General features: G+C 61.3%; 109 protein-coding genes (1 of these 109 only partly in view). 46 read left to right on the plus strand and 63 right to left on the minus strand.

Features of this window, described 5'->3' with window-relative positions:
• Window positions 1-206: 206 nt before the first annotated feature.
• Entirely contained in the window at window positions 207-1,736 is a 1,530-nt protein-coding gene (locus ACMCNM_RS00005; protein ID WP_412763746.1) for a PLP-dependent aminotransferase family protein, read from the minus strand.
• An 89-nt stretch (window positions 1,737-1,825) separates the two neighbouring features.
• Between ACMCNM_RS00005 and ACMCNM_RS00010 the strand changes: the two genes are divergently transcribed.
• From ACMCNM_RS00010 to ACMCNM_RS00020, 3 genes are read left to right on the plus strand one after another with little or no spacing between them, the layout of a single operon-like run.
• The gene (locus ACMCNM_RS00010; RefSeq protein ID WP_027592113.1) at window positions 1,826-2,455 is read left to right on the plus strand and encodes an FMN-binding negative transcriptional regulator; all 630 of its coding nucleotides are present in this window, start codon (window positions 1,826-1,828) and stop codon (window positions 2,453-2,455) included.
• A gap of 11 nt (window positions 2,456-2,466) precedes the next feature.
• Window positions 2,467-2,913: an N-acetyltransferase family protein gene (locus ACMCNM_RS00015; RefSeq protein ID WP_412763747.1), complete on the plus strand. Its 447-nt coding sequence runs from the start codon at window positions 2,467-2,469 to the stop codon at window positions 2,911-2,913.
• A gap of 7 nt (window positions 2,914-2,920) precedes the next feature.
• Window positions 2,921-3,592, plus strand: a complete 672-nt coding sequence (locus tag ACMCNM_RS00020) for a GNAT family N-acetyltransferase (RefSeq protein WP_186703061.1) — start codon at window positions 2,921-2,923, stop codon at window positions 3,590-3,592.
• Here ACMCNM_RS00020 and ACMCNM_RS00025 read toward each other — a convergent pair whose 3' ends face one another.
• Complete coding sequence (locus ACMCNM_RS00025; protein WP_412763748.1) at window positions 3,593-4,492, minus strand: homocysteine S-methyltransferase family protein; 900 nt, start codon at window positions 4,490-4,492, stop codon at window positions 3,593-3,595.
• Between the two features lie 105 nt (window positions 4,493-4,597).
• On the opposite strand from ACMCNM_RS00025, the gene ACMCNM_RS00030 reads away from it, so the two are divergent.
• A complete protein-coding gene (locus ACMCNM_RS00030) occupies window positions 4,598-5,419 on the plus strand; it encodes an ABC transporter substrate-binding protein (RefSeq protein ID WP_027592109.1) in 822 nt (273 codons plus the stop codon).
• The gene (locus ACMCNM_RS00035) at window positions 5,416-6,237 is read left to right on the plus strand and encodes an amino acid ABC transporter permease (RefSeq protein WP_085272153.1); all 822 of its coding nucleotides are present in this window, start codon (window positions 5,416-5,418) and stop codon (window positions 6,235-6,237) included. The genes ACMCNM_RS00030 and ACMCNM_RS00035 overlap by 4 nt, the downstream gene beginning before the upstream one ends.
• Window positions 6,238-6,246: 9 nt before the next feature.
• On the opposite strand, the gene ACMCNM_RS00040 is transcribed toward ACMCNM_RS00035, so the two are convergent.
• The 4 genes from ACMCNM_RS00040 to ACMCNM_RS00055 all read right to left on the minus strand — a co-directional run bounded on the left by ACMCNM_RS00040 (window position 6,247) and on the right by ACMCNM_RS00055 (window position 11,262).
• Window positions 6,247-6,525: a helix-turn-helix transcriptional regulator gene (locus tag ACMCNM_RS00040; protein WP_027592107.1), complete on the minus strand. Its 279-nt coding sequence runs from the start codon at window positions 6,523-6,525 to the stop codon at window positions 6,247-6,249.
• Window positions 6,522-7,847 (minus strand): type II toxin-antitoxin system HipA family toxin, encoded by a 1,326-nt coding sequence (locus tag ACMCNM_RS00045; RefSeq protein WP_412765891.1) that lies wholly within the window; start codon window positions 7,845-7,847, stop codon window positions 6,522-6,524. Before ACMCNM_RS00045 ends, ACMCNM_RS00040 begins: the two co-directional genes overlap by 4 nt.
• A gap of 179 nt (window positions 7,848-8,026) precedes the next feature.
• The gene (gene oadA / locus ACMCNM_RS00050) at window positions 8,027-9,835 is read right to left on the minus strand and encodes a sodium-extruding oxaloacetate decarboxylase subunit alpha (RefSeq protein ID WP_027592105.1); all 1,809 of its coding nucleotides are present in this window, start codon (window positions 9,833-9,835) and stop codon (window positions 8,027-8,029) included.
• Between the two features lie 11 nt (window positions 9,836-9,846).
• Window positions 9,847-11,262: an acetyl-CoA carboxylase biotin carboxylase subunit gene (locus tag ACMCNM_RS00055; RefSeq protein ID WP_027592104.1), complete on the minus strand. Its 1,416-nt coding sequence runs from the start codon at window positions 11,260-11,262 to the stop codon at window positions 9,847-9,849.
• 189 nt (window positions 11,263-11,451) lie between these two features.
• Between ACMCNM_RS00055 and ACMCNM_RS00060 the strand changes: the two genes are divergently transcribed.
• A complete protein-coding gene (locus ACMCNM_RS00060; RefSeq protein WP_027592103.1) occupies window positions 11,452-12,414 on the plus strand; it encodes a LysR family transcriptional regulator in 963 nt (320 codons plus the stop codon).
• On the opposite strand, the gene ACMCNM_RS00065 is transcribed toward ACMCNM_RS00060, so the two are convergent.
• Together ACMCNM_RS00065 and hexR are read right to left on the minus strand one after the other, a co-directional pair.
• Window positions 12,356-12,574 (minus strand): PA3496 family putative envelope integrity protein, encoded by a 219-nt coding sequence (locus ACMCNM_RS00065; RefSeq protein WP_081717438.1) that lies wholly within the window; start codon window positions 12,572-12,574, stop codon window positions 12,356-12,358. The two genes, ACMCNM_RS00060 and ACMCNM_RS00065, sit on opposite strands and share 59 nt — an antisense overlap.
• A gap of 242 nt (window positions 12,575-12,816) precedes the next feature.
• Entirely contained in the window at window positions 12,817-13,683 is an 867-nt protein-coding gene (hexR, locus tag ACMCNM_RS00070; RefSeq protein ID WP_027592102.1) for a transcriptional regulator HexR, read from the minus strand.
• A 103-nt stretch (window positions 13,684-13,786) separates the two neighbouring features.
• On the opposite strand from hexR, the gene zwf reads away from it, so the two are divergent.
• The 5 genes from zwf (at window position 13,787) to ACMCNM_RS00095 (ending at window position 19,427) form a co-directional block, all read left to right on the plus strand.
• Window positions 13,787-15,229 carry a glucose-6-phosphate dehydrogenase gene (zwf, locus tag ACMCNM_RS00075; RefSeq protein WP_412763749.1) on the plus strand — a complete coding sequence of 481 codons (1,443 nt, stop codon included), beginning with the start codon at window positions 13,787-13,789 and terminating at the stop codon, window positions 15,227-15,229.
• An 85-nt stretch (window positions 15,230-15,314) separates the two neighbouring features.
• A complete protein-coding gene (locus tag ACMCNM_RS00080) occupies window positions 15,315-15,632 on the plus strand; it encodes a hypothetical protein (protein ID WP_027592100.1) in 318 nt (105 codons plus the stop codon).
• A 122-nt stretch (window positions 15,633-15,754) separates the two neighbouring features.
• The gene (gene uvrD, locus ACMCNM_RS00085; RefSeq protein ID WP_099430829.1) at window positions 15,755-17,938 is read left to right on the plus strand and encodes a DNA helicase II; all 2,184 of its coding nucleotides are present in this window, start codon (window positions 15,755-15,757) and stop codon (window positions 17,936-17,938) included.
• Between the two features lie 113 nt (window positions 17,939-18,051).
• Window positions 18,052-18,906 carry a Tim44 domain-containing protein gene (locus ACMCNM_RS00090; protein WP_027592098.1) on the plus strand — a complete coding sequence of 285 codons (855 nt, stop codon included), beginning with the start codon at window positions 18,052-18,054 and terminating at the stop codon, window positions 18,904-18,906.
• 113 nt (window positions 18,907-19,019) lie between these two features.
• Window positions 19,020-19,427, plus strand: a complete 408-nt coding sequence (locus ACMCNM_RS00095; RefSeq protein WP_412763750.1) for an SMI1/KNR4 family protein — start codon at window positions 19,020-19,022, stop codon at window positions 19,425-19,427.
• Between the two features lie 157 nt (window positions 19,428-19,584).
• On the opposite strand, the gene ACMCNM_RS00100 is transcribed toward ACMCNM_RS00095, so the two are convergent.
• The gene (locus ACMCNM_RS00100) at window positions 19,585-21,345 is read right to left on the minus strand and encodes a cation:proton antiporter (protein WP_027592096.1); all 1,761 of its coding nucleotides are present in this window, start codon (window positions 21,343-21,345) and stop codon (window positions 19,585-19,587) included.
• Window positions 21,346-21,668: 323 nt separating this feature from the next.
• Between ACMCNM_RS00100 and ACMCNM_RS00105 the strand changes: the two genes are divergently transcribed.
• Complete coding sequence (locus ACMCNM_RS00105; protein WP_027592095.1) at window positions 21,669-22,154, plus strand: acyl-CoA thioesterase; 486 nt, start codon at window positions 21,669-21,671, stop codon at window positions 22,152-22,154.
• Here the strand turns inward: ACMCNM_RS00105 and pdxY are convergent.
• Entirely contained in the window at window positions 22,151-23,023 is an 873-nt protein-coding gene (pdxY, locus tag ACMCNM_RS00110) for a pyridoxal kinase PdxY (protein WP_412763751.1), read from the minus strand. The genes ACMCNM_RS00105 and pdxY overlap by 4 nt on opposite strands.
• A 120-nt stretch (window positions 23,024-23,143) precedes the next feature.
• On the opposite strand from pdxY, the gene ACMCNM_RS00115 reads away from it, so the two are divergent.
• Window positions 23,144-23,533, plus strand: coding sequence for a DUF3301 domain-containing protein (locus ACMCNM_RS00115; RefSeq protein ID WP_027592093.1), 390 nt, complete (start codon window positions 23,144-23,146; stop codon window positions 23,531-23,533).
• Here the strand turns inward: ACMCNM_RS00115 and ACMCNM_RS00120 are convergent, their stop codons facing one another.
• Genes ACMCNM_RS00120 through zigA form a run of 3 tightly spaced genes read right to left on the minus strand, consistent with a single transcriptional unit; the run spans window position 23,534 to window position 26,377 of the window.
• Complete coding sequence (locus tag ACMCNM_RS00120) at window positions 23,534-24,505, minus strand: CobW family GTP-binding protein (RefSeq protein ID WP_412763752.1); 972 nt, start codon at window positions 24,503-24,505, stop codon at window positions 23,534-23,536.
• A 40-nt stretch (window positions 24,506-24,545) separates the two neighbouring features.
• Window positions 24,546-25,172 (minus strand): DUF1826 domain-containing protein, encoded by a 627-nt coding sequence (locus ACMCNM_RS00125; RefSeq protein ID WP_412763753.1) that lies wholly within the window; start codon window positions 25,170-25,172, stop codon window positions 24,546-24,548.
• Entirely contained in the window at window positions 25,169-26,377 is a 1,209-nt protein-coding gene (gene zigA, locus ACMCNM_RS00130) for a zinc metallochaperone GTPase ZigA (RefSeq protein ID WP_412763754.1), read from the minus strand. The genes ACMCNM_RS00125 and zigA overlap by 4 nt, the downstream gene beginning before the upstream one ends.
• 114 nt (window positions 26,378-26,491) lie before the next feature.
• On the opposite strand from zigA, the gene ACMCNM_RS00135 reads away from it, so the two are divergent.
• On the plus strand, window positions 26,492-26,872 hold the full coding sequence (locus ACMCNM_RS00135; RefSeq protein ID WP_412763755.1) for a glutamine synthetase: 381 nt from the start codon (window positions 26,492-26,494) through the stop codon (window positions 26,870-26,872).
• Window positions 26,873-26,895: 23 nt separating this feature from the next.
• Window positions 26,896-27,801, plus strand: coding sequence for a GTP cyclohydrolase FolE2 (folE2, locus tag ACMCNM_RS00140; protein ID WP_412763756.1), 906 nt, complete (start codon window positions 26,896-26,898; stop codon window positions 27,799-27,801).
• Here folE2 and ACMCNM_RS00145 read toward each other — a convergent pair.
• Window positions 27,785-28,312: a DUF3617 domain-containing protein gene (locus tag ACMCNM_RS00145; protein WP_099430837.1), complete on the minus strand. Its 528-nt coding sequence runs from the start codon at window positions 28,310-28,312 to the stop codon at window positions 27,785-27,787. The genes folE2 and ACMCNM_RS00145 overlap by 17 nt on opposite strands.
• 131 nt (window positions 28,313-28,443) lie before the next feature.
• Between ACMCNM_RS00145 and cls the strand changes: the two genes are divergently transcribed.
• On the plus strand, window positions 28,444-29,883 hold the full coding sequence (gene cls / locus ACMCNM_RS00150) for a cardiolipin synthase (protein ID WP_412763757.1): 1,440 nt from the start codon (window positions 28,444-28,446) through the stop codon (window positions 29,881-29,883).
• Between the two features lie 134 nt (window positions 29,884-30,017).
• Here cls and cfaB read toward each other — a convergent pair whose 3' ends face one another.
• Window positions 30,018-31,202, minus strand: a complete 1,185-nt coding sequence (cfaB, locus tag ACMCNM_RS00155) for a C17 cyclopropane fatty acid synthase CfaB (RefSeq protein ID WP_027592085.1) — start codon at window positions 31,200-31,202, stop codon at window positions 30,018-30,020.
• Window positions 31,203-31,410: 208 nt separating this feature from the next.
• On the opposite strand from cfaB, the gene lpdA reads away from it, so the two are divergent.
• Entirely contained in the window at window positions 31,411-32,811 is a 1,401-nt protein-coding gene (gene lpdA / locus ACMCNM_RS00160) for a dihydrolipoyl dehydrogenase (protein WP_412763758.1), read from the plus strand.
• A 155-nt stretch (window positions 32,812-32,966) separates the two neighbouring features.
• Entirely contained in the window at window positions 32,967-34,574 is a 1,608-nt protein-coding gene (locus tag ACMCNM_RS00165) for a tyrosinase family protein (protein ID WP_412763759.1), read from the plus strand.
• Window positions 34,575-34,594: 20 nt separating this feature from the next.
• Here ACMCNM_RS00165 and ACMCNM_RS00170 read toward each other — a convergent pair whose 3' ends face one another.
• From ACMCNM_RS00170 to rpmH, 23 genes are all read right to left on the minus strand, one after another.
• Entirely contained in the window at window positions 34,595-35,320 is a 726-nt protein-coding gene (locus ACMCNM_RS00170; protein ID WP_412763760.1) for a DUF2182 domain-containing protein, read from the minus strand.
• A gap of 181 nt (window positions 35,321-35,501) precedes the next feature.
• A complete protein-coding gene (locus ACMCNM_RS00175) occupies window positions 35,502-35,915 on the minus strand; it encodes a hypothetical protein (protein WP_339549248.1) in 414 nt (137 codons plus the stop codon).
• Window positions 35,916-36,272: 357 nt separating this feature from the next.
• Window positions 36,273-38,108, minus strand: a complete 1,836-nt coding sequence (gene glmS, locus ACMCNM_RS00180; protein ID WP_412763761.1) for a glutamine--fructose-6-phosphate transaminase (isomerizing) — start codon at window positions 38,106-38,108, stop codon at window positions 36,273-36,275.
• Between the two features lie 2 nt (window positions 38,109-38,110).
• Complete coding sequence (locus ACMCNM_RS00185; RefSeq protein ID WP_027592080.1) at window positions 38,111-38,887, minus strand: DeoR/GlpR family DNA-binding transcription regulator; 777 nt, start codon at window positions 38,885-38,887, stop codon at window positions 38,111-38,113.
• A gap of 286 nt (window positions 38,888-39,173) precedes the next feature.
• Window positions 39,174-40,541, minus strand: coding sequence for a bifunctional UDP-N-acetylglucosamine diphosphorylase/glucosamine-1-phosphate N-acetyltransferase GlmU (glmU, locus tag ACMCNM_RS00190; protein WP_412763762.1), 1,368 nt, complete (start codon window positions 40,539-40,541; stop codon window positions 39,174-39,176).
• 121 nt (window positions 40,542-40,662) lie between these two features.
• Window positions 40,663-41,082 carry a F0F1 ATP synthase subunit epsilon gene (locus ACMCNM_RS00195; protein ID WP_016489909.1) on the minus strand — a complete coding sequence of 140 codons (420 nt, stop codon included), beginning with the start codon at window positions 41,080-41,082 and terminating at the stop codon, window positions 40,663-40,665.
• A 43-nt stretch (window positions 41,083-41,125) separates the two neighbouring features.
• Window positions 41,126-42,502: a F0F1 ATP synthase subunit beta gene (gene atpD / locus ACMCNM_RS00200; protein WP_016489910.1), complete on the minus strand. Its 1,377-nt coding sequence runs from the start codon at window positions 42,500-42,502 to the stop codon at window positions 41,126-41,128.
• A gap of 27 nt (window positions 42,503-42,529) precedes the next feature.
• The gene (atpG, locus tag ACMCNM_RS00205) at window positions 42,530-43,390 is read right to left on the minus strand and encodes a F0F1 ATP synthase subunit gamma (protein ID WP_016489911.1); all 861 of its coding nucleotides are present in this window, start codon (window positions 43,388-43,390) and stop codon (window positions 42,530-42,532) included.
• A gap of 48 nt (window positions 43,391-43,438) precedes the next feature.
• Window positions 43,439-44,983 (minus strand): F0F1 ATP synthase subunit alpha, encoded by a 1,545-nt coding sequence (atpA, locus tag ACMCNM_RS00210; RefSeq protein ID WP_027592078.1) that lies wholly within the window; start codon window positions 44,981-44,983, stop codon window positions 43,439-43,441.
• A gap of 21 nt (window positions 44,984-45,004) precedes the next feature.
• The gene (locus ACMCNM_RS00215) at window positions 45,005-45,541 is read right to left on the minus strand and encodes a F0F1 ATP synthase subunit delta (RefSeq protein WP_003253191.1); all 537 of its coding nucleotides are present in this window, start codon (window positions 45,539-45,541) and stop codon (window positions 45,005-45,007) included.
• Between the two features lie 12 nt (window positions 45,542-45,553).
• On the minus strand, window positions 45,554-46,024 hold the full coding sequence (locus ACMCNM_RS00220) for a F0F1 ATP synthase subunit B (RefSeq protein ID WP_003253189.1): 471 nt from the start codon (window positions 46,022-46,024) through the stop codon (window positions 45,554-45,556).
• Window positions 46,025-46,081: 57 nt separating this feature from the next.
• Window positions 46,082-46,339, minus strand: coding sequence for a F0F1 ATP synthase subunit C (gene atpE, locus ACMCNM_RS00225; RefSeq protein WP_003097235.1), 258 nt, complete (start codon window positions 46,337-46,339; stop codon window positions 46,082-46,084).
• Between the two features lie 142 nt (window positions 46,340-46,481).
• Window positions 46,482-47,351 carry a F0F1 ATP synthase subunit A gene (atpB, locus tag ACMCNM_RS00230; protein WP_016489912.1) on the minus strand — a complete coding sequence of 290 codons (870 nt, stop codon included), beginning with the start codon at window positions 47,349-47,351 and terminating at the stop codon, window positions 46,482-46,484.
• Between the two features lie 16 nt (window positions 47,352-47,367).
• Window positions 47,368-47,775, minus strand: a complete 408-nt coding sequence (locus ACMCNM_RS00235; RefSeq protein ID WP_027592077.1) for a F0F1 ATP synthase subunit I — start codon at window positions 47,773-47,775, stop codon at window positions 47,368-47,370.
• A gap of 148 nt (window positions 47,776-47,923) precedes the next feature.
• Entirely contained in the window at window positions 47,924-48,796 is an 873-nt protein-coding gene (locus ACMCNM_RS00240) for a ParB/RepB/Spo0J family partition protein (protein ID WP_027592076.1), read from the minus strand.
• Window positions 48,797-48,805: 9 nt separating this feature from the next.
• A complete protein-coding gene (locus ACMCNM_RS00245) occupies window positions 48,806-49,597 on the minus strand; it encodes a ParA family protein (RefSeq protein WP_027592075.1) in 792 nt (263 codons plus the stop codon).
• A gap of 18 nt (window positions 49,598-49,615) precedes the next feature.
• Window positions 49,616-50,266 carry a 16S rRNA (guanine(527)-N(7))-methyltransferase RsmG gene (gene rsmG, locus ACMCNM_RS00250; RefSeq protein ID WP_186679315.1) on the minus strand — a complete coding sequence of 217 codons (651 nt, stop codon included), beginning with the start codon at window positions 50,264-50,266 and terminating at the stop codon, window positions 49,616-49,618.
• Complete coding sequence (mnmG, locus tag ACMCNM_RS00255) at window positions 50,263-52,155, minus strand: tRNA uridine-5-carboxymethylaminomethyl(34) synthesis enzyme MnmG (protein WP_085272138.1); 1,893 nt, start codon at window positions 52,153-52,155, stop codon at window positions 50,263-50,265. Before mnmG ends, rsmG begins: the two co-directional genes overlap by 4 nt.
• Before the next feature lie 534 nt (window positions 52,156-52,689).
• Window positions 52,690-54,060 carry a tRNA uridine-5-carboxymethylaminomethyl(34) synthesis GTPase MnmE gene (mnmE, locus tag ACMCNM_RS00260; RefSeq protein ID WP_027592072.1) on the minus strand — a complete coding sequence of 457 codons (1,371 nt, stop codon included), beginning with the start codon at window positions 54,058-54,060 and terminating at the stop codon, window positions 52,690-52,692.
• A gap of 82 nt (window positions 54,061-54,142) precedes the next feature.
• Window positions 54,143-55,825, minus strand: coding sequence for a membrane protein insertase YidC (yidC, locus tag ACMCNM_RS00265; RefSeq protein WP_186679308.1), 1,683 nt, complete (start codon window positions 55,823-55,825; stop codon window positions 54,143-54,145).
• Between the two features lie 2 nt (window positions 55,826-55,827).
• Window positions 55,828-56,073 carry a membrane protein insertion efficiency factor YidD gene (yidD, locus tag ACMCNM_RS00270; protein ID WP_075046823.1) on the minus strand — a complete coding sequence of 82 codons (246 nt, stop codon included), beginning with the start codon at window positions 56,071-56,073 and terminating at the stop codon, window positions 55,828-55,830.
• A complete protein-coding gene (gene rnpA, locus ACMCNM_RS00275) occupies window positions 56,066-56,470 on the minus strand; it encodes a ribonuclease P protein component (RefSeq protein ID WP_077068714.1) in 405 nt (134 codons plus the stop codon). Before rnpA ends, yidD begins: the two co-directional genes overlap by 8 nt.
• Before the next feature lie 13 nt (window positions 56,471-56,483).
• Window positions 56,484-56,618 carry a 50S ribosomal protein L34 gene (rpmH, locus tag ACMCNM_RS00280; protein ID WP_003253163.1) on the minus strand — a complete coding sequence of 45 codons (135 nt, stop codon included), beginning with the start codon at window positions 56,616-56,618 and terminating at the stop codon, window positions 56,484-56,486.
• A gap of 596 nt (window positions 56,619-57,214) precedes the next feature.
• Here rpmH and dnaA point away from each other — a divergent pair.
• From dnaA to gyrB, 4 genes are read left to right on the plus strand one after another with little or no spacing between them, the layout of a single operon-like run.
• On the plus strand, window positions 57,215-58,744 hold the full coding sequence (gene dnaA, locus ACMCNM_RS00285; protein ID WP_027592069.1) for a chromosomal replication initiator protein DnaA: 1,530 nt from the start codon (window positions 57,215-57,217) through the stop codon (window positions 58,742-58,744).
• A gap of 40 nt (window positions 58,745-58,784) precedes the next feature.
• Window positions 58,785-59,888, plus strand: a complete 1,104-nt coding sequence (gene dnaN, locus ACMCNM_RS00290; RefSeq protein WP_085272137.1) for a DNA polymerase III subunit beta — start codon at window positions 58,785-58,787, stop codon at window positions 59,886-59,888.
• A 15-nt stretch (window positions 59,889-59,903) separates the two neighbouring features.
• Window positions 59,904-61,007 (plus strand): DNA replication/repair protein RecF, encoded by a 1,104-nt coding sequence (recF, locus tag ACMCNM_RS00295; RefSeq protein WP_412763763.1) that lies wholly within the window; start codon window positions 59,904-59,906, stop codon window positions 61,005-61,007.
• A gap of 4 nt (window positions 61,008-61,011) precedes the next feature.
• Window positions 61,012-63,432 (plus strand): DNA topoisomerase (ATP-hydrolyzing) subunit B, encoded by a 2,421-nt coding sequence (gene gyrB, locus ACMCNM_RS00300; protein WP_027592066.1) that lies wholly within the window; start codon window positions 61,012-61,014, stop codon window positions 63,430-63,432.
• A 68-nt stretch (window positions 63,433-63,500) separates the two neighbouring features.
• Here the strand turns inward: gyrB and ACMCNM_RS00305 are convergent, their stop codons facing one another.
• Both ACMCNM_RS00305 and ACMCNM_RS00310 read right to left on the minus strand, forming a co-directional pair.
• A complete protein-coding gene (locus ACMCNM_RS00305) occupies window positions 63,501-63,923 on the minus strand; it encodes an RcnB family protein (RefSeq protein WP_412763764.1) in 423 nt (140 codons plus the stop codon).
• Between the two features lie 140 nt (window positions 63,924-64,063).
• A complete protein-coding gene (locus ACMCNM_RS00310; protein WP_412763765.1) occupies window positions 64,064-65,365 on the minus strand; it encodes a sigma-54 interaction domain-containing protein in 1,302 nt (433 codons plus the stop codon).
• Window positions 65,366-65,587: 222 nt separating this feature from the next.
• On the opposite strand from ACMCNM_RS00310, the gene ACMCNM_RS00315 reads away from it, so the two are divergent.
• Genes ACMCNM_RS00315 through ACMCNM_RS00325 form a run of 3 tightly spaced genes read left to right on the plus strand, consistent with a single transcriptional unit; the run spans window position 65,588 to window position 68,607 of the window.
• Window positions 65,588-66,472: an MBL fold metallo-hydrolase gene (locus ACMCNM_RS00315; protein ID WP_412763766.1), complete on the plus strand. Its 885-nt coding sequence runs from the start codon at window positions 65,588-65,590 to the stop codon at window positions 66,470-66,472.
• A 39-nt stretch (window positions 66,473-66,511) separates the two neighbouring features.
• Window positions 66,512-67,792, plus strand: a complete 1,281-nt coding sequence (locus ACMCNM_RS00320) for an FAD/NAD(P)-binding oxidoreductase (protein WP_412763767.1) — start codon at window positions 66,512-66,514, stop codon at window positions 67,790-67,792.
• Window positions 67,789-68,607, plus strand: coding sequence for a sulfite exporter TauE/SafE family protein (locus tag ACMCNM_RS00325; RefSeq protein WP_412763768.1), 819 nt, complete (start codon window positions 67,789-67,791; stop codon window positions 68,605-68,607). The genes ACMCNM_RS00320 and ACMCNM_RS00325 overlap by 4 nt, the downstream gene beginning before the upstream one ends.
• Here the strand turns inward: ACMCNM_RS00325 and ACMCNM_RS00330 are convergent.
• Window positions 68,596-69,483, minus strand: coding sequence for a LysR family transcriptional regulator (locus ACMCNM_RS00330; protein WP_027592060.1), 888 nt, complete (start codon window positions 69,481-69,483; stop codon window positions 68,596-68,598). The genes ACMCNM_RS00325 and ACMCNM_RS00330 overlap by 12 nt on opposite strands.
• A gap of 160 nt (window positions 69,484-69,643) precedes the next feature.
• Between ACMCNM_RS00330 and ACMCNM_RS00335 the strand changes: the two genes are divergently transcribed.
• Window positions 69,644-71,290: a GMC family oxidoreductase gene (locus ACMCNM_RS00335; RefSeq protein ID WP_412763769.1), complete on the plus strand. Its 1,647-nt coding sequence runs from the start codon at window positions 69,644-69,646 to the stop codon at window positions 71,288-71,290.
• Between the two features lie 97 nt (window positions 71,291-71,387).
• Window positions 71,388-73,007: an MFS transporter gene (locus ACMCNM_RS00340; RefSeq protein ID WP_186679273.1), complete on the plus strand. Its 1,620-nt coding sequence runs from the start codon at window positions 71,388-71,390 to the stop codon at window positions 73,005-73,007.
• A gap of 180 nt (window positions 73,008-73,187) precedes the next feature.
• On the opposite strand, the gene ACMCNM_RS00345 is transcribed toward ACMCNM_RS00340, so the two are convergent.
• Genes ACMCNM_RS00345 through glyQ form a run of 4 tightly spaced genes read right to left on the minus strand, consistent with a single transcriptional unit; the run spans window position 73,188 to window position 77,545 of the window.
• Complete coding sequence (locus tag ACMCNM_RS00345; RefSeq protein WP_027592057.1) at window positions 73,188-73,958, minus strand: lysophospholipid acyltransferase family protein; 771 nt, start codon at window positions 73,956-73,958, stop codon at window positions 73,188-73,190.
• A 60-nt stretch (window positions 73,959-74,018) separates the two neighbouring features.
• Window positions 74,019-74,546 carry a D-glycero-beta-D-manno-heptose 1,7-bisphosphate 7-phosphatase gene (gene gmhB, locus ACMCNM_RS00350; RefSeq protein WP_027592056.1) on the minus strand — a complete coding sequence of 176 codons (528 nt, stop codon included), beginning with the start codon at window positions 74,544-74,546 and terminating at the stop codon, window positions 74,019-74,021.
• A 3-nt stretch (window positions 74,547-74,549) separates the two neighbouring features.
• A complete protein-coding gene (glyS, locus tag ACMCNM_RS00355; protein WP_412763770.1) occupies window positions 74,550-76,601 on the minus strand; it encodes a glycine--tRNA ligase subunit beta in 2,052 nt (683 codons plus the stop codon).
• Complete coding sequence (glyQ, locus tag ACMCNM_RS00360) at window positions 76,598-77,545, minus strand: glycine--tRNA ligase subunit alpha (protein WP_027592054.1); 948 nt, start codon at window positions 77,543-77,545, stop codon at window positions 76,598-76,600. The genes glyS and glyQ overlap by 4 nt, the downstream gene beginning before the upstream one ends.
• Before the next feature lie 83 nt (window positions 77,546-77,628).
• On the opposite strand from glyQ, the gene ACMCNM_RS00365 reads away from it, so the two are divergent.
• Both ACMCNM_RS00365 and ACMCNM_RS00370 read left to right on the plus strand, forming a co-directional pair.
• Window positions 77,629-78,180: a DNA-3-methyladenine glycosylase I gene (locus tag ACMCNM_RS00365; protein ID WP_412763771.1), complete on the plus strand. Its 552-nt coding sequence runs from the start codon at window positions 77,629-77,631 to the stop codon at window positions 78,178-78,180.
• Window positions 78,181-78,221: 41 nt separating this feature from the next.
• The gene (locus ACMCNM_RS00370) at window positions 78,222-79,109 is read left to right on the plus strand and encodes a lysophospholipid acyltransferase (RefSeq protein ID WP_099427974.1); all 888 of its coding nucleotides are present in this window, start codon (window positions 78,222-78,224) and stop codon (window positions 79,107-79,109) included.
• Window positions 79,110-79,226: 117 nt separating this feature from the next.
• On the opposite strand, the gene ACMCNM_RS00375 is transcribed toward ACMCNM_RS00370, so the two are convergent.
• Genes ACMCNM_RS00375 through def form a run of 5 tightly spaced genes read right to left on the minus strand, consistent with a single transcriptional unit; the run spans window position 79,227 to window position 83,750 of the window.
• Window positions 79,227-79,535, minus strand: coding sequence for a tetratricopeptide repeat protein (locus ACMCNM_RS00375; protein ID WP_099452509.1), 309 nt, complete (start codon window positions 79,533-79,535; stop codon window positions 79,227-79,229).
• Window positions 79,536-79,546: 11 nt separating this feature from the next.
• On the minus strand, window positions 79,547-80,920 hold the full coding sequence (trkA, locus tag ACMCNM_RS00380) for a Trk system potassium transporter TrkA (protein WP_027592050.1): 1,374 nt from the start codon (window positions 80,918-80,920) through the stop codon (window positions 79,547-79,549).
• A 23-nt stretch (window positions 80,921-80,943) separates the two neighbouring features.
• Window positions 80,944-82,254: a 16S rRNA (cytosine(967)-C(5))-methyltransferase RsmB gene (rsmB, locus tag ACMCNM_RS00385; RefSeq protein WP_027592049.1), complete on the minus strand. Its 1,311-nt coding sequence runs from the start codon at window positions 82,252-82,254 to the stop codon at window positions 80,944-80,946.
• Window positions 82,251-83,183: a methionyl-tRNA formyltransferase gene (gene fmt / locus ACMCNM_RS00390; protein ID WP_186679267.1), complete on the minus strand. Its 933-nt coding sequence runs from the start codon at window positions 83,181-83,183 to the stop codon at window positions 82,251-82,253. The genes rsmB and fmt overlap by 4 nt, the downstream gene beginning before the upstream one ends.
• Window positions 83,184-83,243: 60 nt before the next feature.
• Window positions 83,244-83,750 (minus strand): peptide deformylase, encoded by a 507-nt coding sequence (def, locus tag ACMCNM_RS00395; protein ID WP_027592047.1) that lies wholly within the window; start codon window positions 83,748-83,750, stop codon window positions 83,244-83,246.
• Between the two features lie 207 nt (window positions 83,751-83,957).
• Between def and dprA the strand changes: the two genes are divergently transcribed.
• Together dprA and ACMCNM_RS00405 are read left to right on the plus strand one after the other, a co-directional pair.
• A complete protein-coding gene (dprA, locus tag ACMCNM_RS00400; RefSeq protein ID WP_412763772.1) occupies window positions 83,958-85,055 on the plus strand; it encodes a DNA-processing protein DprA in 1,098 nt (365 codons plus the stop codon).
• Window positions 85,056-85,097: 42 nt separating this feature from the next.
• Window positions 85,098-85,655: an L-threonylcarbamoyladenylate synthase gene (locus ACMCNM_RS00405; RefSeq protein WP_027592045.1), complete on the plus strand. Its 558-nt coding sequence runs from the start codon at window positions 85,098-85,100 to the stop codon at window positions 85,653-85,655.
• Between the two features lie 136 nt (window positions 85,656-85,791).
• On the opposite strand, the gene ACMCNM_RS00410 is transcribed toward ACMCNM_RS00405, so the two are convergent.
• The gene (locus tag ACMCNM_RS00410; protein WP_412763773.1) at window positions 85,792-86,769 is read right to left on the minus strand and encodes an NADPH:quinone reductase; all 978 of its coding nucleotides are present in this window, start codon (window positions 86,767-86,769) and stop codon (window positions 85,792-85,794) included.
• Window positions 86,770-86,903: 134 nt separating this feature from the next.
• Here ACMCNM_RS00410 and hemF point away from each other — a divergent pair, with 134 nt between their 5' ends.
• Together hemF and aroE are read left to right on the plus strand one after the other, a co-directional pair.
• Window positions 86,904-87,815: an oxygen-dependent coproporphyrinogen oxidase gene (gene hemF / locus ACMCNM_RS00415; RefSeq protein WP_186703906.1), complete on the plus strand. Its 912-nt coding sequence runs from the start codon at window positions 86,904-86,906 to the stop codon at window positions 87,813-87,815.
• A 25-nt stretch (window positions 87,816-87,840) separates the two neighbouring features.
• Window positions 87,841-88,665, plus strand: coding sequence for a shikimate dehydrogenase (gene aroE / locus ACMCNM_RS00420; RefSeq protein WP_027592041.1), 825 nt, complete (start codon window positions 87,841-87,843; stop codon window positions 88,663-88,665).
• A 147-nt stretch (window positions 88,666-88,812) separates the two neighbouring features.
• Here aroE and ACMCNM_RS00425 read toward each other — a convergent pair whose 3' ends face one another.
• The 3 genes from ACMCNM_RS00425 to betC all read right to left on the minus strand — a co-directional run bounded on the left by ACMCNM_RS00425 (window position 88,813) and on the right by betC (window position 92,976).
• Window positions 88,813-90,378 carry a SulP family inorganic anion transporter gene (locus ACMCNM_RS00425; protein ID WP_412763774.1) on the minus strand — a complete coding sequence of 522 codons (1,566 nt, stop codon included), beginning with the start codon at window positions 90,376-90,378 and terminating at the stop codon, window positions 88,813-88,815.
• Between the two features lie 142 nt (window positions 90,379-90,520).
• Entirely contained in the window at window positions 90,521-91,444 is a 924-nt protein-coding gene (gene choX / locus ACMCNM_RS00430) for a choline ABC transporter substrate-binding protein (protein WP_412763775.1), read from the minus strand.
• A gap of 14 nt (window positions 91,445-91,458) precedes the next feature.
• Window positions 91,459-92,976 (minus strand): choline-sulfatase, encoded by a 1,518-nt coding sequence (gene betC, locus ACMCNM_RS00435; protein ID WP_412763776.1) that lies wholly within the window; start codon window positions 92,974-92,976, stop codon window positions 91,459-91,461.
• Between the two features lie 109 nt (window positions 92,977-93,085).
• Here betC and ACMCNM_RS00440 point away from each other — a divergent pair, with 109 nt between their 5' ends.
• On the plus strand, window positions 93,086-93,985 hold the full coding sequence (locus ACMCNM_RS00440) for a choline sulfate utilization transcriptional regulator (protein ID WP_412763777.1): 900 nt from the start codon (window positions 93,086-93,088) through the stop codon (window positions 93,983-93,985).
• A gap of 112 nt (window positions 93,986-94,097) precedes the next feature.
• Here ACMCNM_RS00440 and ACMCNM_RS00445 read toward each other — a convergent pair whose 3' ends face one another.
• On the minus strand, window positions 94,098-94,646 hold the full coding sequence (locus tag ACMCNM_RS00445) for an NAD(P)H-binding protein (protein WP_099452520.1): 549 nt from the start codon (window positions 94,644-94,646) through the stop codon (window positions 94,098-94,100).
• 52 nt (window positions 94,647-94,698) lie between these two features.
• On the opposite strand from ACMCNM_RS00445, the gene ACMCNM_RS00450 reads away from it, so the two are divergent.
• Window positions 94,699-95,031 carry a DOPA 4,5-dioxygenase family protein gene (locus ACMCNM_RS00450; RefSeq protein ID WP_027592035.1) on the plus strand — a complete coding sequence of 111 codons (333 nt, stop codon included), beginning with the start codon at window positions 94,699-94,701 and terminating at the stop codon, window positions 95,029-95,031.
• 120 nt (window positions 95,032-95,151) lie between these two features.
• Here the strand turns inward: ACMCNM_RS00450 and trpA are convergent, their stop codons facing one another.
• Together trpA and trpB are read right to left on the minus strand one after the other, a co-directional pair.
• Complete coding sequence (gene trpA / locus ACMCNM_RS00455) at window positions 95,152-95,961, minus strand: tryptophan synthase subunit alpha (RefSeq protein ID WP_412763778.1); 810 nt, start codon at window positions 95,959-95,961, stop codon at window positions 95,152-95,154.
• Complete coding sequence (gene trpB / locus ACMCNM_RS00460; protein WP_027592033.1) at window positions 95,958-97,175, minus strand: tryptophan synthase subunit beta; 1,218 nt, start codon at window positions 97,173-97,175, stop codon at window positions 95,958-95,960. The genes trpA and trpB overlap by 4 nt, the downstream gene beginning before the upstream one ends.
• Before the next feature lie 109 nt (window positions 97,176-97,284).
• Here trpB and ACMCNM_RS00465 point away from each other — a divergent pair, with 109 nt between their 5' ends.
• Complete coding sequence (locus tag ACMCNM_RS00465) at window positions 97,285-98,181, plus strand: LysR family transcriptional regulator (RefSeq protein WP_412763779.1); 897 nt, start codon at window positions 97,285-97,287, stop codon at window positions 98,179-98,181.
• Here ACMCNM_RS00465 and ACMCNM_RS00470 read toward each other — a convergent pair.
• Window positions 98,178-98,501 carry a DUF883 family protein gene (locus ACMCNM_RS00470; protein WP_027592031.1) on the minus strand — a complete coding sequence of 108 codons (324 nt, stop codon included), beginning with the start codon at window positions 98,499-98,501 and terminating at the stop codon, window positions 98,178-98,180. The two genes, ACMCNM_RS00465 and ACMCNM_RS00470, sit on opposite strands and share 4 nt — an antisense overlap.
• A gap of 149 nt (window positions 98,502-98,650) precedes the next feature.
• Here ACMCNM_RS00470 and ACMCNM_RS00475 point away from each other — a divergent pair, with 149 nt between their 5' ends.
• Together ACMCNM_RS00475 and ACMCNM_RS00480 are read left to right on the plus strand one after the other, a co-directional pair.
• Window positions 98,651-98,866 (plus strand): dodecin, encoded by a 216-nt coding sequence (locus ACMCNM_RS00475; RefSeq protein WP_027592030.1) that lies wholly within the window; start codon window positions 98,651-98,653, stop codon window positions 98,864-98,866.
• Window positions 98,867-98,967: 101 nt separating this feature from the next.
• On the plus strand, window positions 98,968-99,189 hold the full coding sequence (locus ACMCNM_RS00480; RefSeq protein WP_027592029.1) for a DUF1161 domain-containing protein: 222 nt from the start codon (window positions 98,968-98,970) through the stop codon (window positions 99,187-99,189).
• A 66-nt stretch (window positions 99,190-99,255) separates the two neighbouring features.
• Here the strand turns inward: ACMCNM_RS00480 and ACMCNM_RS00485 are convergent, their stop codons facing one another.
• Window positions 99,256-100,260 (minus strand): LLM class flavin-dependent oxidoreductase, encoded by a 1,005-nt coding sequence (locus tag ACMCNM_RS00485; RefSeq protein ID WP_186679234.1) that lies wholly within the window; start codon window positions 100,258-100,260, stop codon window positions 99,256-99,258.
• 171 nt (window positions 100,261-100,431) lie between these two features.
• Here ACMCNM_RS00485 and ACMCNM_RS00490 point away from each other — a divergent pair, with 171 nt between their 5' ends.
• Both ACMCNM_RS00490 and ACMCNM_RS00495 read left to right on the plus strand, forming a co-directional pair.
• The gene (locus ACMCNM_RS00490) at window positions 100,432-100,857 is read left to right on the plus strand and encodes an OsmC family protein (protein WP_027592027.1); all 426 of its coding nucleotides are present in this window, start codon (window positions 100,432-100,434) and stop codon (window positions 100,855-100,857) included.
• A gap of 73 nt (window positions 100,858-100,930) precedes the next feature.
• Window positions 100,931-101,164, plus strand: coding sequence for a DUF1161 domain-containing protein (locus ACMCNM_RS00495; protein ID WP_027592026.1), 234 nt, complete (start codon window positions 100,931-100,933; stop codon window positions 101,162-101,164).
• Between the two features lie 117 nt (window positions 101,165-101,281).
• On the opposite strand, the gene ACMCNM_RS00500 is transcribed toward ACMCNM_RS00495, so the two are convergent.
• Together ACMCNM_RS00500 and ACMCNM_RS00505 are read right to left on the minus strand one after the other, a co-directional pair.
• A complete protein-coding gene (locus tag ACMCNM_RS00500; RefSeq protein ID WP_412763780.1) occupies window positions 101,282-101,695 on the minus strand; it encodes a hypothetical protein in 414 nt (137 codons plus the stop codon).
• A gap of 55 nt (window positions 101,696-101,750) precedes the next feature.
• Window positions 101,751-102,164, minus strand: a complete 414-nt coding sequence (locus ACMCNM_RS00505; RefSeq protein ID WP_027592024.1) for a hypothetical protein — start codon at window positions 102,162-102,164, stop codon at window positions 101,751-101,753.
• A gap of 85 nt (window positions 102,165-102,249) precedes the next feature.
• On the opposite strand from ACMCNM_RS00505, the gene ACMCNM_RS00510 reads away from it, so the two are divergent.
• The gene (locus ACMCNM_RS00510) at window positions 102,250-103,323 is read left to right on the plus strand and encodes an aminopeptidase (RefSeq protein WP_412765892.1); all 1,074 of its coding nucleotides are present in this window, start codon (window positions 102,250-102,252) and stop codon (window positions 103,321-103,323) included.
• A gap of 136 nt (window positions 103,324-103,459) precedes the next feature.
• On the opposite strand, the gene ACMCNM_RS00515 is transcribed toward ACMCNM_RS00510, so the two are convergent.
• Together ACMCNM_RS00515 and ACMCNM_RS00520 are read right to left on the minus strand one after the other, a co-directional pair.
• Entirely contained in the window at window positions 103,460-104,110 is a 651-nt protein-coding gene (locus tag ACMCNM_RS00515) for an HAD family hydrolase (RefSeq protein ID WP_186703900.1), read from the minus strand.
• Window positions 104,111-104,129: 19 nt separating this feature from the next.
• Entirely contained in the window at window positions 104,130-104,678 is a 549-nt protein-coding gene (locus ACMCNM_RS00520) for a gamma carbonic anhydrase family protein (RefSeq protein ID WP_412763781.1), read from the minus strand.
• Between the two features lie 66 nt (window positions 104,679-104,744).
• Between ACMCNM_RS00520 and prlC the strand changes: the two genes are divergently transcribed.
• From prlC to trbB, 5 genes are all read left to right on the plus strand, one after another.
• Window positions 104,745-106,832 carry an oligopeptidase A gene (prlC, locus tag ACMCNM_RS00525; RefSeq protein ID WP_412763782.1) on the plus strand — a complete coding sequence of 696 codons (2,088 nt, stop codon included), beginning with the start codon at window positions 104,745-104,747 and terminating at the stop codon, window positions 106,830-106,832.
• Window positions 106,829-107,110, plus strand: a complete 282-nt coding sequence (locus tag ACMCNM_RS00530) for a YheV family putative zinc ribbon protein (RefSeq protein WP_027592019.1) — start codon at window positions 106,829-106,831, stop codon at window positions 107,108-107,110. The genes prlC and ACMCNM_RS00530 overlap by 4 nt, the downstream gene beginning before the upstream one ends.
• A 97-nt stretch (window positions 107,111-107,207) precedes the next feature.
• Entirely contained in the window at window positions 107,208-109,202 is a 1,995-nt protein-coding gene (locus ACMCNM_RS00535; protein WP_412763783.1) for a M3 family metallopeptidase, read from the plus strand.
• A 65-nt stretch (window positions 109,203-109,267) separates the two neighbouring features.
• The gene (locus tag ACMCNM_RS00540) at window positions 109,268-110,326 is read left to right on the plus strand and encodes a PA0069 family radical SAM protein (RefSeq protein ID WP_027592017.1); all 1,059 of its coding nucleotides are present in this window, start codon (window positions 109,268-109,270) and stop codon (window positions 110,324-110,326) included.
• 568 nt (window positions 110,327-110,894) lie between these two features.
• Window positions 110,895-111,435 carry the 5' portion of a P-type conjugative transfer ATPase TrbB gene (gene trbB, locus ACMCNM_RS00545; RefSeq protein ID WP_309475947.1) on the plus strand. The gene runs 410 nt beyond the window's last position, so only the first 541 of its 951 coding nucleotides appear in the window; it begins with the start codon at window positions 110,895-110,897; its stop codon lies off the right edge, out of view.

Raw genomic sequence — 111,435 nt, forward strand, 5'->3', positions numbered from 1 at the left:
ACATAGATGCAACCGGGTTCCTAAGTTCAAAAGCAGCTAGACAGTGTGGGCGAGTCCATACATAGGAGCAGCCTTGTGCTGCGAAGAGGCCAGTAAACCCAGCAGCATCTTCGCTGCCTTTACCGGCCTCTTCGCAGCACAAGGCTGCTCCTACCGGGGTATGGCTTGGCGCAAAGGGTGTCGATTGGGCCGCACAGCGGCCCCGTTCACTTTCGCCAGGCACTGCGCAATCGCATCAGTGCATTGGCGATGTCGCCTTCCGGCACGGCCGCAAACCCCAGCACCAACCCTGCCCGCTTATCCACAGGCACCTCGCTGTCATCCAACCAGTAACTACTCAGTGGATTCACCTCAACGCCAACCGCTTCAGCCTTGGCGACCAAGGCTTGTTCCCGCGCAAAGTTATCCACATCCACCTTCACGTGTAGTCCTGCCGCCACTTCCGGCATGGCGCCCAAGCCTGGAACATCCACAGGCCAGCCCGCCTTGAGCACGTTGCGCCGGCTCAACGCCGCCCGGCGCATACGCCGTATGTGCCGCTGGAAATGCCCTTGGGCCATGAACTCGGCCATCACACACTGGCTACTGACCTCCGAATGCCGCATGGCCAACGCCCGCCCCTGGCTGAAGGCCTGCACCAGGCGCCCAGGCAGCACCAGGTAGCCCAGGCGTAACGCGGGGAAGGCAATCTTGCCGAACGTGCCGATGTACAGCACCCGCCCCTGCCGGTCCAATGCCGCCAGCGGTGCCAATGGCGCACCGCTGTAGCGGTACTCGCCGTCGTAATCGTCTTCGATGATCCAACCATCGCTACGCTCGGCCCAGGCCAGCAATGCCAGGCGCCGTGCCAGGCTCATGGTTACCCCGGTCGGGTACTGGTGGGCCGGCGTCACATAGGCCAAGCGGCAGTCCGCCAGCTGCATCAGCCGCTGGCAATCCATACCCTCGTCATCCACTGGCACGCCCATCACTCTGCCACCCGCCACGGCGAAGGTATGCCCGGCGGCCCGGTAGCCCGGGTTTTCCACAGCCACCCCCTCGCCAGGCTGCAACAGCAACTGTGCACAAAGGCTGATGGCCTGCTGTGCACCACTGGTGATCACAATTTGTTCAGCCGTGCACGATAAGCCCCGCGAACGGCGTAAATAGGTGGCAATCAGCTCGCGCAGCTGCAGCTCACCTGCCGCTTCACCGTAGCCCAGCTGCGCAGGGTCCGGGTTACGCCAGAAACCCGCTTGCAGCTTGGCCCAGACGTCAAACGGGAACAGATCGAATGCAGGAATGCCCACCCGGAATGCGCGCGGCGCGCCACTTCTGGGAGGCGGCAAATGGTTACTTTTCAGACGCTCCAAAGGCTCGCTGGTGCGCTCACAGCTGGATAAATCCTCAGTCTTTTCTGAGGAAAATGTGGATAAACCTGTTGATAACCCTAGGGATAACCCTGTGGACAGTTGTGTGGATAGTTTATCGAGCTGGGTGACATAGGTGCCGTCCCCCACCCGGCTCTCGATATACCCTTCGGCATACAACTGGTCGTAGGCACGCACCACACTGTTGCGCGACAGCGCGAGGATGGCTGCCAGGTCACGGCTGGCCGGTAACCGCGTACCGCTGCTCAGGCGCCCATCCAGCACCCGTGCACGCAAGGCCTGGTAAAGCTGCTGGCTGAGCCCTCGCTGGCGGTCCAGCACGATGCCAGCGGGGTCGAAGGGCAAGATGAGGGGGCGCTTGTTCACCGTATTGGACCTGTCAAATCAGTCATAAATGGATCTTACACAGAACCAATAGCCTGCCTAGGATGGAGCCATTCGACAAGGAACCCACCATGTACAACAGCAAGCCCCACCAGGAACACGACCTCGATCGCCTGCACCAGCATATGGCCGATACTCGCCTTGCCGTACTCATCAGCCACGGTGAACACGGGCTGCTGGCCACCCACCTGCCGGTGTTGATCGACCCCGAGCAAGGCGAGTTCGGCACGGTCTACGCGCACTTGGCGCGGGCCAATGCTCAGTGGAAAGACCTGGAGCAAGGCACTGAAGCGCTGCTGGTGTTCCCCGGCGCTGACGCTTATGTCAGCCCCAGCTACTACCCCAGCAAGGCCGAGAACCCCAAGGTGGTACCGACCTGGAACTACCTGGCGGTGCACGCCTACGGCCCGGTTGAAGTGATCCACGAAGCCGCGCCCCTGCTGCAGATCGTCAGCCGCCTGACCGACCGTCACGAGCAGGGCCGCAGTGAACCCTGGAAGGTCTCCGACGCCCCCAGCGACTACATCGACGGCATGCTGCGCGCCATTGTCGGCATACGCCTGCCGATCGCCCGCCTGCAAGGCGCCCGCAAGCTCAGCCAAAACCGTTCGGCCGAGGACATCGCAGGCGTGCGTGAAGGCCTGAGCGGCAGTGCCGACTACCCTGACAACCAACTGGCGGCGCACATGCGCCAACTCTGAAGGAAAAGCCCATGCCCAACGTCACCCTGCGCCCCGTCAGCGCCAACGACCATGCAGCCTGGCTTGCCCTGTGGCAGGCCTACTTACGCTTCTACGAAACCGAATTGGCCGAAGCGGTCAGCGCCAACACCTGGCAGCGCCTGCTCGACCCCAACGAGCCCACTCACTCGGCCCTGGCCTGGGTCGATGGCAAGGCCGTAGGAATGGTCAACTGGATCTATCATCGTTCCAACTGGAGCATCGAAAATTCGTGCTACCTGCAGGACCTTTATGTGGATAACACGCAACGTGGCCTGGGCATCGGCCGCCAACTGATCGAGCATGTCTATGCCACTGCCAAGGCTGCCGGCTGCGCTAAGGTGCACTGGCTGACCCACGAGACCAACGCCACCGCCATCAGCCTGTACCAACAGGTCGCCGAGCGGCCGGGCTTCATTCAATTCCGCAAAGGGCTGTAGGCACGACATGACTGACGCACTGAACTGGAAACCCGCCACCGCGCCCACGGCAGCGCCCATCGAGGGCCGCTTCATCCGCCTGGAAAAACTCGACCCGGCGCGCCACGGCGACGACCTCTGGGACGTACTGCAAGGCCCGGATGCAGACCCGGTTCTGTGGGATTACCTGCCCTATGGGCCATTCCCGGAACGCGGCGCCTTCGACCGCTGGCTGCAAGGCAATGCCGCCAGCCCAGACCCGTTGTTCTTTACCGTCATCGACCGCCCCACCGGCCAGGCCCAGGGCATTCTCAGCCTGATGTCGATCGTGCCCGACCATGGCCGCATCGAGATCGGCCACATCGCCTTCGGCGCCGCCATGCAGCGCACGCCCAAGGGCACCGAAGCGGTGTACCTGTTGGGCAAGCGGGCGTTCGAGCTGGGCAACCGCAGGCTCGAGTGGAAGTGCAACAACGCCAATGCCCGCTCCAAGCGCGCGGCAGAACGGTTTGGCTTTGTCTACGAAGGGGTTTTCCGCAAGCACCTGGTGGTCAAGGACCACAACCGCGACACCGCGTGGTACTCGATTACCGATGATGAATGGCCACAGGTAGCGGCAGGGTTCGAGCGCTGGTTGAGTGCCGACAACCAGCGCCCTGAGGGGCAAGCCAGGACGCTGGAAGCCTGCCGCAACGGGTGATCAGGCCAGGTTGGCCTTGAGCGCCGAAATGTGCTCCGGGCCAATCCCACAGCAACCGCCGAGCAGGCTCGCGCCGCGTTGCCGCCAGTTGCTGGCCCAGCTCAGGTAGCCCGGTGGGTCAAGGTCTTCACGCAGATCATCGAGGCCATCGTTGGCGGTGGCGTCCTTGGGCTGTGGCGGGAATGCATTGGCGTAGGCGCCGATGGCGATGTCCGCGCCCAGGCGCTCGAAGGTCTCGCGCGCCACGTCCAGCGCCGCGCCAATCACCTCAGGCTGGCTGCAGTTGAACAACAGCGTACTGACACCCAGCCCGGCAATCGCTTCGGCCGCGTCGGCGACCGTTTGTCCGGAACGCAGGCGCGGCACGTCGATGTCACCTTCGTCCTGCAGCGTGAACGATACCCAGAACGGCCTGCCGTCCTGGGGCAGTTGCGCGCCGATGGCCCGAACTTCTTCGATCGAGCTCTGGGTTTCTGCCAGCCACAGGTCCACGTAGGGCGACAGGCCTGCCAGCAGGGGGGTCAGCACTTCGGCGACGCGCTCGGGCTGATACAGGTCCGGGCGATAAGAGCCGAACAACGGCGGCAGCGAACCGGCCACGCGTACCGGCGCGGCAGCCGCATCGGCTGCCGCACGGGCCAATTGCCCCGCCGTTGCAGCCAAGGTGCGCCCTTCCTGGGCGAACCGCTCTTCACCAATATGGAAGGGCACTACCGCATAGCTGTTGCTGGTGATGACCTGAGCCCCGGCCTCGATATACGCCGTATGCACCGCCAGCACCGCCTCAGGTGCTTCGCTCAAGGCCAGCGCTGACCACTCGGGCTGCCGAAACGGCGCACCACGACGCTGCAGCTCTCGCCCCATACCGCCATCCAGAATTACCAGCGATCGTTCGCCCATATGACTATCACTTATATGTTTATGAATAAAATTCATTAGTGTGTAACTTGTTATAACTATTAAATACCCAGCACCGATTGTCCAACAACTTTTTCAGGTACTTCCATGCGCTTGCTTACCTTGCTCGGCACCGGCCTCATCGCCCTGTGTGCCACCACTCAAGCCTTCGCAGGCGCCACGTTGGACCGAGTGGAATCGCGCAAGGAAATGGTCAACGTGCTGATGGAAAGCTATCCGCCGTTCTCGTTCCTGAACGCGCAGAACCAGCTCGATGGTTTTGACGTGGATGTGGCCAAGGCCGTCGCCGAAAAACTGGGCGTCAAGCTGCGCCTGGAAACGCCGTCCTGGGATGTGATTGCCGCGGGCCGCTGGAGTGGCCGCTACGACCTTTGCATCTGCTCCATGACGCCAAGCAAGGCGCGCGCCGAAGTGTTTGATTTCCCGGTCGAGTACTACGCCTCGCCCGCCGTGATCGTGGTCAACGCCAAGGACGATCGCATTCATTCGGCCAAGGACCTGGATGGCCGCAAGGTCGGCTTGACCAGCGCATCCAGCTACGAGAGCTACCTGAACAAGAACCTGGTCATCGAAGGCAACGAAGACAAAAAAATCGATTACCCCTTCGAAATGGTGCAAATCGCCCCCTACGACACCGACAACGTCGCCTTCCAGGACCTGGGCCTGGGTGCCGGCGTGCGCCTGGACGCGATCCTGACCAACCTGGTCACCGCCCAGCCCCGCCTCGACCAGGACAAACGCTTCAAACTGGCCGGCGCGCCGCTTTATGAAGAACCCAACTCGGTGGCCATCGAAAAAGGCGACCCGGAGTGGGATGCCAAGCTGCGCCAAGTTTTCGCCGAGCTCAAGGCCGACGGTACCTTGGCCAAGCTGTCCCAGAAATGGATCGGCGCCGATATCAGTAAATGAGTGCTCATCAACCTGCCCCTCGCCCGACTGCCAAAACCTCGGGCGCTGGACTGTTCGGATTCCGCACACGCCTATACCTGACCTGGGTTGGGCTGTTTGTGCTGTTTGCCGCGTTTTTCCTGAGCTTTGATCTCAAGTTTTCGATCATTGTCGAGAAATTCCCGTATCTGGCGGGGTTCAAGCTGGGGCCGAACGGGTTCTTGCAAGGCGCGGCACTGACCCTGTTCCTGTGCGTGTGCTCCATCGTCGTTTCCGTGGCACTGGGCTTCGCTGCAGCGCTGGCACGCCTGTCGAGCAGCGCAGTGCTACTGGGCATCGCCAGCTTCTACACGTCGTTCTTCCGTGGCACACCGCTGCTGATCCAGATCCTGCTGATCTACCTGGGCTTGCCGCAGCTCGGTGTGGTGCCTGGGGCCATCAGTGCCGGCATCATCGCCCTGTCGCTGAACTATGGCGCCTACCTCAGCGAAATCTTCCGAGCCGGCATTCTTGGCGTGGCACCCGGGCAACGCCAGGCGGCGATGGCGCTAGGCCTCGGCCCTGCGCAGATCTTCTGGCACGTCACCCTGCCCCAGGCCATGCGCACCATCATCCCGCCAAGCGCCAACCAGTTCATCTCGATGCTCAAGGACTCGTCGCTGATTTCGGTGATGGGCGTGTGGGAAGTGATGTTCCTGGCCCAGTCCTATGGCCGTTCCAGCTACCGCTACCTGGAGATGCTGACGACCGCAGCGGTGATCTACTGGGTACTGTCGATTTTGCTGGAACTGGTGCAGGCCAAGCTGGAGCGGCATTTTGGCAAGGGCTATCAGCACTGAACGCCGGCGTCAGATGACCTGACGCTGGCGTCTGACCACGCCTACCTGAAGACCAAACGGGCGAAGTACGGCATTCATTGATTTGAGAGTAGGGTTGCCCTCGCCCCCCTCGATCTGGATAAGGGTGCGCAACGATACCTTGCACATGCGAGCAAACTGGGACTGTTGAAGCCCTGCCACCGTCACGCGCAAATGACGTACCGCCGTACCCATGTCCCACGTACCGTCGGCGATCCATTGCTGAACATCATCAATGACTTTGGCCCGTTGCTCGGGTGTCAGTGTCATAGCAGACCCCACCCTCTAAAACGCTGCTCGAGTTGTCTTAGCGCGACAGCAGGATGATTCATCACCACCTCCGGCAAGCCAGAGTCGCGGAGCAGATCCGGAAGTGCCAACAGCAGAGCCGCATCCTGACGCAATTGTTCGAACGCCTGCTCAGGACTGATCAATGGCGACAGGCTCTCACACGCCCTGCGCCAGTCGACCTCTCCAGCACGCTCAATATCGGATGACCATTTGGTCGTGCGGGTGACACCTTCGGCATCCAATACCATGGGCGCCAAATCGTAGATCGGCGCCAACCGCAACCTGTCATCAGCGCGAATGACGGCCATGTTGCGCCCATGATTGTCCGAGTTGCCCAGTATCTTGTTGATCAGGTCTCGGCGCAGGTACTCGGCAATCAGGTCATTTACCTGTTGCTCTTGACCGGCCTCTTTCCAGAGCCGTACCAAGCCCGTCAGCACGTCCCGGTGGTCCAGCCGGCTACCCGGCAGGGTGATGCCGGCCAACGAATAGATAGACTCCACGGCAAGTCGCTCTACGCCATGTTCAGTCACTTTGCGGTCGAACCTGCGCATCCAGAGACTGGGTTTCTCACCCTCTTCCAAGGCCATTTCGTCGGTGGCCACCGTCTCGATACCCAGCGTGTGCAATGCCCGGTAGTACAGGTACTCGGCCCTGAGTATTTCCTGATCATTTTTAAGGGCTTGGTTGCGAGCGAATTTGATGAACCAATGTCGTCTAGCCTGTGCATCCGCAAGGGCAGCATCTGGGTACAGCAGACCGTCTTGGCCTTCTGTCATCAACAGTTTGGGCGCCTCTCCCCCCGCGCCGGTCGCTCCGCCTATTGCCGCGCCCTGCTCATACGCGTACTCGAGAAATTGCTGATCACGACTGACCACATCCTGCCTGCTGAACCCCATCGGCTCACGCGTGTCGAGGTGCGTCATCGACTCCTTGACCCGCAGGTTACCTATTGGAGCTGGTGTGCTTCTGGCTAGCAGGAACATGTCGTCACTCAGGCCCTCCGGTTTCTCTCGACCCATATGCGCCAGCAGAAATCGCTTCGCAGCCCCCGAAGGCGCGATGTCATGGATGAATGCAGGGGCTTCGGAGAGCGAAAAACTATCGAAATCCACAGGCAAGCGAGCACTTACCGCTTTCGCGAACTGGCTCTGGTAAGCATCAAGGTTGGCCCTGATGTAGGACGATTCATAGGCAATTGAGCAAGGGCCGACGAAGCCCTGTTCCGGCTGAGCGAAAGAGAGCGTCATCGCATCTTGCCAAGCGCAATCAGCGTAGATTTGTAGCGTTATCGAGTACATGACCAGGGCCCACAGCAGCAACACCTGCAATATAGTGCATATTTGACGACCATAAACCCACTATTTATGCATTAAAATGCATATTTTCGACGGCCACCGTTCAAAATATGCAATTTAATGCATAAAAAAGGGGAGCATCCGCTCCCCAGAGGTAAACCGTTTTTAGCTAAAGGTTTTTATCAACCTTCAATCTCGATCAGGATCTCGCCCGGGGTCACGCGGTCGCCCTTGGCCACGTGGATGGCCACGACTTTGCCGGCGATCGCTGCCTGCACTTCGGTCTCCATCTTCATGGCTTCGGTGATCAGCACGGCTTGGCCGGCCTTGACCATGTCGCCTTCCTTGACCAGTACATCGACGATGTTGCCAGGCATGGTGGTGCTGACATGGCCAGGGTCGGTGGCCTGCTTACGCTTGCTGCCGCCGCCGCCGACGAACTCGTTGAGCGGCTCGAACACCACTTCTTCCGGCATGCCGTCGATCGACAGGTAGAAGTGACGCTTGCCCTCTGCCTTGACGCCCACACCGGTGATGTCCACACGGTAGGTTTCGCCGTGCACGTCGATGACGAACTCGGTCGGCACGCCTTCGCCGCCAGGTGCGGCAATAGCGCCGGCTTCCGGGATCGGCAACAGGGCTTCGGGGGTCAGGGTGCCGGCTTCACGCTCTTCGAGGAACTTGCGGCCGATGTCCGGGAACATGGCGAAGGTCAGCACGTCTTCTTCGCAACGCGCCAGGGCGCCGATGTCGTTACGCAGCTTGGTCATTTCTGGCTTGAGCAGGTCGGCCGGGCGCACGTCGATCACTTCTTCGCTGCCAATGGCCTGGCGGCGCAGTTGCTCGTTGACCACGCCCGGGGCTTTGCCGTAACCGCCTTGCAGGTACAGCTTCACCTCGTTGGTGATGGTCTTGTAGCGCTCGCCGGCCAGCACGTTGAAGAACGCCTGGGTACCGACGATTTGCGAAGTCGGGGTCACCAGCGGAGGGAAGCCGAGGTCTTCACGCACCCGCGGGATTTCCGCCAGCACTTCGTTCATGCGGTTGAGGGCGCCCTGCTCCTTGAGCTGGTTGGCCAGGTTGGAAATCATGCCGCCCGGCACCTGGTTGACCTGCACGCGGGTGTCCACCGCAGTGAACTCGCTTTCGAACTGGTGGTACTTCTTGCGCACGGCGTAGAAGTACAGGCCGATTTCCTGCAGCAGCTCCAGGTCCAGGCCGGTGTCGAACTCGCTGCCCTTGAGCGCCGCGACCATCGACTCGGTACCCGGGTGGCTGGTGCCCCAGGCGAAGCTGGAGATTGCGGTGTCGATGTGGTCGGCACCGTTTTCCACAGCCTTGAGCTGGCACATGGCAGCCAGGCCAGCGGTGTCGTGGGAGTGGATGAATACCGGCAGCGACTGCTCGGCCTTCAGTGCCTTGACCAGCTCGCCCGTGGCAAACGGGGTCAGCAGGCCGGCCATGTCCTTGATCGCCACCGAGTCGCAACCCATGGCTTCCATCTGCTTGGCCTGGTTCACGAAGGCTTCGATGGTGTGCACCGGGCTGGTGGTGTAGGCGATGGTGCCCTGGGCGTGCTTGCCGGCGGCCTTGACCGCTTCGATGGCCACGCGCAGGTTACGCACATCGTTCATGGCGTCGAAGATGCGGAACACATCGATGCCGTTGACGGCGGCCTTGGCGACAAAGGCTTTGACCACGTCATCGCTGTAGTGGCGGTAGCCCAGCAGGTTCTGGCCGCGCAGCAGCATTTGCAGGCGGGTATTGGGCAGCGCGGCGCGCAGCTTGCGCAGGCGCTCCCACGGGTCTTCCTTGAGGAAGCGCACACAGGCGTCGAAGGTGGCACCGCCCCAGACTTCCAGCGACCAGTAGCCGACTTTGTCGAGCTTTTCGCAGATCGGCAGCATGTCTTCGGTACGCATGCGGGTGGCCAGCAGGGACTGGTGGGCGTCGCGCAGGATCGTGTCGGTTACGTGGATTTTCTTGGACATTATTAGGTTCCTCACAGGCCTGCGTGGGCGGCGATGGCGGCGGCGATGGCCAGGGCCAGCTCTTCGGGTTTGCGCTTGATCGAGTAGTTGGTCAGTTCAGGGTGGCTTTCGACGAAGCTGGTGTTGAACTGGCCGCTACGGAATTCCGGGTTGCGCAGGATTTCCTGGTAATACGCTGCAGTGGTCTTCACCCCTTGCACGCGCATGTCGTCCAGGGCCCGCAGGCCGCGGTCCATGGCTTCTTCCCAGGTCAATGCCCAGACCACCAGTTTCAGGCACATGGAGTCGTAGAACGGCGGAATGGTGTAGCCGGTGTAGATGGCCGTGTCGGTGCGCACGCCTGGGCCGCCGGGTGCGTAGTAACGGGTGATCTTGCCAAAGCTGGGCAGGAAGTTGTTTTTCGGGTCTTCGGCGTTGATCCGGAACTGCAGCGCGTAGCCGCGGTGCTGGATGTCTTCCTGCTTGACCGACAGCGGCAGGCCCGATGCGATGCGGATCTGCTCACGCACGATGTCGATGCCGGTGATTTCCTCGGTGATGGTGTGCTCCACCTGCACCCGGGTGTTCATTTCCATGAAGTACACCTCGCCATCGGCGAGCAAGAACTCCACGGTACCGGCGTTTTCGTAATTCACAGCCTTGGCTGCACGCACCGCCAGGTCGCCGATGTAGGCACGCTGCTCGGGGGTGAGCTGTGGGCTTGGGGCGATCTCGATGAGCTTCTGGTTGCGGCGCTGGATCGAGCAGTCGCGCTCGAACAGGTGCACCACGTTGCCGAAGCTGTCACCGAGAATCTGCGCCTCGATGTGCTTGGGGTTGACGATGCACTTTTCCAGGAACACTTCCGCCGAACCGAAGGCCTTGGTAGCCTCGGAAATCACCCGGGGGAAGTTCTGCTCCAGCTCTTCACGGCTGTTGCAACGGCGAATACCGCGGCCGCCACCGCCGGAGGTGGCCTTGAGCATCACCGGGTAACCGATGCGGTCACCTTCGCTCAGGGCTTCATGGATATCGGCAACGTTACCTTCGGTGCCCGGTGTGACCGGGACGCCGGCCTTGATCATGGTGCGGCGCGCTTCGGTCTTGTCGCCCATGCGGCGAATGACTTCGGCAGCCGGGCCGATGAACTTGATCCCGCGCTCGGCGCAGATCTCTGCCAGTTCAGCGTTTTCCGACAGGAAACCGTAACCCGGGTGCAGGGCATCACAACCGGTTTCGACAGCGAGGTTCACCAGCTTGCGCGGGTTCAGGTACCCGGCCAGCGGCTCGGCACCGATGCTGTGGGCCTCGTCAGCGCGCTTCACATGCAGCGCATGACGGTCGGCGTCGGAATAGATCGCTACCGAGCGAATGCCCATCTCGGCGCAGGCACGCACGATCCGAACTGCGATTTCACCTCGGTTGGCGATCAGGATTTTTTTTATCACTGGAGTCTTCCCAAAGCCGTAGGAACAGTCGAGCCGGTTCTACCGGTCGGCGCGTGACCAGACGTTGCTGGCCAGTCGCACATTCACCCTAGCGCTGTAGGTCGATAAACAAAAATCAATATTTGTTAGGGGCAGTATTAGCAAAAGCTTATAGTGCCGTAACAAGGTTTTGCCGGAGCCTGGATAAAAATGCGTAAGTCCTTGATGCGTATGACTTTACGTCAGTTACAGATCTTCAACGAAGTGTGCGATCTGCGCTCGTACAGCCGCGCGGCCGAGGAGATGGCGCTCACGCAACCCGCCGTTAGTCTACAGATCCGCCAGCTTGAAGAACTGATCGGCCAGCCGCTGTTCGAGTACGTCGGCAAGAAGCTCTACCTGACCGAAGCGGCCGAAGCGCTGCAGCGCGCCAGCCGCGACATCTTCGGCCGGCTAGAAAGCCTCGACATGCAACTGTCGGACATGCAGGGCTCACTGCAAGGGCAGCTGAAGCTGGCGATCGAGTCCAGTGCCAAGTACTTCGTGCCACACCTGTTCGCCGCCTTCAAGCAACGACACCCGGAGGTCAACCTGACGCTCACGGTGGTCAACCGCGCCCAGGCGATCCGGCGCCTTTCGGACAACCGTGACGACCTGATTATCATGTCCATGGTCCCGCAGGACATGGGCCTGGAATTCCTGCCGTTCCTGAACAACCCGATCGTCGCCGTGGCACCGCCGGACCATCCACTGTGCAAGCTCGAGCACCTGCGCCTGCAAGACCTTGAACCTCATACCCTGCTGGTCCGCGAACAAGGCTCGGGCACCCGCAAGGCGTGCGAGGAGTACTTCAAGGACAAGCGCGTGCACTTCACCCAGACCCTCGAAGTGGCCTCGGCCGATGCCCAGCGCGAGTGTGTGATCGCAGGCTTGGGCATCGCCCTGCTGACCCGCCATGCGTTGAACATGGAGCTGGCCACGGGGGTGCTGAAAGAGTTGCCGGTGGAGGAACTGCCGCTGTACCGAAGCTGGTGCGTGGTACAGGCCAAGGCCAAGCGGCAGTCACCGGTGGCCCTGGCATTTTTAGCGTTCATCCGCAGCGAACGCGTGCTTATCAGCGCAATTGTGGAGCGTTTTTCGGGGAAGTCGCTGCCGACGCCTGCCACACCGTAAGTGCTTGTAGCTCAGGGTAGTCGGCCAAGTCACGAAGCAATTGACGCTGGTCGCAGTAGCTTTCGATCGCGCGGCGATACTCCATGCGGCGCTGATCCTTTTCCTGCTGCTTGCGAGCCTTGGCGTTGGGTTGGTACGTACCGTCGAAGTCACGAGCCATTGCCTGTCTCCCAGTTAGGATGCGGGAGTTTCAGACTGGCGCTGGCGGTTTACGGTTTTGCGGTGGGGAGGTTACAAAACCATGAATTTTCGCTGGCTTCATGCTCGGACATTGCCCCCGCTAAGGAGCAGCCTTGTGCTGCGAAGAGGCCATTGATAGCAGCGAAGATTCATGGCGTTTTCACCGGCCTCTTCGCAGCGCCAGGCTGCTCCTACAAAGGGCCGTGCAGATGATCGCGAGGGTCAGTCGTCGGTCGCCTTGATCGACTTGGGCGACAACCGCAGGCTGCGCAAACTGCGCTTCACGCTCTTGAGGTGGTTGACCAGGCTCGGCCCACGCGCCATGGCAACGCCCATGGCCAGCACATCGATCACCACCAGGTGCGCAATGCGGGAGGTCAGCGGGGTATAGATCTCGGTGTCTTCATGCACGTCGATCGCCAAGTTGACGGTGGAAAGCTCCGCCAACGGGGTTGCGCTCGGGCACAGGGTGATCAGGTTGGCGCCACTTTCACGCACCAGGTTGGCGGTGATCAGCAGGTCTTTGGAACGGCCCGACTGGGAAATGCACACCGCTACATCGCCTGGCTTCAAGGTGACCGCCGACATGGCCTGCATGTGCGGGTCGGAATAGGCGGCGGCACTGAGCAGCAGGCGGAAGAATTTGTGCTGGGCATCGGCAGCCACCGCGCCGGACGCGCCAAAACCGTAGAACTCCACACGCTGCGCCTGCGCCATCGCGCTCACAGCCTGCTGCAGCGCCTGCGGGTCGAGGTGCTCGCGCACTTCCATCAGCGTGTGCAAGGTAGTGTCGAAGATCTTCAGGCTGTAATCGGCGACCGAATCATCTTCATGGATGGCGAACTGGCCAAAACTGGCCCCGGCGGCCAGGCTCTGCGCCAGCTTCAACTTGAGGTCCTGGAAACCTGAACAGCCAATCGCCCGGCAGAAACGCACGATGGTCGGTTCACTGATACCCACGTTGTGCGCCAAGTCGGCCATCGAGCTGTGCATGACGGCAGCCGGGTCTAGCAGCACGTGGTCGGCCACTTTCAGTTCCGATTTGCGCAGCAGGTGGCGCGATTGGGCGATATGTTGCAACAGATTCACGGGCTGGACTCGGTTATGATCGGCTGGCCGGGATGTAGCTTTCTTGTAGTTATACTACATGGGCGCCAACCCGCCCAGTTAAACGAACGTGGAGAGTGGTGGTTTGACTATTCCTTGCGACATTCTGGTCTTCGGTGGCACCGGCGATCTGGCCCTGCACAAACTGCTTCCAGCGCTCTATCACCTGTTTCGCGAGGCTCGCCTGAACAACGCCGTGCGGATCATCGCCCTGGCGCGGCGCAACCTGCCACGTAACGACTACCTGAAGCTCGCCGAGCGCCACTGCCGGGCGCAAATTGCCCGTAATGACTTCGACGAAGAGGTCTGGCAGCGGTTCTCCGCCCGGCTCGACTACTTCGCCATGGACGCTGCGCAAAGCGCCGACTTCGGCCGCCTGGCACGCTACCTCGGCGAGCCCGGCGGGCTGACGCGGATCTTCTACCTGGCCACCGCCCCCAACCTGTTCGTGCCCATCGCCAACCACCTGCGCATCGCCGGCCTGGCCGACCCCGAGGCCCGTATCGTGCTGGAAAAACCGATTGGCCATTCACACGCGTCCGCCACGGCCATCAATGAAGCGATTGGCACGGTGTTCGAGGAAGCCCAGGTGTTCCGCATCGACCACTACCTGGGCAAGGAGACCGTGCAGAACCTGATGGCCCTGCGTTTCGCCAACGCCCTGCTGGAGCCGGTCTGGCGCAACAGCCAGGTCGACCATGTGCAGATCAGCGTCTGCGAAACCCTGGGTGTGGAGAACCGCGGCGGCTACTACGACCGCGCTGGCGCAACCCGCGACATGCTGCAAAACCACCTGCTGCAGTTGCTGTGCCTGGTGGCCATGGAGCCGCCGGCGCAGTTCGAGGCCGAGGCGGTGCGGGACGAGAAAGTGAAGATTCTACGTGCCCTGAAGCCGATCACCGGCCAGGACGTACAGGACACCACCGTACGCGGCCAATATGGCGCCGGGCGCATCGGCGGGCAGGAAGTGCCGGCGTACTACTTCGAAAAAGACGTGGACAACGACAGCGACACCGAGACCTTCGTTGCCGTGCAGGCCCACATCGATAACTGGCGCTGGGCCGGCGTGCCCTTTTACCTGCGCACCGGCAAACGCATGGCGCGGCGCTCGTCGCAGATCGTCATCCAGTTCAAGCCAGTGCCCCACGAGCTGTTCAACGGCGGCCAGGTCAACCAGCTGCTGATCCAGCTGCAGCCTGAAGAACGTATCAGCTTGCGCATGATGACCAAGAGCCCTGGCAAGGGCATGCGCCTAGAGCCGGTCGACCTGGACCTGAACTTGGCTCAGGTATTTGGCCAGACGCGCCGCTGGGACGCCTATGAACGCCTGTTGCTGGACATTTTGGAGGGTGATTCGACGCTATTCATGCGCCGCGATGAGGTCGAAGCGGCCTGGGCCTGGATCGACCCGATCATCAAGGGTTGGGAGGAGCACTTCCAGGCCCCACGCCCCTACGCGGCTGGCAGTAACGGGCCTGAGCAGGCCAACAGCCTGCTCGCGCACCAGGGCAGGCATTGGCACAGCTGAACTGTTTCTGGCTGCGATGATGTTCGTGGGTGCATGACCCTGTGCTCACGCGGCACTTCGTCGCGCAACTTCGGAGAACAGAAACATGACCCTCGACACTAAAGGCTGGGTTGCCCAAATGGACAACATGCCTGGCGCTACCGCATTTCGCGTATCCGGCAGCGTCATGGTTGGCCACCCCGGTATCCACCCGACCCTGAGCCTGCGCAAGATACAAGACAAGTCCTTCGCGCTGGCACTTGAATTGACGCTCGAAACCGACCAAGGCATTTATCCACAGGTGGTCACGCAAAAGCCGGTGAGCTTCAACATGCCAGGCGACCACAGCAACATCCCCAAGGTAGACATCTTTCACGATGGCGCCCTGATCACCAGCATCAGCGAGATCATGGTGACCTACTGAGCACCCGGCCTGCCTTTAAGGCAGGCCCTTGCTCGGGCACTCGGATGAACGGTGGGCCTGCAGGGTGAACATTTATACAGTAGACGTTTGCCCCATCCCTTGCCTCGCCCTAGAATGGCCCGATGCGCACAGATGACCTCTCCCTCCTGCTGAACTCCCTCAATGACGCCCAACGCCAGGCCGTAGCCGCCTCGCTCGGGCGTCAACTGGTGCTTGCCGGCGCCGGTTCCGGTAAAACCCGCGTGCTGGTGCACCGCATCGCCTGGCTGATCCAGGTCGAGCAGGCCTCGCCGCACTCGATCTTGTCGGTGACCTTCACCAACAAGGCCGCGGCAGAAATGCGCCAGCGGATCGAGCAGTTGCTGGGGATAAACCCGGCGGGCATGTGGGTGGGCACGTTCCACGGCCTGGCCCATCGCCTGCTGCGCGCGCACTGGCAGGAAGCCCGGCTGGTGCAGAACTTCCAGATTCTCGACAGCGATGACCAGCAGCGCCTGGTCAAGCGGGTGATGCGCGAGCTTGGCCTCGATGAGCAGAAGTGGCCAGCACGCCAGGCGCAGTGGTTCATCAACGGGCAGAAAGACGAAGGCCTGCGCCCCCAGCATATCCAGCCCGGCGGTGACCTGTTCCTGTCGACCATGCGCGACGTCTACACCGCCTACGAACAGGCCTGTGAGCGCGCCGGTGTCATCGACTTCTCCGAGCTGCTGTTGCGTGCCCTGGACCTGTGGCGCGATCACCCTGGCCTGCTGGAGCATTACCAGCGGCGCTTCCGCCATGTGCTGGTGGACGAGTTCCAGGACACTAACGCCGTGCAGTACGCCTGGTTGCGCCTGCTCGCGCGCGGTGGCGACAGCCTGATGGCGGTGGGTGACGACGACCAGTCAATCTACGGCTGGCGCGGCGCCAAGATCGAAAACATCCACCAGTACACAGCCGACTTCCCCGACGCCGAGATGATCCGCCTGGAGCAGAACTACCGCTCCACCGGCGGCATCCTCAAGGCCGCCAACGCCTTGATCGCCAACAACAGCGGGCGCCTGGGCAAAGAGCTGTGGACCGACATGGGCGAAGGCGAACCGCTGACCCTGTACGCGGCCTACAACGAACACGATGAAGCGCGCTACGTGGTGGAAACCATCGAGAGCCTGATCAAGCAAGGCAATGCGCGCAACGAAATCGCCATTCTGTACCGCTCCAACGCCCAGTCGCGGGTACTGGAAGAAGCCCTGCTGCGCGAACGCATTCCGTACCGCATCTACGGCGGCCAGCGCTTCTTCGAACGTGCCGAAATCAAGAACGCCATGGCCTACCTGCGCCTGCTCGAAGGCCGTGGCAACGATGCAGCGCTGGAGCGGGTCATCAACGTGCCACCGCGCGGTATCGGCGAAAAAACCGTCGAAGCCATCCGCGACCACGCCCGCCACAGCCAGCTGTCGATGTGGGAGGCAATGTGCCAATTGATCGCCGCCAAAGCCCTCAAGGGCCGCGCCGCCAGCGCCCTGGGGGCGTTCATCGAGTTGATCGAGGGCTTGGCCGCCAAGGTTGTGGACATGCCACTGCATACCATGACCCAGGTCACCATCGAACAGTCCGGCCTGATCCTCTATCACCAGGAAGAAAAGGGTGAAAAGGGCCAGGCGCGGGTAGAAAACCTTGAGGAACTGGTCAGCGCTGCGCGCAACTTCGAGTCCAGCGACGAAGACGCCGACCTCTCGCCGCTCTCCGCCTTCCTTGGCCATGCATCGCTCGAAGCGGGCGATACCCAGGCCGACGAGCATGAAGACAGCATTCAGCTGATGACCTTGCACAGCGCCAAAGGCCTGGAATTCCCCTACGTGTTCCTGGTGGGCATGGAAGAAGGCCTGTTCCCGCACAAGATGAGCCTGGAAGAGCCTGGCCGCCTTGAAGAGGAACGCCGCCTGGCCTACGTGGGCATTACCCGCGCCATGCGCCAGCTGGTCATGACCTACGCCGAGACACGTCGCCTGTATGGCAGCGAGACCTACAACAAGGTGTCGCGTTTCGTACGCGAAATTCCGGCAGGCCTGGTCCAGGAAGTGCGCCTGTCCAACAGTGTCAGCCGCCCGTTCGGCGGGGCGAAGGCCACCACCAGCAACCTGTTCGCCAATGCCAACATTCCGCAAACCGCCTTCAATCTCGGGCAGCGGGTGCAGCATGCGGTGTTCGGCGAAGGGGTTATCCTCAACTTCGAAGGCTCTGGCGCCCAGGCCCGTGTGCAGGTGAATTTTGCCGAAGGCAGCAAGTGGCTGATGCTGGGGTATGCCAAGCTCGAGGCGGTGTAGGCAGCGCCTTGTAACATTCAGGCAAAAGCTCGAAACATTATGTCGCTGGTCATGTGCCCGGGAACCTGTGCACCATGACGCGCGTGCAATCCACAACAGGGGATATCCCACTTATGCAACGTTTTCTTAGCATCGCTCTGGCGCTCTGCGTCGGCTTGACGCTGAGCCTGGACGCCAACGCCAAGCGGTTCGGCGGCGGCAAGAGCTCGGGCTCCGCGCCTATTCACCAGACCCGTCAGGCCACGCCAACCACGCCTGCCGCCGCGCCGACCGCGCCAGGCCGTGCACCGGCTGCCGCCAGCGGTGCTTCGCGCTGGCTGGGCCCACTGGCCGGCCTCGCCGCCGGTGGCCTGCTGGCCTCCATGTTCATGGGTGACGGCTTCCAGGGCATGCAGATCATGGACTTCCTGATCATGGGCCTGATCGCCTTCCTGGTGTTCCGCTTCATTGCCGCGCGTCGCCGCCAGCAGCAGCCGCAAATGGCCGCACCGGGCCATGCGCCGTTCCAGCGTGAAGCCCACGCACAGCCTGCCCAGCCGTCGGTCTTCGGTGGCTCGGCCGCACCTGCCGCTGCAGCCGCTCCGGTGATCAACGCACCGGCCTGGTTCAACGAGCAGAGCTTCCTGGCTGCCGCACAAAGCCACTTCCAGTCGCTGCAGCAGCACTGGGATGCCAACGAGATGGACAAGATCGCCGAGTTCGTCACGCCGCAGATGCTCGAGTTCCTCAAGCGCGAACGTGCCGAGTTGGGTGATGGCTTCCAGGCCACCTACATCGACAACCTCGAAGTGCAGCTGGACGGTGTAGACGACCGCGCCGACCGTACCGACGCCACCCTGACCTTCCGTGGCGTGTCGAAGACCTCGCGCTTCGACCAGGGCGAAGTGTTCAGCGAAAGCTGGCACATGGTTCGCGCCCAGGGCGAGAACCAGCCTTGGCTGGTCGCCGGTATCCGTCAAAACGGCTAACCGACAGGCGCACTACAAAAACCCCGGGCCTTGTCCCGGGGTTTTTGCTTTTGCCACACTGGGCTACTAGGGTATAACGCGCAGCGTTGTCATCAGGTAAGAGGAAGTGAACCGTGGAAGAAGTGATCGAACAACTCCGTGAAGCCAATGAACCGGTACCGGTACCTTTGGAGCTTCCCGATGAAGATCAGCTGGTAGAAATCGAAGAGCAGCTGTTCATCAACATTCCCTTCGTGTTCAAGGAGTTCCTGCTGAACGTCAGTGATGTGGTCTACGGTTCCCTGGAACCGGTCACGGTTACCGACCCACAGTCGCATACCTACCTGCCAGATGTTGCATCCAATGCCTGGGATGCCGGCGTGCCGCGCGAACTGATCCCGATCTGCCAGGACGGTGATAACTATTACTGCGTGGAAGAAGACGGCACTGTCGTGCTGTGGGACGCCGAAGAAGAAATCGTCCTTGAAGACAGCTGGGAGTCGGTCTGGCACTGGGCGCGGGACGTCTGGCTGGAAAGCTGATTATTCCTACAAAAGCATCAGAAATACCGCCAGGAAAATTTATGGCTCAGGGCCATTAATGCGATTAAAATCGCCAGGCTTTCTGCGCCTGGCGACATCGCTACCGCTCCATCCCCTCGGACGACGGTGAAATCTTGCGCAGGGAGCATTACCTTCCTCAGTGCGAATTCTCGCGGCTGTTCTCCAGCGTCTCTAGCAAGGCAATCTGCATGCGCGTGTGCACGCGGATAAACCAACGCCACAGTAAAGCCACCACCACTGCCGCCACCACCGCAATGACCAATAGCAGTTCACTGGTAGGCAGGATGCTCGCCGACAGCGCCGACAACAGCAGGAAGATCACCAGCAGCGACAGCAGCGGGATCACCTCGGCAATCACACGCCGCACACGCTGGGTGTGACGCCCCGCCATTTCAGGCTTAACGCCCATTTCCGCCAGCAGCATCGACAGCGCCTTGAGCTTGCGATAGGCCGCAATCAGGAACGGCAGCGACAGCAGCAAAGCCGCCCCCCAGATCACCGCCTTTTGCTGGCTGACATCGGTGAACCACTCACTGAGCCAATTGCCAATGCGCCCAGCGAAGTAACCACCGGTGAAGAAGATGGCAATCACCAGTGCCAAGTTAACGCCAACCTGCAACAGGATGCGGCGGATCATGGCTGCCAGCATGGCACCCTCACCTTGCGGCTGAATGTTGCGCAGCCATTCGCCATACAGCGACAGCACACGCGCCAGACGGCTCGGCACCACCTTACCCAGCTTCAATGACAGGGGGTCGGCCGCACGGATCAGATAAGGCGTCAGCAGTGTGGTAATGGCCGAAACAGCAACCGCCACCGGATAAAGAAAATCGCTGGTGACCTGCAGGGTCATGCCCAGCGCGGCGATGATGAACGAGAACTCGCCGATCTGCGAAAGCCCCATGCCGACACGCAACGAAGTGCGGCCATCATTGCCCGCGATAAACGCCCCCATGCCACAGGACAGCATCTTGCCAAGTACTACCGCCAAGGTGATGACCACGATCGGCCAGGCGTAGTCGATCAGTACCTGAGGGTCGATCATCAGGCCGATGGCGACAAAGAAAATGGCGCTGAACAGGTCACGTACCGGCTCGATCAGTTGCTCGATCTTCAGCAGCTGGCGCGACTCGGCCATGATCGCGCCAATCAGGAAGGCGCCCAGGACCATGCTGTATTCCAGCTTCACCACCAGCAGGCAGAACCCGAAACACAGGCCCAACACGGTAATCAGCAACATCTCGTTGCTTTCGAACTTCGCCACATAGGCCAACAGCCGCGGCACCAGCAAGATGCCGATGACCAGCGCGACAATCATGAACAGCGACAGTTTGCCGACCGTGGAAAACACCTCGCCAGAGCTGACTGTGCCGCTGACGGCGATGCCCGAGAGCAAGGCGATGATGCCGATACCGAGGATATCCTCGACGATCAGCACGCCGAATATCAGTTGAGCGAAGCGCTCGTTCTTCATCTTCAGGTCGTTGAGCGCCTTGACGATGATGGTGGTCGAGGAGATCGCCAGGATAGCGCCGAGGAACAACGAATCCATGGTGTTCCAACCGAACCAGCGACCGATCTCGAACCCGATCCAGATCATCAGCACGATTTCCAGGAACGCCGCGATAAACGCTGTGGCGCCGACCTTGAACAGCTTGCGCAGGCTGAACTCGAGCCCCAAGCAGAACATCAGGAAGATCACCCCGAGCTCGGCGAGGGTCTTGATGGTGTCTTCATCGTGGATCAGGCCAAACGGCGGTGTGTGTGGGCCGATGATGAAGCCGGCGACGATATAGCCCAACACGACGGGTTGCTTGAGGCGGTGGAAGAGAATCGTGACCACCCCGGCAACCAGCATGATCACTGCCAGGTCCTGGATGAAGCTGATGGCATGCATGGCGCGATACTCCTTTTATCGAATGCCCGGGCAGACCGCTCCTCTGCCAAGGCAAACCGAGCGAGCAGCAAGTACATACTGTATTGAATGCAGGAAAGCCCATGTTGCATGGGCGTACTCAGGTTAACATCGCACCCCGCCGCATAACGCCGGTGCAATATGTAGAAACAGATCGGCAGGTTAACCGCCGCCGATGGCGTGATCAGCGTGACCATGGCGCATCAGCCAACGTCCCGTACCAGGCAGGCAAACTCAAAGAGGGGAAACAGAACGTGTCAGCAGATACCCGCCCCGATTCAGCGCAACCTCACCGTGAGCACACTATGGAACCTGGAAACGCCCAGCTGAGCATGACCGTCCTGATGACCCCGGACATGGCCAACTTCTCCGGCAACGTGCATGGCGGCACCTTGCTCAAATACCTGGACGAAGTCGCCTATGCCTGTGCAAGCCGCTACGCCGGCAGCTACGTGGTGACCCTGTCGGTCGACCAGGTGATCTTCCGTGAACCCGTGCACGTGGGTGAACTGGTGACGTTCCTCGCATCGGTCAACTACACCGGCAACACCTCGATGGAGGTGGGCATCAAGGTGGTGACCGAAAACATCCGGGAACGCTCGGTACGCCATTCCAACAGCTGCTTCTTCACCATGGTGGCGGTCGATGACAACCGCCGCCCGGTAGCGGTGCCGCCGCGCCAACCGCACAGCAGCGAGGAGAAGCGCCGGTTCCTGCAGGGCCAGCAACGCCGGCAAATCCGCCAGGAGCTGGAAAAGCGCTACCAGGACCTCAAGACCGACGCCGTCTAAAGCGCCAGGCGCTGCGCTTCGAAGCGCACGCGCGGGTGGGCGATACGATCCTGGGCCCGCACCAGCTGCAGCTCGTAGCTGGCACAGGCCTGGGTTTCGAGCAGCACTTCATGCACTGCCGAGGCCGTGAACTCGAACGCCTGCAGCCACGTGTCGCCAAGTAGCACACGGGCCAGGAACAGGCCGGACGTCAGGTCGCCCACGCCCACCGGCTGACGCGGAAAAGCCAGCAGCGGGCGGCGCAGGTGCCAGCTGTCTTCGGCGGTCACCAACAGCATCTCGAACTGGTCCTCGGCGCGCCCGGGATACGCCAGGTGCTTGACCAGCACCACTCTCGGCCCGCGCGCGAGCAGGCTGCGCGCCATCTGCACGCAATCTTCCAGCGACTGCGCACGGCGGCCACAAAAACTGTCCAGCTCCAGCTGATTAGGGCAAAGGATGTCGGCCCGGACGGCCGCTTCTTCAAGCAGAAACTCGCTCACTTCCTGCGGCACGATGCAGCCTTTCTCGGGGTGGCCCATGACCGGGTCGCACAGGTACAGCGCTTTGGGGTTCACACCCTTGATGCGCTCGACCCCCGCCAGGATCGCCCGCCCCTGTTCGGCACTGCCCAGGTAGCCAGAAAGCACCGCATCGCAGTGGCCCAGCTCGCCGATGTTGGAAATGCCTTCCACCAACGCAGGAATTTGCGCTGGAGCAAGCACGTCGCCTGCCCACTGGCCATACTGAGTATGATTGGAAAACTGCACGGTATTGAGCGGCCAGACATTGACCCCAATACGCTGCATGGGAAACACCGCGGCGCTGTTGCCGGCGTGGCCGAACACCACATGTGACTGGATGGCGAGCAGGTGCGGGGTACGTTTCATGCGGGAGATTTCCAAAGCTGTTTCAAGGATTGTGCGCAGCGCAGTATGAACTCGATTGCCACCTGTACGACAGGCCAGGGACGCAGTTAAGCTGGTTCGACCTGTTTGGAGCATACGCAAATGTTGACCCTGGAGAATCTCTTCGTCCTGATGCTGGTCGCCACGGCAGGCGCTTGGTTGTGGCACAACCATGGGTTGCGCGAGAAAGCCTTGGAGCGGGTCAAGCAGCATTGCGCCAAGCTCGACCTCGAACTGCTCGACGATGCCGTTGCCCTCAAGCGCATCGCCTTTGTCCGTGACGCCAACGGCAAAAAGCGCCTGGCGCGCATCTATGCCTTCGAGTTCACCGTGACGGGTGAGCAGCGTCACCCCGGCACCGTCACCCAGTTCGGCGCCCACAGCGTGCAGATCGAACTGGCACCCTACCCGTTCGAGATCAAGACGCCACCGCGCACTGACAATGTGATCGAGATGCAGCAGTGGCGCCAAGAGCACAACCGCTGGCGCTGATCAACGCATAAGGCATTCCTTCAAGCCGGCCTCCAGGGCCGGCTGCGGTTGGGCGTGATCAAAAATCAGCTCGATGCGCGTATCCCTGCGCCAGTCGCTCGGCTGCCACTGCGGCAGCACCCCGTCCAGCCCATTGAAAGACTGCCAACCTTGCCCTGTGTGGATAACTCCCTTGGCACGGCGCCACGGCCAGGCGTGCAAAAACGCTAATAGGCGTTGTGGATAAAATTGCTGACTGGGATGCCAGCGCCAGCCAATACTCCAACCTCCCTCCCCTTGCTGCGCACTGCAGATCGGCTCATTGGGCTTATTCAATAGGGTTGCAGGCGTATTTCCCAGATTGTCGACAATCCTGTTATCCACATCTGGCGGCGAAATAGCCCCTGTGGATGAAATCGGAAGCCGCGAAATGGGCAGCATTCCCTGGCTTGTCCAAAGGATATCTTTTTGTGGAAATTTCTTAGTTATCAACAATCTATGATATTCATCCACAGCCTCAGATTTGTTGAAAACCACTGTCTTGCAGGCCTCGAAAGCGTGCAGTTGAGCCTCTGGAAGCGGCTCGTCGCGGAGCATTTTCTGAGCATCCACAACCATGAGAAATGGCTGGATTGTCAGCACTCCAACCCAAGGCGCTTGCTGAAGTTGAGCGAGCAACTGCAACGGATGGCCTAGGCCGGAGGGCTCTATGAACAATCGATCAGGTCGGGCCTTGCGCAACAGCCGGCCCAAACCCACCTGGAACGGCATGCCATTGACGCAGCACAGGCAGCCCCCCGCGACTTCACCGATGGCGATGCCGTCCTCGTCGCGGCTAAGCAAGGCGGCATCGAGCCCCACCAGGCCGAACTCATTGATCAACACGGCCCAACGCTCACCGGCGGGGCGTTGGGCCAGCAAATGACGGATGAGCGTGGTCTTGCCGGCGCCCAGTGGGCCGGCAATCACGTGGGTAGGGATGTTCTGCAACATGGCATGGCTTCAGGCTGGGGGTTCGCCTCACTATGCGCCGTCACGCCAGCCAGTCAAGGCTGAGCAACAAGCGCCCTTGACGCCCGGAGGGTGAGCGATGAACCAACCCAGCGCCCTCGTTGCCCTGCCACTTTTCGCCTTTCAGCACGGCCACTTCGCCTGCCTGCAGGCACTGAATGTTATCCACAGGTGGCACGGCCTGGTGTAGTTCGCGCCGATCCACAGCGCCTTCTTTCAGCCACTCGCTACCGGGGCCTGCATAGCTGGTAAGCAAGCGCACCGGCACGTGGTCCACATGGAAGCGCGGGCACATCGGCCCTTGCAGCACACGCAGGCGCAGGCCCACTCGGCGCGCGCCGAGCAGGCAGGTATAGGCAGCCACTAGCCAGCTGACATCGGCGACGAAGCTCTCATAGCCTTGCAGGTCGGCAGCTTCGCGCAACAGGCCGGTCAACGCCGGCATCTGCTGTTCGTCCACATCGATTACGCGCTGGTCAGCCAAGGGTTGGCCGAGGCTGATGACCAGCTGTGCAAAATCCTCAAGTTGGGCCGGCAAGCGCCGACGCCATACCGCCAGGTTCACGCCGTCCTGCAGAACCTCGGTCAGCACCTGGGGCGAATCACCGAACACCTGAAAGATATCCACAGGGCTACGCGCGAGGTTCATGCTGCCGCCTCTTCATGCCAAGGGCCGAATGGATCGGGCAGACGCAACCAACCCATCGGGCCCAATTCCATTTCTGCATCCGTCAACAGGCAGCGTTCAAGCTCTGTGGATAACTTTTCGAAGTCGATATTTTGCCCGATGAACACCAACTCCTGGCGGCAGTCACCCGCCTCCTCATTCCAGTATTTCAGTATCGCCTCGGCGTTATCCACATCCTGCGGCCACTGTTCACGCGGTACAAATCGCCACCAGCGACCGGCCATGCCATGGCGCATCATGCCCCCTGCCTGAGACCAGCTACCGGCCTCCTGATACTTGCTGGCCAGCCAGAAAAAACCCTTCGAGCGCAGCAGCCTGCCGTTGCTCCAGGGCTTGTGGATAAAGTCGAAAAAGCGTTGTGGATGAAGTGGGCGCCTCGCTTGCCAGGTGCTGGCGGCGATGCCGTACTCTTCGGTTTCCGGCACATGCTCGCCACGCAGTTCCTGCAGCCAGCCCGGGGCTTGTGCGGCCTGGTCGAAGTCGAACAGGCCCGTGTCGAGGATGCGCGCCAGCGGTACCTCCCCCATCACCATGGGCACAATCTGCGCTTTGGCGTTGAGGCTGCGCAAAATGGCCGTGAGCTCTTCACGTTCGTGCTGGCTGATCAAGTCGATCTTGCTCAACAGCAACACGTCGGCGAACTCGACCTGCTCGATCAGCAGGTCGCTGATTGAACGCTCATCGTCATCACCCAGGGTCTCGCCACGGCTGGCCAGGCTGTCCGCTGCCTGGTAGTCGCGCATAAAGTTGAGGCCATCGACCACCGTGACCATGGTGTCCAGCCGGGCCATGTCGGACAGGCTGCGGCCCTGCTCATCGCGAAAGGTGAACGTCTCGGCCACCGGTAGCGGCTCGGATATACCCGTGGACTCGATCAGCAAATAGTCGAAGCGCCCCGCTTCAGCTAACCGCGCCACTTCCTCGAGCAGGTCTTCGCGCAGCGTGCAGCAGATGCATCCGTTGCTCATCTCGACGAGTTTTTCTTCTGCGCGGTTCAGGCTTACGTTGCGTTGCACCTCGCTGGCATCGATGTTGATTTCACTCATGTCATTGACGATCACCGCGACGCGCAGGTTGTCGCGGTTACGCAGTACATGGTTGAGCAAGGTGCTCTTGCCGGCGCCAAGAAAGCCAGACAGCACGGTAACGGGGAGACGGTTGGGCATGGCGAAACCTCTTCAGGCAGACGCATTCGAAACGATGCATTGCATAATGTTATAAAGTAACAATACAATTTCGCCAAGCTGTTCTCGTCGGAAGAGTGATCGCCGGAGATGAAAATGAAGCCTCTACGCGCTGTGCTGATGCTGTTGCTGGCCATGCCCGCAACGCTGCTAGCCATGCCACAGAGCAACCCGTTGGCACTGTGTACCCGCAGCGCGACATTGTTGGCCTGCCAGGATGGCAAGGGCAGTTACTACAGTGTGCGCACTGAAGGCAGCACGTTCTATCTGCGTGGCTATGAGCACGTGAGCCGCCGTTCATGGGCGCAAACCAACAGCCGCTATGGTGGGTTGACCTTCTACACCGGCCTGGCCAGCGACGGTGAGGCTTGGGTGGGCTATAGCCGCCGTATCGGCTGGACTACGTTGAACCGGGTGTCCAGCTCCAGTGGGCAGCGCTTCAACCTGCACTGCAGCTTGATCGGCGGTTGCCGCTGAAACCTTTTCGTTTGGAATGACACATGACCCAACTCACGCTTCCCGACATCGCCGCACAAGCTCAACAGTACGCCTTACCCCTCGACTGGGTAGGTATGTGCGGGATCGCTGTGCCTGTGCAATTCGAAGGTCGCACAGCCGCTGCCACTGTCGACGGGGGCGTGAGCCTGGTGGACGGCAGCTCACGTGGTATCCACATGTCGCGCCTGTACTTGGCATTGGAATCACTGGAGCATCAACCACTCACTCCCTTAGCGATTCGTCAGCTACTGGCAGATTTTCTGAGCAGCCATGAAGGGCTCTCTTCCGCTGCCTATCTGCGCCTAACCTTCGAGCACCTGCTGAAACGGCCAGCTCTGATCAGCCCATTGGCAGGTTGGAAAAGCTATCCGATTACCCTCGATGCCCGCATCGAAAGTGAAGTGTTCCACGTGGAACTATTTGTTTCTGTGCCTTACTCATCGACGTGCCCGTGCTCTGCAGCACTCGCAAGGCAGCTGATTCAGCAGCAGTTTCAGGCGGACTTTGCAGAGGGGCGCTTGGATAAAGACAGTGTGTTGGAGTGGCTGGGCAGCAGCCAGGGCATTGTTGCGACGCCCCATAGCCAACGCAGTAGCGCGAAAATTCACGTGCGCCTGAAACGTAATTTGCTAGCGCTCCCGATTACCGAGTTGATCGACCGTGTCGAGGCCAGCTTGGGAACAGCCGTGCAAACGGCGGTTAAGCGCGCAGACGAACAAGCGTTCGCATTGGCCAACGGGCAGAACCTCATGTTCTGCGAAGACGCCGCACGACGACTGCATCAATCGTTGCGACAAATAGAATGGGCCACGGCCTTCAAGCTGCGCGTGGAACATGCAGAGAGCCTGCATGCCCACGACGCAGTCGCCACCAGCCAATGGCAATGGAACCTCACGTGCGCGGTTTGACCGCGCCACAATCATTGCCCAACCAGACGGCTCGGGTGTTCATGCTGCCTTGCTGCTGCACCCCCGATGCGTTGAACGTACCACTGACCTGGGTGGTGAATTCCTTATCACTGAGGAAGGTAGCCTGCCCAGTGCCCTGAGCCTTGGGGCAGCTGAACTGGAACTTCCAGACATTACCGGTGCGGTCGGTAATCTTCTGCGTGCAACCCGACTTCGGGTCTTGCAGCGGGATATCGTTGGTTGCCACCTGCTCTTGCGTCAGGCACGAGCGCACGCCCTTGCCCCCCACTGTCACACCCTGTTTGGCCAGTACTCCTTCCATCATGGCGCGCTGCTCTGGCGGTAGGTTTTTCAACTGGCCGAGCATGAACTCCATGTCGGGTAACGGCTTGCCATCGACCTGCATGTTGCTGGTGGTCAGCTCCCACAAGCCGGGCTGCAACATCTGTGCATGCACCAATGGGCTGCTCAGGCCAAGGGCCAACGCCAACAGTGGCAGACGAATCTTCATGGACGAACGCTCCTGGAAAAAACCGGCCAACGGGCCGGGCTGAGGCTTAGACGCCAAATCCAGCTGCAGGTTGCAAGCCGCACCTGGAACGTGTTCTGTTACCCACAGTGTACTCGGCAAGCAGGATGCATATGGATTACCACAGCCCCTACTTCTTCGGTTATGTGCTCGGCCTGATTCACCTGTTGGGCATCGTCGCCGCACTGCATGCAGTGTTCACCGTGCGCACCGCTCAAGGTGCGATTGCCTGGGCCATGCCCCTGGTCTTCATTCCCTACCTGACGCTCATCCCCTACCTGATCTTCGGTGCCCGCTCCTTCTATGCCTACATCAAGGCACGGCGCCAGGCCAACCAGGAAATGCACGTGGCCATGGCCAACCTGAACTGGCGCCCCTGGGTAGAAGAGGCCCTCACCGCCCGCGAGTCGGAAAGCTATGCCGCCCTGCGCGCCATGCCCAAACTTGGGCGCATGCCTTGCCTGGCGAACAACCAGGTAAAGCTGTTGATCGACGGCAAGGCGACTTTCGATGCCATCTTCGCCGCCATCCATCAAGCCCGCGACGTGGTGCTGGTACAGTTCTTCATCATCCACGACGACACGTTGGGCAAGGCACTGCAGCAGTTGCTGTTGCGCAAAGCGGCTGAAGGCGTGAAGGTTTTCGTGCTGTATGACCGCGTCGGCAGCCATGCCTTGCCGGCCAGCTACAGCCAGGTACTGCGTGACGGTGGCGTGGAGATTCATGCCTTCGCTACACGCCGTGGTTGGTTCAACCGCTTTCAGATCAACTTCCGCAACCACCGCAAGATCGTGGTGGTGGATGGCCTGACGGGTTTCATCGGCGGGCACAACGTGGGTGACGAGTACCTGGGTGAGCACCCGCAACTGTCGCCCTGGCGCGATACCCATGTGCAGATCGGTGGCCCGGTACTGGCCTGTTTGCAGGAGTCGTTCGCCGAAGACTGGTACTGGGCGACGCGCCAGCTGCCGCCGTTGATCCTGCCCGACACCTACCCGGAGAACGGCGTACTGTGCCAAGCCCTCGCCAGCGGGCCGGCAGACCCGCAGGAAACCTGCTCGCTGTTCTTCCTCGAAGCGATCCATTCGGCGACACGCAGGGTGTGGATCACCAGCCCCTACTTCATCCCGGACGAGGCCGTTTTTGCCGCGTTGCGTCTGGCGGTTCTGCGCGGTGTGGATGTGCGCATCCTCATTCCGTCACGGCCCGACCACCGGATTGTCTACGCGGCCTCCAGCCTGTTTGCCTTCGAAGCCGTACGTGCCGGTGTGCGCATGTTCCGTTACTTGCCGGGCTTTCTGCACCAGAAGGTGGTGCTGGTAGATGACGAGGTCAGCGCGATCGGCAGTGCGAACCTGGATAACCGTTCGTTCCGCCTGAACTTCGAAATCACCTTGCTGACCGTCGATCGCGTGTTCGCCGACCAGGTCGAACAGATGCTGCTGCGTGACTTTGATCAAGCCCGGGAAATCACCCCAGAAGACAGTCTCGATACCCATCGGCTGCAACAGCTTGGGATGCGAATAGCCCGGTTGATCTCGCCGATTCTTTGAGTTGAGTTTCAAGCTTACTCAATCTCTGTAGGAGCAGCCTTGTGCTGCGAAGAGGCCGGTGCAGGCACCCGCAATCGAGGGTGTTTGCCCCGGCCTCTTCGCAGCACAAGGCTGCTCCTACAAAGATTGGACGTTCAGCGGTAAAGATCCTCGCGGGTCCAAGGCAGGTCATGGTGACCATCGGCATAGGGCTTCACAGCCAAAATCTGGTGCAGGTTGATCCAGCCCTTCTCAAAGGCATAGGCACAACCGGCCAGGTACAGCCGCCAGATACGCAAGGTCTTTTCCGGCACCATCGCCGCGGCGCGGTGCAGCTGGTTCTCCAGGTTCTCGCTCCAGTGGTGCAAGGTCTTGGCATAATGCAGGCGAAGGCTTTCTACATCGACCACCTCGAGCCCTGTTTCACAGATGCTCGCACTGATCATCGACAGGTGGGGTAGCTCGCCATGGGGGAACACATAACGGTCGATGAACTCCCCTGCCCCCCGCCCTACCGGCCGGCCATCCACATGCTTGGCGGTGATGCCATGGTTCATCACCAAGCCACCTTCGCGCACGGCACCGAACAGCTTCTGGCAATACAACGGCAGGTTGGCATGCCCCACGTGTTCGAACATGCCGACACTGACCACCTTGTCGAAACGCCCATCCTGGGGAAGGTCACGGTAGTCGAGGATCTGCAGGTCGACCTGCTCGGCCAGCCCTTCCTCCTTCACCCGCTGACGGCCCAGCTTGAGTTGCTCCTTGCTCAAGGTAATGCCGAATACCTTGGCACCGTATTCGCGCGCGGCGAAGCGTGACAGGCCGCCCCAGCCACAGCCGACGTCCAGCAGGTAGTCGCCGGCCTGCAGGCGCAACTTGCGGCACAGGTGATCGAACTTGTCCTGTTGGGCTTGGGCCAGGGTGTTGTCTGGCTCACGGAAGTAGCCACAGGAGTAGGCCATGTCCGGGTCCAGCCACAGCTGGTAGAACGCGTTGGACAGGTCGTAGTGGTAGGAAATGGCTTCGGCATCGGTGTGTTTGTCATGGGCGGTACGCTGTGGAACAGCGTCCTCGTCGTCACTCAGCAGCGCCTCGCTGAGTTCGTCGCATACCCGAATGACCTCGCCGATATCGCCTTCAAGCTCCAGCTTGCCTTCAACGAAAGCCTCACCCAGCTCGTTCAAGCTCGGGTGGGTCAGCTGGCTGATCAATTGAGGCTCCTTGATCAGGATCGTGACTTGCGGGCTGGGCCCAAGATCGAACTGGTTGCCGTCCCACAACTTCAGACGCAAAGGTAAGTGCAGGCTCTGCAACGCAGGTGGAAGTTGCGCAAGCATCAATGACCCTCCCTTCAGGTAACGGGGCGTCACGCCTCATAATTTCGGACGCCTCCGGATCAGGGTAGTTCATTGGTGCCGATTTTGGGCTTTACACGACGATGGTCTAGAACAAACAGACATGAAAGACACGCAGATTGTATACAACTTTAAACGCACAGACTAACCTTGTGCCCCTCTCGCGCTTCTTCATCCTGGAGTTGAACCCATGAAATCCTATGACGTGGTGATCATTGGCGGTGGCCCTGGCGGCTACAACGCGGCAATCCGTGCAGGCCAGCTGGGCCTGACCGTTGCCTGTGTGGAAGGCCGCTCGACCTTGGGCGGCACCTGCCTCAATGTCGGCTGCATGCCGTCCAAGACGCTGCTGCATGCATCCGAGCTGTACGAGGCCGCCAGCGGCGAGGAGTTCGCCCACCTCGGTATCGAAGTGAAGCCCACCTTGAACCTCGCCCAGATGATGAAGCAGAAGGACGAGAGCGTTACCGGCCTGACCAAGGGCATCGAGTACCTGTTCCGCAAGAACAAGGTCGACTGGGTCAAGGGTTGGGGGCGTCTGGATGGCGTTGGCAAAGTCGTGGTCAAGGCCGAGGACGGCAGCGAAAGCACCCTTCACGCCAAGGACATCGTCATTGCCACCGGCTCCGAGCCCACGCCCCTGCCAGGCGTGACCATCGACAATCAGCGCATCATCGATTCGACCGGTGCCCTGTCCCTGCCCCAGGTGCCCAAGCACCTGATCGTCATCGGCGCCGGCGTCATCGGCCTCGAGCTGGGTTCGGTATGGCGCCGCCTGGGCAGCGAAGTGACTGTCATCGAATACCTCGACCGCATCTGCCCGGGCACCGATGAAGAAACCGCCAAGACCTTGCAGAAGGCCTTGGCCAAGCAAGGCATGAGCTTCAAGCTCGGCAGCAAGGTCACCCAGGCCACCTCGTCGGCCGATGGCGTCAGCCTGACGTTGGAGCCCGCCGCCGGTGGCGACGCACAAACCTTGCAGGCCGACTACGTGCTGGTGGCCATCGGTCGCCGCCCCTACACTCAGGGCCTGAACCTGGAAAGCGTAGGCCTGGCGACCGACAAGCGCGGCATGCTCAGCAACGATCATCACCGCAGCTCGGTGCCTGGCATCTGGGTGATCGGCGATGTCACCTCAGGCCCGATGCTGGCGCACAAGGCTGAAGATGAAGCGGTGTCGTGCATCGAGCGCATCGCCGGCAAGGCCCATGAGGTCAACTACAACCTGATCCCCGGTGTCATTTATACCCGCCCCGAGCTGGCCAGCGTCGGCAAGACCGAAGAACAGCTCAAGGCCGAAGGCCGCGCCTACAAGGTGGGCAAGTTCCCCTTCACCGCCAACAGCCGCGCCAAGATCAACCATGAGACCGAAGGGTTCGCCAAGGTGCTCGCCGATGCCAACACCGACGAGGTACTGGGCGTGCACCTGGTGGGCCCGAGTGTCAGTGAGATGATCGGTGAATTCTGCGTGGCCATGGAGTTCTCGGCGTCGGCAGAGGACATCGCCCTCACCTGCCACCCGCACCCGACCCGCTCCGAGGCGTTGCGCCAGGCGGCGATGAATGTGGAAGGGATGGCGATGCAGATCTGACAAAACCTCGGCCACAGGGGCCGGTGCTGGCACGGTTGATACGGAGATCAACCGTCTGGCGCCCTCCCAGGCAGATTTTTACAACCCGGATATGCTGGACGATGGAGCAGTAAACCCCCGAGTTTTCGGGACCAGTGGCAACAAGGAGGTTCACCATGTCATCCACCCCGCGTGTACGTCGTTCGCTCAGCGATATCCAGGCCGACTACGATCAAGGCAAAAAAGCAGAACTTGAGAATCTGATCCGCGCCTGGAAGGGCATCAAGGATCTTCCCGCTAACGACCCAAACTCCTTCTTCACCCTCGGCGGCCTGCATGGCGAGCCATTCCGTGACAAGGGCAAGACCGACCCCAACTGGTGGGGCGGCTACTGCCAGCACGGGACGGTGCTGTTCCCAAGCTGGCACCGCGCCTACCTCTGGCGCCTGGAAGAGGCGTTGCGCAGCATCCCCGGCTGCAAAGACGTGACCTTGCCGTTCTGGGATGAATGCAGCGATGCATCACGGGAAAACGGTATCCCGTCGGCCCTGACTCAAGAATATTTCGAGCTCGACGGCCAGAAAATCGACAACCCTCTGCGCTCCTTCGTGTTCCCGAAAGCCATCACCGACGAGGTGGAGGACACGCCGATCATCTACAGCAAGCCGGAAGGCTACGAGACAGTGCGTTACCCGCTGTCCGGTTTGGTGGGCACTGATGAGGACCGCGCGAAGACCGACGCCCATAACGCGCAATTCCCAGACCCAGAGCAGAACATCGGCTACCTCAATAGCAACATCAGTACCTGGCTGAGCGGCAAGATCAAGATCGGTGGCAGGTGGCGTGGCGAGGTGTTCACCCGCTTCGAAAACTGCTTGGACGCGCCCACCTACACCCTGTTCTCCAATACCACGTCGGCCGCCGCGAAAAACAAGGCTGACCCAGCGGGCACTCACCATGTCTCCCTGGAAGAGCCGCATAACTTCATGCACCTGGCCGTCGGCGGCTTCGACTACCCGGGGCAAGGCAACAATTCGGCGATCCCGGGTGCCAACGGCGACATGGGCGAGAACGAGACCGCCGGCCTGGACCCGATCTTCTTCTTCCACCACTGCTTCATCGACTATGTGTTCTGGACCTGGCAGCGTCGGCAAGGCGCAACTGATGAATTCAGCATCGATGCCACCGATCCCGGCGCCAGCTACTACAAGCCCGATGGCGTGCAACCGCCAGCAGGGGCAGCAGGCCTGGACCCGAATGCCATCCTGAGCCTGGACACCACGCTTGACCCGTTCGTGAAGGCCGACGGCAGCCCTTTCACCACCCGTGACTGCTTCAACATCGAAACCCAGCTGGGCTATGGCTATGGCAAAGGCTCGCTGGACGCCTACGCCCAACCCAACAAGCCGTTGCTGTTCAAGGCCGAGGCCGTGCAACCCGCTGGCAAGAGCTTGCGCGTCAGCCGCATCAACCGGGGCAAGATCCGCGGTTCTTTCCTGATCAGCGCCTACGCCAAGGTCGATGGCAAGCGCGAATACCTGGGTACCCGGCCGATACTCAGCCGCTGGCATGTCGAAGGCTGCATGAACTGCCAGACCCACCTGGAAGCCACCGCTACCTTCAAGCTGCCACTCAACGCCGACAACTCGGCGATTGATGAAGGCACAATCGAGGTGGAAGTACAGACCCGTGACACGGTGCTCAAACGGCCAGAGGGGGCCAATCTGCTCAATAGCAGCAACGCTGTAGCCGCTGACGTGCCATTCAAACTGGAAACCTACTGAGCCACCGCCGGCGCAGCATCCTAAGCCTGGCTTCGGGTGCTGCGCTCAGGCGCTTGAACGCTGCGGTCCCTACGCTCATAAGCAATGATGATTGCACCGGCGATCATCACGGGCAGGTGAACAGACGGTAGGCAAAATGCGATCAGCATCAACGGCCAACAGGTGGCGTAGCACCACACCCCGTGCAGCGCGCCGTTGGCCAATGGGTTGGCGACGCGGGCGGGCCGATGGCAGCGCAGAAGGCAACGCGCCCTGAACGCGCACAACTGCCACCCCCCTGCCCCTATCAGCGCCAGCAACCCTGCTGCGAGTGGCGAGCCGGCGAAAGAAACCAGCAACAGCGCAATCATCAACAGCAGTGCACTGCCCGCCAGCCACACGCCAAAATACCCCAGCAGAAATGCCGCGACAGCGGGCGCTCGGTGGTAGGGCCTTGATTGATGCCACAGATGCGCCAATGGCCCCTGCAGCGCGGGCAGCATCATCGCGACCAGCATCAACCCCACCGCACCGGTGAAGACGGCGAAGTCCATGCTGGAATAATAGAGGCGCAGGTTCAGCCATCCCTCGGTCAACATCGAGGGCGAGCCGGAAATACAGAACGATTCAAGATCGTGGTGGCTGTCGTTATTGAGCGCCATCCAGATAAAAGCAACGAGGCTGGCAGCCCATAACGCGCATTTGAGCGGATCACTGCAGGTGTCGCGCACCCATGCTGGCAGGGGCGCATTAGCCTGGCGCGCCATCAGACGACCTCCCTGTCATCGGCTAGACGGCCTGGCTCATTGCCTGTGCCGCGCTAGGGACTATAGAGCAGGTTGCTAAGGCTTGCCGGTACGCCGACTGATGGTGACAGGGACGCCTGGATGCTCCGCTGGCTGTGCCGCAGCGCTCTGCAAACAAGAGCGCCGCAGCCTGCTATCAGCTTTAGAACGTCGCGTTCTTGAGCGAGATGTGGCAGTTCTTGTAGTCGTAGTCGACCAGTGTCACGACACCGGAGACATTCGATTTTTTCCCAACGGAAAGCGCATTGACCATGCTGGTGTTGGTCGATTCAGCGTGGATATCCACGTCGCCAACGCTCAGCATTACCCGATACGCCTCGAGCCCTTGATTGATCATGGCGACTTCACCGTTGGTGGAGAAGGTCTTGCCGCGGTACAGGCTGTTTGCACGCACCTTGTTTTCTTTCGTGACACGGCAGATTTCTGCAAGGCTTTGATCGATAGCAACTGGCGCGGTCGCCTTCTGAATTTCCTGCATTGTTTGCTCAAAATTCGCGCAACCCGAAAGGGCTACGAAAGGCAGCGCGGCGAAGAGGCAATTACGAAGAGCTTTCATGTGGACAACCTTACAGATGATTGAAGAAGTGCTTTGGCCTTGAGCACACCCTGACTGGAGAATTTTCAGACAGTTCCATACGAACCTCGCGGGCTACTGCAGGCGTGGCCGATAGGCGATGGCTAGGCGTTGGGCTGACTTGCGGAAAATCGGGCACTACCGCTCAGGACGACGGCGGCAGCGAAGTAAGAAGGGGGGACAGCAGGCATCAGTCATTCCTTTGAGGCGCGTTTGAATGTGTTCAATCCCTTGAACCGGCCGAAAGTTATACCAAAATCGGTTTTATTGCGCAAAAAAGCACCAGCTCCTGCTGTTGATCACAGCGGGGCCGGTGCTTTTTAACGGTTGCCCGTAGGTTTATTCCACCGTCACCGATTTTGCCAAGTTGCGCGGCTGGTCAACGTCGGTGCCCTTGAGCACCGCCACGTAGTACGACAGCAACTGCAGCGGGATGGTGTACAGGATTGGCGCCAGGGCGTCAGCGATGTGCGGCACCTTGATCACGTGGGTGTCTTCGCCGTTGGTCATGCCAGCGTGCTCGTCGGCAAACACCACCAGCTCACCGCCACGGGCACGCACTTCCTGCAAGTTGGACTTGAGCTTCTCCAGCAGTTCGTTGTTCGGCGCCACGGTCACGACTGGCATGTCGTTATCCACAAGTGCCAGCGGGCCGTGCTTCAGCTCGCCTGCCGGGTAGGCTTCGGCGTGGATGTAGGAGATTTCCTTGAGCTTGAGCGCGCCTTCCATCGCTACCGGATACTGGGCGCCGCGGCCCAGGAACAGGGTGTGGTGCTTGTCGGCGAACAGCTCGGCGATCTTTTCGACAGTTGCGTCCATGGCCAGTGCCTCGCCCAGGCGGGCCGGCAGGCGACGCAATTCTTCAACCAGCTCGGCTTCGACACCGGTTTCGAGGGTGCCGCGTACCTGGCCCAGGGCCAGGGTCAGCATCATCAGCGAGACCAGCTGGGTGGTGAACGCCTTGGTCGAAGCAACGCCGATTTCTGGGCCAGCCAGGGTCAGCAGGGTCAGGTCGGATTCACGCACCAGCGAGCTGATGCCGACGTTGCAGATCGCCAGGCTGCCGAGGAAGCCCAGCTCCTTGGCGTTGCGCAGGGCAGCCAGGGTGTCGGCAGTCTCACCGGATTGCGAGATCGAGACGAACAGGGTGTCGGGCTGCACCACCACCTTGCGGTAGCGGAACTCGCTGGCGACTTCGACCTGGCAAGGGATGCCGGCCAGGCTTTCCAGCCAGTAACGGGCGACCATGCCGGCGTGGTAGCTGGTGCCGCAGGCAACGATCTGTACGTTGCGCACTTTGGCGAACAGGTCGGCGGCTTTCGGGCCAAAGGCCTGTACCAGCACGTGGTCTTTGCCCAGACGGCCTTCCAGGGTGCGTTGGACCACGCTTGGCTGCTCGTGGATTTCCTTGAGCATGAAGTGACGGTAGTTGCCCTTGTCCGCCGCTTCTGCACCTTCGTGATACTGCACGGTTTCACGCTGGACCTGGTTGCCAGCCTGGTCCCAGATGCTGACCTGGTCACGGCGGATTTCAGCGATATCGCCTTCTTCCAGGTACATGAAACGGTCGGTGACCTGGCGCAGGGCCAGCTGGTCCGAGGCCAGGAAGTTCTCGCCAAGGCCCAGGCCGATCACCAGCGGGCTGCCGCTGCGGGCAGCTACCAGGCGGTCTGGCTGTTTAGCGCTGATCAGGGCCAGGCCATAAGCACCGTGCAGGCGCTTCACCGCAGCCTTCAGCGCGTCGGTCAGGTCTGCAACGGTCTTGAGCGTGTGGTGGATCAGGTGGACGATGACTTCGGTATCGGTCTGCGAGGTGAACACGTAGCCGAGGCCTTTGAGCTCTTCACGCAGTTCTTCGTGGTTCTCGATGATGCCGTTGTGCACGACCGCCAATTCACTGCCCGAGAAGTGTGGGTGGGCATTGCCTTCGGTTGGCGCGCCGTGGGTAGCCCAACGCGTGTGTGCGATACCCAGCTGGCCGACGAGCGGCTCGGCGGCCACGGCAGCTTCCAGCTCGCTGACCTTGCCAATCCGGCGGCGGCGCTCCAGCCCACCCTGCTGGCTGTAGACCGCCAGGCCGGCACTGTCGTACCCGCGGTACTCAAGGCGCTTGAGGCCTTCGATCAGGATGGCGGTGATATTACGTTCGGCTACGGCACCAACGATTCCACACATGTTCATTGCTCCTGGCTGATCGCGGCGCAAATCAGGTTGATGCCGCGGGCTTGAATTTGTTCGCGTGCCGCTGCGGGCAGGCGTTCGTCAGTAATGAGGGTATTCACGCTGCCCCACGGCAGCTCAAGGTTGGGGATCTTGCGCCCCACCTTGTCGGACTCGACCATCACGATCACCTCACGGGCGACCTCGGCCATGACTCGGCTCAGGCCCAGCAGCTCATTGAAGGTGGTGGTACCCCGGTTGAGGTCGATGCCATCGGCCCCTATGAACAGCTGATCGAAATCGTAGGAGCGCAACACCTGCTCGGCAACCTGCCCCTGGAACGACTCGGAGTGCGGGTCCCAGGTACCACCGGTCATCAGCAGTACAGGCTCATGCTCGAGATCGCTGATGGCACGGGCCACGTTCAAGGAATTGGTCATCACCACCAGGCCAGGCTGTCGGCCCAGCTCGGGAATCATCGCGGCAGTGGTGCTGCCACTGTCGATGATAATCCGTGCATGTTCACGGATACGCCCTACCGCCGCACGGGCAATGGCCTTCTTATAGGCAGACACGGGCTGGGCCGGCTCACCGAGCAGCTCTTGCGGCACCGGTACCGCACCGCCATAGCGGCGTAGCAACAGGCCGTTGGTTTCTAGGGCAGCGAGGTCTTTGCGAATGGTCACTTCCGAGGTTTCGAAGCGCTTGGCCAATGCATCCACACTCACCTCCCCTTGCTCACTGAGCATGGCCAGAATGTTGTGGCGGCGTTGAGGCGTGTTACGTTTCGACATGAGCGCTTAAGTTTCGTTTCGAAAGATAATGGTTGCAATCAAAACCTAAGACGCACGTTTCGTCAAGCAGTTGCTGCCCTGTGGATAGTTTCACCCTTGTAGGAGCGGCCTTGTGTCGCGATGGGCCGCAACGCGGCCCCAGTGATTTCGAGGTAAAGCTCCATTTTGGGGCTGCGTTGCAGCCCATCGCGACACAAGGCCGCTCCTACAGGGACCGCAACTCACGCCCAAAAAAAAGCCGACTTATTCACATAAGTCGGCTTTCGATCGAACAGCTGTGTATAACTCAGCTCTTCTTAATCTTCTCCGGCCGCTTCCAGCCCGAGATGTTTCGCTGGCGCGCGCGGCCCACCGCCAGGTCGGCGGCTTCGACGGTCTGGGTGATAGTCGAACCGGCTGCCGTGGTCGCGCCGGCCTTGATTTCCACAGGCGCCACCAGTGAGTTGTTCGAACCGATGAATACGTCCTCACCCATCACGGTCTTGAACTTGTTGGCGCCATCATAGTTGCAGGTGATGGTGCCAGCGCCGATGTTGGTGCGCGCGCCGATTTCGGCGTCGCCCAGGTAGCTCAGATGGCCTGCCTTGGCGCCTTCGCCCAAGTGAGCGTTTTTCAGCTCGACGAAGTTACCCACATGGGCCTTGGCATCCAGCACACTGCCTGGGCGCAGGCGAGCGAACGGGCCGGCATCGCTGCCCTCGCCCATCACCGCACCTTCGATGTGGCTGTTAGCCTTGACCACCACACCCTTGCGCAGGGTGCTGTTCTTGATCACGCAGTTGGGGCCGATCTCTACGCCGTCTTCGATGACCACCTGGCCTTCGAGGATCACGTTGATGTCGATCAGCACATCGCGACCAACGGTCACTTCACCCCGTACATCGAACCGCGCCGGGTCACGCAGGGTGACGCCCTGGGCCATCAGGCGGCGGCCTGCGCGCAGCTGATAGTGGCGCTCGAGCTCGGACAGCTGGCGACGATCGTTGGCGCCCTGCACTTCCATCGGGTCTTCGGGTTGCTCGGTGGCCACCACCAGGCCATCGGACACCGCCATGGCGATCACGTCGGTCAGGTAGTACTCGCCTTGGGCATTGTTATTCGACAAGCGGCTCATCCAGTCCGCCAGGCGCGCCGCAGGCAGAGCCAGAATGCCGGTGTTGCCTTCCTTGATCGCTTTCTGCGCGTCGCTGGCATCCTTGTGCTCAACGATGGCCGTCACCTTGCCCTGCTCGTCCCGCACGATACGGCCATAGCCGGTTGGGTCTTCGAGGGTGACCGTGAGCAGGCCCAGCTGTTGATCATTGGCCTTGGCCAACAGACGCTGCAAGGTCTCCACTTCGATCAACGGCACATCACCGTACAGCACCAGAACGGTGTCAGCGGACAATGCTGGCAGCGCCTGGGCCACGGCATGGCCTGTGCCCAGCTGCTTGTCCTGCATGACAAAGTTCAGATCGTCAGCTGCCAGGCGCTCACGCACCTGCTCGGCACCATGGCCAATGACCACGTGGATACCTTGCGGCTGGAGTTGACGCGCGCTGTGGATAACATGGCCAAGCATGGAGTTGCCGGCAACCGGGTGCAGCACCTTGGGCAGCGCCGAGCGCATGCGGGTACCTTGGCCGGCGGCGAGAATAACGATATCGAGTGACATTACTGGCTACCAATCCTGGGCGGTCAGTGAAATGACCGGGGGGAGAAATTCGGAAAAAGAAAAAGGGTAGCCGAGGCTACCCTTTTACTCAATCGCAACAGAAGTGATCAGCCAGGGCCGATTACTTGCCTTTGCGCATTTGCTGGACGGTACGCAGCTGAGCTGCGGCCTCGGCCAGACGTGCGGCGGCGGCGCCGTAGTCGAAGTCCGCGCCTTTCAGATTCAGGGCGTTCTCGGCAGCCTTGAGGGCTTCCTGAGCCTGAGCTTCATCCAGGTCTGCAGCACGTTGCACGGTATCGGCAAGCACCTTGACCATGTTCGGCTGAACCTCGAGGAAACCACCAGAGATGTAAAACACCTCTTGGGCGCCACCCTGCTTGGTCAGCGTGATCGGACCTGGCTTCAGATTGGTGATCAGCGGCGCGTGGCCCGGAGCGATACCAAGATCACCCAGGTTACCGTGCGCAACCACCATCTCGACCAGACCGGAGAAAATCTCTCCTTCCGCGCTGACGATATCGCAATGGACTGTCATAGCCATCTGCTTGCCTCAACCTGATAGCGCCCCTTGCGGGGCGCAGGAATTACAGTTTCTTGGCTTTCTCGATCGCTTCGTCGATGCTGCCGACCATGTAGAACGCTTGTTCTGGCAGGTGGTCGTAGTCACCTTTGAGGATGCCGCTGAAGCCAGCGATGGTGTCTTTCAGGGAAACGTACTTGCCTGGCGAACCGGTGAAGACTTCGGCCACGAAGAACGGCTGCGACAGGAAGCGCTGGATCTTACGAGCGCGGGCTACCAGTTGCTTGTCGGTCTCGGACAGTTCGTCCATACCCAGGATGGCGATGATGTCTTTCAGCTCTTTGTAGCGCTGCAGAACATACTGAACGCCACGCGCGGTGTCGTAGTGCTCGTTGCCGATCACGTTCGGGTCCAGCTGGCGCGAAGTCGAGTCCAGTGGGTCGACCGCTGGGTAGATACCCAGGGAGGCGATGTCACGGGACAGAACGACGGTGGCGTCCAAGTGGGCGAAGGTGGTCGCTGGCGACGGGTCGGTCAAGTCGTCCGCAGGTACGTATACGGCCTGGACGGAGGTGATCGAACCTTCCTTGGTGGAGGTGATGCGCTCTTGCAGAACGCCCATCTCTTCAGCCAGGGTCGGCTGGTAACCTACTGCCGAAGGCATACGGCCCAGCAGTGCGGATACTTCAGTACCGGCCAGGGTGTAACGATAGATGTTGTCGACGAACAGCAGAACGTCGTTACCTTCGTCACGGAACTTCTCAGCCATGGTCAGGCCGGTCAGCGCTACGCGCAGACGGTTTCCTGGTGGCTCGTTCATCTGACCGTAGACCAGCGCTACTTTGTCGAGAACGTTGGAGTCCTTCATCTCGTGGTAGAAGTCGTTACCCTCACGAGTACGCTCACCCACACCAGCGAACACGGAGTAACCGCTGTGTTCCATGGCGATGTTACGGATCAGTTCCATCATGTTTACGGTCTTGCCGACACCGGCACCACCGAACAGACCAACTTTACCACCCTTGGCGAACGGGCAAACCAGGTCGATAACCTTGATGCCGGTTTCCAGCAGGTCGTTGCCGCCTGCCTGGTCAGCGAACGAAGGCGCTGGCTGGTGGATACCGCGACGCTCTTCTTCACCGATCGGGCCGGCTTCGTCGATCGGGTTGCCGAGTACGTCCATGATACGGCCCAGGGTGGCCTTACCAACAGGAACGGAAATGGCAGCGCCGGTGTCGACGACATCCAGACCGCGCTTCAAGCCTTCGGTCGAGCCCATCGCAATAGTACGAACCACGCCGTCGCCCAGCTGCTGCTGAACTTCGAGGGTGGTTTCCGCGCCTTGTACTTTCAGCGCGTTGTATACACTCGGCACGACGTCACGTGGGAATTCCACGTCGATGACGGCGCCGATGATTTGAACGATACGTCCGCTACTCATAGCTGGATCCTCTGAATATGTGAACCGTTAAACCGCGGCAGCGCCGCCGACGATTTCCGAGATCTCCTGGGTGATCGCAGCCTGACGCGCCTTGTTGTAGATCAACTGAAGCTCTTTGATCAAATCACCGGCGTTGTCTGTGGCGTTCTTCATGGCGATCATCCGGGCCGCTTGTTCAGCAGCGTTGTTCTCGACCACCGCCTGGTAAACCTGCGACTCCACATAACGCACCATCAAGCCGTCCAGCAGCTCTTTTGCGTCGGGTTCGTACAGGTAATCCCAGTGATGCTTGAGATCCTGATCCGGGGTTGCCACCAACGGTACCAATTGCTCGACCGTTGGCTTCTGGGTCATGGTATTGATGAACTTGTTCGAAACCACGGAGAGGCGATCGATACGGCCGTCCAGGTAGGCGTCCAGCATCACTTTGACGGAGCCGATCAGATCGTTGATCGATGGCTCTTCGCCCAGGTGGCTGATCGCGGCTACGACGTTGCCGCCAAAGATGCGGAAGAAAGTCGCACCCTTGCTGCCGATCACGCACAGGTCGATTTCCACGCCCTGTTCGCGGTTTGCGTTCATGTCCTTGACCAGGGCCTTGAACAGGTTGGTGTTCAAGCCACCGCACAGACCACGGTCACTGCTCACCACGATATAACCGGTGCGCTTAACAGGGCGCTCGATCATGAAAGGGTGGCGGTATTCCGGGTTGGCGTTGGCCAGATGACCGATCACCTGGCGGATACGCTCCGCGTAAGGACGGCTAGCAGCCATGCGCATTTGTGCCTTGCGCATTTTGCTGACCGCCACTTTCTCCATGGCGCTGGTAATTTTTTGCGTGCTTTTGATGCTCGCAATCTTACTGCGAATCTCTTTTGCGCCTGCCATGTATCACCTATCAGGTTAGCAAGCGGGGGCCTGGGCCCCCGCTGCGGCTTACCAGGTCTGGGTGGCCTTGAACTTCTCGATACCGGCTTTCAGGCCAGCGTCGATTTCGTCGTTGAAGTCACCCTTCACGTTGATCTTCGCCATCAGTTCAGCGTGATCACGGTTGAAGAAGGCGATCAGTGCTTGCTCGAAGCTACCGATCTTGGAGACTTCTACGTCAGTCAGGAAACCACGCTCAGCGGCGTACAGCGACAGGGCCATGTCCGCGATGGACATTGGCGCGTACTGCTTCTGCTTCATCAGCTCGGTAACGCGCTGACCATGCTCCAGCTGCTTGCGGGTCGCTTCGTCCAGATCGGAAGCGAACTGGGCGAATGCAGCCAGTTCACGGTACTGAGCCAGAGCGGTACGAATACCACCGGACAGCTTCTTGATGATCTTGGTCTGAGCGGCACCACCTACGCGGGATACCGAAACACCGGCGTTCACTGCAGGGCGGATGCCCGAGTTGAACATGGCCGATTCCAGGAAGATCTGACCGTCGGTGATCGAGATCACGTTGGTCGGAACGAACGCGGAAACGTCGCCAGCCTGGGTTTCGATGATCGGCAGCGCGGTCAGGGAACCGGTTTTGCCAGTCACAGCACCGTTGGTGAACTTCTCGACGTACTCTTCCGAAACGCGCGATGCACGCTCCAGCAGACGGGAGTGGAGATAGAACACGTCGCCTGGGTACGCTTCACGTCCTGGTGGACGGCGCAGCAGCAGGGAGATCTGACGGTAGGCAACGGCCTGCTTGGACAGGTCATCGTAAACGATCAGTGCGTCTTCACCGCGGTCACGGAAGAACTCGCCCATGGTGCAACCGGCGTATGGCGCCAGGAATTGCAGTGCGGCGGATTCCGAAGCACTGGCAACCACCACGATGGTGTTTTTCAGTGCGTCGTTTTCTTCCAGCTTGCGAACGATGTTGGCAACGGTGGAACGCTTCTGGCCGACAGCAACATACACACAGAAAATACCGGAGTCTTTCTGGTTGATGATGGCGTCGATGGCCATGGCGGTCTTGCCGATCTGACGGTCACCGATGATCAGCTCACGCTGGCCACGGCCGACAGGGATCATGGCGTCAACGGACTTGTAGCCAGTCTGTACAGGCTGGTCTACCGACTTACGCCAGATCACGCCTGGAGCAACTTTCTCGACCGCGTCGGTCTGAGTGTTGCCCAGCGGGCCTTTGCCGTCGATCGGGTTGCCCAGTGCGTCGACGACGCGACCCAGCAGTTCCTTACCAACCGGAACTTCCAGGATGCGGCCGGTGCACTTGGCGCTCATGCCTTCGGCGAGGGTGTCGTATGCACCCAGGATCACTGCACCTACGGAGTCTTGCTCCAGGTTCAGGGCCATGCCGTAGACGCCGCCAGGGAACTCGATCATTTCGCCGTACATGACGTCGGCCAGACCGTGGATCCGCACGATACCGTCGGAAACCGAAACGACGGTACCTTCGTTACGGGCTTGGGAGCTCACATCGAGGTTGTCGATGCGGCCCTTGATGATTTCACTAATTTCGGAAGGATTGAGTTGCTGCATTGCTCTGCTGCCCCTTCAAACTCAAGATTTCAATGCTTCGGCCAGTTTCGCGATTTTGCCGCGAACAGAGCCATCGATTACCAGGTCACCAGCGCGGATGACGACGCCGCCAATCAGGCTGGCATCCTCCGACGCGTGCAGGCGCACTTCCTGGCCTAACCGTGCACTGAGAACCTTGGCGAGTTTGTCTTGCTGTTCTTGGTTCAACGCGAAGGCACTGGTGACTTCCACGTCCACGGATTTCTCTTGCTCGGCCTTGTACAGGTCGAACAGAGCGGCAATCTCCGGCAGAAGCAGGAGACGGTCGTTTTCCGCGGCAACATGAATGAAATTCTGTGCCTGTGCATTGAACTTGTCACCGCACACGTCAATGAACGTGGCGGCCTTTTCTGCGCTCGTCAGTCGCGGGGCCTTGAGCAGGCGCTGCATGGTGTCGTCTTGCGACACCGCAGCAGCCAGGCCGAGCATGGCTGACCAATTGGCCAGTTGCTGATGGGCCTGGGCATGCTCAAAGGCAGCCTTAGCGTAAGGTCGGGCCAACGTGGTCAGTTCTGCCATGATCGCCCTCGCTTAAATTTCAGCGGCCAGTTTGTTAACCAGCTCCGCATGCGCGTTTTGATCGATTGTGGCGCCAAGGATCTTTTCAGCACCGCCAACGGCCAGAGCACCCACTTGGGCACGCAGGGCGTCTTTAGCGCTGTTCAGTTCCTGTTCGATCTCGGCCAGAGCCTGAGCCTTCACACGGTCAGCTTCGACGCGGGCCTGTTCACGGGCTTCCTCGACAAGCTGAGCAGCGCGTTTCTTGCTTTGCTCAATGATTTCGGCTGCCTGTGCTTTAGCTTCACGCAGTTGCTGACCCGCTTTCTCTTGGGCCAGCTCCAGGTCGCGAGCTGCGCGGTTGGCAGCGTCCAAGCCATCGGCAATCTTCTTTTGGCGCTCTTGCAGAGCAGTGATGACCGGAGGCCATACGTACTTCATGCAGAAGAGTACAAAAATCAGGAAAGCAACGGATTGGCCAATCAGGGTTGCATTAATGTTCACGCCAACACCTCGCTCGGTCTTAATTCATACAGCAAATCAACTCGTGGTGACGAGTGATTAGCCGGCGATCTGACCAACGAACGGATTCGCGAAGGTGAAGAACAGAGCGATACCAACACCGATCATGGTTACGGCGTCGAGCAGACCGGCAACGATGAACATTTTAACCTGCAGCATCGGAACCATTTCTGGTTGACGAGCAGCGCCTTCCAGGAATTTGCCGCCCAGCAGGCCGAAACCAATGGCGGTACCCAGAGCACCCAGGCCGATCAGCAGAGCAACAGCGATAGCGGTCAGACCAACTACAGTTTCCATCTTTCCTCCCGACTTTTACGTCGTATTGGTTAGGTTTTTAGTTTGAAGCGGTAAAACAAATCGTGAGTACAGCTGCCCTTGCGGACTTTTTAAGCCCTCCCCCCGTACCGGCGAGGAAGGCTATCAGACACGCCAGGCGGTCTTAATGGTTATCTTCGTGCGCCATCGACAGGTAGACGATGGTCAGCATCATGAAGATGAAAGCTTGCAGGGTGATGATCAGGATGTGGAACACAGCCCACGCCCATTGCAGCACCACACCCAGGCCGCTCAGCCAGAGCAGGCCGGAGCCGAACATGACGGCGATCAGGATGAACACCAGCTCACCGGCGTACATGTTGCCGAACAGACGCAGGGCCAGCGAGATCGGCTTGGCGATCAGGGTGACGAATTCGAGCAGGAAGTTCACCGGGATCAGCAGGATCTGAACAAAGATGTTCTTGCTGCCGAACGGGTGCAGGGTCAGCTCACCGATGAAGCCGCCCAGGCCCTTGACCTTGATGCTGTAGAAGATGATCAGGGCGAACACGCTGAAGGCCATGGCCAGGGTCGCGTTCGGGTCGGTGGTCGACACGGCGCGGAACGGAATGTGCGGATCACCGGAGATCAGGATGGCCAGCTGAGGAATCCAGTCGACCGGTACCAGGTCGACGGCGTTCATCAGGAATACCCAGACGAAGATGGTCAGCGCCAGCGGTGCGATCACCGGGCTACGGCCGTGGAAGGAGTCCTTCACGCTGCCGTTGACGAAGTCGACCATCACTTCGACGAAGTTCTGCAGACCGCCAGGTTGGCCGGAGGTCGCCTTCTTCGCCGCCATGCGGAAGATGAACAGGAAGATCAGACCCAGCGCAACGGACCAGCCCAGGGTGTCCAGGTGGAACGCCCAGAAGCCCATTGCCTTGGCTTCTGCAGCCGAATGGGCGAAGCCCCAGCTGCCGTCTGGTAGTTGACCGTAGGTCAGGTTCTGCAAGTGGTGCTGGATATAGCCCGAAGCGGTTTCTGCTGCCATGGTTGCCTCAAACGCCCTAAGGTCTCGAAAGTCTTTTATTCATTAGCAGTGGCGCGAACCAGCTGACCATTAGGGTCAGCAGGAAGACGCCGAATACTGCTAACGGCGCCAATGGCTTCACTCCTGCGAAGGTCAGTGCAAACAGCACTGCCGTCAAAATCATTTTGCCTGCCTCGCCAGCGTAGAACGACTTGACGATGGCCTGCGCTGCCCGGGCTCCGCTGAAGCGAAATGCCTTCCAGGCGAAATACACATTGGGTAGCCAGGCAATCAAACCTCCGCAGAGACCTGAATATCCACTGACCGCCCCTTTCCACTGCCACAACACCAACGTTGCCAACAGCAGTACAACACATTGAGTCAGCAGTACCGGAAAAACCGCCCAGCGATGGAAAGGCAAGCGGTTTGGCGTGCGTATTTCCATCACAACTGCTCCTCGGAAGTCGACCAACAAGTCAGCTATGACTTGGCATAATTTGTGCCGACAAAATGCGCGCAGAGTATAGGGGTGGATTAACCCCTATTCAACTCTTCGTAGTGATTTCCGACTGCGCGCTACAACAGGAATTGTTTCAGCGGATGTGAGCAAGGACGCCTTGCAACTCGTCAAGCGAGTTATAGCGAATAACCAACTGGCCCTTGCCCTTGTTGCCATGACGGATCTGTACGGCAGAGCCCAGGCGCTCTGCGAGCCGCTGTTCAAGGCGTGCGATATCCGGATCAGGTTTGCTCGGTTCGACCGGATCAGGCTTGTCGCTGAGCCACTGACGCACCAGTGCCTCAGTTTGGCGCACGGTGAGGCCACGTGCGACAACATGACGCGCCCCCTCTTCCTGACGATGCTCTTCAAGACCGAGCAAAGCGCGCGCATGACCCATCTCCAGGTCTCCGTGGGCGAGCATGGTCTTGATCGCTTCAGGCAGGGTGATCAGGCGCAGCAGGTTGGCCACGGTAACCCGCGACTTGCCCACGGCATCCGCTACCTGCTGCTGGGTCAGTTCGAACTCCTGCTGCAGGCGCTGCAGCGCGAGGGCCTCTTCCAGGGGGTTGAGGTCTTCGCGCTGGATGTTCTCGATCAGCGCCATGGCGATGGCCGTTTCGTCCGGCACTTCGCGGACCATGGCCGGCACGGTGTCCAGGCCAGCCTGCTGGGTGGCGCGCCAACGGCGCTCACCGGCGATGATCTCGTAGCGGTTGTCGGCAATCGGGCGAACCACGATCGGCTGCATCACGCCATGGGTGCGAATCGAGTGCGCGAGTTCTTCCAGCGCCACCGGGTCCATGTCGCGACGCGGCTGGTACTTGCCACGTTGAATCAGCTCGACCGGCAGGTGTTGCAGTTCTTTCTGGTCGATCTTGACAGCCTGCTCTTCGAGCGCGCTGACGGAAGGACCACTGAGCAGTGCATCCAACCCACGTCCGAGACCCCGTTTCTTAACGGCCATACGGATTCCTTAAGTTGTTTGTGCAGTGCGGGATGGACGGCGCTGACGGCGTACCAGTTCCCCAGCCAGGGCCAGATAAGCCAGCGCGCCACGCGATTGCTTGTCGTAGGCCAGGGCCGGCATGCCGAAGCTTGGGGCCTCGGCCAGGCGAATGTTGCGCGGGATGACCGTGTCGTACAGCTGCTCGCCGAAGTGTTCCTTGAGCTGGGCCGAAACATCGTTGTTCAGGCTCAGGCGCGGGTCGAACATGGTCCGCAACAGGCCTTCGATCTTCAGCTCCGGGTTCAACCGGGCGGCGATGCGCTTGATGTTATCCACAAGGTCACTGAGACCTTCCAGTGCGTAGTACTCGCACTGCATGGGGATGATGACGCCATCGGAGGCCACCAACGCGTTCAGCGTCAGCATCGACAACGACGGCGGACAGTCGATGAGAATGAAGTCGTAGTTCTCGCGGATCGGCGCCAGGGCGTTGCGCAGGCGGCTTTCCTTGACCTGCATTTCCAGCAGCACCACTTCGGCGGCGGTCAGGTCACGGTTGGCCGGCAACAGCTGGAAACCACCGTGCTCGGAGTAATGCATGGCCTGAGCCAGGTCGCATTCCCCGATCAGCAGGTCGTATACCGAGTGCTCGAGCTCGTGCTTGTCGACACCGCTGCCCATGGTGGCGTTGCCTTGCGGATCGAGGTCGATCAGCAGCACACGACGTTTGGTCGCGGCCAGCGAAGCGGCGAGATTGATACAGGTGGTGGTCTTGCCCACACCACCTTTCTGGTTCGCGATTGCGAATACCTTAGCCATTGATGCGCGTGTTCCCAGTCATGCCTTGCGGCGCAGTATCAGCAGATGGCGCTGGCCCTGGCAACCCGGAACGGTCAGGGCCTGCTCGCTTTCCACTGTGAAGTCTGCGGGCAATGCTACCAGTTCATCGGCAGGATGCAGCCCCTTCATTGCAAGCCATTGCGTCCCGGTGTCGCCCAGATGGCGGGTCCAGTTGGTGAAGTTCTCCATGCTGCTGAAGGCACGAGAGATGATTCCGCTGAACGGTTGCGCCGGTTTGAATGCTTCGACCCGGCTGTGGATAACCTGCAGGTTGTCCAGCTTGAGTTCCATTTTGACCTGGGTCAGGAAGCGGGTCTTCTTGCCATTGCTGTCCAGAACCGTCACTTGCTTGTGCGGGTGCAGGATAGCCAAGGGGATGCCTGGCATGCCACCCCCACTGCCGACATCCAGCCAGTTATCGCGCTCGCTGTGGATAAACGACATGACGCTGAGGCTGTCGAGCAGATGCCGCGAAACCATCTCGTCCGGATCACGCACGGCAGTCAGGTTGTAGGCCTTGTTCCATTTGATCAACAGGGCCAGGTAGCCCAGCAGCATCTCGTGCTGCTGCGCGCTCAGCTCGATGCCGAGCTGGCGCGCGCCTGTGGACAATTCTTCGGCGTGTTGCGGGGTGACCAGGGAACTCAAGCGCTTTGCTCCAATTCGCGGCCTGCGCCGCGTTTTTTCAGATGAATCAGCAGCAGCGAAATGGCCGCTGGTGTCACACCAGGGATACGCGAAGCCTGACCCAACGTCTCGGGACGGGTCTGGCCAAGCTTGCCCTGGATTTCCTTCGACAGGCCAGAAATCGTGGTGTAGTCGATATCCACAGGCAGGCGGGTGTCTTCGCTGGCGCGCAGCCGAGCGATTTCGTCCTGCTGGCGGTCGATGTAGCCCGCGTACTTGGTCTTGATCTCGACCTGCTCGGCAACCTGTGGATCAATTTCATCACCACCGGTGGCCTCGATCAGGCCGGCGTAGTCGATTTCCGGCCGCGCCAGCAGGTTGAGCAGGCTGTATTCGTGGCTCAACGGCGTGCCGAACTTATCCACAACTGCCTGGCCCTGCGGCGTATTCGGGCGAACCCAAGTCGACTTCAGGCGTTGTTCCTCACGCTCGATGCCATCACGCTTGGCGCAGAACGCGGCCCAACGCTGGTCATCGATCAGGCCCAGTTCGCGGCCTTTTTCGGTCAGGCGCAGGTCGGCGTTGTCTTCGCGCAGGATCAGCCGGTACTCGGCACGCGAGGTGAACATGCGGTACGGCTCCTGGGTACCCAGGGTGATCAGGTCGTCGACCAGTACGCCGATGTACGCCTCGTCGCGGCGCGGGCACCAGCTTTCGCGGCCTTGCGCACGCAGTGCAGCGTTGGTACCGGCCAACAGGCCTTGTGCACCGGCTTCTTCGTAACCGGTGGTGCCGTTGATCTGGCCAGCGAAGAACAGGCCGCCGATGACTTTGGTCTCGAGGCTGTACTTCAGGTCACGCGGGTCGAAGTAGTCGTACTCGATGGCGTAGCCCGGGCGCACGATGTGGGCGTTTTCCATGCCGCGAATCGAGCGCACCAGCTCCAGCTGCACGTCGAACGGCAGCGAAGTCGAGATGCCGTTGGGGTACAGCTCATGGGTGTTCAGGCCTTCCGGCTCGATGAATACCTGGTGGCTTTCCTTGTCGGCAAAACGGTGGATCTTGTCTTCGATCGATGGGCAGTAGCGCGGGCCAACACCTTCGATCACACCCGAGTACATCGGCGAACGGTCGAGGTTCGACGCGATGATTTCGTGGGTGCGGGCGTTGGTGTGGGTAATCCAGCAGCTCACCTGGCGCGGATGCATCTGCGCGTTGCCCATGAACGACATGACCGGGATCGGCGTATCGCCCGGTTGCTCGGTCATGACCGAGAAGTCTACCGACCGGCCATCGATACGCGGCGGGGTACCGGTTTTCAAACGGCCTACGCGCAGCGGCAGTTCACGCATGCGGTGCGCCAGGGCAATCGAAGGCGGATCGCCGGCGCGACCGCCGGAATGGTTTTGCAAACCGATGTGGATAAGGCCACCGAGGAAGGTCCCGGTCGTCAGCACCACGGAGTCGGCAAAGAAGCGCAGACCCATCTGGGTCACCACGCCTTTGACTTGGTCCTGTTCGACGATCAGGTCGTCGCAGGACTGCTGGAATATCCACAGGTTTGGCTGGTTTTCCAGGATTTCGCGAACCACAGCCTTGTAAATGGCGCGGTCAGCTTGCGCTCGGGTGGCGCGTACGGCCGGGCCTTTGCGGTTGTTCAAAACGCGGAACTGGATGCCGCTCTTGTCGGTGGCCAATGCCATGGCACCGCCGAGCGCATCGATCTCTTTGACCAGATGGCTTTTGCCAATACCGCCAATCGCGGGGTTGCAGCTCATGTGACCGAGGGTTTCCACGTTATGGGTCAGCAGCAGGGTTTTCACACCCATGCGTGCAGACGCAAGCGCAGCCTCGGTACCGGCATGGCCGCCGCCGATGACGATCACTTCAAAACGGGAAGGGAAATCCACCACGCACCTCGTGCCTGTTTTGCGAATAGAGAAGGTAAGCGGACAAGTATAGGGACTTACCCCCTTGCAAAGGAACCGCTTGCGCAAAATTTGATCAGGCTGTGGATGAGTGGCAGACAACAAAAACAACGAAGAGAGATTTAAAAAAGCTTTGTTTTTATGTTTATTCTTATGCACACACCTTTCTGTGGATAAAGTTACACAGCCCTTACACTGCGCTGTGTACAGAGAAATTAAACCCTGTTATCCAAGTGCCATAAGGCCTCTGGATAACGTCCTTTAGCCTGTGGATTAAAGTGCTACTTATGCACAAGCGGTTTTTTCCTCAAGAAAAAGAGGGGGTTATCAAGAGAGCTGATGGAGGGTTTTCCACAGGGTACAGGCGAGTGTTTTGGCTGCTGTGGATGAAATAAAACCGGAAGTCGAGCCGTGCTTTTGCTACCCACAGCCCCTTGCTAACCAATCGCCGGGCAAAAAAAAGCCGCTCCCGAAGGAGCGGCCTGGTGGTGCGAGTGCCTTTTGAAGGCCTGTGGATTACTTACCGATGCAGAAACTGGAGAAGATGCGCCCCAACAGGTCATCCGAGCTGAACGCCCCTGTGATCTCTCCCAGGGCCTGCTGAGCCTGTCGCAGGTCCTCAGCCAGCAGCTCACCGGCCCCCGCCAGGGTCAATTGCGCGCGGCCATGCTCCAGGTGATCGCTGGCCTGGCGCAGAGCATCGAGGTGGCGCCGGCGGGCGCTGAAACCGCTCTCGGCGGTCTGTTCATAACCCATGCAGGCCTTGAGGTGGTCGCGCAGCAACTGCAAGCCACTGTCGTCGTCCTTGGCGCTGAGGGTGATGGTCACATGGCCGTCGTCACACTGTTCCAGGCCCACGGCCTCACCACTGAGGTCAGCCTTGTTGCGGATCAGGGTGACTTTGCCAGGGTCTGGCCGCTGATCGAGGAACTCCGGCCAGAGGGCAAACGGGTCTGCGGCTTCCGGGGCTGTGGAATCCACCACCAGCAATACACGATCCGCTTCGCCAATGGCCTTGAGCGCCCGCTCGACGCCGATTTTTTCCACATGGTCATCGGTATCACGCAGGCCTGCAGTGTCGACCACATGCAACGGCATGCCATCGATGTGGATATGTTCACGCAGGATGTCGCGGGTGGTGCCGGCGATGTCGGTGACGATGGCGGCTTCGCGGCCCGCAAGGCGGTTCAGCAGGCTGGATTTACCCGCATTCGGACGGCCGGCAATAACTACGGTCATGCCATCGCGCAGCAAAGCGCCCTGCCCGGCTTCGCGTTGCACTGTGGACAACTCGCCACGCACCGCGTCCAGCATCGACAGCACGTGGCCATCGGCGAGGAAGTCGATCTCCTCCTCAGGAAAGTCGATCGCCGCTTCGACATAGATCCGCAAGGCGATCAGCGCCTCGGTAAGGCTGTGCACACGCTTGGAGAACTCACCTTGTAGCGAACGCAAGGCATTGCGCGCGGCCTGGCTGGAGCTGGCCTCGATAAGGTCGGCGATCGCCTCGGCTTGCGCCAGGTCGAGCTTGTCGTTGAGAAACGCACGCTCGCTGAACTCACCGGGCCGGGCCAGGCGGCAACCAAGTTGTACACAGCGTTGCAGCAGCATGTCGAGGACCACCGGCCCACCATGCCCCTGCAGCTCGAGCACATCCTCACCGGTGAACGAGTTCGGCCCCGGGAAGTACAACGCGATGCCTTCGTCCAGGACCAGGCCCTGGTCATCACGGAAGGGCCCGTAATGCGCATGGCGAGGCGTCAGGGTGCGGCCGGTGATGAGCTGGCCTGCCTTGGCCGCCAGAGGGCCAGACAAGCGGACAATGCCCACGCCACCGCGGCCTTGGGCGGTAGCGATGGCAGCGATGGTCTCACGCACAGTGTTCATGCTCGAAAGCCTCTACGACAAAAACGACAGATAGCAAAAACGCCCCACTAGGGGGCGTTTTTATTCACAGACTAGCAGCCCGTCAAGCAGCAGCTTTTTTAGTCGCTGCTTCGATATTGCGGGTGATGTACCACTGCTGCGAAATCGACAGGCAGTTGTTCACAACCCAGTACAGCACCAGGCCAGCCGGGAACCACAGGAAGAAGAAGGTGAAGATGATTGGCATCATTTTCATTACCTTGGCCTGCATCGGATCCGGCGGCGTCGGGTTCAGGCGCTGCTGAATGAACATGGTGGCGCCCATGATGATCGGCAGGATGAAGAACGGATCCTTGATCGACAGGTCAGTGATCCACAGCATCCATGGGGCCTGGCGCATTTCTACGCTTTCCAGCAGTACCCAGTACAGGGCCAGGAATACCGGCATCTGAACCAGGATCGGCAGGCAGCCACCCAGCGGGTTGATCTTCTCTTTCTTGTACAGCTCCATCATCGCCTGGGACATCTTCTGGCGATCATCACCGAAGCGTTCCTTCAGCGCAGCGAGCTTCGGCGCCACGGCACGCATGCGCGCCATCGAGCGGTAGCTGGCAGCCGACAGCGGGAAGAACAGGCCTTTGATCAGCATGGTCAGGACGATGATCGACCAGCCCCAGTTACCCAGCAGGCTGTGGATATGTTGCAGCAGCCAGAAGATCGGTTGGGCAATGAACCACAGGAAGCCGTAGTCGACGGTCAGTTCCAGGCCTGGGGACAACTCTTTGAGCTTGGACTGGATCTTCGGACCGGCGTACAGCATGGCGCTGGTTTCGACCTTGCCGCCAGCCGGAACGCTGATGGCTGGGCCGGTGTAGCCGATGATGTAGTTGCCTTGGCTGTCCTTGCGGGTCTGGACAACGTTGTTGTCCGACTTGGCCGGGATCCAGGCAGTGACGAAGTAGTGCTGCAGCCAGGCGACCCAGCCGCCGGACACATTTTCTTTCAAACTACCTTTGTCGATGTCCTTCATCGACACTTTCTTGTACGGCTCGGCAGCTGTCCACAGGGCGGCGCCCAGGTAGGTAGCGGTGCCGGTGGCCGTGCTCGAAGACGGATCGCCACTGGCGTCACGCTTGAGCTGGGCAAACATGTTGCCGCTCCAAGCCTGGCTGCTCTGGTTGTCGATCAGGTAGCTGACGGTCAGGTCGTACTCACCGCGCTTGAAGCTGAAGCGCTTGATGTAGTTCACACCGTTGTCGCTGAACTTCAGGTCCACCACCAGTTGTTCCTGGCCATCGGCCAGCTGGTAGTTGCGCTGTTCAGCCGCGTACAGCGGGCGACCCGTGGAACGGGCGTCCGGGCCATTGGCGCCGGTCAGGCCGCTCTGGGCCAGGTAAACACGCTCGCCACCGTTGTCGAACAACTGGAACGGAATGTTCGGGTGGTCCTGACGGCGTGGGTACTTCGGCAGGTTCAGCTGGACGATGTCACCACCCACCGGGTCGATAGCCAGTTCCAGAACATCGGTCTTGACGCGGACCAGATCCTTGCTGAGTGCGACCGGTGCCAGTTCGGCAGGGCTCGATTCGGCGTTGGCGCTCGGTACATCGGCGCTGGCACCGTTGTTACCGGCCGGCACGCCATCGGGCAAGCCCGGAGCAACAGTGCTGGCAGCAGTATTCTGAGTCGGCAGGGCAGCTTGGCCGTAGTCATCGTTCCACTTCAGGACCATGACGTAGGACACGACTGCCAGCGCGGCGATCAGGATCGTGCGTTTAATATCCATGATTACTCGGCTATCGAAGAAGTTCGGGAGGAAGGAGCGGGTGGAACGGGATCGAAACCGCCGTCGTTCCACGGATGACAACGCCCCAGGCGACGAACGGCCAGCCACCCACCACGCCATAAGCCATGGTTTTCGATGGCTTCGTAAGCGTAACAGGAGCAGCTGGGGAAGAAACGACAGTGACTGGCCATCAGAGGACTGATGGCATAACGGTAAAACTGGATCGGAACGAGTGCCAGTTTACGCATCTTGGCTGTCTACCCCTGCGGAATCGGCGCTAACCGCTGGAGAAGGCCGGCTGCGCGCCAGGCGTTTCCAGAGCTTGCCAAAGTGTTGATGCAATTCCGGGTTTTCTACCTCACCCAATCCCTTGCGCGCGACGATCACGATGTCCAGGCCAGCGAGTATCTGCTGGTTCAGACGAAAGGAATCGCGCATCAAGCGCTTGAGGCGATTGCGTTGAACGGCGAGCTTGACGCTCTTCTTGCCGATCACCAGGCCAAGGCGCGGATGATCGAGGCCGTTCTCGCGAGCAAGGATCAGCAGGTTTTTCCCTGGAACCTTGCCGGTTGGGGAGTCGAAGACCGCTTTGAAATGTCGGGGTGTAAGCAGTCGCTTTTCCCGACTGAAGTCCTGACTCACCACCTGTGCCGAAAAATCAAATGGCCAGACGCTTACGGCCTTTGGCACGACGACGCGACAGAACAGCGCGGCCGTTCTTGGTAGCCATACGAGCACGGAAACCGTGAGTGCGCGCGCGCTTGATGGTGCTTGGTTGGAAAGTACGTTTCATGGCGTGTTACCTGGGTTTGTCGACGACGGCCGGGATGGCCCCCTTTTTAAGAGACCGGCGATTCTAGAGAAAGCAAGCCAATAGGTCAATTTCCAACCAGTCATTCCTTATAGAAGGCGTGACGGGCTCGGTCGATCAGACGCTGCCCAGACACGGCCTTAGCGTGAACGCACATCGGGGGATAACATGAAAAAAAAGAAGAGACATTTAAAAAGCTTTCTTAAAGAACTTATAAATCTTAAGTGGATAACTTTCTGTGGATAACGTTCTGCAGCCCAGAAATAGCGGGCTGTACAGAGTTTTGAAACCCTGTCGGTATCCGGTGCTGCGCTTGTGCTCCGCATGCGCAGAAGCTGTGGATTAAAGTGCTCATTATCCACAGGTGAATTATCCACAGATCTCAACCCAGGGTTGTGCATAGCCCTCAGGCGCGGTTATCCACAGAGCTTATGCACAGCGCAATAAAGCCGTTTTGGTCGATAAATGGCTGTTTTGTCATGGCTCCTAACGTATCCACATGTGGATAACTGATCGCTCGACCGGTACAATGGCGGTTTGTTTTTGCCTCATCCGGCTTTCAAACTCAGGGGATATCCGTGTCAGTGGAACTTTGGCAGCAGTGCGTGGAGCTTCTGCGCGATGAACTGCCTGCCCAGCAATTCAACACCTGGATCCGTCCGCTACAGGTCGAAGCCGAAGGCGACGAGTTGCGCGTCTATGCGCCTAACCGTTTCGTTCTCGATTGGGTCAATGAAAAGTACCTGGGTCGTCTGCTCGAGCTGTTGGGTGAGAACGGCAGCGGCATTGCGCCTGCCCTTTCCTTATTAATAGGCAGCCGTCGCAGCTCGGCGCCGCGGGCCGCGCCCAATGCGCCGGTCAGTGCCGCTGTGGCCGCTTCGCTGGCGCAGACCCAGGTACAAAAAGCCGCGCCTGCTGCGATGTCGGTAGAGCCTGCCGCTGCGCCTGTGGAAGCTGCGCAGGTCAATGAGGTTGCCGAGCCTTCGTCGCGTGACAGCTTTGATGCCATGGCCGAGCCTGCGCCGGCACCGGCTACCAACACCCGCACCGAACAGCGCACTGTTCAGGTTGAAGGTGCCCTCAAGCACACCAGTTACCTGAACCGCACGTTCACTTTCGACACCTTCGTCGAAGGTAAGTCGAACCAGCTGGCGCGGGCCGCTGCCTGGCAGGTCGCCGACAACCCGAAGCATGGCTACAACCCGCTCTTCCTTTATGGGGGTGTGGGCTTGGGTAAAACCCACTTGATGCATGCTGTGGGTAACCACCTGCTGAAGAAAAATCCGAATGCCAAGGTGGTCTACTTGCATTCGGAGCGTTTCGTCGCGGACATGGTCAAGGCGCTGCAGCTCAATGCCATCAACGAATTCAAGCGCTTCTACCGCTCGGTCGATGCGTTGCTGATCGACGACATCCAGTTCTTCGCCCGCAAAGAGCGTTCCCAGGAAGAGTTTTTCCACACCTTCAACGCCCTGCTCGAGGGCGGCCAGCAGGTGATCCTCACCTCCGACCGCTACCCGAAGGAAATCGAAGGCCTGGAAGAACGTCTGAAATCCCGCTTCGGCTGGGGCCTCACCGTTGCGGTAGAGCCTCCCGAGCTGGAAACGCGTGTCGCGATTCTGATGAAGAAAGCGGACCAGGCTAAAGTCGAGCTGCCGCATGACGCTGCCTTCTTTATTGCCCAGCGCATCCGCTCTAACGTCCGCGAATTGGAAGGTGCCCTGAAGCGGGTGATCGCTCACTCGCACTTCATGGGCCGCGACATCACCATCGAACTGATTCGCGAATCGCTCAAAGACTTGCTGGCGCTGCAAGACAAGCTGGTCAGTGTGGATAACATTCAGCGCACAGTGGCCGAGTACTACAAGATCAAGATCTCCGATCTGTTGTCCAAGCGTCGCTCGCGTTCTGTTGCGCGCCCGCGCCAGGTAGCCATGGCCCTGTCGAAGGAGCTGACCAACCACAGTCTGCCGGAGATCGGCGACATGTTTGGTGGTCGCGACCACACGACCGTGCTGCACGCCTGCCGCAAAATCAACGAACTGAAGGAATCCGACGCGGACATCCGCGAGGACTACAAGAACCTGCTGCGGACGCTGACGACCTGATGGCCGTCTGCGCAGCTAATTGAAGGCAAGGGACTAGACCATGCATTTCACCATTCAACGCGAAGCCCTGTTGAAACCCCTGCAACTGGTCGCCGGTGTCGTCGAGCGCCGTCAGACCTTGCCGGTCCTGTCTAACGTATTGCTGGTTGTGCAAGGCCAGCAGCTGTCGTTGACCGGTACCGACCTGGAAGTCGAACTGGTAGGCCGCGTGCAACTGGAAGAGCCAGCCGAGCCTGGCGAAATCACTGTCCCGGCCCGTAAGCTGATGGACATCTGCAAAAGCCTGCCAAACGACGTCCTGATCGATATCAAGGTCGACGAGCAAAAACTGTTGGTCAAGGCCGGCCGCAGCCGCTTCACCCTGTCGACCCTGCCCGCCAATGACTTCCCGACGGTGGAAGAAGGCCCAGGCTCGCTGACCTGCAACTTGGAACAGAGCAAGCTGCGCCGCCTGATTGAGCGCACCAGCTTTGCCATGGCTCAGCAGGATGTGCGCTACTACCTCAACGGCATGCTGCTGGAGGTGTCGCGTAATACCCTGCGCGCCGTCTCTACCGATGGCCACCGCCTGGCGCTGTGCTCCATGAGCGCGCCCATCGAGCAGGATGATCGCCACCAGGTGATCGTGCCGCGCAAAGGTATCCTGGAGCTCGCGCGCCTGCTGACTGATCCGGAAGGCATGGTCAGCATCGTCCTGGGGCAACACCACATTCGCGCAACCACCGGCGAGTTCACCTTCACCTCCAAGCTGGTGGATGGCAAATTCCCGGACTACGAGCGTGTTCTGCCTAAGGGTGGCGACAAGCTGGTAATCGGTGATCGTCAGGCGCTGCGTGAGGCATTCAGCCGTACCGCGATCCTGTCCAACGAAAAGTACCGCGGCATTCGCCTGCAACTGGCCGCTGGCCAACTGAAGATTCAGGCCAACAACCCTGAGCAGGAAGAAGCAGAAGAAGAGATCAGCGTCGACTACAACGGCAGCGCGCTGGAGATCGGCTTCAACGTCAGCTACTTGCTGGACGTGCTGGGCGTGATGACGACCGAGCAGGTGCGTCTGATTCTGTCCGACTCCAACAGCAGTGCGCTGCTGCAGGAGGCTGGCAATGATGACTCTTCCTACGTTGTCATGCCGATGCGTCTGTAACCTGTAGCAGACTGAATGTCCCTTCGACGTATCATGGTCACCGCGGTGCGCAACCTGCACCCGGTGACCCTCTCACCCTCTCCCCGCATCAACATCCTCTACGGTGCTAACGGCAGCGGCAAAACCAGTGTGCTCGAAGCTGTGCACTTGCTGGGGCTGGCGCGCTCGTTCCGCAGTACCCGCCTGAACCCGGTCATCCAGTACGAGCAGCCAGCTTGCACCGTGTTTGGCGAGGTTGAGTTGACGTCGGGGGGCACCAGCAACCTGGGCGTATCTCGCGAGCGGCAAGGTGATTTCACCATCCGTATTGACGGGCAGAATGCCAAAAGCGCGGCGCAGTTGGCCGAGTTGCTGCCCCTGCAGCTGATTAACCCAGACAGTTTCAGGCTGTTGGAAGGCGCCCCGAAAATTCGCCGCCAATTCCTGGATTGGGGAGTGTTCCACGTGGAACCTCGTTTTCTGCCTGCCTGGCAACGTCTGCAGAAGGCGCTCCGGCAGCGGAACTCGTGGTTGCGGCATGGTACACTTGACCCAGCTTCGCAAGCCGCCTGGGATCGGGAATTGTGCCTGGCCAGCGCGGAAATAGATGAATACCGTCGCAACTACCTCAAGGCCTTGAAGCCCGTCTTCGAGCGAACCCTGAGCGAACTGGTCGAGCTTGACGGGTTGACCCTGAGCTATTACCGAGGCTGGGACAAGGACCGGGAACTCAACGAAGTACTCGCCTCCTCTCTTCTTCGTGACCAGCAAATGGGCCACACCCAGGCCGGTCCGCAGCGTGCTGATCTGCGTCTTCGTTTGGCTGCCAATAACGCAGCCGACATTCTGTCGCGAGGGCAGCAGAAACTTGTGGTGTGTGCGCTACGCATTGCCCAAGGGCACCTCGTCAGCCAGGCTCGCCGCGGTCACTGTATTTATCTCGTGGATGACTTGCCGTCAGAACTGGACGAGCAACACCGCCGCGCATTGTGCCGCTTGCTAGAAGAATTACGCTGCCAGGTGTTCATCACCTGTGTAGATCACGAATTACTGAGGGAAGGCTGGCAGACGGAAACGCCAGTTGCTTTGTTCCACGTGGAACAGGGCCGTATCACCCAGACCCACGACCATCGGGAGTGAAGGCATGAGCGAAAATCAAACGTACGACTCCTCCAGCATTAAAGTGCTGAAAGGTTTGGATGCCGTACGCAAGCGTCCCGGCATGTACATTGGCGACACCGATGATGGTAGCGGCCTGCACCACATGGTCTTCGAAGTGGTCGACAACTCGATCGACGAAGCCCTCGCCGGTCATTGCGATGACATCACTGTCATCATCCACACGGATGAATCCATCAGCGTGCGCGACAACGGTCGCGGCATTCCGGTTGACGTGCATAAAGAAGAAGGCGTATCGGCAGCCGAGGTCATCATGACCGTGCTGCACGCCGGCGGTAAGTTCGACGACAACTCGTACAAAGTTTCGGGCGGCCTGCACGGTGTGGGTGTTTCCGTGGTTAACGCCCTGTCCGAGAAGCTGGTGCTGACCGTGCGTCGCAGCGGCAAGATCTGGGAGCAAACCTACGTTCATGGTGTCCCTCAAGCGCCGATGGCGATTGTGGGTGACAGCGAAACGACCGGTACCCACATCCACTTCAAGCCTTCGGCTGAGACGTTCAAGAACATCCACTTCAGCTGGGACATCCTGGCCAAGCGGATCCGTGAACTGTCGTTCCTCAATTCGGGCGTCGGCATTCTGCTCAAGGATGAACGCAGCGGTAAGGAAGAGTTCTTCAAATACGAAGGCGGCCTGCGTGCGTTCGTCGAGTACCTGAACACCAACAAGACGCCGGTGAACAACCAGGTGTTCCACTTCAACGTCCAGCGTGACGATGGTGTGGGTGTTGAAGTTGCCCTGCAGTGGAACGACAGCTTCAACGAAAACCTGCTGTGCTTCACCAACAACATTCCGCAGCGCGATGGCGGTACTCACTTGGTGGGTTTCCGTTCTTCGCTGACCCGCAGCCTGAACAGCTACATCGAGCAGGAAGGCCTGGCCAAGAAGAACAAGGTGGCGACCACGGGCGATGACGCCCGTGAAGGCCTGACCGCGATCATCTCGGTCAAGGTCCCTGACCCTAAGTTCAGCTCCCAGACCAAAGACAAGCTGGTTTCCTCGGAGGTGAAAACCGCCGTGGAACAGGAGATGAACAAGTACTTCTCGGACTTCCTGCTCGAGAACCCGAACGAAGCCAAAGCTGTTGTCGGCAAGATGATCGACGCCGCCCGTGCCCGCGAAGCCGCGCGCAAGGCGCGTGAAATGACTCGCCGCAAAGGTGCACTGGACATCGCGGGCTTGCCAGGCAAGTTGGCCGACTGCCAGGAGAAGGACCCTGCCCTTTCCGAACTGTACCTGGTGGAGGGTGACTCCGCCGGTGGTTCGGCCAAGCAAGGTCGTAACCGTCGCACTCAGGCGATCCTGCCGTTGAAGGGTAAGATCCTCAACGTCGAGAAGGCTCGCTTCGACAAGATGATCTCGTCCCAGGAGGTCGGTACGCTGATCACCGCACTGGGCTGTGGTATCGGTCGCGAAGAGTACAACATCGACAAACTGCGTTATCACAACATCATCATCATGACCGATGCTGACGTTGACGGTTCGCACATCCGTACCCTGCTGCTGACCTTCTTCTTCCGTCAGCTGCCAGAGCTGGTCGAGCGTGGCTACATCTACATTGCCCAGCCACCGTTGTACAAGGTGAAGAAAGGCAAGCAGGAGCAGTACATCAAGGACGACGAGGCCATGGAAGAGTACATGACCCAATCGGCCCTGGAAGATGCCAGCCTGCACCTGGACGAGTCGGCGCCAGCGGTTTCCGGTGTTCAGCTGGAGAGCCTGGTGAACGAGTTCCGTGGCGTGATGAAGACCCTCAAGCGTTTGTCGCGCCTGTACCCACAGGAGCTGACCGAGCACTTCATCTACCTGCCGGAAGTTACCCTGGAGCAACTGGGCGACCACGCTGTGATGCAGGCCTGGCTGGCCAAGTTCCAGGAGCGTCTGAGCAGCACCCAGAAGTCGGGCCTGGCGTATCAAGCCAGCCTGCGCGAAGACAAGGAACGCAATGTCTGGCTGCCGGAAGTGGAAATCACCTCGCACGGCCTGGCCAGCTACATCACCTTCAACCGCGATTTCTTCGGCAGCAACGACTACCGTACCGTGGTCAACATCGGTTCCAAGCTGGCCAGCCTGCTGGGCGAAGGTGCTTATGTGCAGCGTGGCGAGCGCCGCAAGGCAATCGTCGAGTTCAAGGAAGGCCTGGACTGGCTGATGAACGAAAGCACCAAGCGCCACACCATCCAGCGATACAAAGGGCTGGGTGAGATGAACCCGGACCAGCTGTGGGAAACCACCATGGACCCAACCGTGCGCCGCATGCTCAAGGTCACCATCGAAGACGCGATCGCTGCCGATCAGATCTTCAACACTTTGATGGGCGACGCAGTGGAACCTCGCCGCGAGTTCATCGAAAGCAACGCGCTGTCGGTATCGAACCTGGACTTCTGATCAGGTGTAGGTTGAACGACAAAAAAAGCCCGCGAAAGCGGGCTTTTTTATGCGTGCGGTACGGTGGGTCAGTAGCCGCTGAGAATGTTCACGATCACCCCACTGGCAATCGCCACCAGCACGTAGTCGCCATTCACAGCCAACCAACGGTGGTCACGCGGTGGCGCATAGAGGTGACGTGCACGCCAGTCGGTTACCCAGTAGCGATCGCCGCGGTAATGGGGGTCAACGGCATGCCCGCGTTGCCATTGCTGATGAGGTATCGGCATACCCGGCTGTGGACGGAAGTTCGGGTTTTGGTAAGGGGCTGGCGCATGGCCGTTACCCGGCCGACCCTGCGGCTGTTTGCCGTGCTGGCCGTTGCCATGCGGTGTGTTGCCCTGATGGGAGGGGCCGTTGCCATGCCCCGGGGGTGGGCCCGGTTGAGCAAAGCTGGCCAGCGGCGCGCTGAACATCAGCGCGGCGCACAGCACGGTCAGGGTTTTCTTCATGTGTTGCTGATCCTCTGCATGTTAATGCCCAGCGCAAGTTCTGTTCGCCTGGTGCGGTTAATGGATCAGACAGCGGTTTTGCCAAGCTACTCCTTGGCTCGAGGTAAAGGTCAGGTAAAGGTGGGCAAGGCCTAGACTGCCTACGTGCCCAGGCCCAGTGCCTTCAGGCGTCGATAGAGGGTGCGCTCACTCATGCCCAAGTGGCGCGCCAGCTCACTGCGTGGGCCCTGAAACTGCTCCAGCGCCTGCGCCAGCTCACTCAGGTCGCTATGGCCTCGGCCCCTGGTCACGCCGGGTGCAATCGGTGGGCCGATGTCGTCAGGCAGGTGCTCGGGACGGATCAGCCCGTCATCGGCAAACAGCCGTGCCCGCTCAAGGATGTTACGCAACTCGCGGATATTGCCCGGGAACGGATGCAGCCCGAGGTGCTTCAATGCGTCATCGGCCAACCTGGGCGCGGGCTGCCCAGCCATACGCTGGAGCAGGCTCTCGACCAGCAATGGCAGGTCCTCCACGCGCTCACGCAGGGCAGGCAGCCGTATAGGAAAGCCACTGATGCGGTAATACAGATCCTCACGGAACGTACCTTCGGCGACCATTTTCTTGAGCGGCTTGTGCGTGGCCGAGACCAAACGGAAATCCGAGTGCACGGTCCGCAGGCTGCCCACCGGGCGGAAGCTGCCGGACTCGATCAGGCGCAGCAGCTTGACCTGCATGGCCATCGGCACTTCGCCGATTTCGTCGAGGAACAACGTGCCGCCATGTGCGGCTTCGGCCAGACCGATCTTGCGTTGGTTGGCGCCGGTGAATGCCCCTTTCTCGTAGCCGAACAGCTCGCTCTCGAACAGCGACTCGGTCAAGGCGGTGCAGTCGACCACGACCAACGGCCCGTTTGCGCGCGGGCTGCCCATGTGCAGGGCGCGGGCGAACAGCTCTTTGCCGGTACCCGATTCGCCCTGGAGCAACACCGGGATTTGCGCGGGCGCCGCGCGCTGCAGGCTGGCCAATGCTGCCTTGAACGCTGGCGCCCGCCCTACCAAGCCCTGCTGCTGAGGTTGCGCTGCGGCGAGCGTGATGGTGGTGAGGCGCTCGACAAAGGCCACCACCCTGCCCTGCTCATCCAGGATCGGCCGCAACTCGACGTCCACATGCTCAGGGCCTCGTGGCGTGTGATGAATGTGCAGCACACGTTCCGGCACCTTGCTGTCCCATGCCTTGCGCATGGGGCAATGCTCGCCGGCCTGGTCGCACGGCACGGCATAGTGGTGCGAGACCTTGTGGCATTTTTCACCCAGCGGCGCCTGCTGGTCTCGGCCGAACTGGCGGCGGTAGGCCGCGTTGGCTGCGAGGATGTTGTAGTCCGTGTCCAGCACGATGGTGGGCAGGGCATCGTGTTCGAGGTAGGAAACCAACGCTAGGATGATGTGATGAGGCTCAGGCATGACGGCACCGATGTGATAACCCGGCGGAGGGTAGCAAGGACTGCCAAACACTGCCATTGGCTGACAGTCGACTGCCAACGTGGCTGCCATGTTGCCAGGCAAGCGCCAGCCTGGCCCGTATTCATTGGCCAAGGCCTGTGAAAAACCCTGGAATGCATCTTGATAAACCTCTGGTCACTGCCTACGCCTCTATAGGGGGCGTAGGAAACTTTGGAGAACGTGATGATCATCGGTAACAACCTTCACGTGGAAGCCTTCTTCGACGAGGCGACCTCGACCATCAGCTACTTGCTCATGGACGGCGAGACGCGCAAATGCGCGTTGATCGACAGCGTTTTGGATTACGACCCCAAGTCGGGGCGCACCTGCACCGCCTCGGCAGACCGGTTGATCACCCGGGTAAAGGCGCTCGATGCCGAGGTGCAGTGGATACTGGAAACCCATGTGCATGCAGACCACCTGTCGGCCGCGGCCTATCTGAAGGACAAGCTCGGCGGCCACACCGCCATCGGTGCGCAGATCACCCAGGTGCAGAAAGTGTTTGGCGCGCTGTTCAATGCCGAACCCGGCTTTGCCCGGGATGGCAGCCAGTTCGATGTCCTGCTGGAGGATGAGGAAGGTTTCCGTATCGGCAACCTGCATGCCCGTGCTTTGCACACGCCGGGGCACACCCCCGCCTGCATGAGCTATGTGGTGGTCGATGGCGGTGAAACGGCGGTGTTCGTCGGTGACACGCTGTTCATGCCCGACTATGGCACGGCCCGTTGCGACTTCCCCGGTGCTGATGCCCGCACCCTGTATCGCTCGATCCGCCGCCTGCTGGCCTTCCCCGACCAGACCCGGTTGTTCATGTGCCACGACTACCTGCCGGGCGGGCGCGACATGCAATACGTCACGACCGTGGCCGAGCAACGTGTCAGCAATATCCATATTCACCACGGCATCGACGAAGACAGCTTCGTGGCCATGCGCGAAGCCCGCGACAAGACCCTCGACATGCCCGTGCTGATCCTGCCATCGGTGCAGGTCAACATGCGCAGCGGCCACTTCCCTGAGCCCGAGGCCAATGGCGTGAGCTACCTGAAGATTCCACTGAACACGCTTTAACCGCTTTTACCCATAACGAGATTTCCAGGAAATACCGCCATGCCTGCCTTGCTCCACCCTGCCAAAACGCTCAATACCGACCACCACAAAGTGGTGATCGTCGGTGCCGGTGCTGCCGGTATCGCCACCGCGTCCAGCCTGATCAGCCGTGATCCGTCACTGGATATCGCCCTGATCGACCCCGCCGACGTGCATTACTACCAGCCCGGCTGGACCCTGGTCGGTGCCGGCGTGTTCAAGGCGCCAGACACGGCGCGCACCATGGCCTCGACCCTTCCCCGTGGCGTACATTGGATCAAGGCGCGCGTGCAGGGCTTCGACCCTTTGGGCCAGTTGGTCGTACTCGAAGATGGCCGCGCTATCAGCTATGAACAGTTGGTGGTTTGCCCAGGCCTGAAACTCGATTGGCAGGCCATCGACGGCCTGAGCGAGACACTGGGCCGTAACGGCGTGACCTCCAACTACCGCTACGACCTGGCCTCGTACACCTGGCAACTGGTGCAGCAGCTCAAGCAGGGTCGCGCCTTGTTCACCCAACCGCCGATGCCGATCAAGTGCGCTGGTGCGCCACAGAAAGCGCTGTACCTGTCTTGCGACCACTGGCTGCGCCACGGGCACTTGGGGGATGTGAAAGCCAGTTTCTTCAACGCCGGGGCCGTGCTGTTTGGCGTGGCCGACTACGTGCCCGCACTGATGGCTTACATCGACAAGTACGCCGTGGACCTTAACTACGCCCATCGCCTGGTGGCGGTGGATGGCCCCGGCAAGCGCGCGACGTTCGTGCGTACCTTGGCCGACGGCAGCACTGAAACCCGAGTCGAGGCCTTCGACATGCTTCACGTGGTGCCGCCGCAGGTGGCGCCAGACTTCATTCGCGAGAGCCCGTTAGCAGACAGCGCGGGCTGGGTCGACGTCGACCCGCAGACCTTGCGCCATCGAAAGTTCACCAATATCCATGCCCTGGGCGACGTGGCCAACACCAGTAATGCCAAGACTGCTGCGGCAGCGCGCAAGCAGGCGCCGGTAGTGGCCAATAACGTGTTGGTGGGGTTGGGCAGGCTCCCTACCCTCGCCATGTACGACGGCTATGGTTCGTGCCCGCTGACTGTCGAGCGCGGCAAGATCGTGCTGGCCGAGTTCACCTACGGCGGCAAAGTGGCGCCGAGCTTCCCCCGTTGGCTACTCGATGGCCGACGGCCGACGCGCCTGGCCTGGTTGCTCAAGGCGCGGGTACTGCCGCCGTTGTACTGGAAAGGCATGCTCAAGGGGCGTGAATGGTTGGCGCGGCCGCAGCCATTGGTAGCTGAGGCCAAACAGTGATCGAACACCAACTGTTGGGCGCAGGCTTGGGGGCGGTCATCGGTGCCGTGCTGGCCTTGACCGGTGCGGGGGGCGGTATTCTTGCGGTGCCATTGCTGGTGTTTGGCCTTGGCCTGTCGATGGCCGAGGCGGCGCCAGTCGGCCTGTTGGCGGTGGGCCTTGCTGCCGCCGTGGGGGCAGTGCTGGGTTTGCGTCAGGGGTTGGTGCGCTACCGAGCGGCGTTGTTCATTGCCCTGATCGGCATCGCGGTCGCGCCCTTCGGCCTCATGCTGGCGCACCGGGTGCCCAACACGCCGCTGGCATTGGTATTCGCCGGCGTGCTGGTCTACGCCTGCCTGCGCATTTGGCGCAAGGCGGCCAGGGAGCTGTGCGGTGAAGCCAACGATGCTCACCGCTACATCGAACCCTGCGTGCTCAACCCGCTGCAGGGCCGTTTACGCTGGACGTTGCCCTGCGCACGCGCCCTGGCCTTTACCGGCGCGCTGTCGGGGTTGCTGTCCGGGTTGCTGGGCGTGGGCGGTGGGTTTGTGATCATCCCCGCCTTGAACCGCTACACCAATTTGCGCATGGCCAGCATTGTCTCGACCTCGCTGGCGGTGATTGCACTGGTGTCCACGGGGAGCGTGGTCAGCGCCAGCCTGGCGGGGGTGATGCACTGGCAGGTCGGCGCACCGTTTGCGCTCGGTGCGGTGGTCGGTTTGCTGCTGGCGCGGCCATTGGCAGCCAAACTCGCCGGGCCGCGCTTGCAGCAGATGTTTGCCGTGGCCGGTTGGGCGGCCGCCCTGCTGTTGGCCGGCAAGGCGCTACTGGGCTAGCAGCTCGCCCTGTTCGGCGGCACACAGCGCCAGCAGGTAGTCCCACACTACCCGCAGGCGCACCGATTTGTGCAGCTCGCGACGGGTGCAGATCCAATAGCTGCGCTGGATGGTTTCGCTGGGCAGCACCCGGACCAGCGTCGGGTCATGGCGCGCCATGAAGTTGGGCAGCACGGCAATGCCAAGGCCCGCGCGCGCCGCGTGTTGCTGGGCGATCACGCTGGTGCTGCGAAACGCCACGTTGGGCGCGCGGCAGAAACTGTTGAGAAACAGCAGCTCCTGGCTGAACAGCAAGTCATCGACGTAGCCGATCCAGCTGTGCCGAGCCAGGTCTTCGCGGTTGCGCAGCGGCGGTGCACGGTCGAGGTAGGCTTGGCTGGCGTAGAGCGCCAGGCGGTAGTCGGTGAGCTTGCGGGTGATCAGCAGGTCGGCGTTGGGCCGCTCCAGGTGGATGCTGATTTCCGCCTCGCGGTTGAGGATGCTGACGAAGCGCGGCACCGCCACCAGTTCCACCTCAAGGCCTGGGTAGCGCTCGAACAGCGCGTTCATGCGCGGGGTGAAGAACATGATGCCAATGCCTTCGGTCACCCCCAGGCGGATCTTGCCCAGCGGGGTGATGGCTTGGGTGATTTCTTCCTGCGCCAGCAAGGCGACGTTTTCCATGGCTTCGGCGTGCTTGAGCAGGGCCTGCCCGGACGGGGTCAAGTCGTAGCCTTGGGCATGCTGCACGAACAGTGGCGTGCCCAGGCTTTTCTCGATGCTCTCGATATGCCGGGCGACGGTGCTGTGGGTGGTATTGAGGCGTTTGGCGGCAGTGAGCAAACGGCCGCTGCGCTGCAACTCGAGGAAAAACCGCAGATCGTTCCAGTCGAACATGCTGATCCTTTTGGGCTGTTCACTCTGGCCGGCGATGGCCAAAGCAGACATGTCACTGTGCTAAAACGCACAGCGGCTGCGCGAAATCTCGTGTTTCCACAGCGAAATTAATCAATAAGATGGTTCGGGACAAGAACAATAATCAGGCGCGAGGTTGCACATGCCATCAGCCGATTCTGTCTTCGACTACGTGGTCGTGGGCGCCGGCCCAGCCGGGTGCCTGCTGGCCAATCGATTGTCCGCCGACCCTTCCTGCCGCGTGCTGCTGCTGGAAGCGGGTGGCCGTGACAACTATCCCTGGATCCACATCCCCGTCGGCTACCTCTATTGCATCGGCAACCCCCGCACTGACTGGTGCTTCAAGACCGAAGCACAAAGCGGCCTGGGTGGTCGCAGCCTGGGTTATCCACGGGGCAAGGTGCTGGGCGGTTGTTCATCGATCAACGGCATGATCTACATGCGCGGCCAGGCGGCTGACTATGACCACTGGGCCGAGCAAGGCAACCCAGGCTGGGCCTGGAAGGACGTACTGCCACTGTTCAAGGCCAGTGAAAACCACTTTGCCGGTAACAGCGAGCACCATGGCGCTGCCGGCGAATGGCGGGTCGAGCGCCAGCGTTACAGCTGGCCGATCCTCGATGCGTTCCGCGAGGCGGCCGAGCAAAGTGGCATCGCCAAGGTCGACGACTTCAACACCGGTGACAACCAGGGCTGTGGATACTTTCAGGTCAACCAGCGCAGTGGCGTGCGCTGGAACGCGTCAAAGGCGTTTCTTCGGCCCGTGCTCAGCCGGTCCAACCTGACGGTGCTGACCGGTGTAGATGTCGATCAGGTACTGCTCAACAACACCCGTGCCCGTGCGGTAAAAGCCCGCTGGCAAGGTGCCTGGCACGAGTTCGCTGCCCGTCGCGAGATCATTCTGTGCGCCGGCGCCGTCGGCTCGCCGGGGATCCTGCAACGGTCTGGCATCGGCCCGCGCAAGCTGCTCGAAGACTTGGGTATTGGCGTGCGGCATGACATGCCCGGTGTCGGCGGCAACCTGCAGGACCACCTGCAATTGCGCCTGATCTACCAGATCCGCAACACCCGTACCCTGAACCAGATGGCCAACAGCCTGTGGGGCAAGATGGGCATGGGCCTGCGTTATCTCTATGACCGCAGCGGCCCGCTGGCCATGGCGCCGAGCCAGCTGGGTGCGTTTGTGCGCTCCAGCCCCGAACAGGCCACGGCCAACTTGCAGTACCACGTGCAGCCCTTGTCGCTGGAGCGGTTCGGCGAGCCATTGCACCGCTTCCCGGCCTTCACCGCTTCGGTGTGCAACCTGCGCCCGCTCAGCCGCGGGCGCATCGACATCCGCGCCGCTGATATGCACAGCGCGCCACTGATCGACCCTAACTACCTCAGTGACCCACAGGACTTGCGGGTCGCCGCAGACGCCATCCGCATGACGCGGCGCATTGTCCAGGCCCCTGCCCTCGCGGCCTTTGCCCCCCAGGAATACCTGCCGGGCCCTGCCCTGCAAAGCGAAGACGAGTTGTTCGAGGCCGCTGGCAAGATTGGCACCACCATCTTCCATCCCGTGGGCACCTGCCGCATGGGCAGTGGCCCAGAGGATGTTGTGGATAACCAGTTGCGCGTGCATGGCATCCCAGGCTTACGGGTGGCGGATGCCTCGATCATGCCGCAGATCACCTCCGGCAATACCTGTTCACCCACGCTGATGATCGCCGAAAAGGCGGCGCAACTTATCCTCAAAGGAGCTGCGACCCAGACCTACCTAAACGAAGACGCAATACCGACGCCCTGACCCGGGTGCGTGCAACACCGGCAGCTTGCGGTCGGAGGCTGCCGACAGTGGAACAAAAAGAATAATCACTGTGGCCTGTGGGCCGAGGACAGCAACGATGTCGGATTACATCCAAGAGCAGGGTGCGACGGCCAGCAGCGCCAGCCGTCGTGAAGAAAGAAAGATCATTTTCGCGTCATCCCTCGGGACGGTTTTCGAGTGGTATGACTTTTTTCTCTATGGCGCGCTGGCGGCGGTCATCAGCAAGCAGTTCTTTGCTGGGGTCAACGACACCACGGCCTTCATCTTTGCCTTGATGGCCTTCGCCGCCGGCTTCCTGGTTCGCCCCTTCGGTGCGCTGGTGTTTGGCCGGCTGGGCGACATGATCGGGCGCAAGTACACCTTCCTGGTGACCATCGTGCTGATGGGCCTGTCGACCTTTGCCGTCGGCCTGCTGCCCACCTATGCCAGCATTGGTATTGCGGCACCGATCATTCTGGTGATCCTGCGCATGCTGCAGGGCCTGGCGCTTGGGGGTGAGTACGGTGGCGCGGCCACCTACGTGGCCGAGCATGCCCCGCCAGGTAAACGCGGCTTCCATACCGGTTTCATTCAATCCACCGCCACCCTGGGCCTGCTGCTGTCGTTGCTGGTCGTACTGGGCAGTCGTTACATCAGTGGTGACCAGTTCGAAACCTGGGGCTGGCGCCTGCCGTTCCTGCTGTCGATTTTCCTGCTGGCGATTTCCACCTGGATTCGCATGAGCATGCATGAGTCGCCTGCCTTCGTGAAAATGAAGGCCCAGGGCAAGATCAGCAAATCGCCGATCCGCGAGTCGTTCACCTCCTGGCCGAACCTCAAGGTGGTGCTCACTGCCCTGTTCAGCATCAATGCTGGCCAGGCGGTGACCTTCTACACCGCGCAGTTCTACGTGCTGTTCTTCATGACCCAGATGCTCAAGATGGACCCCGCCCAGGCCAACACGTTGCTAATCATCAGTGTGGTGATCGGCGCGCCGTTCTTCGTGTTCTTCGGTTGGCTGTCGGACCGGATCGGGCGTAAGCCGATTCTGATGCTCGGTCTGCTGCTGGCCACGGTGCTGTACTTCCCGCTGTTCAAGGCGCTCAGCCATTACGCCAACCCGCAGATCGATGCCGCCAGCCGCCAGGCACCGATCGTCGTGACCGCCGACCCGCAGGGCTGCACCTTCCAGTTCGACCCGGTTGGCAAGGCGCGCTTCGACAGCCCATGCGACAAGGTCAAGACGTTCCTGGTCAAGCAAGGCCTGCCGTACAGCTCGGTGAGCGTGGCTGGCAGCGAGGTGGTGGTCAACATTGGCGACAAGACCATCAATGGTTTCGACGAGACCGCCATGCGCTCGGCGATCGAGCAGGCGGGGTACCCAGCCAAGGCTGATCCGGGGCAGGTCAACCAGGTGATGGTGGTGGTGCTGATCGTGGCGATGATCCTGATCGCGACCATGACCTATGGCCCACTGGCTGCGGTGATGGTCGAGCTGTTCCCGACCCGTATCCGCTATACCTCGATGTCCCTGCCCTACCACATCGGCAACGGCTGGTTCGGTGGCTTCCTGCCGACGGTGTCGTTCGCGCTGGTGGTGTATACCGGGGATATTTTCTACGGGCTGTGGTACCCGGTGCTGGTGACCGGCATCAGCCTGGTGGTGGGGATTTTCTGCCTGAAAGAAACCAAGGACGTGGATATCGACAAGGTCTGACGCAGCTCAGGTTTACCCATAAAAAAACCGGCTTTAAAAGCCGGTTTTTTTATGCCGCGAAAAAACTTATGCACGTTTTTCGCAAATCTGTCATGTGAAGAAATAAACAGCTAATTCAATCACTTACTGAATACATAGAACAGATTGCAGAAAAACTGCTCACAAGTTATCCACAGAAACTCAAGCAGTCTGCTCCTGTGGCTTTTCAGCCGCGGGTGGCAGCGAACCCAGGGCCCTTTGCGTGGCCTCGTTCCAGGCGGCGGCGCGGTCATTGAGCTCGGCAATTGCACGAGGGCCGGTGCCGTTGGCGTACATCGGCTCACCGATCACCACCTCGATGGTGCCGGCACGCTTGCCCCAGCCAGCCTTGGGCCAGAACTTGCCCGCGTTGTGCGCAATGGGCAGCACCGGCAGGCCGGCATTGACCGCCAGCGCGGTACCGCCACGGGAGAACTTGCCGACGGTGCCAAACGGCACGCGGGTGCCCTCTGGGAAGATCAGCACCCACACACCCTGCTTGAGCAGTTCATCACCTTGGCTGGCGACCTGACGCAGGGCTTCTTTGGGGTTGTCGCGGTTGATCGCGATGGGCCGCAGCATGGCCATGGCCCAGCCGAAGAACGGCACGTACAGCAGCTCGCGCTTGAGCACTTGGCTGAGCGGCGAGAAGTACTGGGAAAGGAAGAAGGTCTCCCAGGTGCTCTGATGGTTGGACAGGATCACACACGGCTCATTCGGCACATTCTCGGCACCGGTGATCTTGTAATCGATGCCAAGGATGGTGCGGGTCAAAAATAACGCGCAACGGCACCAGTACACGTTGATGAACGTGTAACGCTTGGGGAACGACAAGAAGGGCGCGACAAAAAAGCTCAGGGAGCACCACAGCAACGAGCTGGTGCCCAGCAGCAGGTAAAAAAGAAAGATTCTGATCGCCTGCAGGATCGACATAGTGGCATGTACCGTTGCGGGGCGTGCCCGCCTGAGAAAATGCGCCCTAAGGCGCACTGTTTAAATTAGTTCTCTGGCGATAGCTGCCAGATCGTCGAAAATCAGTGTAGTTTCAGGGACACCTTTTTCCAGGGTCCGCTCGCCCTTGCCGGTTTTCACCAACACCGGTTGTGCACCGACGGCCAGGGCGGCCTGAAGGTCACCTTGGCTGTCGCCGACAAACCACACGCCGCCAAGGTCGGCCTGGTAGTGCTCGGCAATCGCCCGCAGCATGCCCGGCTTGGGCTTGCGGCAATCGCAGCCTTCATCCGGGCCATGTGGGCAATAGACGATATGGCCCACTTCGCCGCCCTGCTCGGCCACCAACGCACGCAGGCGCGCGTGCATGGCCTCGAGGGTTTGCACCGGGTAATAGCCGCGGGCAATGCCGGACTGGTTGGTGGCCACGGCCACCGTCCAGCCCGCTTTGCTCAACTGCGCGATGGCCTCGACCGAGCCGGGAATGGGGATCCACTCCTCCAGCGACTTGATGTAAGCGTCGGAGTCATAGTTGATCACCCCGTCTCGATCGAGAATCAGCAGTTTCAAGGCTTACCCCAGCAGCGAGATGTCGGCCACACCCAGGAACAGACCGCGCAGGCGGCTGAGCAGGGCATAACGGTTGGCACGGACCTTGGCGTCCTCGGCGTTGACCATCACCGCCTCGAAGAAGGCGTCGACCGGGTCACGCAGGGCTGCCAGGCGGGCCAGAGACTCGCTGTACTGGCGCGCAGCGGCCATCGGTTGCACGGCCTGGTCGGCCTGCTGAATGGCCGAGTACAGGGAGAACTCGTTGGCGTTGTCGAAGTACTTCGGCTCGACCTGTTCGGCGATGGCGCCTTCGGCCTTGCTCAGCAGGTTCGATACGCGCTTGTTCACCGCGGCCAGGGCTTCGGCTTCCGGCAGTTTGCGGAACGCCTGCACGGCCTGCACACGCTGGTCGAAGTCCAGGGCAGAACCCGGCTTCAGGGCACGTACCGACAGGTAGGTGGCCACGTCGATGCCTTCGTCTTCGTAGCGTGCACGCAGGCGATCGAAGATGAACTCCAGCACTTGCTCGGCTAGGCCGGCGGCCTTGACCTTGGCACCGAACTGCTTGACCGCGAACTCGGCCGCACCGGTCAGGTCCAGGTCCAGCTGCTTCTCGATCAGGATGCGCAGCACGCCCAGCGCAGCGCGGCGCAGTGCGTACGGGTCTTTGCTGCCGGTTGGCAGCATGCCGATACCGAAGATACCGACCAGGGTGTCGAGTTTGTCAGCGATCGCCACGGCAGCACCGGTGATGGTCTCTGGCAGCTCGGCGCCAGCACCGCGCGGCATGTACTGCTCGTTCAGCGCCATGGCGACGTCTTGCGGCTCGCCATCGTTGAGCGCGTAGTAGTAACCGGCAACGCCCTGCATCTCAGGGAACTCGCCGACCATCTCGGTGGCCAGGTCGCACTTGGACAGCAGGCCGGCACGCGCGGCGCGCTGGGCGTCGCCGCCAATCAGCGGGGCAATGAACGCGGCCAGCTTGGAAACACGCTCGGCCTTGTCGTACACGGTGCCCAGTTGAGCCTGGAACACCACGTTCTTGAGGCGCTCGTTGAAGGTTTCCAGCGGCTGCTTCTTGTCTTGCTTGAAGAAGAACTCGGCATCGGTCAGGCGTGGGCGCACGACCTTTTCGTTGCCTTCGATGATCTGCTTCGGGTCACGGCTTTCGACGTTGGCCACGGTGATGAAGCGCGGCAGCAGCTTGCCTTCGCTGTCCAGCAGGCAGAAGTACTTCTGGTTGTCCTGCATGGTGGTGATCAGGGCTTCTTGCGGCACGTCGAGGAAACGCTCCTCGAACGAGCACACCAGCGGCACTGGCCACTCGACCAGCGCGGTCACTTCGTCCAGCAGCGCCGGCGGCACGATGGCGCTGCCTTCCTGCTGCAGGGCCAGTTCGGCGGTGCGCTTGGCAATCAGCTCGCGGCGCTCGGCGAAGTCGGCCAGCACGTAGGCTGTGCGCAGGTCTTCGACGTAGTTGGCCGGGGTGGTGATAACCACGTTTTCCGGGTGGTGGAAGCGGTGGCCACGGGACTCACGGCCGGCCTGCTGGGCGAGGATGGTGCAGTCGACGACCTGGTCGCCAAGCAGCATCACCAGCCACTGGGTTGGGCGCACGAACTCTTCGCGGCTGGCGCCCCAGCGCATGCGCTTGGGGATCGGCAGGTCGTTGAGCGAGTCTTCGACGATGGTCGGCAGCAGGCTGGTAGTGGCCTTGCCCGGGATGTGCTGGGAGAAACGCAGCTTGGCGCCGCTCTGGTCGATTTCCGACAGCTCTACACCGCACTTCTTGGCAAAGCCCAGGGCCGCTTGGGTCGGCTCGCCGTCTTTGAAAGCAGCCTGCAGGGGCGGGCCGTCGATGTTGATGCTGCGGTCAGGCTGCTGCACGTCAAGCTGGCGGATCAGCACGGCCAGGCGACGCGGCGCGGCGTATACCGATTTGCTGGCGTAGTTCAGGCCAGCGGCCTGCAGGCCTTTCTCGATACCGGCCAGGAAGGCGTCGCCCAGGCTGGCGAGGGCCTTGGGTGGCAGCTCTTCGGTGCCCAGTTCTACCAGGAAATCTTGAGCACTCATTGTGCAGCCTCCAGCTTAGCCAACACTTCGTCACGCAATTCAGGGGTGGCCATCGGGAAGCCCAGGCGTGCGCGGGCTTGCAGATAGCTTTGCGCCACGTCCCGGGCCAGGGTACGTACGCGCAGGATGTAACGCTGGCGCTCGGTCACCGAGATGGCGCGGCGGGCGTCGAGCAGGTTGAAGGTGTGCGAAGCCTTCAGGACCATTTCGTAGGTCGGCAGCGGCAGCTCCAGCTTGATCAGGCGGTTCGCTTCGCTTTCGTAGAAGTCGAACAGCTCGAACAGTTTCTCGACGTTGGCGTGTTCGAAGTTGTAGGTCGACTGCTCGACTTCGTTCTGGTGGAACACGTCGCCGTAGGTAACCTTGCCGAACGGGCCATCGGCCCATACCAGGTCGTAGACCGAGTCGACACCCTGGATGTACATGGCCAGGCGTTCGAGGCCGTAGGTGATTTCACCGGTGACCGGGTAGCACTCGATGCCGCCCACTTGCTGGAAGTAGGTGAACTGGGTCACCTCCATGCCGTTGAGCCAGATTTCCCAGCCCAGGCCCCAGGCGCCGAGGGTTGGCGATTCCCAGTTGTCTTCGACGAAACGGATATCGTGGACCAGCGGATCCAGGCCAATGGCTTTAAGCGAGCCGAGGTACAGCTCCTGGAAGTTGGCCGGGTTCGGCTTGAGCACCACCTGGAACTGGTAGTAGTGCTGCAGGCGGTTTGGGTTTTCGCCATACCGCCCGTCGGCAGGGCGACGGCTAGGCTGCACGTAGGCGGCGTTCCAGGTCTCTGGGCCGACGGCGCGCAGGAACGTGGCGGTATGGAAAGTGCCGGCGCCTACTTCCATATCGTAGGGCTGAAGCACCACACAACCTTGAGCTGCCCAGTAGTTCTGCAGGGCGAGGATCAGGTCTTGGAAGGTACGCACGGCTGGCGTAGGCTGGCTCACGAAATTCACCTGTATCTGGGGATGCGGATGTAAAGAGCGGGAGTATAACCTGATTCGCCTCGCCCTCTACTCATTGGAGCCTTATGCCACGCTGCTTTTGGTGTACCGACGATCCGTTGTACCAGGCCTACCACGACCAGGAATGGGGAACACCGCAGCGTGATCCGGCGTTGCTGTTCGAGATGCTTTTGCTCGAAGGGTTCCAGGCGGGGCTGTCATGGATCACGGTTTTACGTAAACGCGAGCGTTATCGCGAGGTGATGCATGGCTTCGACCCGGTGAAGTTGGCGCAGATGAGCGATGAACGGATCGAAGCACTGATGCTCGACGCCGGCATCATCCGCAACCGCCTCAAGCTCAAGGCGGCCCGGCGCAACGCCCAGGCCTGGCTGGCTGTGGATAACCCGTCCGAGTGGCTCTGGTCGTTTGTGGGCGGCACGCCGAAGGTCAACCATTTCAAGGACCGAAGTGAAATGCCTGCCGTTACCGATGAAGCGAAGGCAATGAGCAAGGCCCTGCAAAAAGCCGGCTTCACGTTTGTCGGCCCAACCATCTGTTATGCCTTCATGCAGGCCACCGGTATGGTCATGGACCACACCACCGATTGTGATCGCTACGCCGCCTTGGCGCGCTGACGGGGTACAATGCGCGCCTTGCTGAAATAAGGAATTCGCCTGTGGAAAAGTTCAAGGGCGCCCTGATGGTCGGGGTGCTTCGACTGTTCGCCAAGTTGCCCTGGGGCGCTGTGCAGCGCGTCGGCGCCGGTATCGGCTGGCTGATGTGGAAGGTCCCGAACGGGTCGCGCAACGTGGTGCGTATCAACCTCGCCAAGTGTTTCCCGGAGATGGACCCGGCCGAACGTGAGCAACTGGTCGGCCGTGCGCTGAGAGACATCGGCAAATCCTTTGTCGAAAGCGCTTGTGCCTGGATCTGGCCACCGCAGCGTTCGCTGGAACTGGTCAAGGAAGTGCACGGCCTGGAAGTGCTGGAGCAGGCCCTGGCCTCGGGCAAGGGCGTGGTGGGCATCACCAGCCACCTGGGTAACTGGGAAGTGTTGAACCACTTCTATTGCAACCAGTGCAAACCGATCATCTTCTACCGCCCGCCAAAGCTCAAAGCTGTGGATGATTTGTTGCGTGAACAGCGAGTGCAGATGGGTAACCGCGTGGCGCCTTCGACCAAGGAAGGCATCCTCAGCGTGATCAAGGAAGTGCGCCGCGGGGGCCAGGTGGGCATTCCGGCGGACCCGGAACCTGCTGAGTCGGCGGGTGTGTTCGTGCCGTTCCTGGGCACCCAGGCGCTGACCAGCAAGTTCGTGCCGAACATGCTGGCCGGTGGCAAGGCGGTGGGGGTGTTCCTGCATGCGTTGCGGCTGCCGGATGGGTCTGGGTTCCGGGTGATTCTGGAAGCGGCGCCGGAGGCGATGTACAGCACGGATGTGACCGAGTCGGCGGCGGCCATGAGCAAGGTGGTCGAGCGGTATGTGCGTGAGTATCCGAGCCAGTACATGTGGAGCATGAAGCGCTTCAAGAAGCGCCCGGCTGGCGAAGCGCGCTGGTATTGAGATAGTTGGGGGCGCGTTGCGCCCCTTTCGCGACACAAGGCCGCTCCTACAAAGGATCGCGGTTATCTGTAGGAGCGGCCTTGCGTCGCGATGGGCTGCGCAGCAGCCCCGGCAATTTCAGGCTTTATTCAGCTTTTTGAGGAACACTGCCATCTCTTTCTCGGCCTGCTTATCCCCATGGGCCTGCGCCGCCACGATCCCGTCCTCCCAGGCCTTGCGCGCCGCCGCCAAATCCCCCTGCAACTGATACGCCTTACCCAGCAACTTCCACGCTGCCGAATACTTAGGGTCCTGTTCCACGCAACGCGCCAGGTGCACCGCCGCCTCAGCGCCATTGCCCTCGTCCAGCCAGGCCTTGCCAAGGCCGAACCTCAACAGCGGGTTATCCACACCCTTGGCCAGCATCTTCTCCAGCGATTCGCGCATGCCCTCTTCTCCTAGAAGAAACTCAAGCCGACGTGGAACAGCTTCTCCACATCCCGAATGTGCTTTTTATCCACAACGAACAGAATCACATGGTCACCCGATTCGATCACTGTGTCGTCGTGGGCAATCATCACCTCTTCGTCACGAATGATCGCGCCAATGGTGGTGCCTGGCGGCAGGGCGATGTCTTCGATGGCCTTGCCGACCACTTTGCTCGACTTCGAATCGCCATGCGCCACGGCTTCGATGGCCTCGGCCGCGCCGCGGCGCAGGGAGTGCACGCTGACGATATCGCCACGCCGCACGTGGGCCAGCAAGGTGCCGATGGTGGCCAGCTGTGGGCTGATGGCGATGTCGATCTCACCGCCCTGCACCAGGTCCACATAGGCCGGGTTGTTGATGATGGTCATCACCTTGCGCGCACCCAGGCGCTTGGCCAGCAGCGACGACATGATGTTGGCCTCGTCGTCGTTGGTCAGGGCCAGGAAGATGTCGGCGTCGGCGATGTTCTCTTCGAGCATCAGGTCTTTGTCCGACGCACTGCCCTGCAGCACCACGGTGCTTTCCAGGGTGTCGGAGAGGTGGCGGCAGCGGGCCGGGTTCATCTCGATGATCTTCACCTGATAGCGGCTTTCGATGGCCTCGGCCAAGCGCTCGCCAATCTGCCCGCCACCGGCGATGACCACGCGCTTGTTGGTCTCGTCGATGCGTCGTAGCTCGCCCATCACGGCGCGGATGTCTTTTTTCGCGGCGATGAAGAACACTTCGTCATCGGCCTCGATCACGGTGTCGCCGCGTGGGGTGATCGGCCGGTCACGGCGGAAGATCGCCGCCACACGGGTGTCGACGTTGGGCATGTGCGCACGGATCTGGCGCAACTGCTGGCCCACCAGCGGGCCGCCGTAGTACGCCTTGACCGCCACCAGTTGCGCCTTGCCTTCGGCGAAGTCGATTACCTGCAGTGAACCTGGGTGCTCGATCAGGCGCTTGATGTAGTTGGTCACCACCTGCTCGGGGCTGATCAGCACATCGACCGGGATGTGGTCGTTGTGGAACAGCTCTTCGCGGGTGAGGTAGGCCGATTCCCGTACCCGGGCGATCTTGGTCGGGGTGTGGAACAACGAGTAGGCGACCTGGCAGGCCACCATGTTGGTCTCGTCGCTGTTGGTCACCGCCACCAGCATGTCGGCGTCGTCGGCACCGGCCTGGCGCAGCACCGTCGGCAGCGAGCCGCGGCCTTGCACCGTGCGGATGTCCAGGCGGTCGCCGAGGTCGCGCAGGCGCTCGCCGTCGGTGTCGACCACGGTAATGTCGTTGGCCTCGCTGGCCAGGTGTTCTGCCAGCGTACCGCCCACCTGCCCCGCGCCGAGGATGATGATCTTCATCCGCTACTCCCTAACCGTTGTGCTTATCCGCGTGACGCGGCGATCTTGATCAGCTTGGCATAGTAGAACCCGTCGTGGCCGCCTTCCTGGGCCAGCAACTGGCGGCCATGTGGCTGGCGCAGGCCGGCCTCGGTGGCCAGGTCCAACTCACGGGCGCCCGGGGTGCGGGCGAGGAAGGCGTCGATCACCTCGGTGTTCTCGGTCGGCAAGCTCGAGCAGGTGGCATAGAGCAGCATGCCGCCCACTTCCAGGGTTGGCCACAGGGCATCGAGCAGCTCGCCCTGCAACGTGGCCAGGGCCGGAATGTCGTCGGCCTGACGGGTCAGCTTGATGTCCGGGTGGCGGCGGATTACACCGGTGGCCGAGCACGGGGCGTCGAGCAGGATGCGCTGGAACGTTTTGCCGTCCCACCAGCTGGCGGTGTCGCGGGCATCGCAGGCGATCAGCTCGGCGTCCAGTTGCAGGCGATCGAGGTTCTCGCGCACGCGGGTCAGGCGCTTGGCTTCCAGGTCGATGGCCACCACCTGCGCCAGGCCAGCTTCGGCTTCGAGCAAGTGGCAAGTCTTGCCGCCCGGGGCACAGCAGGCGTCGAGCACGCGTTGGCCGGGGGCCAGTTCGAGCAGGTCGGCGGACAGCTGTGCGGCTTCGTCCTGCACGCTTACCCAGCCTTCGGCAAAGCCAGGCAGGCTGCGCACATCGCAGGGCTCATTCAGCACGATGCCGTCACGGCTGTACTGGCAGGCGCTGGCGCCCACGCCGGCCTCAGCCAGCAAGGCCAGGTAGGCATCGCGGCTGTGGTGGCGGCGGTTGACCCGCAAAATCATCGGCGGGTGGGCGTTGTTGGCGGCGCAGATGGCTTCCCATTGCTCGGGCCAGAAGGCCTTCAGCGATTTCTGCAGCCAGCGCGGGTGGGCAGTGCGCACCACCGGGTCGCGCTCCATGCCCGCGAGCAGCGCTTCGCCCTCACGCTGCGCGCGGCGCAGCACGGCGTTGAGCAGGCCTTTGGCCCACGGCTTTTTCAGCTTGTCGGCGCAACCCACGGTTTCGCCGATGGCGGCGTGCGCCGGAATGCGCGTGTAGAACAGCTGGTACAGGCCGACCAGCATCAAGGCCTGCACATCGGCATCGGCCGCTTTGAACGGCTTCTGCAGCAACTGCGCAGCGAGCAGGTCGAGGCGCGGCTGCCAGCGGGCGGTGCCGAAGGCCAGGTCTTGGGTCAGGCCCCGGTCGCGTTCGTCGACCTTGTCCAGTTGTGCCGGCAACGAGCTGTTCAGCGAAGCCTTGCCGCTGAGCACAGCGGCCAAGGCACGGGCGGCGGCCAGGCGAGGGTTCATTGGCCGAGCACCTTGCCGTTGGCGAATTTCTCGCGGCGGCTGTTGAACAAGTCGCTGAAGTTCAGTGCCTTGCCGCCGGGCAGTTGCAGGCGGGTCAGGCTCAGTGCCTGGTCACCGCAGGCGACTACCAGGCCGTCCTTGCTGGCAGACAGGATCTCGCCAGGGGCGCCGTTGCCTGTGGACAACGTGGCAGCCAGCACCTTCACGCTTTCGCCGTCCAGGGTGCTGTGGCACACCGGCCACGGGTTGAAAGCACGCACCAGGCGCTCCAGCTCCACGGCCGGGCGGCTCCAGTCAATGCGTGCTTCGTCTTTGTTCAGCTTGTGGGCATAGGTGGCCAGGGCGTCATCCTGGGCTTCACCCTGCAGCGAGCCGTCGGCAAGGCCAGCAATGGCCTGAATCACCGCAGGCGGGCCCATTTCGGCGAGGCGGTCATGCAGGGTGCCGCCGGTGTCTTCAGCGCTGATCGGGGTGACCACCTTGAGCAGCATCGGGCCGGTGTCCAGGCCCGCTTCCATGCGCATCACGGTCACGCCGCTCTCAGCATCGCCGGCTTCCACGGCGCGCTGGATCGGCGCCGCACCGCGCCAGCGTGGCAGCAAGGAGGCGTGGCTGTTGATGCAACCAAGGCGCGGAATATCCAGCACGGCCTGGGGCAGGATAAGGCCGTAGGCGACCACCACCATCAGGTCGGGCTTGAGCGCGGCGAGTTCCGCCTGGGCATCGGCATTGCGCAGGGTTGGCGGCTGCAGCACCGGGATGTCGTGGGCCACGGCCAGTGCTTTGACCGCGCTCGGCATGAGCTTCTGGCCACGCCCGGCTGGGCGGTCCGGCTGGGTGTAGACGGCCACGATCTCATAGGGGCTGTCGAGCAGTGCCTTGAGGTGTTCGGCGGCAAACTCTGGAGTGCCTGCGAAGACGATGCGCATGGAGTTCTCGCTGCAAAAAAGAAAAAGGCTTGCCGGAGCAAGCCTTCTGGAAGGTGGGGATCAGGCTTGCTGGCGGTGCTGCTTTTCCAGTTTCTTCTTGATCCGGTCGCGTTTGAGCGTGGACAGGTAATCGACGAACAGCTTGCCGTTGAGGTGATCGAACTCGTGCTGCACGCACACGGCCAGCAGGCCTTCGGCTTCGAGCTCAAACGGCTTGCCGTCGCGGTCCTGGGCTTTGACGCGCACCCGCAGGGGGCGGTCGACGTTTTCGTAGAAGCCAGGCACCGACAGGCAACCTTCCTGGTACTGGCCCATGTCGTGGGTCAGTTCTTCGACGACGGGGTTGATGAAGACCCGCGGTTCGCTGCGGTCTTCGCTCAAGTCCATCACCACCACTTGCTTGTGGACGTTGACCTGAGTCGCAGCCAGGCCGATGCCAGGCGCTTCATACATGGTTTCAAACATGTCGTCGATCAGCTGGCTTAGGGCGTCGTCGAACACCGTCACCGGTTTGGCGAGGGTGCGCAGGCGCGGGTCCGGGAATTCGAGAATGTTCAAGATGGCCATAAGGTCGGGCAGTCACTGTGCGTTCGGTTGAAAACTGAGCACACATAATAAAGGTAATCGGGGCATTCGGCACCTGGCAAAGCTCGGCTAGGGTTTAAACGGACGGCTTATCACCCATTTGATGGACAGGTTGTCAAAGCGTTATCAACACAGTTATCCACAGGTTGTGCCACGTCGATGGCCCCGTTTCGATCAAGGATGATCCTCATGTTGACCCACCATTCGTCGCCTTGCGCGCCTGCCGAACTGGAGGCGAGGTTGCGCCTGCACCGCCTGCCGGACACAGGGTTACGCCGCTTTCACAGCCTGCTGAAAGCTTTTGGCAGCGCGTCTTCGGCGCTGAGTGCGCCGGCCGCAGCCTGGCGCGCACTGGGCATTCCGCATGCCAGCATCGAAGCCCGAAGAAGCGCCGAAGTGCGTGACGGTGCACTGGCTGCAATGGCCTGGTTAGAGCGCCCGGGCCAGCATTTACTGATGTGGGACAGCCCTGGCTACCCTGCTCTGCTGGCCGAAACCGACGACCCGCCGCCGTTGCTTTTCGTCGCTGGCGACCCTGCATTACTGGAAAGGCCACAGTTGGCAATTGTGGGCAGCAGGCGTGCTTCACCGCCCGCGCTCGACACTGCCCGAGCATTTTCCCGCTACTTGGCGCAGACGGGTTTTACCATTACCAGCGGCCTGGCACTGGGTATCGATGGTGCCGCTCATCGGGCAGCGTTGCAGGCCGGGGGCGGCACAATTGGGGTGCTCGGGACGGGGCTGCAAAAACTTTATCCACAGCGCCATCGCGAGCTTGCCCAAGCGATGATCGACAGCGGCAGCGCGCTGGTTTCCGAGTACCCGCTGGATGCCGGCCCGCTGCCGGGCAATTTTCCGCGGCGTAATCGCATCATCAGTGGCTTGTCGCTGGGCGTATTGGTTGTGGAGGCGAGCTTGGCCAGTGGCTCGTTGATCACGGCGCGCTTGGCGGCTGAGCAGGGCCGCGAGGTGTATGCCATCCCAGGCTCCATCCACCACCCGGGGGCCAAAGGCTGCCACCAGTTGATTCGCGACGGTGCGCTGCTGGTGGAGAGCGTGGAACAGATTCTGGAAAGCCTGCAGGGCTGGCAGAACTTGCCCCCGGCCATTGTTGAACAACGTGATCACCCCCTGCTCGCCTTGCTGCATGCCGCGCCACAGACTACCGAGAGCCTGGCCCACTGCAGCGAACTGACGTTGGCTCAGGTGATGGCGCAGCTCACCGAACTGGAGCTTGAAGGGCGGGTCAGCAATGAAGCCGGGCGTTGGTTTGCCCGCGTTGGCTAAGTACACTGCTCACAAGCAAGGTATATAGGCGGAGAGACAGCAATGGTGAGCAGTTTTCGTGTGCAACAAGCCGCACGTGAGATCCGGGCGGGCGCGGTTATCGCCTACCCGACGGAAGCGGTCTGGGGCCTGGGCTGTGACCCGTGGAACGAGGACGCGGTGTATCGCCTGCTGGCGCTCAAGTCGCGGCCTGTGGATAAAGGCTTGATCCTGATCGCCGACAATATCCGCCAGTTCGACTTTTTGTTCGAAGATTTTCCCGAGGACTGGATTGACCGCATGGGCAGCACCTGGCCAGGCCCGAACACCTGGCTGGTGCCGCACCAGGACCTGTTGCCGGAGTGGGTGACCGGCCAGCACGACACGGTGGCGCTGCGGGTCAGTGACCACCCGCAGGTGCGTGAGCTGTGCGCGCTGGTCGGGCCGCTGATTTCCACCTCGTGCAACCCCGGCGGTCGCCCGGCGGCGAAGAGCCGCTTGCGGGTGGAGCAGTACTTCCATGGCCAGCTGGACCTGGTACTGGGCGGGGCGTTGGGCGGGCGGAAGAACCCAAGTGTGATTCGCAACCTGGCGACGGGCGAAGTCGTTCGGCCGGGCTAAATTGCCAAGCGCCAATACACCTCCTTGTGGGAGCGGGCTTGCCCCGCGAAGCGCCGCGCGGGCGGCGCTCGATTTCACAGGCGCTGAAACTCTCAAGCCAAGCACCTGCCCGCCCCGATGCGATCGCGTACCTAAATCAAGGCAACAAAACAGTCGACCCCACAGTCCGTCGCGCCGACAGTTCCGCCTGCGCCTTGGCTGCCTCACTCAGCGGATACCGCTGCTGGATATCCACAACCAGCTTCCCACTCGCAATCATCGCAAACAGGTCATCGGCCATGGCCTGGGTGTTCTCGGCATTATTGGCATAGCTCGCCAGGGTCGGCCGGGTGACATACAGCGAGCCCTTCTGCGCCAGAATCCCCAGGTTCACCCCGCTCACCGCGCCCGAAGCATTGCCAAAGCTCACCATCAACCCACGCGGCTGCAGGCAGTCCAGCGAGGTCAGCCAGGTATCGGCCCCCACGCCGTCGTACACCACCGGGCATTTCTTGCCGTCGGTCAGCTCCAGTACGCGCTTGGCCACATCTTCATGGCTGTAGTCGATGGTTTCCCACGCCCCCAGCGCCTTCGCCCGCTCGGCCTTCTCAGCGGAGCTGACAGTACCGATCAACTTGGCCCCCAGCGCCTTGGCCCATTGGCAGGCCAGCGAACCCACGCCACCGGCAGCGGCATGGAACAGGATCACGTCGCCCGGTTGCACCGCATGAGTCTGCTTGAGCAGGTACTGCACGGTCAGGCCTTTGAGCATCACCGCCGCTGCCTGCTCAAAGCTGATGTTATCCGGCAGTTTGACCAGGTTGGCCTCGGGCAGCGTATGCACTTCGCTGTAGGCACCCAGCGGGCCGCCGGCATGGGCTACCCGATCACCGACTTTCAGGCGGGTGACGCCCTCACCCACGGCTTCGACCACACCAGCGGCCTCGGTGCCGAGCCCGGAAGGCAAGGATGGCGGTGCGTACAAGCCGCTGCGGAAATAGGTGTCGATGAAGTTCAGGCCAATCGCCTGGTTACGCACGCGGACCTGCTGTGGCCCAGGTGGGGCGGGGTCGAACTCTACAAGCTGCAGAACTTCCGGGCCGCCATGCTGGCTGAACTGGATACGCTTGGCCATCTCGCACTCCTGTTGTCGGGATTGGTAACAGCCCTCTATCGGACGCCTTTGCTTGATCGCCGTCAACTGCGGCGCGTCAGCCGCCGGTGGTATGCTACGCGGCGAATTCTTCTCTGCCCGCTCCAGGTGACCCGATGACCAGCCGCACCGAGGCCGTGAAAGCCTACCTGCTCGACCTGCAAGACCGCATCTGCTCCGCCCTTGAACGTGAGGACGGCGGCGCCCGCTTTGTCGAGGACGCCTGGACGCGTGAAGCCGGTGGCGGGGGCCGCACGCGGGTGATCGGTGAGGGCAAGGTGATCGAGAAAGGTGGGGTCAACTTCTCCCACGTGTTCGGCGCCGGCCTGCCACCGTCGGCCAGCGCCCACCGCCCCGAGCTGGCGGGCCGTGGTTTCGAGGCCCTGGGAGTGTCGCTGGTGATCCACCCGCACAACCCGCACGTGCCGACGTCCCACGCCAATGTGCGCTTCTTCATCGCCGAAAAAGAAGGTGAAGAGGCGGTGTGGTGGTTCGGCGGCGGTTTCGACCTGACCCCGTACTACGGCAACGAAGAAGACTGCATCCACTGGCACCGTGTGGCCGAGCAGGCCTGCGCGCCATTCGGCGCTGACGTGTACCCGCGCTACAAAGCCTGGTGCGACCGCTACTTCCACCTCAAGCACCGTGGCGAACCACGCGGCATTGGCGGGCTGTTCTTCGACGACCTGAACGAGTGGGACTTCGACACCTGCTTTGCTTTCATCCGTGCTATTGGCGATGCCTTTGTCGAGGCCTATCTGCCGATCGTCCAACGCCGCAAGGACACGCCCTATACCGCCGAGCAGCGCGAGTTCCAAGAGTACCGTCGCGGTCGCTACGTGGAGTTCAACCTGGTCTACGACCGTGGCACCTTGTTCGGCCTGCAATCGGGTGGGCGTACCGAGTCGATCCTTATGTCGCTGCCGCCGCAGGTCCGCTGGGGCTACGACTGGAAGGCCGTGCCCGGCAGCGAAGAAGCGCGCCTGACCGAGTACTTCCTGCAAGACCGCGACTGGCTCGCCCAGTAAACCTGTGGATAACCGAGGAGCCCCCATGGACCAGTACGTCGTTTTCGGTAACCCCATCGGCCACAGCAAGTCGCCGCTGATCCACCGCCTGTTCGCCGAGCAGACCGGCCAGGACCTGGAATACGCCACCCTGCTGGCGCCGCTGGACGAGTTCAGCGATTGTGCCCGCGGTTTCTTCAAGCAAGGCAGTGGCGGCAATGTCACGGTGCCGTTCAAGGAAGAAGCCTACCGCCTGTGCGACAGCCTGACCCCACGTGCCCAGCGGGCGGGTGCGGTGAATACCCTGAGCAAGCTGGCGGATGGCTCGCTGCGGGGGGACAACACTGACGGTGCTGGCCTGGTGCGCGACCTGACGGTGAATGCTGGGGTTGAGCTGGCGGGTAAGCGGATCCTCATTTTGGGTGCGGGCGGTGCGGTGCGTGGGGTGCTGGAGCCGATTCTGGCGCACGATCCGCAGTCGCTGGTGATCGCCAACCGCACGGTAGAAAAGGCCGAGCAACTGGCGCGTGAGTTCGCTGAGTTGGGGCCGGTGGTGGCCAGCGGGTTCAGCTGGCTGCAGGAGCCGGTGGACGTGATCATCAACGCCACCTCGGCGAGCCTGGCGGGCGAGATGCCGCCGATTGCCGACAGCCTGGTCGAGGCGGGGCGCACGGTTTGCTACGACATGATGTACGGCAAGGAGCCGACGCCGTTTTGCCAATGGGCTACCAACCTAGGTGCGGCCAAGGTGCTGGATGGGCTGGGGATGCTGGCTGAGCAGGCGGCTGAGGCGTTCTTTATCTGGCGTGGCGTGAGGCCGGATACGGCGCCGGTGTTGGCGGAGCTTCGTCGGCAATTGGCTCGGGGTTGAATTTGAGATTTTGGGGCCGCTTTGCGGCCCATCGCAGGCAAGCCAGCTCCTACAGGGATATCACAAGGCCCGAGGTTGGCGCTGTACTTGTAGGAGCTGGCTTGCCTGCGATGGGCTGCAAAGCAGCCCCAAGATCTCAACCCAACCTCACTCTTCAAACCTGATGGGACACAAATCCACCCCTTCCAACTTCTGCAATTCCTCGACCACCTGCGGCCGTGCCCGCTGCAAGGTCAAACTCCCCCCTGCTCGTCGTAACCGCCGTGCCTCTCGGTGCAACATATCCACACCCGAATAATCGATAAAATTCACCTGCCGCGCATCAATCACCACATGCGGCCCCTGGCAGCGCTGCAAGCGCACCTGCAGGTAATGCGCCGCGCCAAAGAAGATCGACCCGCCCACCCGCAGCACGTCGGCCTGCCCTTCGCGGCTCTGCTGCACCCGTGGCCGGGACGTGCGTTTGAGGTAAAAGAACAGCGAAGCCAGCACCCCGGCATAGATCGCAGTCTGTAGCTCCAGCAGCAAGGTCGCGGCGGCGGTCAGGGCCATGACCAGGAACTCCGAGCGGCTGACCCGGAACAGCGCCCGAATGCCACGGTGATCCACCAACCCCCAACAGATCAGCAGGATGCTGCCCGCCATCGCCGGGATCGGCAGGTGGGCGATCAGCCCTGCCCCTGCGACGGCAAACAGCGCGACCCACAGGGCCGAGAACACCCCGGCCAGCGGTGAGCGGGCGCCGGCGTCATAACTTAAGCCTGAACGGGTGAAAGAGCCTGATGACAGGTAACCGGAGAAGAACGCGCCGACGATGTTCGACAGGCCCTGAGCGCGGATCTCCCGGTCGGCATCGATCAGCTGTTCAGAGCGCGCAGACAGCGACCGGGCGATCGACAGGCTGGTGACCAGGCCGAGCATGCCCACCGCCACCGTGGTCGGCAGTAGCCGCAGCATCAGCTCCACGTCCAGTAGCGGCAGTGGGCTCAACGGGGGCAATTGGCCAGTGAAGGCAGGTACCCGCGGCACATGGCCAAAAAAGCCAGGCAGTGACCAGGCCAGCAAACTGACCACGACCAGGCTTATCAACAGGCTCGGCCAGCGGGGCCGCCAGAGCTTGAAGGCCATGCCGATCAGCACCGTGGTCAGCCCCAGTATCAGCGACGGCAGGTCGACCTCCCCGGCGTGGCTGGCCAGGTCTTGCACGGTTTTCAACGCCGTGGCCTGGCTTGGCAAGTCCATGCCCAGCAGGTTGGGTAACTGGCCGAGGGCGATGACGATGGCGGCGCCCAGGGTGAAGCCGAGTACCACCGAGTGGGAGACGAAATTGACCAGTGCGCCGAAGCGCAGCAGGCCGAGCAAGAGCTGGAAGATGCCGGCGAGCAATGTCAGCAGCAGGACCAGCGTGATGTAGTCGGCGCTGCCCGGCACCGCCAGGGGGCTGACGCTGGCGTAGAGGACGATCGAGATGGCTGCGGTCGGGCCGCAGATCAGGTGCCAGGAAGACCCCCACAAGCAGGCGATGAGCACCGGGACGATGGCGGCGAACAGGCCGTATTCGGCGGGCAGGCCGGCGATCAGGGCGTAGGCGATGGATTGCGGCAGGGCAAGGATGGCACCGCTCAGGCCGACCAGCAGGTCCTGGCGCAGGCTGCGGCCCGATTGGCGGGGGAGCCAGGCAAGGAAAGGCAGCAGCTGGATGAGGCGGTGCATGGGTTATCCACATTCCTGAAGTTGCGCTGTGCCTCTGTGGGAGCGGGCTTGCCCGCGAAGAAGCCACCGCGGTGCATGGCACCGGCTTCGCCGGTATTCGCGGGCAAGCCCGCTCCCACAGGGGATTGCAGCGTGCGGTTGATCAGAGTTTGTCTTTGACGGCCGCGAGGGCATCGCCACCGGACTGGGTGCTGACCCCAGCCAACCACCCTTCCAGTACTTCGGGATGCGCCTTCACCCAAGCCTTGGCTGCTTCATCGAAGCTCACTTTCTTATCCACAACCTCGGCCATGATGCTGTTTTCCATGTCCAGGGTAAATGTCAGGTTGCCCAGCAGCTTCGCTGTATTCGGGCACGCCTGTGCATAACCTTTGCGGGTCAGGGTGTAGACCTGGCCCTTGCTGCCAAACCACTTTTCCCCACCCGTGAGGTAGTGCATCTTCAGCTTCACGTTCATCGGGTGCGGTGTCCAGCCAAGGAAGGTGATGAATTGCTGCTTCTTCACGGCACGGTCCACTTGCGCAAGCATCGCCTGCTCACTCGACTCCACCAGCTTCCACTGGCCGAGGTCGAACTGGTTCTGGTCGATGATTTCTTTCAGCGACAGGTTGGCAGGCGCGCCAGAGCCGATCCCATACAGTTTCTTGTCGAATTGGTCCGCGTGCTTTTGCAGGTCGGCGAAGTCTTTGACCCCGGCGTTCCACACATAGTCGGGCACCGCGAGGGTGAACTCGGTGCCTTCAAGGTTGCGCGACAACTGCTGCACATCACCATTGGCGATGAACTTGTCATGAAACCCCTGGTGCGCTGGCATCCAGTTGCCGAGGAAGGCATCGACGCGCCCGTCCTTGAGGCCGCCATAGATGATCGGCACGGCCAGGCTGTCGATCTTTACCTGGTAGCCGAGGCTTTCCAGCAGCAGGCGGGCGATGGCGTTGGTGGTGGCGATATCGCTCCAGCCGGGGTCGGCCATCTTCACGGTGCTGCATTGCGCGTCGTCGGCGTGAGCCGTGGCAGCGCCCAGGCCGAGGGCCAGGGCAAGCACGGCGGCGGAGATTTTTTGCATGGCGAACTCTCTTCTCAATCCAGAGGGGCGGGCTGTGGATAACGGGCCTTGCGCTCGAGGTCGTCGAGATCGATGTGGTTGCGCATGTACTGTTGGCTGGCGTCCACCAACGGTTGGTGGTCCCAGCTTTTCAGCTTGCCGATGGCCAGGGCTTCGGCCACCAGGCGGCGGCGGCGCTGGCTGGCCAGGACCTGTTGGCGCAGGGTGGGGATGTCCCAACGCTGCCGGGCTTCATCGGCAAATGCCTGCAGCAGCGCCTGATGGTCGGGGCTGCTGGCGAGGTTCTCCCGCTCGTGCGGGTCGCGGCTCAGGTCATAGAGTAGCCATGGGTCGTCTTCGCTGTACACGAACTTGTACGGGCCACGGCGGATCATCATCAGCGGGCCGACCGTGCCTTCGGCCATGTATTCGCCAATGACCTCGTCGTGGCCACCCTGCCCTTGCAGGTGGCCCAGCAGCGAGCGGCCGTCCAGATGCAGGGACGTGTCCACGGCACCGCCGGCCAGTTCGACCAGGGTCGGCAGCAGGTCGCAGGTGGAGACCGACGCGCTCACGCGCGCGGCGGCAAAGCGTTTGGGGGCGTGGATCAGCAGTGGCACGCGCGCCGACATTTCGAACCAGTGCATCTTGTACCAAAGGCCACGCTCGCCAAGCATGTCGCCGTGGTCGCCGGAGAACACGATCAACGTGTCCTCCGCCAAGCCGCATTCCTCAAGGGTTTGCAGCAACTGGCCAATGTTGTCGTCGATGTAGCTGCAGGCGCCAAAGTAGGCGCGGCGGGCATCGCGGATCTTGTCCACAGGCAGGGGCTTGTTCCACAGGTCGTAGACCTTGAGCAGGCGCTGCGAGTGCGGGTCTTGCTCGTGCTGGTCAAAATCGGCGCTGGGCATTGGGATATCCACACCTTCGTAGCGATCCCAGTAGCGCTTGGGAATGGTGTACGGGTCGTGGGGGTGGGTCATCGACACGGTCAGGCAAAACGGCCGGCCATCGTTTTCGCGCACATGGTCGTAGAGGTACTGCCGGGCCTTGAACACCACCTCCTCGTCGAAATCCAGCTGGTTGGTGCGCACGCATGGGCCGGCCTGCAGCACCGACGACATGTTGTGGTACCAGCTCGGGCGCGCGTCCGGGGCGTCCCAGTTCACGGCCCAGCCGTAATCGGCGGGGTAGATATCGCTGGTCAGGCGTTCTTCGTAGCCGTGCAACTGGTCTGGGCCGCAGAAGTGCATCTTGCCCGACAGCGCAGTGCGGTAGCCGAGACGGCGCAGGTAATGGGCGTAGGTGGGCACATCGGCGGGGAAGTCAGCGGCGTTGTCGTAAGCGCCAATACGGCTGGGCAACTGGCCGCTGACCAGGGTGAAGCGCGACGGTGCGCACAGCGGGCTGTTGCAGTACGCCGAGTCGAACACCACCGCCTGGTCGGCGAGGCGGGCGAGGTTTGGCATCTGGATGGGCGAAGGGGCGTAGATCGGCAGCAGGGGGGCGGCCATCTGGTCGGCCATGATGAACAGGATATTCGGGCGCGTCATGGTTGGCTTCCATCGTTGAAGGTTATGCGAACCGCTTGCCTACCAAGATGCGACTGTGGATAACATGGGTAAAGCCCATGGCGGGCAATGACTGGGATTAGCTGAGCTTATGTTTGAGCGCCTTGGCGAGCTGTCGTTGGATACCCTGCGTGTGTTCGAGGCCGCAGCGCGGTTGTGTGGCTTTACGGCCGCGGCGCTTGAGTTGGGGACCACGCAGCCCGCCGTAAGCCAGCAAGTGAAGCGCCTGGAAGCCCAGCTGGGTACCCGGCTGTTCGACCGGATCTACCGGGGCATTGCGCTGACCGAGGCCGGCCAGTTGCTGTTCGAACAGGTGCACCAAGGGCTGTTGGCCATGGACGATGGGCTTGCCCTGGCCAGTGGGCGAGGCCAGCGCGAGGTGCTTCAGGTGGCGACCGACTTCGCCTTTGCCGCGTTCTGGCTGATGCCCCGGTTGCAACGCTTTCATGAGGCTTATCCACAGGTGGATGTGAGCCTGGTAACGGGTGAGCGCAGCCAGGCGATGCTGCGGCCGGATATCGATGTGGCGGTGCTGTTTGGTGATGGGCGTTTTCATCAAGGCGAGAGCCGGTGGTTGTTCGATGAGGAGGTATTCCCCGTCTGCAGCCCCCGCCTGACTCATGGCAAACCCTTGTCAGCCGTGGCTTTGCAGCGTTTGCCGTTGCTTCACCTGCGCGGTGAGCAGGCCAGCCGTTGGTTTGATTGGGCGGGTGTGTTTCGTGGGTTTGGCGTAGACAGCCCACCGCCACCGGGGCAGTTGCGTTTTGATAATTACACTTTGTTGATCCAGGCGGCGATTGCCGGGCAAGGGGTAGCGATTGGCTGGGGGCACCTGGTCGATGGGCTGGTTGAACAGGGGCTGCTGTGCCGGCCTTTGGAGGGCAGTTTGCGCTCGGAACGCGGGTATTACGCGGTTTTGCCACCGCGCAAGCGGCGTGGGGCGCTGATTGAGCGGTTTGTCGATTGGCTGGAGGATGAGCGGGGGGGGTGAGATTTTGGGGCTGCTGTGCAGCCCATCGCAGGCAAGCCAGCTCCTACAGAAGTGCGCGGTCCCCCTGTAGGAGCTGGCTTGCCTGCGATGGGCTGCGAAGCGGCCCCAAAATCTAGACCACGAAGTTCAAATGCTCGCCCCGATGCAACCCTAGGTCCAGCATATCGGCCATCCCCGCCGCTACCCTCTCCAGGTCGACCAACGTCTGAGGTGCATTGATCAGGGTCCAGTGCAATGCGCTGCGCTGCAGCCCATCGACAACCTGGTCCACGCCTTCGCGCGCTTCATCGGTGTAATCGCCTGGCCTGTCCAGCACATCGAAATCGCCCACCAGCAACAGCCGGCGTATAGTCGTACGCGCAAGCCCGGCCACCAGCGCTTCGCTCATCTGCCATTGCGCAGGCAGGTCACCGGGTGCCAAGGCTGACACCAAGGCAACTACCGCCGAGCCGCCTGCGGCACCCTGCTCCGCCTGGTCGGCACTCGCCAGCCCGCCTATCTTGAAATGCAGGCCAGGGCGTGGCGCATGGCGGTTGAGGTCATCGACCACGGCGGTCACTTCGTGCTGGCGTGACAGCAGTTCGGTAATCAGCGCACTGCCAAGGCTGGACTCGGCCCCGAACAGGACCAGCTTGAATACTGGGGTTTCGGCGTTTTTCACTGCATCACTTCCTTTGCAGGGGGTGATGGTTTGACCGCAATCAGGAGTTATCGTGCAAAGGATCAAGGGCTATCACGCCCACGTGTACTACGACGCATCGACCCTCGAGCAGGCGCGAGAACTGTGCGAGGAGGCGGCGCGGCTGTTCCCCGTGACCATGGGGCGCATGCACCAGCAACCCGTGGGGCCGCATCCGGACTGGAGTTGCCAGCTGGCGTTCGGGCCTGAAGTGGTGGGGGTGGTGTTGCCGTGGCTGGCGCTGTACCGCAAGGGGTTGGTGGTGTTTCTGCACCCGCTGACCGGGGATGAGCTGGCGGATCACCGGGATCATGCGATCTGGATGGGTGCTGTGCGGCCGCTGAAGCTGTCGATTTTTGGGGGATAGGCCTTTATAGCCTGTGCTGGCCTCTTCGCGGGCAAGCCCGCTCCCACAGGTCCTGCACAGCCTTCAAGAGCGGCGCGGTCACTGTGGGAGCGGGCTTGCCCGCGAAGCAGGCGACGCGGTTTAGCGGCGGGCGCCGCGCACGCCTTCAGCCAACGCCGAGCACAGGCTCAGCACATCATTGACGGCCTGATCGGCATCCTTGGCATGAGCGATCTTGTCGACCAGCGCCGACCCCACCACCACACCATCGGCGAGGCGGGCGATGTTCGCAGCCTGCTCCGGGGTACGAATGCCGAAACCAACGCTGATCGGCAGGTCGGTATGCCGACGCAGGCGGGCGATGGCTTCGGTCACGTGCTCGGTGGTTGCCGAGCCCGCGCCGGTCACACCGGCGACGGACACGTAATAGACGAACCCGGAGCTGCGCTCCAGCACACGCGGCAGGCGTGCGTCGTCGGTGGTCGGGGTGGTCAGGCGGATGAAGTCGATGCCCGAAGCCTGAGCCGGGGTGGCCAGCTCGGCATCATGCTCGGGCGGCAGGTCGACGATGATCAGGCCATCGACGCCGGCTTCCTTGGCTTCTGCCACGAACTTTTCCACGCCAAAGCGGTGGATCGGGTTGTAGTAACCCATCAGCACGATCGGCGTGGCCTGGTTGCCCACGCGGAATTCACGAACCATCTGCAGGGTCTTGGCCAAGTTCTGGCCGGCTTCCAGTGCACGCAGGGTCGCTAGCTGAATGGCCACGCCATCGGCCATCGGGTCGGTGAACGGCATGCCCAGCTCGATCACGTCGGCGCCGGCTTCCGGCAGGCCCTTGAGGATGCGCAGCGAAGCGTCATAGCCCGGGTCGCCCGCGGTAACGAAGGTGACCAGTGCCGAACGGCCTTCGGCCTTGAGTGCGGCGAAGCGTTGTTCAAGACGGCTCATGCCTGTTTCTCCTGGGCGGCCATGTGGTTCATCACGGTTTGCATGTCTTTGTCGCCGCGCCCGGACAGGCACACGACCATCAGGTGGTCCTTGGGCAGGTTCGGTGCGCGCTTGATCGCCTCGGCCAGGGCGTGGGAGCTTTCCAGGGCCGGGATGATGCCTTCCAGGCGGCAGGTGGCGTGGAACGCATCAAGGGCTTCGTCGTCGGTGATGCTGACGTACTCGACGCGCTTCACTTCATGCAGGTAAGCGTGCTCTGGGCCGATGCCCGGGTAGTCGAGGCCGGCGGAAATCGAGTGGGCGTCGGTGATCTGGCCGTCAGCGTCCTGCAGCAGGTAGGTGCGGTTACCGTGCAGCACGCCGGGTACGCCGCCGTTCAGGCTGGCGGCGTGTTTGTCGGTGTGCACGCCGTGGCCGCCGGCTTCGACGCCGATGATCTGCACGCTTGGCTCTTCAAGGAATTCGTGGAACAGGCCCATGGCGTTGGAGCCGCCACCGACGCAGGCCACCAGGCTGTCTGGCAGGCGCCCTTCCTTCTCTTGCAACTGGGCACGGGTTTCCTTGCCGATGATCGACTGGAAGTCGCGGACCATGGCCGGGTACGGGTGCGGGCCGGCGACGGTGCCGATCAGGTAGAAGGTGTCTTCGACGTTGGTGACCCAGTCGCGCAGGGCCTCGTTCATGGCGTCTTTCAGGGTGCCGGTACCGGCGGTGACCGGGACGATTTCGGCGCCCAGCAGCTTCATGCGGAACACGTTGGCTTGCTGGCGCTCGATGTCGGTGGCGCCCATGTAGATGACACAAGGCAGGCCGAAGCGGGCGGCGACGGTGGCGGTAGCCACGCCGTGCATGCCGGCACCGGTTTCGGCGATCAGGCGTTTTTTGCCCATGCGCTTGGCCAGCAGCACCTGGCCGATGCAGTTGTTCACCTTATGCGCGCCGGTGTGGTTGAGCTCTTCACGCTTGAAGAAGATTTTTGCCCCGCCACAGTGCTCGGTCAGGCGCTCGGCGAAGTACAGCGGGTTTGGGCGGCCGATGTAGTCGCGCTGGAAGTACGCCAGCTCTTCGAGAAACTTCGGGTCGGCCTTGGCGGCTTCGTATTCGCGGGCCAGGTCCAGTACCAGTGGCATCAGGGTTTCTGCCACGTAGCGGCCGCCGAACGAGCCGAACAGGCCGTTGGCGTCTGGGCCAGGGCGGTATTGAGTCTGGGTCATGGGGCGCTCCAAGGCGTAATGAATGAGTGATGGGCTTTACTCTAACCACGCAACGCCCGTCTGAAAACCGATAAGATTGCGCAAACCTGTCAGGAAAACTCACAAGACAATGGCCCAGGACCTTCCCCCGCTCAATGCCCTTAGGGCCTTCGAGGCGACTGCCCGGCTTAACAGCGTCAGCCAGGCGGCCGAAGCGCTGCATGTGACGCACGGCGCGGTCAGCCGGCAGATCAAAGTGCTTGAAGAGCACTTGGGCATTGCCCTGTTCGTCAAGGATGGGCGTGGCATCAAACTCACAGATGCCGGCATGCGCCTGCGCGATGCCAGTGGCGAGGCATTCGACAGGTTGCGGGGTGTGTGTGCCGAGTTGAGTCGGGATAACAGCGAGGCGCCGTTCGTCCTTGGCTGTTCCGGCAGCCTGCTGGCGCGGTGGTTCATCCCCAGGCTCGGGCGGCTCAAGGCCGACCTGCCGGAGCTGCGCCTGCACTTGTCTGCCGGGGAAGGCGACCTGGACCCCCGGCGCCCAGGCCTGGACGCCTTGCTGGTGTTTGCCGAGCCACCGTGGCCGGCGGACATGCAGGTGCACGTGTTGGCCGAAGAACGCATCGGGCCTGTGCTCAGCCCCCACTTCGCCGGCTTCGAGCGTTTGCGCGGCGCGGCGCCCCAGGCTTTGCTGGGTGAGTCGCTGCTGCACACCACCTCACGCCCGCAGGCGTGGCCTGCGTGGGCGGCGCAGCACGGGCTCGAGCCAGCCGCATTGCCGTTCGGCCAGGCCTTCGAACACCTGTACTACTTGCTGGAGGCCGCAGTGGCCGGGCTGGGGGTCGCGATCGCGCCGCAGCAGTTGGTGGCGGATGATCTGCGGGCTGGGAGGTTGGCGGCCCCTTGGGGCTTTTCACCCACGCACGCCGCGCTGGCGCTGTGGGTGCCACGGCGCGCCGCGGATGGGCGCGCCGAGCAACTGGCGCAATGGCTGCGCCAGGAGTTGCGGCTGCAGATCGCTTAGTTGCGCTTGTACAGCAGCCATGCCGCCAGCAGGCCCAAGGCACCCACGGCTACCCCGGCGGTGGTGATGGGGTGCTCCTGGGCGTAGTCACGGGTGGCGATGCCGGTTTGGCGAGTGCGGGTCTTCACTTCCTCGTAGGCGTCGCTCAGCAGGCTGCGCGAATGTTTGAGTGCGCTCTCGGCGTTGCTGCGGATTGCCTTCACCGACTTCTGGGATTCCTCCGAGGCATCGTGTTTGAGGTTTTCCAGCGATTTCAGAAGGCTTTCGATCTCGGCTTCCATGCTTTCCAGGGATGTTTTACGCAGCGAGTTGCGGTGCATGTTGACTCTCCTTCGGGGATGGGCTGTAAGGATTGCGACTGCACCGCGCGGCGAAAGTGCGATCGAACTTTCATCCCTGGCGACGGCTCGCAGGTAAACCAGGCCTGCGCTGCTAGGCTCAATTTCACCGTCATCCAAGGAGAGTGCACATGTCCGATCATCACACTTACAAGAAGATCGAACTGGTTGGGTCGTCGCCCACCAGCATCGAGGACGCGATCAACAATGCCCTGGCCGAAGCGGGCAAGAGCATCAAGCACCTGGAATGGTTCGAAGTGATCGACACCCGGGGTCATATCCATGACAACAAGGCGGCGCACTTCCAGGTCACGCTCAAGGTCGGGTTTCGGATTGCCAATAGCTGAAACAGTGCCGGGCTAGCTGGCGCCGGCAAGATGGGGTAATAGAGAGGGGGCGCCGTTGCCGGCGCCCTCTTTGATTTTCATCTGTACAAGGAAAGCGATCGATGAAGAAACTGATTCTGGCGGCGGGCCTGATGGCACTGGCGGGTGGTGCGCTGGCGGCGGGCAAGCCGTGTGAAGAGCTAAAGGCCGAGATTGCCGCCAAGCTGGATGCCAAGGATGTAAAAGGCTACAAGCTGGAGATCGTCAAGAAAGGCGAACCAGCGGGCAAGGTTATCGGCAGCTGTGAAGGTGGCACAAAGGAGATTGTCTACCGGCGCGGCTGAACGGCGCCCCATTCGCGGGCATGCCCGCCTCCACGGCGTGTGGGGCGGGTTACCCGCAACGCGCGGCTACGCAGTCTTCAAGGCCTGCGCCATCAATTCATAGGACCTGACCCGGTCCGCATGCTCATACAAGTCGCAAGTGAATATCAGCTCATCCGCGCCGGTCTGTTCCAGCAACACCTCGACGTTGGCCCGCACCTTCTGCGGGCTGCCAATCATCGCCAGGCCGAGGAAGCTCATCACCGCATCGCGCTCGTGGGGTAGCCACAGCCCATCCATGCTTGGCACGGGCGGACGTTGCATCAGGCTCTGCCCGCGAATCAGGGCAAGAATGCGCTGGTAAACCGACGTGGCCAGGTACTCGGCCTGCTCGTCGGTGTCGGCCACCACCATCGGAATACCGAGCATCACATAGGGCTTGTCCAGCGTGGTGGAGGGTTTGAAATGGTTGCGATAGACGCGAATCGCTTCGTGCATGTAGCGCGGCGCAAAATGCGAGGCGAACGCATAGGGCATACCGCGCATGCCGGCCAACTGCGCACTGAACAGGCTTGAGCCGAGCAGCCACATCGGCACCTCGGTGTCATGCCCTGGCACAGCGATCACTTTTTGATCATCGGTGCGCGGGCCGAGGTAGCGCGACAGCTCTTCGACGTCATCGGGGAAGTCATCCGCACTGCCGGAGCGCTCGCGGCGCAGGGCCCGGGCGGTCATCTGGTCGGAGCCAGGGGCGCGGCCCAGGCCCAGGTCGATGCGGCCTGGGTACAGGCTGGCCAAGGTGCCGAACTGTTCGGCGATCACCAGCGGCGCGTGGTTGGGCAGCATCACGCCACCGGAACCGACACGAATGGTCGAGGTACCGCCCGCCAGGTAGCCGAGCAACACCGAGGTCGCGGAACTGGCAATGCCATCCATGTTGTGGTGCTCGGCGACCCAGAAGCGGTTGTAGCCGAAGCGTTCCGCGTGCTGTGCAAGGTCCAGCGAGTTACGCAGCGACTGCGCCGGCCCGCCATCGGCGCGCACGGGCACGAGGTCGAGGGTGGAAATTTTCAGGTCACGCAGCTGCGTCATCGGAGCCTCCTTGAACGTGGTTGGCCAGAGGCCTTATGAACTCTGTATGGGCACATTCGGTGGATTCAATGCTTGAGGTCAGATTGATCTGAACTTGCCGTAGGTAGCTGACCTCTGAACCCTTAAGCATGTCACCCCCAAGATATGTAAACGTAGCGACCAGGAGGCATCATGAAAAAGACAGCATCGGCGATCTGGCAAGGCGGCCTGAAGGACGGCAAAGGCTTGCTTTCCACTGAAAGCGGCGCGCTCAAGCAGAACCCGTATGGCTTCAATACCCGTTTCGAAGGCTCGCCCGGCACCAACCCGGAAGAGCTGATCGGCGCTGCCCATGCCGGTTGCTTCTCGATGGCGCTGTCGATGATGCTGGGCGAAGCTGGGCTGACTGCGGACCGCATCGATACCATTGCCGAGGTAACGCTGGACAAGCAGGCCGACGGCTTTGCCATCACTGCCGTGCACCTGATCCTGAAGGCCAAGGTGCCGGGCGCGAGCGAGGCGCAGTTCCTTGAAATCGCCAACAAGGCCAAGGCCGGTTGCCCGGTGTCGAAGGTGCTCAACGCCACCATCAGCCTGGATGCCTCGCTGGTGGGCTAGGCGGCGCAACGAGGGCGGTTTGCTGTAGTCTAAACAGCAATGGCAGCACGACTGCCCTTTCAGGAGCCGTTCCATGATCCGCGTAGCAATCGCCGTGTTGGCCTCCCTGCTCGCCACCTCTACGCTGGCGGCAGTGAAACCGTGCGAAGAATTGAAAGCCGAGATCGAGGCCAAGATCCAGGCCCAGGGCGTACCGTCCTACACCCTGGAAATCGTGCCCAACAGCGAGGTCAAGGACCCGAACATGGTCGTGGGTAGCTGCGAAGGTGGCACCAAGAAGATCATCTACCAGAAGAACGACCGGTAGCGTCTGAATGCTGGGGCCGCCTTGCGGCCCTTCGCGACGCAAGGCCGCTCCTACAGGTACATGACTGACTGTGGGAGCGGCCTTGCGCCGCGAAAGGGGCGCAAAGCGGCCCCAACGTCACGGAATGCAAAACACGTTGCTGGGCTCGTTCACTAGCACCTTGCGGCTGGCGTCGTACAGCAGCACCTGCGGCTCCATCACGGGCGCCCGGGCCTCCAGGCGATAGCGTTCGCCGGCTTTGAAATTGTCATAGCGCACTGTCAGATAACAGGTACGGTCCCTCGGCTGGGACATGATGCCCCCGCCGTAAATCTCATAATCGAAACGCACCACCAGCTCGTGCTTGCCAGGCGTTACTTGGAAGTATCGGCCATCCTCCAGCCGCTTACCGTCGAGGCGGTCGGCCATGAGGACTCTGCCGGGGGTAATGGTAGAAAGCTCGACCCAGGCCTGCTTGGGGTCGACGGGCGGCAAGGGGCTGGCGCAAGCCCCCAGTGCACTGAGGGCGATCAGCATCATGGGCTGGCGCATGGCAAAACTCCCACTTGCGATTCACACGTTACAAGCATAGCGCCGTTTGCGAGGTTCAGGTGCGCTGACAGCCCGCTGGCAGGCCTTGGCCCACCAGTTTTTGCTGGTGGTCATAAAGTTTGATCCAGGGGCGGAAGCCAATGCTGCCCGCCTGCAGCTGGTAGCGCTGGCCGGCGCTGAAGTCCTTGAAGGTGAGGTTGAGCTGGCAATCGCGCCACAGCGGCTCGTTGACCGGGCCGATATTGCTCGGGGTGACCGGGAACTGGTAGCGCACAGTCAGTTCGTGGCTGCCGGGGGCGACTTCGAAATAGCGTGTGTCAGCCCAGTCGCGTTCGTCCACCTGCACGGCGTGCAGCGACGTCTCGTCCACGGGGGTGAGGTCGACCCAGGCCTGGTTCGGATCCGGGTCCGGCAGGGTGGAGCACGCAGACAACAGCATGAGTGTGCTGGCGGCAAACAATGGACGCATGGCGAAACTCCCCCCTGGCGAGATAGTCTTGGAGCGAATTGGCCATGAGCGAGTCAGACAGTCCCAGATGCTTCGACTTTTTCTTTTGCAGCGCTCAGGCCCTGGGCCACTCGACCGCCTTTTCACCCGTTTTGTTCCCGTGTTGGCGGCCGTTCTGCTGAACGGTTGCAGCAGCGTCGGCTATTACGGCCAGTTAGCAGAAGGCCAATGGCAGCTACTGCGCGCGCGTCAGCCGGTGGAAAAGGTGCTGGCAGACCCGGCCAGCAGCCCGCAGTTACGTGCGCGGCTGCAGCATGCCGAACAGGCCCGTGTATTCGCCAGCCAGCAGCTGAAACTGCCGGACAACCGCAGCTACCGGGTTTACGCCGACCTGGGGCGCCCCTACGTTGTATGGAATGTATTCGCCACGCCTGAACTGTCGTTGCAGCCGGTCACGCATTGCTTCCCGATTGCCGGCTGCGTGGCCTATCGCGGCTATTACCGCCAGGGGGCGGCGCGTGGCGCGGCGGCGTTGATGCGCCAGGCGGGTATGGATGTGTATGTGGGCGGCGTCGAGGCGTATTCGACCCTGGGCTGGTTCGACGACCCGTTGTTGTCGTCGATGGTTGGCTGGGGGGATGAGCGGTTGGCGTCGTTGATTTTCCATGAGCTGGCCCATCAGCGCTTTTATGTGCAGGACGACACGGCGTTCAACGAATCATTTGCCACCTTCGTCGAGCAGGAGGGATCGCGGCAATGGCGCGCAGCGCGTGGGCTTGCAGCGACCGTGGATGATCAGGCGCAGCAGCGTGACCAGTTCATTCGGCTGGTGCTGGCCAGCCGTGAACGGCTCCAGGTGATGTATGCCGGGCCGCTGGATGACGCGCACAAGCGTGTGGCGAAGCAGGCGGAGTTCGAGCGGTTGCGGCGCGAGTACCGAGCTGTGCGTGATAGCCAGTGGGCGGGCGACACGCGATATGACGCCTGGATGTATGGGCCGATGAGCAATGCCAAGCTGCTGCCGTTTGGGCTGTATGACCAATGGGTGCCGGCGTTTGCGGCGGTGTTTGGTGAGGTTGGTGGGGATTGGGGGCGGTTTTATGAGCGGGTCGAGCAGTTGGGACGATTGCCAATTGAAGAGCGGAAGGCAGCGTTGCAACGGTTGATGGTTAGCCGGTGAGATTTTGGGGCCGCTTTGCGGCCCATTCGCGGGGCAAGCCCGCTCCCACAGGAATATCGCTGAACTCAAGGTCAGCGCTATTCCTGTGGGAGCGGGCTTGCCCCGCGAATGGGCTGCAAAGCAGCCCCAATCATTATCAGGCGTTAATGAAGGCCCGATGCATCTCGGCCAACGTAGCGAAATGAAACGCCGGCGCTTGGGCCGTCAACTCTTCTTCGCTACCAAACCCATACCCCACCGCCACCGCCTGCAGCCCATTGCTGCGGGCCCCGATCAGGTCGTGCTTGCGATCGCCGATCATCAGCGTTTGCGCCGGGTCCAGCCCTTCCTCGTCGAGCAAGTGACGAATCAACTCGACCTTGTTGGTACGGGTGCCGTCCAGCTCACTGCCATAAATCACCTTGAAGTGATGGTCGAACGCAAAGTGTCGAGCAATCTCGCGGGCGAATTCCCAAGGCTTGGACGTGGCCACATACAGTGTGCGCCCTTGGCCATTGAGGGTCTCGAGCAGCTCCGGTACGCCCTCGAACACCTGGTTTTCGTACAGGCCAGTGACGCGGAAACGCTCGCGATAAAAATTGACCGCCTCCCACGCCTTGGCTTCGTCAAAGCCGTAGAACTGCATGAACGCCTGCAGCAAGGGCGGGCCGATGAAGTGTTCGAGGCGGGCCAGGTCGGGTTCATCGATGCCCAGTTTGGCCAAGGCGTACTGGATGGAGCGGGTGATGCCCAACCGTGGGTCGGTCAGGGTGCCATCAAGGTCGAAGAGGATGTTCTGCTGGTGCATGTAAGCGATTCCACTCAAGTCATTCTGGTTGGTCGTAGCCTTCGGCCAGGTGCTGGTCCTTGAGCTTGACGTAATTGCTGGCGCTGTACGGGAAGAACGCGCGTTCTTTGTCGGTCAGCGGCCGGGCCTGTTTTACCGGGCTGCCCACATACAGGAAGCCGCTCTCCAGGCGCTTGCCGGGCGGTACCAGGCTGCCGGCGCCGATGATCACTTCGTCCTCGACGATGGCGCCGTCCATGATGGTGCTGCCCATGCCGACCAGAATCCGGTTGCCCAGGGTACAGCCATGCAGCATCACCTTGTGACCGATGGTCACTTCATCGCCGATGATCAGCGGGAAGCCATCCGGGTTGAACGGGCCGGCATGGGTGATGTGCAGCACGCTGCCGTCCTGCACGCTGGTGCGTGCGCCGATGCGGATGCGGTGCATGTCGCCGCGTACTACAGTCAATGGCCAGACCGAGCTGTCTTCGCCAATCTCCACGTCACCCAACACCACCGCCGAGCGGTCGACGAAGGCCCGTGGTGCAACTTTCGGAGTGTTTTGCTGGAAGCTTCGAATGGCCATGATAGGGTCTCTCATCTGTGCCGATAGGCAGGCTGCCTGCTGCGGTCGGCGTCGATTGTAATTAAGATGGTCCAGTGTTTCTTCTGCCAAGGTATCCAAACCGTGAGTGCGACCAACCCGCTTCTGCAGCCCTACGATCTGCCGCCCTTCTCGGCGATCCGCGCCGAACACGTGCTGCCGGCGATCGAAGAGATCCTGGCCGACAACCGCAAAGCCATTGCCGATATCCTCGAAAAGCAGGGCAAGAACCCTACCTGGGCTGGCCTGGTGCTGGCCATGGACGAACTGAATGACCGCCTGGGCGCTGCCTGGAGCCCGGTCAGCCACCTCAATGCTGTGTGCAACAGCAAGGAATTGCGCGAGGCCTACGAGTCTTGCCTGCCAGCGCTGAGCGCCTATTCTACCGAACTGGGCCAGAACCGTGCGCTGTTCGAAGCCTACGAGGCGCTGGTCAACAGCCCGGAAGCGGCGAGCTTCGACGTGGCGCAGAAGACCATCCTTGAACATGCCCTGCGCGACTTCCGCCTGTCGGGCATCGACCTGCCGGCCGACAAGCAACAGCGCTATGCCGAAGTGCAGAGCAAGCTCAGCGAGCTGGGCAGCCGGTTCTCCAACCAGCTGCTCGATGCCACCCAAGCCTGGACCAAGCACGTCACCGACGAAGCCGTGCTGGACGGCCTGACCGATTCGGCCAAGGCGCAGATGGCGGCCGCAGCCCAGGCCAAAGAGCTGGACGGCTGGCTGATCACCCTGGAATTCCCCAGCTATTACGCGGTGATGACCTACGCCAGCGACCGCGCCCTGCGCGAAGAGCTGTATGCCGCCTACTGCACCCGCGCCTCGGACCAAGGCCCTAATGCTGGCCAGTTCGACAATGGCCCGGTGATGCAGGAAATCCTCGACCTGCGTCAGGAACTGGCCAAGCTGCTGGGCTACCCGAACTACGCCGAACTGAGCCTGGCCACCAAGATGGCCGAGTCCAGCGACCAGGTGCTGAGCTTCCTGCGTGACCTGGCCAAACGCTCCAAGCCGTTCGCTGCCCAGGACCTGGAGCAGCTCAAGGCTTACGCTGCCGAGCAGGGCTGCCCGCAGCTGTCCAGCTGGGATGCCGGTTACTTTGGCGAGAAGCTGCGCGAGCAACGCTACAGCGTGTCGCAGGAAACCCTGCGTGCCTACTTCCCGATCGACAAGGTGCTGTCGGGCCTGTTCAGCATCGTTCAGCGCCTGTACGGCATCGAAATCGCCGAGCTCAAAGGCTTCGACAGCTGGCACCCGGATGTACGCCTGTTCGAAATCAAGGAAAACGGCCAACACGTCGGTCGCTTCTTCTTCGACCTCTATGCCCGCGCCAACAAGCGCGGTGGCGCCTGGATGGACGGCGCCCGTGACCGTCGCCGCACTGTCGGCGGCGTGCTGCAGAGCCCGGTGGCCAACCTGGTGTGCAACTTCACCCCTGCCGCGCCCGGCAAGCCTGCGCTGTTGACCCACGATGAAGTCACCACCCTGTTCCACGAGTTCGGCCATGGCCTGCACCACCTGCTGACCCGTATCGAACATGCCGGTGTGTCTGGCATCAATGGCGTGGCCTGGGACGCGGTCGAGTTGCCGAGCCAGTTCATGGAGAACTGGTGCTGGGAGCCGGAAGGCCTGGCGCTGATCTCCGGCCATTACGAAACGGGCGCTGCCCTGCCCCAAGACCTGCTGGACAAGATGCTGGCGGCGAAGAACTTCCAGTCGGGCATGATGATGGTGCGCCAGCTGGAATTCTCGTTGTTCGACTTCGAGCTGCACGCCACCCACGGCGATGGCCGCAGCGTGCTGGAGGTGCTCGAAGGCGTGCGCGACGAGGTGACAGTGATGCGCCCACCGGCGTACAACCGCTTCCCCAACAGCTTCGCGCACATCTTCGCGGGCGGTTATGCCGCGGGCTACTACAGCTACAAGTGGGCCGAAGTGCTGTCGGCTGATGCGTTCTCGCGCTTTGAGGAAGAAGGCGTGCTGAATGCCGAGACCGGCCGTGCCTTCCGCGAGGCGATCTTGGCGCGGGGTGGTTCGCGTGAGCCGATGGTGCTGTTCGTCGACTTCCGTGGCCGTGAGCCTTCCATTGATGCATTGCTGCGCCACTGCGGGCTGAGCGAGGACGCGGCGGCATGAGTGAGGTAGTTGTGAACAAGACCAAGAAGCGCTTTATCGCCGGGGCGGTCTGCCCGGCGTGCAGCGAGCCCGACAAGCTGATGATGTGGAACGAAGATGGCGTGCCGCACCGCGAGTGCGTGGCCTGCGGCTTCACCGATACCCTGAATGAACAAGGGCTGTCGGTGCCTTCGGAGCTCGGCACGCGGGTCAACCACCTGGCGCCCAAGCCGGCGCCGGCGAAGGTGCAGACCGTGCAGTTCTTCCCCAATCCGAAGCTGAAGAAACCGGCCGAATAAGGCCGGCCTACCTGGCCGGGTGGTAGATAATCAAGCCTCTACCGCCCTGCCAGGTAGGCATGCTCGCCCGCTCCCCCACTGAGCAAGGCGATGCGTCATGGACAATCCTCTCCTGCAAGGCAGCAAGACCCCCGTCGATTATTCCGCGATCACTTTGCAGAACATGCAGGCGGCATTCGATCATGTGCTGCAGGCGCACGAACAAGGCATCGCCCGCATCATCGAACGGCAACAGGCGCTGCCCACTTGGGATGACCTGGTGTTGGCAGTCGATGAGCTGGATGCGCAATTGCTGGCGGTGCTCTATGCCGTCATGCCACTGATGGGTAAGGCGCCGAGCTGGGGCGAGGCGATTATGGGCTTCTACGCCCGAGCGGTCGCACGCTTCGATCAAAAATTAATCAACGCCCGCCTACAGGCACTCTACGCACGCCTGGCCAGTAGTGCCCATGGCATGAACTTGGTTGCGCAGCAGCGCGCCACCCTGAGTTGGCACCTGGACAAGTTCGCCAGCAGTGGCGTTGCGCTCGGCGAAGCCGACAAGGCGCGCCTGGTCGAGTTACAGACGCAGATCGGCAACCTGCACCAAGCGTTCTTAGGCAACCTCGACCGGCCAGGGCTGCTGGTCGATGATGAAGACGAACTGCGTGGCCTGCCACCCAGGCTGCGTGAGGAGCTGGCGGTGCGCGCTGAGGAAGCCGGCGAGCAAGGCTGGCTGGTCGCCTGCGAAAGCGCGTCCACCGAGGCCGTGCTGCGCCAGGCGGCCCATCGCCCCTTGCGTGAACGGCTCTACCGCGCGTTTCATACCCGTGGCGTTAGTACCGATCTGGCGCAGGATAACGGCACCCATCTGCAGCAACTGGCAGAATGCCTCGACGAAAAAGCCCGCCTGTTGGGTGCTGCCAACCACGTCGAACTGAGCCTGCGCAGCAAGAGCGCCGGGTCGCTCAGCGAGGTAGGCGATTTTCTCCAGGGCCTGGCAGCGGCAGTGAAGCCGGCAATGGCGCAGTGGCGCACGAAGCTTCAACAGCAGGCGACGGCGCAAAACCTGGGGCCTGTTCAGCCTTGGGACATCAGCTATCTACAGGCCACAGCGGGCGACGCCAGCGCCAATGAGGCCTTTCGTGATTACTTCCCGTTGAGTGCAGTGGTCACGGCCTTGACTGGCCTGGCCCGGCAACTGTTTGCGCTCGACCTGCGTCCCAGGCAGCTGGCTGCCTGGGACGACAGCGTGCAAAGCTTCGAGGTCTGGCAGGACCACGCCTACATAGGCCTGCTTTACCTGGACGCGGTGCAACACACTGGCAAACAGCCCGACGCCGTGTTCACCACCTATGTGCGTAACCGGCGCATTGATGCCGAGGGCATCTACCAGCCTGCGGTGGTGGTGGTGAACAGCGATATCCCCGCCGCACTGGCGGGCGCCGAGCCGTTGCTCGATCACCTGTCGCTGCGCAAGCTGTACCACGAGTTCGGCCATGCCCTGCACCACTTGCTGGTGCGCACCACCAACCACGTCATGTCCAATGTGACCGAGCTGGGCAATGACGGCGTGGAGCTGTTCGGCAAGCTGCTGGAGCGCTGGGTGTGGGATGCGCGTTACCTGGCGGGTATCGCGGCGCAGCGTGAAGATGGCAGTGCGCTGAGCGAGGCCCAGGCTGAGGCATACCTGAGCCAGTTCAAGCAAGAAGGCATCGAGGAAATCGGCCGCGACCTGAGCCTGGCGCTGTTCGACCTCGACCTGCACGGCGCGCCCCATGACGGCAGAACGCTTGAGCAGCGCCTGCAGCAAGCCCGCGGCCTTTGCGGCTACTGGCCTTTGGCGGATTTCGAACACCCCGCGCATGCCTTCGATCACTTGGTCACTGGCTACGATGCCGGCTTTTACGCCTACCTGTGGGCAGACGTGCATGCCTTCGACCTGTTCACGCGTTTCGAAGCACACGGCTTGCTCGACCGCGAAACGGGGCGCGCGCTGCAAGAGACACTGTTCGAACCCGGTGCCTCGCAGCCGCTGCGTGATGGCATCGAAGCCTTCCTCGGGCGCCTGCCCAGCCATGCCGCCTATGCACGTTGGTACGGCCTCACCTGACCAGAGGCGCTGGAATAAACCGCGTGCCACCTATACTGTATATAGATACAGTATAGGGGTGGATGATGATTCCTCCAGCACCGCAAAAAGGCCGTGGCACGGCGCATAACCCACACAATCGCTTTGCCCCGAACCATTCGGTTGCGGAGGATGACGGCTGGTACCAGGAAGTACCGCTGACCCAAGGCACCGAGGTGCGGGTCGAAACCGCCAAGACCGTCATCAGCCGCAACACCTCGCCCGACCTGCCCTTCGACCGGTCTATCAACCCCTATCGAGGTTGCGAGCATGGTTGTATCTACTGCTATGCCCGGCCCTCGCACGCGTATTGGGACCTGTCCCCAGGCCTGGATTTCGAGACCAAGCTGATCGCCAAAACCAATGCTGCCGACGTGCTCGAACAGCAGTTGAGCAAACCGGGCTATGTTTGCGCGCCGATCAACCTGGGTTCGAACACCGACCCTTACCAGCCCATCGAGCGTGACCACCTGCTGACCCGGCGCTTGCTTGAAGTGCTGCTGCGCTTCCGCCACCCGGTGACCATCGTCACCAAAGGGTCACTGGTGCTGCGTGACCTCGACCTGTTGTCCGAGATGGCCAGCCAGCGGCTGGTGCGGGTGATGATCAGCCTGACGACGCTGGACGACGACCTCAAGCGGGTGCTTGAGCCACGTGCGGCATCGCCCAAGGCGAGGTTGCGGGCGATCCGGGTGCTGCGCGAGGCGGGTGTGCCGGTGGGGGTCTTGTGTTCGCCGATGATACCGATGATCAACGACAGTGAACTGGAGCGCTTGCTGGAGGCCGCCAAGGAGGCTGGTGCGCAAAGCGCTGCCTACATGATGTTGCGCCTGCCTCTGGAAGTGGCGCCGCTGTTCGAGCAGTGGTTGCAGGACCATTACCCCCAGCGTGCGGCCCATGTGTTGAGCCTGATTCGCCAGAGCCGCGGCGGTGAACTGTATGACAGTCGCTTTGGTGCACGCATGCGTGGCGAGGGCATTTTCGCCGAGCTGCTGGCGCAGCGGTTCGCCAAAGCCATGCGCAAACTGGCATTCGAGGGGCGTGAAGCACAGGCGCTCGATTGCTCGAAATTCTGCCCGCCTGGTGGCCAGTTGGCATTGTTCTGAATGCCCGACAGTAACGCCGAAGTGGCACACTAGATATCAAAGTGGCATCTAATTGCCATTACTTAGTGGCACTTCAGCGGAGCCGGTGAAGTTGCGGTGCCTGCCGGGCCTATATTCATACTGGATTAACTTTCTCTGCCAGCGTTTACGTAAGAATACGTCGCGTGCAAGTGTGAACTCTGTCAAATTTTTCAAGCCATTTAATACTGGCAAAGATAGTGGCACTTAAATATCAAATTAATATAGATGTTCTGTTAAGCCCAGATTTTACGGTGCCTGCAGCCATTCCTGTCTGACTAGTCAATGGGACGTTAGTCCCAAGCGTGTAAGAGAAAGCTTACAAAGCTGTAAGAGATCGACTCTTTCGTTAGTAATTGTTGCCGGGTAACCTGCGCGCCCTTGTGAAGTGGCTCGCATAACACGAACAAATTCTGCAATTGCAGGCTAGTTCGCGGGCGGTGACATTCCGCTTCGCCATTAGTTCAAAGAACTGCACGAGAAAACATTTGGAGTGCCCTCCCCAAGACCTTGGGGCGGTATCTATTTTCATGGACGATCAAGTGTGGAAATCGCAGAAACTGCCAGCCTGAAAGAGCGCGCTAAAAAGAAACTGGAGCGCGATGCCGGCCCCCTCATCATCGATGCACTCAACGATCCGCAGACCGTTGAGCTGATGTGCAATGGCGACGGCAAACTCTGGCTGGAGCAGTTGGGCAAGCCGATGAGGCACATCGGCGACCTGCGCCCGGCCCAGGCCGAGTCCATCATCAAGACCGTGGCCGGCTTCCACGGCAAGGAAGTGACCCGCAGCAAGCCGTTGCTCGAGGGCGAGTGGCCGCTGGACGGTTCTCGCTTCGCCGGCCAACTGCCGCCCGTGGTGCGTGCGGCCACCTTTGCCATCCGCAAGAAGGCGGTGGCCATCTACACCCTGGACCAATATGTCGAATCGGGGATCATGACCCCGATCCAGTGCGACGCCATCAAGCGCGCCATCCGCGATCACCGCAACATCCTGGTCATCGGCGGTACCGGTACCGGCAAGACCACCCTGGTTAACGCCGTCATCAACGAAATGGTCGTGGAGTTCCCCAGCGAGCGGGTCTTCATCA

Origin of the sequence: Pseudomonas sp. NGC7, assembly GCF_047159675.1 — a bacterium.
Lineage (GTDB): Bacteria > Pseudomonadota > Gammaproteobacteria > Pseudomonadales > Pseudomonadaceae > Aquipseudomonas > Aquipseudomonas kermanshahensis.

Bases quoted from the DNA above. Each gene is read 5' to 3' on its own strand.
- ACMCNM_RS00010 (WP_027592113.1), top strand. From the start codon at position 1,826: ATGTACAACAGCAAGCCCCACCAGGAACACGACCTCGATCGCCTGCAC.
- ACMCNM_RS00015 (WP_412763747.1), top strand. From the start codon at position 2,467: ATGCCCAACGTCACCCTGCGCCCCGTCAGCGCCAACGACCATGCAGCC.
- ACMCNM_RS00020 (WP_186703061.1), top strand. From the start codon at position 2,921: ATGACTGACGCACTGAACTGGAAACCCGCCACCGCGCCCACGGCAGCG.
- ACMCNM_RS00025 (WP_412763748.1), bottom strand. From the start codon at position 4,492: ATGGGCGAACGATCGCTGGTAATTCTGGATGGCGGTATGGGGCGAGAG.
- ACMCNM_RS00030 (WP_027592109.1), top strand. From the start codon at position 4,598: ATGCGCTTGCTTACCTTGCTCGGCACCGGCCTCATCGCCCTGTGTGCC.
- ACMCNM_RS00035 (WP_085272153.1), top strand. From the start codon at position 5,416: ATGAGTGCTCATCAACCTGCCCCTCGCCCGACTGCCAAAACCTCGGGC.
- ACMCNM_RS00040 (WP_027592107.1), bottom strand. From the start codon at position 6,525: ATGACACTGACACCCGAGCAACGGGCCAAAGTCATTGATGATGTTCAG.
- ACMCNM_RS00045 (WP_412765891.1), bottom strand. From the start codon at position 7,847: ATGTACTCGATAACGCTACAAATCTACGCTGATTGCGCTTGGCAAGAT.
- oadA (WP_027592105.1), bottom strand. From the start codon at position 9,835: ATGTCCAAGAAAATCCACGTAACCGACACGATCCTGCGCGACGCCCAC.
- ACMCNM_RS00060 (WP_027592103.1), top strand. From the start codon at position 11,452: ATGCGTAAGTCCTTGATGCGTATGACTTTACGTCAGTTACAGATCTTC.
- ACMCNM_RS00065 (WP_081717438.1), bottom strand. From the start codon at position 12,574: ATGGCTCGTGACTTCGACGGTACGTACCAACCCAACGCCAAGGCTCGC.
- ACMCNM_RS00080 (WP_027592100.1), top strand. From the start codon at position 15,315: ATGACCCTCGACACTAAAGGCTGGGTTGCCCAAATGGACAACATGCCT.
- uvrD (WP_099430829.1), top strand. From the start codon at position 15,755: ATGCGCACAGATGACCTCTCCCTCCTGCTGAACTCCCTCAATGACGCC.
- ACMCNM_RS00090 (WP_027592098.1), top strand. From the start codon at position 18,052: ATGCAACGTTTTCTTAGCATCGCTCTGGCGCTCTGCGTCGGCTTGACG.
- ACMCNM_RS00100 (WP_027592096.1), bottom strand. From the start codon at position 21,345: ATGCATGCCATCAGCTTCATCCAGGACCTGGCAGTGATCATGCTGGTT.
- ACMCNM_RS00105 (WP_027592095.1), top strand. From the start codon at position 21,669: ATGGAACCTGGAAACGCCCAGCTGAGCATGACCGTCCTGATGACCCCG.
- pdxY (WP_412763751.1), bottom strand. From the start codon at position 23,023: ATGAAACGTACCCCGCACCTGCTCGCCATCCAGTCACATGTGGTGTTC.
- ACMCNM_RS00115 (WP_027592093.1), top strand. From the start codon at position 23,144: ATGTTGACCCTGGAGAATCTCTTCGTCCTGATGCTGGTCGCCACGGCA.
- ACMCNM_RS00120 (WP_412763752.1), bottom strand. From the start codon at position 24,505: ATGTTGCAGAACATCCCTACCCACGTGATTGCCGGCCCACTGGGCGCC.
- ACMCNM_RS00125 (WP_412763753.1), bottom strand. From the start codon at position 25,172: ATGAACCTCGCGCGTAGCCCTGTGGATATCTTTCAGGTGTTCGGTGAT.
- zigA (WP_412763754.1), bottom strand. From the start codon at position 26,377: ATGCCCAACCGTCTCCCCGTTACCGTGCTGTCTGGCTTTCTTGGCGCC.
- ACMCNM_RS00135 (WP_412763755.1), top strand. From the start codon at position 26,492: ATGAAGCCTCTACGCGCTGTGCTGATGCTGTTGCTGGCCATGCCCGCA.
- folE2 (WP_412763756.1), top strand. From the start codon at position 26,896: ATGACCCAACTCACGCTTCCCGACATCGCCGCACAAGCTCAACAGTAC.
- ACMCNM_RS00145 (WP_099430837.1), bottom strand. From the start codon at position 28,312: ATGAAGATTCGTCTGCCACTGTTGGCGTTGGCCCTTGGCCTGAGCAGC.
- cls (WP_412763757.1), top strand. From the start codon at position 28,444: ATGGATTACCACAGCCCCTACTTCTTCGGTTATGTGCTCGGCCTGATT.
- cfaB (WP_027592085.1), bottom strand. From the start codon at position 31,202: ATGCTTGCGCAACTTCCACCTGCGTTGCAGAGCCTGCACTTACCTTTG.
- lpdA (WP_412763758.1), top strand. From the start codon at position 31,411: ATGAAATCCTATGACGTGGTGATCATTGGCGGTGGCCCTGGCGGCTAC.
- ACMCNM_RS00165 (WP_412763759.1), top strand. From the start codon at position 32,967: ATGTCATCCACCCCGCGTGTACGTCGTTCGCTCAGCGATATCCAGGCC.
- ACMCNM_RS00170 (WP_412763760.1), bottom strand. From the start codon at position 35,320: ATGGCGCGCCAGGCTAATGCGCCCCTGCCAGCATGGGTGCGCGACACC.
- ACMCNM_RS00175 (WP_339549248.1), bottom strand. From the start codon at position 35,915: ATGAAAGCTCTTCGTAATTGCCTCTTCGCCGCGCTGCCTTTCGTAGCC.
- glmS (WP_412763761.1), bottom strand. From the start codon at position 38,108: ATGTGTGGAATCGTTGGTGCCGTAGCCGAACGTAATATCACCGCCATC.
- ACMCNM_RS00185 (WP_027592080.1), bottom strand. From the start codon at position 38,887: ATGTCGAAACGTAACACGCCTCAACGCCGCCACAACATTCTGGCCATG.
- glmU (WP_412763762.1), bottom strand. From the start codon at position 40,541: ATGTCACTCGATATCGTTATTCTCGCCGCCGGCCAAGGTACCCGCATG.
- ACMCNM_RS00195 (WP_016489909.1), bottom strand. From the start codon at position 41,082: ATGGCTATGACAGTCCATTGCGATATCGTCAGCGCGGAAGGAGAGATT.
- atpD (WP_016489910.1), bottom strand. From the start codon at position 42,502: ATGAGTAGCGGACGTATCGTTCAAATCATCGGCGCCGTCATCGACGTG.
- atpG (WP_016489911.1), bottom strand. From the start codon at position 43,390: ATGGCAGGCGCAAAAGAGATTCGCAGTAAGATTGCGAGCATCAAAAGC.
- atpA (WP_027592078.1), bottom strand. From the start codon at position 44,983: ATGCAGCAACTCAATCCTTCCGAAATTAGTGAAATCATCAAGGGCCGC.
- ACMCNM_RS00215 (WP_003253191.1), bottom strand. From the start codon at position 45,541: ATGGCAGAACTGACCACGTTGGCCCGACCTTACGCTAAGGCTGCCTTT.
- atpE (WP_003097235.1), bottom strand. From the start codon at position 46,339: ATGGAAACTGTAGTTGGTCTGACCGCTATCGCTGTTGCTCTGCTGATC.
- atpB (WP_016489912.1), bottom strand. From the start codon at position 47,351: ATGGCAGCAGAAACCGCTTCGGGCTATATCCAGCACCACTTGCAGAAC.
- ACMCNM_RS00235 (WP_027592077.1), bottom strand. From the start codon at position 47,775: ATGGAAATACGCACGCCAAACCGCTTGCCTTTCCATCGCTGGGCGGTT.
- ACMCNM_RS00240 (WP_027592076.1), bottom strand. From the start codon at position 48,796: ATGGCCGTTAAGAAACGGGGTCTCGGACGTGGGTTGGATGCACTGCTC.
- ACMCNM_RS00245 (WP_027592075.1), bottom strand. From the start codon at position 49,597: ATGGCTAAGGTATTCGCAATCGCGAACCAGAAAGGTGGTGTGGGCAAG.
- mnmE (WP_027592072.1), bottom strand. From the start codon at position 54,060: ATGAACACTGTGCGTGAGACCATCGCTGCCATCGCTACCGCCCAAGGC.
- yidC (WP_186679308.1), bottom strand. From the start codon at position 55,825: ATGGATATTAAACGCACGATCCTGATCGCCGCGCTGGCAGTCGTGTCC.
- yidD (WP_075046823.1), bottom strand. From the start codon at position 56,073: ATGCGTAAACTGGCACTCGTTCCGATCCAGTTTTACCGTTATGCCATC.
- rpmH (WP_003253163.1), bottom strand. From the start codon at position 56,618: ATGAAACGTACTTTCCAACCAAGCACCATCAAGCGCGCGCGCACTCAC.
- dnaN (WP_085272137.1), top strand. From the start codon at position 58,785: ATGCATTTCACCATTCAACGCGAAGCCCTGTTGAAACCCCTGCAACTG.
- recF (WP_412763763.1), top strand. From the start codon at position 59,904: ATGTCCCTTCGACGTATCATGGTCACCGCGGTGCGCAACCTGCACCCG.
- gyrB (WP_027592066.1), top strand. From the start codon at position 61,012: ATGAGCGAAAATCAAACGTACGACTCCTCCAGCATTAAAGTGCTGAAA.
- ACMCNM_RS00305 (WP_412763764.1), bottom strand. From the start codon at position 63,923: ATGAAGAAAACCCTGACCGTGCTGTGCGCCGCGCTGATGTTCAGCGCG.
- ACMCNM_RS00310 (WP_412763765.1), bottom strand. From the start codon at position 65,365: ATGCCTGAGCCTCATCACATCATCCTAGCGTTGGTTTCCTACCTCGAA.
- ACMCNM_RS00315 (WP_412763766.1), top strand. From the start codon at position 65,588: ATGATCATCGGTAACAACCTTCACGTGGAAGCCTTCTTCGACGAGGCG.
- ACMCNM_RS00320 (WP_412763767.1), top strand. From the start codon at position 66,512: ATGCCTGCCTTGCTCCACCCTGCCAAAACGCTCAATACCGACCACCAC.
- ACMCNM_RS00330 (WP_027592060.1), bottom strand. From the start codon at position 69,483: ATGTTCGACTGGAACGATCTGCGGTTTTTCCTCGAGTTGCAGCGCAGC.
- ACMCNM_RS00335 (WP_412763769.1), top strand. From the start codon at position 69,644: ATGCCATCAGCCGATTCTGTCTTCGACTACGTGGTCGTGGGCGCCGGC.
- ACMCNM_RS00340 (WP_186679273.1), top strand. From the start codon at position 71,388: ATGTCGGATTACATCCAAGAGCAGGGTGCGACGGCCAGCAGCGCCAGC.
- ACMCNM_RS00345 (WP_027592057.1), bottom strand. From the start codon at position 73,958: ATGTCGATCCTGCAGGCGATCAGAATCTTTCTTTTTTACCTGCTGCTG.
- glyS (WP_412763770.1), bottom strand. From the start codon at position 76,601: ATGAGTGCTCAAGATTTCCTGGTAGAACTGGGCACCGAAGAGCTGCCA.
- ACMCNM_RS00365 (WP_412763771.1), top strand. From the start codon at position 77,629: ATGCCACGCTGCTTTTGGTGTACCGACGATCCGTTGTACCAGGCCTAC.
- ACMCNM_RS00375 (WP_099452509.1), bottom strand. From the start codon at position 79,535: ATGCGCGAATCGCTGGAGAAGATGCTGGCCAAGGGTGTGGATAACCCG.
- trkA (WP_027592050.1), bottom strand. From the start codon at position 80,920: ATGAAGATCATCATCCTCGGCGCGGGGCAGGTGGGCGGTACGCTGGCA.
- rsmB (WP_027592049.1), bottom strand. From the start codon at position 82,254: ATGAACCCTCGCCTGGCCGCCGCCCGTGCCTTGGCCGCTGTGCTCAGC.
- fmt (WP_186679267.1), bottom strand. From the start codon at position 83,183: ATGCGCATCGTCTTCGCAGGCACTCCAGAGTTTGCCGCCGAACACCTC.
- def (WP_027592047.1), bottom strand. From the start codon at position 83,750: ATGGCCATCTTGAACATTCTCGAATTCCCGGACCCGCGCCTGCGCACC.
- dprA (WP_412763772.1), top strand. From the start codon at position 83,958: ATGTTGACCCACCATTCGTCGCCTTGCGCGCCTGCCGAACTGGAGGCG.
- ACMCNM_RS00405 (WP_027592045.1), top strand. From the start codon at position 85,098: ATGGTGAGCAGTTTTCGTGTGCAACAAGCCGCACGTGAGATCCGGGCG.
- ACMCNM_RS00410 (WP_412763773.1), bottom strand. From the start codon at position 86,769: ATGGCCAAGCGTATCCAGTTCAGCCAGCATGGCGGCCCGGAAGTTCTG.
- hemF (WP_186703906.1), top strand. From the start codon at position 86,904: ATGACCAGCCGCACCGAGGCCGTGAAAGCCTACCTGCTCGACCTGCAA.
- aroE (WP_027592041.1), top strand. From the start codon at position 87,841: ATGGACCAGTACGTCGTTTTCGGTAACCCCATCGGCCACAGCAAGTCG.
- ACMCNM_RS00425 (WP_412763774.1), bottom strand. From the start codon at position 90,378: ATGCACCGCCTCATCCAGCTGCTGCCTTTCCTTGCCTGGCTCCCCCGC.
- choX (WP_412763775.1), bottom strand. From the start codon at position 91,444: ATGCAAAAAATCTCCGCCGCCGTGCTTGCCCTGGCCCTCGGCCTGGGC.
- betC (WP_412763776.1), bottom strand. From the start codon at position 92,976: ATGACGCGCCCGAATATCCTGTTCATCATGGCCGACCAGATGGCCGCC.
- ACMCNM_RS00440 (WP_412763777.1), top strand. From the start codon at position 93,086: ATGTTTGAGCGCCTTGGCGAGCTGTCGTTGGATACCCTGCGTGTGTTC.
- trpA (WP_412763778.1), bottom strand. From the start codon at position 95,961: ATGAGCCGTCTTGAACAACGCTTCGCCGCACTCAAGGCCGAAGGCCGT.
- trpB (WP_027592033.1), bottom strand. From the start codon at position 97,175: ATGACCCAGACTCAATACCGCCCTGGCCCAGACGCCAACGGCCTGTTC.
- ACMCNM_RS00465 (WP_412763779.1), top strand. From the start codon at position 97,285: ATGGCCCAGGACCTTCCCCCGCTCAATGCCCTTAGGGCCTTCGAGGCG.
- ACMCNM_RS00470 (WP_027592031.1), bottom strand. From the start codon at position 98,501: ATGCACCGCAACTCGCTGCGTAAAACATCCCTGGAAAGCATGGAAGCC.
- ACMCNM_RS00475 (WP_027592030.1), top strand. From the start codon at position 98,651: ATGTCCGATCATCACACTTACAAGAAGATCGAACTGGTTGGGTCGTCG.
- ACMCNM_RS00480 (WP_027592029.1), top strand. From the start codon at position 98,968: ATGAAGAAACTGATTCTGGCGGCGGGCCTGATGGCACTGGCGGGTGGT.
- ACMCNM_RS00485 (WP_186679234.1), bottom strand. From the start codon at position 100,260: ATGACGCAGCTGCGTGACCTGAAAATTTCCACCCTCGACCTCGTGCCC.
- ACMCNM_RS00490 (WP_027592027.1), top strand. From the start codon at position 100,432: ATGAAAAAGACAGCATCGGCGATCTGGCAAGGCGGCCTGAAGGACGGC.
- ACMCNM_RS00495 (WP_027592026.1), top strand. From the start codon at position 100,931: ATGATCCGCGTAGCAATCGCCGTGTTGGCCTCCCTGCTCGCCACCTCT.
- ACMCNM_RS00500 (WP_412763780.1), bottom strand. From the start codon at position 101,695: ATGCGCCAGCCCATGATGCTGATCGCCCTCAGTGCACTGGGGGCTTGC.
- ACMCNM_RS00505 (WP_027592024.1), bottom strand. From the start codon at position 102,164: ATGCGTCCATTGTTTGCCGCCAGCACACTCATGCTGTTGTCTGCGTGC.
- ACMCNM_RS00515 (WP_186703900.1), bottom strand. From the start codon at position 104,110: ATGCACCAGCAGAACATCCTCTTCGACCTTGATGGCACCCTGACCGAC.
- ACMCNM_RS00520 (WP_412763781.1), bottom strand. From the start codon at position 104,678: ATGGCCATTCGAAGCTTCCAGCAAAACACTCCGAAAGTTGCACCACGG.
- prlC (WP_412763782.1), top strand. From the start codon at position 104,745: ATGGTCCAGTGTTTCTTCTGCCAAGGTATCCAAACCGTGAGTGCGACC.
- ACMCNM_RS00530 (WP_027592019.1), top strand. From the start codon at position 106,829: ATGAGTGAGGTAGTTGTGAACAAGACCAAGAAGCGCTTTATCGCCGGG.
- ACMCNM_RS00535 (WP_412763783.1), top strand. From the start codon at position 107,208: ATGGACAATCCTCTCCTGCAAGGCAGCAAGACCCCCGTCGATTATTCC.
- ACMCNM_RS00540 (WP_027592017.1), top strand. From the start codon at position 109,268: ATGATTCCTCCAGCACCGCAAAAAGGCCGTGGCACGGCGCATAACCCA.